The sequence below is a fragment of the Methylocella sp. CPCC 101449 genome (genome assembly GCF_031921685.1).
Classification (GTDB): Bacteria; Pseudomonadota; Alphaproteobacteria; order Rhizobiales; family Beijerinckiaceae; genus Terripilifer.
Window position 1 is genome coordinate 805,457 of sequence record NZ_JAPDHU010000001.1, and the last position, 115,343, is coordinate 920,799.

General features: G+C 63.1%; 93 protein-coding genes and 1 riboswitch (2 of these 94 running past the window's edge). Of the genes, 42 read left to right on the top strand and 51 right to left on the bottom strand.

Annotated elements, in window-relative coordinates; translation table 11 throughout:
- The 6 genes from addA to ahcY form a co-directional block, all read right to left on the bottom strand.
- Nucleotides 1-1,453: the start of a double-strand break repair helicase AddA gene (addA, locus tag OIM99_RS03615; protein WP_311848962.1), read on the bottom strand. The gene continues 1,961 nt to the left of window position 1, outside the view; 1,453 of the gene's 3,414 nt are visible here — the first part of the coding sequence; its start codon is at nt 1,451-1,453; its stop codon lies beyond the left edge, outside the window.
- The gene (addB, locus tag OIM99_RS03620) at nt 1,450-4,578 is read right to left on the bottom strand and encodes a double-strand break repair protein AddB (protein WP_311848963.1); all 3,129 of its coding nucleotides are present in this window, start codon (nt 4,576-4,578) and stop codon (nt 1,450-1,452) included. The genes addA and addB overlap by 4 nt, the downstream gene beginning before the upstream one ends.
- Nucleotides 4,575-5,303: a nucleotidyltransferase family protein gene (locus OIM99_RS03625; RefSeq protein ID WP_311848964.1), complete on the bottom strand. Its 729-nt coding sequence runs from the start codon at nt 5,301-5,303 to the stop codon at nt 4,575-4,577. The genes addB and OIM99_RS03625 overlap by 4 nt, the downstream gene beginning before the upstream one ends.
- A 28-nt stretch (nt 5,304-5,331) precedes the next feature.
- The gene (gene tsaE, locus OIM99_RS03630; RefSeq protein WP_311848965.1) at nt 5,332-6,867 is read right to left on the bottom strand and encodes a tRNA (adenosine(37)-N6)-threonylcarbamoyltransferase complex ATPase subunit type 1 TsaE; all 1,536 of its coding nucleotides are present in this window, start codon (nt 6,865-6,867) and stop codon (nt 5,332-5,334) included.
- Complete coding sequence (locus OIM99_RS03635) at nt 6,867-9,389, bottom strand: ATP-binding protein (protein WP_311848966.1); 2,523 nt, start codon at nt 9,387-9,389, stop codon at nt 6,867-6,869. The genes tsaE and OIM99_RS03635 overlap by 1 nt, the downstream gene beginning before the upstream one ends.
- 237 nt (nt 9,390-9,626) lie before the next feature.
- Nucleotides 9,627-11,033 (bottom strand): adenosylhomocysteinase, encoded by a 1,407-nt coding sequence (ahcY, locus tag OIM99_RS03640; RefSeq protein WP_311848967.1) that lies wholly within the window; start codon nt 11,031-11,033, stop codon nt 9,627-9,629.
- A gap of 255 nt (nt 11,034-11,288) precedes the next feature.
- Here ahcY and OIM99_RS03645 point away from each other — a divergent pair, with 255 nt between their 5' ends.
- Entirely contained in the window at nt 11,289-11,570 is a 282-nt protein-coding gene (locus OIM99_RS03645) for a hypothetical protein (protein WP_311848968.1), read from the top strand.
- A 146-nt stretch (nt 11,571-11,716) separates the two neighbouring features.
- Here OIM99_RS03645 and OIM99_RS03650 read toward each other — a convergent pair whose 3' ends face one another.
- The 3 genes from OIM99_RS03650 to glpD form a co-directional block, all read right to left on the bottom strand.
- Nucleotides 11,717-14,854, bottom strand: coding sequence for an efflux RND transporter permease subunit (locus OIM99_RS03650; RefSeq protein WP_311848969.1), 3,138 nt, complete (start codon nt 14,852-14,854; stop codon nt 11,717-11,719).
- Nucleotides 14,851-16,158 carry an efflux RND transporter periplasmic adaptor subunit gene (locus OIM99_RS03655; RefSeq protein WP_311848970.1) on the bottom strand — a complete coding sequence of 436 codons (1,308 nt, stop codon included), beginning with the start codon at nt 16,156-16,158 and terminating at the stop codon, nt 14,851-14,853. The genes OIM99_RS03650 and OIM99_RS03655 overlap by 4 nt, the downstream gene beginning before the upstream one ends.
- Nucleotides 16,159-16,531: 373 nt before the next feature.
- Complete coding sequence (glpD, locus tag OIM99_RS03660) at nt 16,532-18,043, bottom strand: glycerol-3-phosphate dehydrogenase (protein ID WP_311850340.1); 1,512 nt, start codon at nt 18,041-18,043, stop codon at nt 16,532-16,534.
- A 179-nt stretch (nt 18,044-18,222) separates the two neighbouring features.
- On the opposite strand from glpD, the gene purU reads away from it, so the two are divergent.
- Complete coding sequence (gene purU, locus OIM99_RS03665; RefSeq protein WP_311848971.1) at nt 18,223-19,077, top strand: formyltetrahydrofolate deformylase; 855 nt, start codon at nt 18,223-18,225, stop codon at nt 19,075-19,077.
- Nucleotides 19,078-19,092: 15 nt separating this feature from the next.
- On the opposite strand, the gene OIM99_RS03670 is transcribed toward purU, so the two are convergent.
- From OIM99_RS03670 to OIM99_RS03680, 3 genes are all read right to left on the bottom strand, one after another.
- A complete protein-coding gene (locus OIM99_RS03670) occupies nt 19,093-19,698 on the bottom strand; it encodes a L,D-transpeptidase (protein ID WP_311848972.1) in 606 nt (201 codons plus the stop codon).
- A 205-nt stretch (nt 19,699-19,903) separates the two neighbouring features.
- Nucleotides 19,904-20,719, bottom strand: a complete 816-nt coding sequence (locus tag OIM99_RS03675) for an LssY C-terminal domain-containing protein (protein ID WP_409371463.1) — start codon at nt 20,717-20,719, stop codon at nt 19,904-19,906.
- A gap of 5 nt (nt 20,720-20,724) precedes the next feature.
- Nucleotides 20,725-22,152: a M20/M25/M40 family metallo-hydrolase gene (locus tag OIM99_RS03680; protein ID WP_311848973.1), complete on the bottom strand. Its 1,428-nt coding sequence runs from the start codon at nt 22,150-22,152 to the stop codon at nt 20,725-20,727.
- 157 nt (nt 22,153-22,309) lie between these two features.
- Between OIM99_RS03680 and OIM99_RS03685 the strand changes: the two genes are divergently transcribed.
- Complete coding sequence (locus OIM99_RS03685) at nt 22,310-23,836, top strand: amidohydrolase (protein WP_311848974.1); 1,527 nt, start codon at nt 22,310-22,312, stop codon at nt 23,834-23,836.
- Nucleotides 23,837-23,930: 94 nt separating this feature from the next.
- The gene (locus OIM99_RS03690) at nt 23,931-24,281 is read left to right on the top strand and encodes a DUF1428 family protein (protein ID WP_311848975.1); all 351 of its coding nucleotides are present in this window, start codon (nt 23,931-23,933) and stop codon (nt 24,279-24,281) included.
- A 182-nt stretch (nt 24,282-24,463) separates the two neighbouring features.
- On the opposite strand, the gene eno is transcribed toward OIM99_RS03690, so the two are convergent.
- Nucleotides 24,464-25,789: a phosphopyruvate hydratase gene (gene eno, locus OIM99_RS03695; RefSeq protein ID WP_311848976.1), complete on the bottom strand. Its 1,326-nt coding sequence runs from the start codon at nt 25,787-25,789 to the stop codon at nt 24,464-24,466.
- Between the two features lie 211 nt (nt 25,790-26,000).
- Between eno and OIM99_RS03700 the strand changes: the two genes are divergently transcribed.
- A complete protein-coding gene (locus OIM99_RS03700; RefSeq protein WP_311848977.1) occupies nt 26,001-26,879 on the top strand; it encodes a LysR substrate-binding domain-containing protein in 879 nt (292 codons plus the stop codon).
- 101 nt (nt 26,880-26,980) lie between these two features.
- On the opposite strand, the gene OIM99_RS03705 is transcribed toward OIM99_RS03700, so the two are convergent.
- Both OIM99_RS03705 and OIM99_RS03710 read right to left on the bottom strand, forming a co-directional pair.
- Nucleotides 26,981-27,775: an ion channel gene (locus OIM99_RS03705; RefSeq protein ID WP_311848978.1), complete on the bottom strand. Its 795-nt coding sequence runs from the start codon at nt 27,773-27,775 to the stop codon at nt 26,981-26,983.
- A gap of 44 nt (nt 27,776-27,819) precedes the next feature.
- Nucleotides 27,820-28,821 carry a tripartite tricarboxylate transporter substrate binding protein gene (locus OIM99_RS03710; RefSeq protein WP_311848979.1) on the bottom strand — a complete coding sequence of 334 codons (1,002 nt, stop codon included), beginning with the start codon at nt 28,819-28,821 and terminating at the stop codon, nt 27,820-27,822.
- Nucleotides 28,822-28,971: 150 nt separating this feature from the next.
- Between OIM99_RS03710 and mepA the strand changes: the two genes are divergently transcribed.
- From mepA to folK, 6 genes are all read left to right on the top strand, one after another.
- Nucleotides 28,972-29,922: a penicillin-insensitive murein endopeptidase gene (gene mepA, locus OIM99_RS03715; RefSeq protein ID WP_409371464.1), complete on the top strand. Its 951-nt coding sequence runs from the start codon at nt 28,972-28,974 to the stop codon at nt 29,920-29,922.
- A 144-nt stretch (nt 29,923-30,066) separates the two neighbouring features.
- Nucleotides 30,067-34,176, top strand: coding sequence for a Pls/PosA family non-ribosomal peptide synthetase (locus OIM99_RS03720; RefSeq protein WP_311848980.1), 4,110 nt, complete (start codon nt 30,067-30,069; stop codon nt 34,174-34,176).
- Between the two features lie 86 nt (nt 34,177-34,262).
- Nucleotides 34,263-35,387: a chorismate synthase gene (gene aroC / locus OIM99_RS03725; protein ID WP_311848981.1), complete on the top strand. Its 1,125-nt coding sequence runs from the start codon at nt 34,263-34,265 to the stop codon at nt 35,385-35,387.
- Between the two features lie 224 nt (nt 35,388-35,611).
- On the top strand, nt 35,612-36,394 hold the full coding sequence (folP, locus tag OIM99_RS03730) for a dihydropteroate synthase (RefSeq protein ID WP_409371498.1): 783 nt from the start codon (nt 35,612-35,614) through the stop codon (nt 36,392-36,394).
- Nucleotides 36,391-36,777, top strand: coding sequence for a dihydroneopterin aldolase (gene folB / locus OIM99_RS03735; protein ID WP_311848983.1), 387 nt, complete (start codon nt 36,391-36,393; stop codon nt 36,775-36,777). The genes folP and folB overlap by 4 nt, the downstream gene beginning before the upstream one ends.
- Before the next feature lie 5 nt (nt 36,778-36,782).
- Complete coding sequence (gene folK / locus OIM99_RS03740) at nt 36,783-37,289, top strand: 2-amino-4-hydroxy-6-hydroxymethyldihydropteridine diphosphokinase (RefSeq protein WP_409371499.1); 507 nt, start codon at nt 36,783-36,785, stop codon at nt 37,287-37,289.
- Here the strand turns inward: folK and OIM99_RS03745 are convergent.
- Nucleotides 37,286-38,041, bottom strand: coding sequence for a phosphodiester glycosidase family protein (locus OIM99_RS03745; protein ID WP_311848985.1), 756 nt, complete (start codon nt 38,039-38,041; stop codon nt 37,286-37,288). The genes folK and OIM99_RS03745 overlap by 4 nt on opposite strands.
- A 9-nt stretch (nt 38,042-38,050) precedes the next feature.
- Complete coding sequence (locus tag OIM99_RS03750; RefSeq protein WP_311848986.1) at nt 38,051-38,983, bottom strand: histone deacetylase family protein; 933 nt, start codon at nt 38,981-38,983, stop codon at nt 38,051-38,053.
- Between the two features lie 174 nt (nt 38,984-39,157).
- On the opposite strand from OIM99_RS03750, the gene OIM99_RS03755 reads away from it, so the two are divergent.
- The gene (locus tag OIM99_RS03755; RefSeq protein WP_311848987.1) at nt 39,158-39,763 is read left to right on the top strand and encodes a L,D-transpeptidase; all 606 of its coding nucleotides are present in this window, start codon (nt 39,158-39,160) and stop codon (nt 39,761-39,763) included.
- A 59-nt stretch (nt 39,764-39,822) separates the two neighbouring features.
- On the opposite strand, the gene OIM99_RS03760 is transcribed toward OIM99_RS03755, so the two are convergent.
- From OIM99_RS03760 to OIM99_RS03805, 10 genes are all read right to left on the bottom strand, one after another.
- Complete coding sequence (locus OIM99_RS03760) at nt 39,823-40,737, bottom strand: metallophosphoesterase (RefSeq protein WP_311848988.1); 915 nt, start codon at nt 40,735-40,737, stop codon at nt 39,823-39,825.
- A 57-nt stretch (nt 40,738-40,794) separates the two neighbouring features.
- A complete protein-coding gene (locus OIM99_RS03765) occupies nt 40,795-41,031 on the bottom strand; it encodes a hypothetical protein (RefSeq protein ID WP_311848989.1) in 237 nt (78 codons plus the stop codon).
- 170 nt (nt 41,032-41,201) lie between these two features.
- Complete coding sequence (locus OIM99_RS03770; protein ID WP_311848990.1) at nt 41,202-41,906, bottom strand: extensin family protein; 705 nt, start codon at nt 41,904-41,906, stop codon at nt 41,202-41,204.
- A gap of 192 nt (nt 41,907-42,098) precedes the next feature.
- Nucleotides 42,099-43,586, bottom strand: coding sequence for an aldehyde dehydrogenase family protein (locus tag OIM99_RS03775; protein WP_311848991.1), 1,488 nt, complete (start codon nt 43,584-43,586; stop codon nt 42,099-42,101).
- Between the two features lie 37 nt (nt 43,587-43,623).
- A complete protein-coding gene (locus tag OIM99_RS03780) occupies nt 43,624-44,883 on the bottom strand; it encodes a DUF2325 domain-containing protein (RefSeq protein WP_311848992.1) in 1,260 nt (419 codons plus the stop codon).
- A gap of 99 nt (nt 44,884-44,982) precedes the next feature.
- Complete coding sequence (locus tag OIM99_RS03785) at nt 44,983-45,450, bottom strand: MarR family transcriptional regulator (RefSeq protein ID WP_311848993.1); 468 nt, start codon at nt 45,448-45,450, stop codon at nt 44,983-44,985.
- A gap of 147 nt (nt 45,451-45,597) precedes the next feature.
- Nucleotides 45,598-46,815: an MFS transporter gene (locus OIM99_RS03790; protein WP_311848994.1), complete on the bottom strand. Its 1,218-nt coding sequence runs from the start codon at nt 46,813-46,815 to the stop codon at nt 45,598-45,600.
- Between the two features lie 16 nt (nt 46,816-46,831).
- A complete protein-coding gene (locus OIM99_RS03795) occupies nt 46,832-47,857 on the bottom strand; it encodes a tripartite tricarboxylate transporter substrate-binding protein (RefSeq protein ID WP_311848995.1) in 1,026 nt (341 codons plus the stop codon).
- A 19-nt stretch (nt 47,858-47,876) separates the two neighbouring features.
- Nucleotides 47,877-48,863, bottom strand: coding sequence for an ABC transporter substrate-binding protein (locus OIM99_RS03800; RefSeq protein WP_311848996.1), 987 nt, complete (start codon nt 48,861-48,863; stop codon nt 47,877-47,879).
- Nucleotides 48,864-49,035: 172 nt separating this feature from the next.
- Entirely contained in the window at nt 49,036-50,466 is a 1,431-nt protein-coding gene (locus OIM99_RS03805) for a peptidoglycan-binding domain-containing protein (RefSeq protein WP_311848997.1), read from the bottom strand.
- A 232-nt stretch (nt 50,467-50,698) separates the two neighbouring features.
- Here OIM99_RS03805 and OIM99_RS03810 point away from each other — a divergent pair, with 232 nt between their 5' ends.
- On the top strand, nt 50,699-55,945 hold the full coding sequence (locus OIM99_RS03810) for an alpha-2-macroglobulin (protein WP_311848998.1): 5,247 nt from the start codon (nt 50,699-50,701) through the stop codon (nt 55,943-55,945).
- A gap of 41 nt (nt 55,946-55,986) precedes the next feature.
- Entirely contained in the window at nt 55,987-58,038 is a 2,052-nt protein-coding gene (pbpC, locus tag OIM99_RS03815; protein WP_311850343.1) for a penicillin-binding protein 1C, read from the top strand.
- 66 nt (nt 58,039-58,104) lie between these two features.
- On the opposite strand, the gene OIM99_RS03820 is transcribed toward pbpC, so the two are convergent.
- The 3 genes from OIM99_RS03820 to OIM99_RS03830 form a co-directional block, all read right to left on the bottom strand.
- Nucleotides 58,105-60,162: a tripartite tricarboxylate transporter permease gene (locus tag OIM99_RS03820; RefSeq protein WP_311848999.1), complete on the bottom strand. Its 2,058-nt coding sequence runs from the start codon at nt 60,160-60,162 to the stop codon at nt 58,105-58,107.
- A gap of 107 nt (nt 60,163-60,269) precedes the next feature.
- A complete protein-coding gene (locus tag OIM99_RS03825) occupies nt 60,270-60,635 on the bottom strand; it encodes a hypothetical protein (RefSeq protein ID WP_311849000.1) in 366 nt (121 codons plus the stop codon).
- A 206-nt stretch (nt 60,636-60,841) separates the two neighbouring features.
- On the bottom strand, nt 60,842-62,050 hold the full coding sequence (locus OIM99_RS03830) for an MFS transporter (protein WP_311849001.1): 1,209 nt from the start codon (nt 62,048-62,050) through the stop codon (nt 60,842-60,844).
- A 249-nt stretch (nt 62,051-62,299) separates the two neighbouring features.
- Between OIM99_RS03830 and OIM99_RS03835 the strand changes: the two genes are divergently transcribed.
- Nucleotides 62,300-63,340, top strand: a complete 1,041-nt coding sequence (locus tag OIM99_RS03835; protein ID WP_311849002.1) for a zinc-binding dehydrogenase — start codon at nt 62,300-62,302, stop codon at nt 63,338-63,340.
- Nucleotides 63,341-63,520: 180 nt separating this feature from the next.
- On the opposite strand, the gene OIM99_RS03840 is transcribed toward OIM99_RS03835, so the two are convergent.
- The 4 genes from OIM99_RS03840 to OIM99_RS03855 are packed head-to-tail and all read right to left on the bottom strand — an operon-like array spanning nt 63,521 to nt 67,639.
- Complete coding sequence (locus OIM99_RS03840; protein WP_311849003.1) at nt 63,521-64,423, bottom strand: MBL fold metallo-hydrolase; 903 nt, start codon at nt 64,421-64,423, stop codon at nt 63,521-63,523.
- A 32-nt stretch (nt 64,424-64,455) separates the two neighbouring features.
- Entirely contained in the window at nt 64,456-65,457 is a 1,002-nt protein-coding gene (locus OIM99_RS03845; RefSeq protein ID WP_311849004.1) for an Hsp33 family molecular chaperone, read from the bottom strand.
- Nucleotides 65,454-66,404: an ornithine carbamoyltransferase gene (gene argF / locus OIM99_RS03850; RefSeq protein ID WP_409371465.1), complete on the bottom strand. Its 951-nt coding sequence runs from the start codon at nt 66,402-66,404 to the stop codon at nt 65,454-65,456. Before argF ends, OIM99_RS03845 begins: the two co-directional genes overlap by 4 nt.
- A complete protein-coding gene (locus tag OIM99_RS03855; protein ID WP_311849006.1) occupies nt 66,404-67,639 on the bottom strand; it encodes an aspartate aminotransferase family protein in 1,236 nt (411 codons plus the stop codon). The genes argF and OIM99_RS03855 overlap by 1 nt, the downstream gene beginning before the upstream one ends.
- A gap of 460 nt (nt 67,640-68,099) precedes the next feature.
- Between OIM99_RS03855 and OIM99_RS03860 the strand changes: the two genes are divergently transcribed.
- A complete protein-coding gene (locus OIM99_RS03860; protein ID WP_311849007.1) occupies nt 68,100-68,927 on the top strand; it encodes a D-Ala-D-Ala carboxypeptidase family metallohydrolase in 828 nt (275 codons plus the stop codon).
- A 176-nt stretch (nt 68,928-69,103) separates the two neighbouring features.
- Nucleotides 69,104-70,171: an aromatic ring-hydroxylating dioxygenase subunit alpha gene (locus OIM99_RS03865; protein WP_311849008.1), complete on the top strand. Its 1,068-nt coding sequence runs from the start codon at nt 69,104-69,106 to the stop codon at nt 70,169-70,171.
- A gap of 64 nt (nt 70,172-70,235) precedes the next feature.
- Here the strand turns inward: OIM99_RS03865 and OIM99_RS03870 are convergent, their stop codons facing one another.
- Together OIM99_RS03870 and OIM99_RS03875 are read right to left on the bottom strand one after the other, a co-directional pair.
- Nucleotides 70,236-70,634 (bottom strand): DoxX family protein, encoded by a 399-nt coding sequence (locus tag OIM99_RS03870; RefSeq protein WP_311849009.1) that lies wholly within the window; start codon nt 70,632-70,634, stop codon nt 70,236-70,238.
- A gap of 11 nt (nt 70,635-70,645) precedes the next feature.
- On the bottom strand, nt 70,646-71,254 hold the full coding sequence (locus OIM99_RS03875; protein WP_311849010.1) for an FMN-dependent NADH-azoreductase: 609 nt from the start codon (nt 71,252-71,254) through the stop codon (nt 70,646-70,648).
- A 96-nt stretch (nt 71,255-71,350) separates the two neighbouring features.
- Between OIM99_RS03875 and OIM99_RS03880 the strand changes: the two genes are divergently transcribed.
- Complete coding sequence (locus OIM99_RS03880) at nt 71,351-71,758, top strand: helix-turn-helix domain-containing protein (protein ID WP_311849011.1); 408 nt, start codon at nt 71,351-71,353, stop codon at nt 71,756-71,758.
- Nucleotides 71,759-71,806: 48 nt separating this feature from the next.
- On the opposite strand, the gene OIM99_RS03885 is transcribed toward OIM99_RS03880, so the two are convergent.
- The 5 genes from OIM99_RS03885 to OIM99_RS03905 form a co-directional block, all read right to left on the bottom strand.
- Nucleotides 71,807-73,258 (bottom strand): catalase, encoded by a 1,452-nt coding sequence (locus tag OIM99_RS03885; RefSeq protein WP_311849012.1) that lies wholly within the window; start codon nt 73,256-73,258, stop codon nt 71,807-71,809.
- A gap of 109 nt (nt 73,259-73,367) precedes the next feature.
- Nucleotides 73,368-74,339 carry a tripartite tricarboxylate transporter substrate binding protein gene (locus OIM99_RS03890; RefSeq protein WP_311849013.1) on the bottom strand — a complete coding sequence of 324 codons (972 nt, stop codon included), beginning with the start codon at nt 74,337-74,339 and terminating at the stop codon, nt 73,368-73,370.
- 35 nt (nt 74,340-74,374) lie between these two features.
- Nucleotides 74,375-75,706, bottom strand: coding sequence for an aspartate aminotransferase family protein (locus OIM99_RS03895; protein ID WP_311849014.1), 1,332 nt, complete (start codon nt 75,704-75,706; stop codon nt 74,375-74,377).
- 130 nt (nt 75,707-75,836) lie between these two features.
- Nucleotides 75,837-76,226, bottom strand: a complete 390-nt coding sequence (locus OIM99_RS03900) for a RidA family protein (RefSeq protein WP_311849015.1) — start codon at nt 76,224-76,226, stop codon at nt 75,837-75,839.
- A gap of 29 nt (nt 76,227-76,255) precedes the next feature.
- Nucleotides 76,256-77,326 (bottom strand): hypothetical protein, encoded by a 1,071-nt coding sequence (locus OIM99_RS03905; protein WP_311849016.1) that lies wholly within the window; start codon nt 77,324-77,326, stop codon nt 76,256-76,258.
- A gap of 116 nt (nt 77,327-77,442) precedes the next feature.
- On the opposite strand from OIM99_RS03905, the gene OIM99_RS03910 reads away from it, so the two are divergent.
- Nucleotides 77,443-78,372, top strand: coding sequence for a TIGR01459 family HAD-type hydrolase (locus OIM99_RS03910; protein WP_311849017.1), 930 nt, complete (start codon nt 77,443-77,445; stop codon nt 78,370-78,372).
- A 12-nt stretch (nt 78,373-78,384) separates the two neighbouring features.
- Here OIM99_RS03910 and OIM99_RS03915 read toward each other — a convergent pair whose 3' ends face one another.
- Nucleotides 78,385-78,777, bottom strand: coding sequence for a response regulator (locus OIM99_RS03915; protein WP_311849018.1), 393 nt, complete (start codon nt 78,775-78,777; stop codon nt 78,385-78,387).
- 231 nt (nt 78,778-79,008) lie between these two features.
- Between OIM99_RS03915 and OIM99_RS03920 the strand changes: the two genes are divergently transcribed.
- From OIM99_RS03920 to phoB, 14 genes are all read left to right on the top strand, one after another.
- Nucleotides 79,009-79,767, top strand: a complete 759-nt coding sequence (locus OIM99_RS03920; protein ID WP_311849019.1) for a 4'-phosphopantetheinyl transferase superfamily protein — start codon at nt 79,009-79,011, stop codon at nt 79,765-79,767.
- A 46-nt stretch (nt 79,768-79,813) separates the two neighbouring features.
- Complete coding sequence (locus OIM99_RS03925) at nt 79,814-80,269, top strand: 2Fe-2S iron-sulfur cluster-binding protein (RefSeq protein ID WP_311849020.1); 456 nt, start codon at nt 79,814-79,816, stop codon at nt 80,267-80,269.
- A 3-nt stretch (nt 80,270-80,272) separates the two neighbouring features.
- Nucleotides 80,273-82,483, top strand: coding sequence for a molybdopterin cofactor-binding domain-containing protein (locus tag OIM99_RS03930; protein WP_311849021.1), 2,211 nt, complete (start codon nt 80,273-80,275; stop codon nt 82,481-82,483).
- A 166-nt stretch (nt 82,484-82,649) separates the two neighbouring features.
- Nucleotides 82,650-84,053 carry a threonine synthase gene (gene thrC / locus OIM99_RS03935; RefSeq protein WP_311849022.1) on the top strand — a complete coding sequence of 468 codons (1,404 nt, stop codon included), beginning with the start codon at nt 82,650-82,652 and terminating at the stop codon, nt 84,051-84,053.
- Nucleotides 84,054-84,080: 27 nt separating this feature from the next.
- Nucleotides 84,081-84,755, top strand: coding sequence for a GNAT family protein (locus tag OIM99_RS03940; protein ID WP_311849023.1), 675 nt, complete (start codon nt 84,081-84,083; stop codon nt 84,753-84,755).
- A 90-nt stretch (nt 84,756-84,845) separates the two neighbouring features.
- Nucleotides 84,846-87,734: an EAL domain-containing protein gene (locus OIM99_RS03945; RefSeq protein ID WP_311849024.1), complete on the top strand. Its 2,889-nt coding sequence runs from the start codon at nt 84,846-84,848 to the stop codon at nt 87,732-87,734.
- 60 nt (nt 87,735-87,794) lie between these two features.
- Nucleotides 87,795-88,790 (top strand): YbhN family protein, encoded by a 996-nt coding sequence (locus OIM99_RS03950; RefSeq protein ID WP_311849025.1) that lies wholly within the window; start codon nt 87,795-87,797, stop codon nt 88,788-88,790.
- Nucleotides 88,791-88,909: 119 nt separating this feature from the next.
- Nucleotides 88,910-89,965, top strand: coding sequence for an ATP-binding protein (locus OIM99_RS03955; RefSeq protein WP_311849026.1), 1,056 nt, complete (start codon nt 88,910-88,912; stop codon nt 89,963-89,965).
- Between the two features lie 147 nt (nt 89,966-90,112).
- Entirely contained in the window at nt 90,113-91,135 is a 1,023-nt protein-coding gene (gene pstS / locus OIM99_RS03960; RefSeq protein WP_311849027.1) for a phosphate ABC transporter substrate-binding protein PstS, read from the top strand.
- Between the two features lie 88 nt (nt 91,136-91,223).
- Nucleotides 91,224-92,225, top strand: a complete 1,002-nt coding sequence (gene pstC / locus OIM99_RS03965; protein WP_311849028.1) for a phosphate ABC transporter permease subunit PstC — start codon at nt 91,224-91,226, stop codon at nt 92,223-92,225.
- Between the two features lie 3 nt (nt 92,226-92,228).
- On the top strand, nt 92,229-93,074 hold the full coding sequence (gene pstA / locus OIM99_RS03970; RefSeq protein WP_311849029.1) for a phosphate ABC transporter permease PstA: 846 nt from the start codon (nt 92,229-92,231) through the stop codon (nt 93,072-93,074).
- A complete protein-coding gene (pstB, locus tag OIM99_RS03975; protein WP_311849030.1) occupies nt 93,071-93,889 on the top strand; it encodes a phosphate ABC transporter ATP-binding protein PstB in 819 nt (272 codons plus the stop codon). Before pstA ends, pstB begins: the two co-directional genes overlap by 4 nt.
- A 21-nt stretch (nt 93,890-93,910) precedes the next feature.
- Nucleotides 93,911-94,633 carry a phosphate signaling complex protein PhoU gene (gene phoU, locus OIM99_RS03980; RefSeq protein ID WP_311849031.1) on the top strand — a complete coding sequence of 241 codons (723 nt, stop codon included), beginning with the start codon at nt 93,911-93,913 and terminating at the stop codon, nt 94,631-94,633.
- Between the two features lie 10 nt (nt 94,634-94,643).
- Nucleotides 94,644-95,408, top strand: coding sequence for a phosphate regulon transcriptional regulator PhoB (phoB, locus tag OIM99_RS03985; RefSeq protein WP_311849032.1), 765 nt, complete (start codon nt 94,644-94,646; stop codon nt 95,406-95,408).
- Between the two features lie 93 nt (nt 95,409-95,501).
- Here the strand turns inward: phoB and OIM99_RS03990 are convergent, their stop codons facing one another.
- Both OIM99_RS03990 and OIM99_RS03995 read right to left on the bottom strand, forming a co-directional pair.
- A complete protein-coding gene (locus OIM99_RS03990; protein WP_311849033.1) occupies nt 95,502-96,038 on the bottom strand; it encodes a GcrA family cell cycle regulator in 537 nt (178 codons plus the stop codon).
- Between the two features lie 445 nt (nt 96,039-96,483).
- A complete protein-coding gene (locus OIM99_RS03995) occupies nt 96,484-97,677 on the bottom strand; it encodes an O-succinylhomoserine sulfhydrylase (protein WP_311849034.1) in 1,194 nt (397 codons plus the stop codon).
- Nucleotides 97,678-97,751: 74 nt separating this feature from the next.
- Nucleotides 97,752-97,830: riboswitch (SAM riboswitch) on the bottom strand.
- Nucleotides 97,831-97,884: 54 nt separating this feature from the next.
- Here OIM99_RS03995 and OIM99_RS04000 point away from each other — a divergent pair.
- Entirely contained in the window at nt 97,885-98,976 is a 1,092-nt protein-coding gene (locus tag OIM99_RS04000) for a 2'-deoxycytidine 5'-triphosphate deaminase (protein WP_311849035.1), read from the top strand.
- On the opposite strand, the gene OIM99_RS04005 is transcribed toward OIM99_RS04000, so the two are convergent.
- The 3 genes from OIM99_RS04005 to OIM99_RS04015 form a co-directional block, all read right to left on the bottom strand.
- The gene (locus OIM99_RS04005; RefSeq protein ID WP_311849036.1) at nt 98,966-99,574 is read right to left on the bottom strand and encodes a Pr6Pr family membrane protein; all 609 of its coding nucleotides are present in this window, start codon (nt 99,572-99,574) and stop codon (nt 98,966-98,968) included. The two genes, OIM99_RS04000 and OIM99_RS04005, sit on opposite strands and share 11 nt — an antisense overlap.
- Nucleotides 99,575-99,620: 46 nt before the next feature.
- The gene (locus OIM99_RS04010; RefSeq protein ID WP_311849037.1) at nt 99,621-100,493 is read right to left on the bottom strand and encodes a phosphonopyruvate hydrolase; all 873 of its coding nucleotides are present in this window, start codon (nt 100,491-100,493) and stop codon (nt 99,621-99,623) included.
- Nucleotides 100,494-100,571: 78 nt separating this feature from the next.
- Nucleotides 100,572-101,189, bottom strand: a complete 618-nt coding sequence (locus OIM99_RS04015) for a cupin domain-containing protein (RefSeq protein ID WP_311849038.1) — start codon at nt 101,187-101,189, stop codon at nt 100,572-100,574.
- A gap of 204 nt (nt 101,190-101,393) precedes the next feature.
- Between OIM99_RS04015 and OIM99_RS04020 the strand changes: the two genes are divergently transcribed.
- A complete protein-coding gene (locus tag OIM99_RS04020; protein WP_311849039.1) occupies nt 101,394-102,251 on the top strand; it encodes an IclR family transcriptional regulator in 858 nt (285 codons plus the stop codon).
- Nucleotides 102,252-102,385: 134 nt separating this feature from the next.
- The gene (locus OIM99_RS04025; protein ID WP_311849040.1) at nt 102,386-102,730 is read left to right on the top strand and encodes a hypothetical protein; all 345 of its coding nucleotides are present in this window, start codon (nt 102,386-102,388) and stop codon (nt 102,728-102,730) included.
- Nucleotides 102,731-102,743: 13 nt separating this feature from the next.
- On the opposite strand, the gene cmk is transcribed toward OIM99_RS04025, so the two are convergent.
- Nucleotides 102,744-103,376: a (d)CMP kinase gene (gene cmk, locus OIM99_RS04030; RefSeq protein WP_311849041.1), complete on the bottom strand. Its 633-nt coding sequence runs from the start codon at nt 103,374-103,376 to the stop codon at nt 102,744-102,746.
- Nucleotides 103,377-103,628: 252 nt separating this feature from the next.
- On the opposite strand from cmk, the gene OIM99_RS04035 reads away from it, so the two are divergent.
- Genes OIM99_RS04035 through OIM99_RS04045 form a run of 3 tightly spaced genes read left to right on the top strand, consistent with a single transcriptional unit; the run spans nt 103,629 to nt 106,483 of the window.
- Entirely contained in the window at nt 103,629-104,681 is a 1,053-nt protein-coding gene (locus OIM99_RS04035) for an aromatic ring-hydroxylating dioxygenase subunit alpha (RefSeq protein WP_311849043.1), read from the top strand.
- 9 nt (nt 104,682-104,690) lie between these two features.
- On the top strand, nt 104,691-105,455 hold the full coding sequence (locus OIM99_RS04040; RefSeq protein WP_311849044.1) for a GntR family transcriptional regulator: 765 nt from the start codon (nt 104,691-104,693) through the stop codon (nt 105,453-105,455).
- A 32-nt stretch (nt 105,456-105,487) separates the two neighbouring features.
- Nucleotides 105,488-106,483 carry a PDR/VanB family oxidoreductase gene (locus tag OIM99_RS04045; protein ID WP_311849045.1) on the top strand — a complete coding sequence of 332 codons (996 nt, stop codon included), beginning with the start codon at nt 105,488-105,490 and terminating at the stop codon, nt 106,481-106,483.
- 78 nt (nt 106,484-106,561) lie between these two features.
- Here the strand turns inward: OIM99_RS04045 and OIM99_RS04050 are convergent, their stop codons facing one another.
- Nucleotides 106,562-108,856, bottom strand: coding sequence for an NADP-dependent malic enzyme (locus tag OIM99_RS04050; RefSeq protein WP_311849046.1), 2,295 nt, complete (start codon nt 108,854-108,856; stop codon nt 106,562-106,564).
- 124 nt (nt 108,857-108,980) lie between these two features.
- Between OIM99_RS04050 and mutS the strand changes: the two genes are divergently transcribed.
- The 3 genes from mutS to OIM99_RS04065 all read left to right on the top strand — a co-directional run bounded on the left by mutS (nt 108,981) and on the right by OIM99_RS04065 (nt 113,991).
- On the top strand, nt 108,981-111,692 hold the full coding sequence (gene mutS, locus OIM99_RS04055; RefSeq protein ID WP_311849047.1) for a DNA mismatch repair protein MutS: 2,712 nt from the start codon (nt 108,981-108,983) through the stop codon (nt 111,690-111,692).
- Between the two features lie 101 nt (nt 111,693-111,793).
- Nucleotides 111,794-112,366 (top strand): TIGR02281 family clan AA aspartic protease, encoded by a 573-nt coding sequence (locus tag OIM99_RS04060; protein WP_311849048.1) that lies wholly within the window; start codon nt 111,794-111,796, stop codon nt 112,364-112,366.
- A gap of 125 nt (nt 112,367-112,491) precedes the next feature.
- Nucleotides 112,492-113,991 carry a phosphomannomutase/phosphoglucomutase gene (locus OIM99_RS04065; protein WP_311849049.1) on the top strand — a complete coding sequence of 500 codons (1,500 nt, stop codon included), beginning with the start codon at nt 112,492-112,494 and terminating at the stop codon, nt 113,989-113,991.
- A 149-nt stretch (nt 113,992-114,140) separates the two neighbouring features.
- Here the strand turns inward: OIM99_RS04065 and OIM99_RS04070 are convergent, their stop codons facing one another.
- The gene (locus OIM99_RS04070) at nt 114,141-115,118 is read right to left on the bottom strand and encodes a sugar ABC transporter substrate-binding protein (protein ID WP_311849050.1); all 978 of its coding nucleotides are present in this window, start codon (nt 115,116-115,118) and stop codon (nt 114,141-114,143) included.
- Nucleotides 115,119-115,139: 21 nt separating this feature from the next.
- Nucleotides 115,140-115,343: the end of an ABC transporter permease gene (locus tag OIM99_RS04075; protein ID WP_311849051.1), read on the bottom strand. The gene runs 780 nt beyond the window's last position; only the last 204 of its 984 coding nucleotides appear in the window; its start codon lies beyond the right edge, outside the window; the stop codon is at nt 115,140-115,142.

Below are 115,343 nucleotides of genomic sequence, written 5' to 3' on the forward strand. Positions count from 1 at the left end.
GATCGACCTGATCGAGCACCAGGCTCGCCGAGCGATAGGAGACAGTCAGGGGCACTGCGCGCAGCTCACCGGGGCCGGCGCGATCCTCGAAATGCTTGCGCATGCCGGCGAACAGATCGGGCCGCGCGCCCTGGAACGAGAAGATCGACTGCTTTTCGTCACCGACGGCAAAGAGCGTGCGCAAACGTGGCGCACCGCCACCCGAACCGGCAAAGAACTCTTCGGTCAAGCGCTGGAGAATATGCCATTGCTCGGGCGAGGTATCCTGCGCCTCGTCGACGAGCACGTGATCGATCCCGTTGTCGAGCTTATAGAGCACCCAGGCGGCGCTGGAGCGATCGAGCAGCATCATCGTGCGCTCGATCAGATCGGCAAAATCGAGCTTGCCCTGCGCCGTCTTGAGATTGCGATAGCGCAGCAGAATGGCGTTGAGCAGTTCCAGCAGCGCTTGCGAGCGCTCGACGCACCGCGCGGCTTTGTGTTTTTCCAACAGAGGTGGCAGGCGTTCGAGTTCCTCGACTACAGCCGGATCGAGGCGGCCTTGCGCACCCTTGGTGGCAAAGGCTTTGCGCGCACCGCCATCATGGCCAAGCACGATGCCGCGCAGGGTGGCGACGGAAGGGGCCGCGACGAAAGCGCGGATGCGATGCGCCTGGGCGATATCCATCTTGCCGGAGGTTTCAAGAAGCGCGGCCGCTTCCGACCAGCGCTCGAAGCCCGGCCCGCCGTCGATCATCTCGGCTTCCAGCGCGGCGATCGTCTCGTCAGGCCGCAGGCCCAGCTCTTGCGCGAGCCGCGCCCGATAGCCGCCTTGGAGACGACCAAGGACAGCTTCGATCTCCGCATGTTTGGCGAGGCCGCCTTTCAGAAGCTGATCGAATTTCGCTTCGGTGGTCAGGCCGGAGATGAGTTGCAGCGCCTGCCCCGTGACGCTGTCTGGCGCATCGATCGCCAGCGCCAGCACGTCCTCGCGGGCGCGTTGCAAAAGCCCTTCCTGCGCATCGGTTTCGATCACCGAAAAGCCGGCCGCGATATTCGCCTCGAAGGGGAACATATGCAGCAGGCGTTCGCAGAAGGCGTGAATGGTCTGCACCTTGAGACCACCCGGCGTCTCGATGGTGCGGGCGAACAGCGTGCGCGCGAATTCGAGATCGTGGCCACCACGGCTGGTCATGTCCTGCAAGGCCTGACGCAAGGTCGCGTCATCGAAGGATGTCCAGGCCGACAGAATGTCGAAGACGCGCCGCGACATGTTGGCGGCGGCGGCCTTGGTGAAGGTGAGACAGAGAATCTTGCCCGGCTCGACGCCGTTCAACAGAAGCCGAATGACGCGATGGGCCAGAACATGGGTCTTGCCCGAGCCGGCATTGGCCGACACCCAGACGGAGACCGACGGATCGGACGCCGCCGCCTGGCTCGCCGAGGAACGGCTCGAAGCGCGCGCGCCGCTCATGGTCCGATCTCCTCGGGACCGCTACCGAAAGACCATTCGCGCACACGCGCCAGATGGTCATACGTGCCGAAGCGCAGGCGATATTGCGGATAGGGCCTGGACCGATAACCAGTGGAAGGCTTGCGAAAATCGCCCAGCATGATGACCAGATTGGCATGATGTTCGGCGATCAAATCCGACAGCGGCTTGCCTTTCCGGTCGGAGCCGACTTCCCGCACCTCATCGGCCTTGGTAGCGTGGAATTTGACATAGGCCGCGCCGCTGACGGCCGAGCCGGCGGGGGCCTCCGTGAAGGCGCCCCGTTGCAGCATGGCGGCTTCCAAAGTCACCTGAACGGCAAAACCGGCTTCGATCAGTTTATGGGTCGGCAAGACACCGGTCTTGAAATCGACGATGCGAAATTCTTCGCCGCGCCGTTCGATGCGATCGGCCTCGGCCGTGAGATTGAATTGCGAGCCATCAGCGAGCGGCATGGCGAGCCGGCCGCGCTCCTCGATCAGCAGGCGCGTCACATCGGCCCGTTCGTCAAGATCCCAGGCGAGAAAGGCACGCAATTGCGCCTCGATACGCGGCCACGTGAAGGCGACGAAATTGGCATCGTTCAGAAGAGCCGCGAATTCAGCTTGCGCGATGGCCATCAGCCGCGCCTCGGCATCAGGAGGCAACGCGGGATCGGGATTGGCCTGCTGGAAGCGCGCCAGCACATTGTGAGTCAGCGTGCCCGTGAGCCGTGCACCATCCTCTTCGCCCGCTTCATCGAGCGGCTGCACTTTCAAAATGCGCTCGGCATAAATGGAATAAGGATCGCGGCGCAGGGTTTCGATGCGGGTGACGCTGAGCGATGTCGGACGCAGCTCGATCGCCGGCTTCGGCTCGGGCTGGCTCACCGGCTGCGATTTATCGGGCGCACGATCGAGTGCCCGCGCATAATGCAACAGCTCCTCGCCTCGGCCACGACAGGCCTCCCAGGCTTCCGGCCCTGCCAGCGCTTCCATGCGTTGCAAAAAGCGCGACGCGATGGTCGGCGATCCGCCACGCTTTGAGGCACGCGACAGCCAGACTTCTTCGGCGCCGAGCGCCATCACAAAGTCATGCGCGGTCTGGCCGATGCGCCGTTCCGGCGCGTTCAAGCCGAGCGCCTTGCGCATTGGCCGATTGAGGAAGGCATCGGTGCGCGCCTGCGGCGGCCACACGCCTTCATCGAGACCAGCGACGAAAACCGTGTCGGCCGGGATCAAACGTGCTTCGAGCAGACCGAGAATTTTAAGGCGCGGATGAGTACGGCGCGGCCCACGCACGATCGTCTCTTGCGCCAGCCGCTCGAACACACCGGCATAGTCCGTATGAGTGAACGACAGGCCGGCGGCGGTCGAGACCTGCATGGTCTCGAACACGTGCTGCAGCGTCTCGCCATCGTCGCCGGGAAAGAGAACCGTGTCGCCGGCGCGCAGCGCTTCAAAGGCCTGGCGATGCGCCTGCGCCCAGGCGGCCAAATCACCTGTGGGCACTTGAGCCAGCGGCCGCACAGCTTGCGCCAGACGGCGCAGCACCGCCTCGATGTCCTGCCAGTCGGTCTCGGTCAAAGCCTTGAGAGCCGGATGCGCATGGCGGTCCATCGCCGCATGGCGGGCCAAACTCAGCGCCGCTTCGATTTCGTCGATATGGAAGCTGCGGCCACGCAACAAAGCGATCTCGGCCTGGCGGGCGATCCGCGCCATGTCCTGCGCCGTGAATCCAAGCCGCAGATGGGGATGGCTGAGCAGGGCAATCCAATCGCTCGGCAGCGGATTGGCCTGCGCGCAAACGAGCAGAAGCCGCGCCAAGACGCCTTGCGGCATGGACGCCAGCGGATCACCGCCGGAATCATCGACCTCGATATCCCAGCGCGCCAGCTCCGCCCGCACGCGCTGCGCGATGGTACGATCAGGGGTGATCAAGGCGGCGGTGCGGCCCGGTGTTTCAAGAACGTGCCGAAGCCCGACCGCGATGGCGCGCGCTTCCTCGCCATCATCGGCCGCGTCGATCAGAGATATGTCGGTCAACATGGCCGTGATGGCGGCCGCGTCGAATTTGGCGCGCCAGTTCTGCCAGGCACCAGTCACCTGCGCCGGCAACAGCGCTTCACCGATAAATTTTTCGCGCGCGGCGGGTGCGGTGGTGGTGAGGACGGCAACGTCTTCGCGGGAGGCTTCGAGCCGCCCCAGCAAATGTTTGAGCGCTGTCTGCGGATGTCCCTCGGCAACGCCCTCGCCGACTTCACTCCAGGCCTTCTCATCCATGGTAAGATCGAGGCCCGGCAGGATCACCGCGCCATTGGCGAGTTGCGCGATCGCATTGATCAAATCGGCCGTGGCTCTGTTGGTGCCGGTCGAACCCAAGACGATCTGCGGGCCAGGAGAGCCCGCCCGCTTCAGTTCGCCAACGCGCCGTTCAATCAGACGCGCCTGCCGCTCAACGCGATCGAGCCAGCCTTGCTCATCGAGATAAGCCGGCCAGTATTCGAAAGCGATCTTGAGGAAGTCGAGCGTGATCTTCCAATAGCGATCGAAATCGTCAGGCACGAGCTTTTGCAGATCGTCGAGCGCGACGCCCTGAATGCGAAATTCGTCGATGACACCGGCGAGTTCGCAAGCGAGCGCGAAGGCATGGCTCGGCGTCGCCGCGACCACGAAAGGCTCGTCGCCATCCATCTGCGGTTCGCCGCCATCACTCATGGTGACGATGGCATGGGTGATGCGCGCGCTCCAAGCTTCGATCAGGCGCGTCAGCGCCAGACGGCGATCCAGCTCGCCGATCGCTTCCGGCAGATCGGGATCGTAGGCCTCGCTTTCGGCGGTAAAAATCTGCCCGGTCTCGAAATCATCGAGCGCGCCGAGCGGCAGGATGCGCGGCAGAAAGATCGCCGGTTCCGTCACGAGCCGCGTCAACTCAGCCGTCAGGGCGCGGGCGGCACGGCGGGTCGGCACATAGATGGTGGCGGTGCTGAGTGCCAGCGGATCGCCGCGATCGGGAAAGCCTGGAATGATGGCGCCGTCGAGCAGCACCTGCGCGAAGGTGGCGAGGAAGGGCGCGCTGGCCGGGATGGTGAAAAGCCGTCTGCGATGCGAGGCGGCTCGCTCACTCACAATGCCGACCTCGCGATCGCCTGTTCGGCTTCATTGATCGCTTGCGGCGTGCCGACATGCAGCCACGTGCCTTCCAGGCGCGCGCCATAGAGGCGCCCGGCTTCAGCGGCCGCAAAGAAGATCGGCGCCAGACGGAATACGTCGCGCGTCTCACCAGCGAAGAGTTCCGGCTTGAGGATGCCAAGCCCGGCATAGATAAAAGCGGAGACTTCACGCTCGTCGCGGCGCACCAGGCGACCATCGGGCAGCATGTGAAAATCGCCCGGCCAATCGACGCCGATGCTGGAAGCTGTCGCCGCCACCAGCAGCAATACATCCATCTTCTGCGGGTCCCAATGTTCCGCGAGTTTGTCGAGATTGGATTTGGCGCCCTCGATCCATAGCGAGTCGGTGTTGGCGATGAAGAACGGATCCTTGCCCAGTTCCGGCAAAGCCTTGACGATGCCGCCACCTTGATCGAGCAGTTTGGCGCGTTCGTCGGAGATGACGATCTGCGGCTTCGTGCGCGCTTTCAGATGACGCTCGATGTCGTCGGCCATATAGTGCACATTGACCACGGCCTTTTCGACGCCGGCTTCGGCAAAGCGATCGAGCATATGATCGATGAGCGGCTTGCCGCGCACCTCCACCAGAGGCTTGGGCAGTTTATCGGTGATCGGGCGCATACGCGTGCCAAGACCGGCGGCGAACACCATGGCGGTATGCGGCATCTGTGGTGAGGGCATCAAAAAAACCAAGAAAGCTGGATCGAAATCAGTCGCCGACGATATGCGGCAGGTGAGTTTTATACCAGCTTTTCAGGTCGGCAAGGGCCGGATGCTTCAGGCCTTTGGATAGATAATGTTCGATGCGCGGAATATGGGCAAGATATTGCGATTTTCCGTCGCGCTTATCGAGACGCGCGAAAATGCCCAGAATCTTCGTGGCCCGCTGCGCCCCCATGATGGCATAGGCGCGGACAAACGCGGTCATATCGAAGGCCGGATCGGCTTCCTTGCGGGCGCGCGCATATTGGCCCAGCAGTTTCAGTTCCAGCTCGTCGGGAACCGTGATGCGCGCGTCTTGTAACAAAGATGCGACATCATAGGCGGCAGGACCGATGACACAGTCCTGAAAGTCGATCACCCCAACCCGTTCGATGCCGGCCCGTCCGTCGAGCCACAGCAGATTGGGCGAATGATAGTCGCGTAGAACCCAGGTCGTCGGCGACGTGATAATTTCGCGAAGGGTTCCCTTCCACAAATTGACGAACATCGCCTTGGCGCCGGAGGCGAGATTTACCTTGGCGACATGCGAGGCGTACCATTCGGTCAACAGCTCCACCTCGATCAGCATGGCATCGAGATCGTAAGGCGGAATGCGATGCAGATAGCTGTCGTCGGCGGCGACTTCGCGCGGCAGATCGCTGTGATGCAGATGGGCGATGGCGCGCACCGCCTCGGCATAGCGCTCCGGGTCAGGTCCATCAACACCGATCATCGGCTCGGTGCCGAGATCCTCGATGATGGCGAGGCCGTTCTCGATGTCGCTGGCATAGATGCGCGGCGCCGAGAGCCCCTGTTCGGTGATCGCCTTGGCCATGGCGATGAAGGGCACGATGTCTTCCGCCAGCCGGGCGATAGCGCTGTAAGATTTGCCGAAGCGCACCGGCGGACCATCGGGACGCGGCGGCGAGATCATCAAAACGGCACGACTGCCATCGGGCTTGATCAGCCGTTCATAAGCGCGCGTCGAGGCGTCGCCCTGCATGAAGGTGCGTTTCGCATCGGCCCAATCGGCCACCTGCAAGAGATTGCGAATGGCATTGGCGCGCTGCAGTTTTTCGGCCCAGGCGCCATGACCGGTGACGATGGCGCGGCGGAAATCGAGCGGTCGCGACGCGTCGATATAGAAAGCGATATCGAGCCGATCGGGGGTGAGAGCCGTGCCGGCCCGATCCGGCCATTCGACCAGAACCAAGGCATTGTCGGCGGCTTCTTCCCAACCCAGCTCGACCAGTTCGTCGGGCGATTTGATGCGATAGAGATCGGCATGAACGATGGGAAACTTCGGCCCATCGTAGATCTGCATCAAGGTGAAGGTCGGGCTCGGCACTTCGGCGCGCTCGTCCTCGATGAGCTGGCGCACCAGCGACCGCGCGAACGTGCTCTTACCGGCGCCGAGATCGCCCGACAAGGTCACGACATCATTGGCACCGACGAGTTCGGCAATATCTCTTGCCAGCGCGGCGGTTTCGCTCTCGCCGGCCAGATCGACATGCCAGACAACCGGTTCTATCGCCTCGGCCATTAGGATGCCTTTGCGACGCGGCCGCTGCTGTGCCGCGCAGGGAAGAAGCAGGTGACGACAGTGCCTTCGCCCGGCACCGATTCAATCTGAACACGGCCGCCGTGCAATTCGACGAAGGAGCGCACGATCGAAAGGCCCAGCCCCGCACCGCGATGACGGGCGCCGATGCTGTTGGTTTCGAGCCGGTTGAAGATGCGGTCGAGCACTTCCGGCGGCATGCCGCGGCCTTCGTCGGACACTTTGAAGACGATTTCATCGCTGCGCCGGAAGGCGGCCAAAGTCACCGACTGGCCGGGCGAGGAGAAGCCGATGGCATTGGACAGCAGGTTGTAAAGCACCTGGCGCACACGGGCTTCGTCGGCTTCGAAATGGCCAATGTCGTCGAAGGCGACGACATTGAGCTTGATCGATTCTTCCGCCAGCCGATCCTGCACGCCCTCGGACGCCGCCTTGATGGTCTTGGCGATATCGACTTCGCTGATCGACAGTTCCAGCGTATTGGCGTCGATGGTGGCGAGATCGAGGATATTGTCGGTGATGGCGATCAGAGCGGCGGAGGATTTCTGGATATAACCGAGATATTCGCCCTGCTTGGCGTTGAGCGGACCGGTGCGGCCATCGGCCAGAAGCTCGACGAAGCCGCTCAGGCTGTTGAGCGGCGAGCGTAGTTCGTAGGAGACGTGATGGACGAAGTTGTCGCGCAGTTCCTGCGTGGCAACGAGCGCTTCGTTGCGTTCGGTCAGCGCACGCGCCACTTTGATGCTGGCGGTGACGTCGAGGAAGGTGATGAGCGTCGCGCCGTCAGGTAGCGGCGCGGCAGCGCAATCGAGCACGCGGCCGTCCTGACGCTGTACCCGATATTCAGAGCGCATGCGCGCATCGTGGAGACCGGCGACGGCGGAGCGCAACGTGGTCCATAGGCTTTCGTCCGGACAGAGATCGCGACAATGGGCGATGATGTCGTCGATATGCGGCGGACGCGGTTGCGTGCCCGATGCATTCGGCGGCGACACATGCAATTGCGCGCGGTCGTATTGCCACAGGTCGGCGAAGGCCTGGTTGGACAGTTTGAGGCGGCCGTCGCTGCCAAACACCGCCACGCCCTCCTTCAGCGCGTCGAGGGTTTCGGCCTGCACACCGATGAGCGAATTGAATTGCGACTCGAGCTGATCGCGCTCGGTGACGTCGTCGAACAGATAGGTGACGCCACCCTGCGCATTGGGATTGACGACGACGCGCAGATTGCGCTCGCGCGGCAGATACCAGATCTGCTGTACCGTTTCGGTCGACTGATAGGTCGACAGCAAAGCCGCTTTCCAGCTGCGGAAATCGGCTTGTTCGGGCAGTTTGCGCTCGGCGCGCAGGCGATCAAGAATTTCCGAATCGGTCGGCTGCTGATCGAGCCAGCCGGCATCGAGCCCCCACAACTGACGATAGGCCGAATTGTAGAAGACCAGCCGCTTGGCGCGATCGAACACGGCGACCGCCGTCGCCAGTTGATCGAGCGTGCGGGCATTGGCCTCCATCTGGCGGCTGAGATCGGCACGCATGGCTTCGATCTCGGTGCGATCGGCGGCAAAGCCGGCCGAGCCGCCGCGCGTCGGCACGTCGGTGACATCGAGAACATGGCGCTGGCCAGCGACCACGGCCGGCACGCGCGACCGCCAGATGCTGCCGGCGCCCCGCAATTGCCGCGCCGCTTCGCGCGCCTGCGTATCGAGCAATTCGGCGTTGCGGGCGATGGCTTCGCGGGCATCGACCACGTCGACGGCACGCGCATAGGCGGCGTTGGTCCAGGCAAGCTGGCCCTGTTTGTCGCGCATCCAGGCCGGGCTCGGCAGCGCGTCGAGCATCGCTTGGAGGGAATCGAGTTCCATCATCGCCTGGACATGGCGCTCGCGCAGGCGCGCCAGTTCAAGCCGGTCGCCGGAGACATCGCGAATGCGCATCACGGCGCGGCCGCCGACGGCGCGGCCTTCGATTTCAAGCTGACGGCCGGTGAGGCTTGCCATCGACAGACGGAAACTTTCGCCACGGGCGCGCAGCCGCTCGACACAGCCTTCGACATTGCGCGCCGCTTCCGGCGGCAGCCAGGAGCCGAAGCCCAGCACCCGGCGCGGTACGGGCACATCCATGACGATGGACAGATCGCCCTCGATATCGGGCTCGCCATTCGACATGCCCCAGGCGACGACAATCTGCGATTCCGCCGAGAGAAAGACATTGGCGCGATCGAGCGCGGCGCGCGCCGAGGTGAGATCGGCGACCAGGCGGCTCTCGCGCTGGGTCCAGGCCCGCCGCCCGGTCAGATGCAGAATGGCCGTACTGGCGGAAAAGATGACCAATGCCACGAAGGCGGAAAAGCCGATGACGCCCTGGGTCTCGTTGAACATGTCGCCGGCAAAGCCCGACTGGGCGACAGCCGACTGGGTTCCCAGCAGCAGCGGCACGCTGCCACCCAGCAGCCCGGCAGGGCTGACGCTTGTGCGCAAACGCGCGCGCAGGCGCGCAGGCGCTCCCATCAAAGCGCGTCCAAAGCCGTGCCGCGATTCCATGCTTTGGTTTGATCTCCGTCCGCTTGATCGCGAATGGCAATTTGGCCCCTGCCACCCCGCGAATCATCTCAATGTAGCTTGAACAGGACTCCCTGAGAATGTGGTTAACCGAACGAAAACGCCCCCGAATCGTTACCGATCCGAGGGCGTTGAAAAGCTACCGCATGTAGTGGGTCAGTAAAGACCGACCCACTAGCGCAAAACTTAGTAGCGGTAATGTTCCGGCTTGTAGGGCCCCTGCTGCGGCAGGCCGAGGTAATCCGCCTGCTGCTTGGAGAGCTTGGTGAGCTTCACGCCGATCTTTTCCAGGTGCAGCGCCGCGACCTTTTCGTCGAGGTGCTTGGGCAGCGTGTAGACTTCCTTCTTGTACTGGCCCTGCTTGGTCCACAGTTCGATCTGGGCCAGGGTCTGGTTGGTGAAGGAGGCCGACATCACGAAGGACGGGTGGCCGGTAGCGTTGCCGAGGTTCACCAGGCGGCCTTCCGACAGCAGGATGATGCGCTTGCCATCGGGGAAGCCGATCTCATCGACCTGCGGCTTGATGTTGTTCCACTTGAAGTTCTTCAGGCCGGCGACCTGAATCTCCGAGTCGAAGTGGCCGATGTTGCAGACGATGGCCCGGTCCTTCATGGCGCGCATGTGGTCGACGGTGATGACGTCGACATTGCCCGTGGCGGTGACGAAAATGTCGGCGCGCGGGGCGGCCTCTTCCATCGTCAGCACTTCGTAGCCTTCCATCGCCGCCTGCAGGGCGCAGATCGGATCGATTTCGGAGACGAGCACGCGGCAGCCGGCATTCTTCAGCGAAGCGGCCGAACCCTTGCCGACGTCGCCGAAGCCAGCGACCATGGCGACCTTGCCGGCCATCATCACGTCGGTGCCACGGCGGATGCCGTCGACGAGCGATTCCTTACAGCCATAGAGGTTGTCGAACTTCGACTTGGTGACCGAGTCGTTGACGTTGATGGCCGGCCACAGCAGCGTGCCGTCCTTCTGCATATTATAGAGGCGGTGCACGCCCGTGGTCGTCTCTTCGGAGACGCCCTTGATGGCCTTGGCATTGGCCGTGTACCAGCCCTTGTGGCTCTTCAGACGCGCCTTGATGGCGGCGAACAGCACTTCTTCTTCCTCATTGCCCGGCTTGTCGAGGAAAGCGGTGTCGCCGGCTTCGGCGCGGGCGCCAAGATGGATCAGCGCCGTGGCGTCGCCGCCGTCGTCGAGGATCATGTTCGGGGTGCCGCCATCGGCCCATTCGAAGATCTTGTGGGTGTATTCCCAGTAGTCCTTCAGGCTCTCGCCCTTGATGGCGAACACAGGCGTGCCGGCAGCGACGATCGCGGCAGCGGCGTGGTCCTGGGTCGAATAGATGTTGCAGGAGGCCCAGCGGACATCGGCGCCTAAAGCCTTCAGGGTCTCGATCAGCACGCCGGTCTGAATGGTCATGTGCAGCGAGCCGGCGATGCGGGCGCCCTTCAGCGGCTGCGATTTGCCGAATTCGGCGCGGGTCGCCATCAGGCCCGGCATTTCGGTCTCGGCGATGTCCAGCTCCTTGCGGCCAAACTCGGCGAGCTTCATGTCGGCGACGGCGTAATCGTTGTCTTTCACGGCCATGGATTCTTCCAGCTTCTGAGAAAAGGGAAACCTTTGCGGAGGCGCCTATAGCAGGGCCCGCCGGGAGATGCAACGGCCATATAAAGAATTCTTTATGTCTTCAAAACAGGACTGACCGGTATTTCCCTGGAAATAAGCGCTTTTCCGGCCTCCCACAGACGTGTGCGGGAGCGCACATCAGCTCCCCTGTCCTGTGACTAAGGTCATTACATCGCCGGTCGAAACCTTTACCGGCTCGGAAATTAGGAGAGCGTCATGATCAGCAAAAAGACCCTCGCTGCCACCGCCGGCGCCCTTGCCCTGGCTGCGACCTTCGCCGCTTCGACCCCGGCTTCGGCCGGCTGGAAGCATCATCACGGCTACGGCGGCGGCCTGGCCGTCGGCCTGCTCGGCGCGGCCATTGTCGGTGGCGCCATCGCCGCCTCCCAGCAGCCCGCTTACGGTTATGGCGGCGGCTGCGAAATCCGCCAGCGCCCGATCTACAACGCCTGGGGCGATGTGGTCGGCTACCGCCGCCCGGTCCGCGTCTGCTACTGAGAATTGGGGCGAGGTCGTCGATTTAAGGCACCGATAGGCCTTCTTCCCAACAGCCCTCCGGCCCAGGCCGGAGGGCTTGTTTTTTGCTTATTCTCATTTCGACGCATTTTCTTCACGCGAACCGACATCCACTTCGCTCGAAAATGCTATTCCGCCGGCTCGGGTAGTTCCCGCATGGCGGGCGTCGACGTCGTCTGTTTGCGATGGCGGCGCGTCCAGCCAAAATTGCCGCCGAGACGATCCAGATAGAGATAGACGATCGGCGTGGTGAACAAGGTGAGCATCTGGCTCAAGATCAGACCGCCCACCATGGTGTAGCCCAGCGGCTGGCGCAATTCCGAGCCGGTGCCATTGCCGAGCATCAGCGGCACGGCACCGAGCATGGCCGCCATCGTCGTCATCATGATCGGCCGGAAGCGCAGCAGACAGGCCTGGCGGATCGACTCGACCGGCGTCAAACCTTGCTTTCGCTCGGCCTGAATGGCGAAATCGACCATCATGATGCCGTTCTTCTTGACGATGCCGATGAGCAGAATGATGCCGATCATCGCGATCACCGACAGATCGAAATGGAAGGCCATCAGCATCAACAGGGCACCGACACCGGCTGACGGCAGGGTCGAAAGAATGGTCAGCGGGTGGATGTAGCTCTCATAGAGCACGCCCAGAATGATGTAGACGGTGATCAGCGCCGCCAGCACCAGATAGGGCTGGCTGGCGAGCGAGGCCTGGAAAGCCTGCGCCGTGCCTTGGAAGCCGCCGGTAATCGAAGCCGGCATGCCGATGTCAGCCGCCGCCTTCTCGACCGCCACCGTGGCGTCGCCCAGCGCCACGCCGGGCGCCAGGTTGAACGACAACGTGACCGCCGGGAACTGTCCCTGATGGTTGACCACCACGTAATTGACGCCGCTCGTGTCGAACTTCGCCATCGCCGACAGCGGCACCTGCTGGCCGGTCGTCGGCGATTTGACATAGATCTTGTCGAGCGCATTCGGATCGCTCTGCAGCTTCGGATCGACCTCGAGCACGACGTGATAGGCGTTGAGCTGGGTGAAATATTGCGTCACCTGGCGCTGGCCGAAGGCATCATAGAGCGTCTGGTCGATGAGCGAGGGCTGGATGCCGAAGCGCGCCGCCTGATCGCGGTCGATCTTCACCGAAACCATCGTCGCATTGGTCTGCTGGTCGGACGCGACGTCGCGCAATTCCGGCAGCGTCTTCAGTTTCGCCAATAGACGCGGCGCCCATTGGTTGAGTTCGTCGAGGCTGACGTCGCTCAACGTATATTGGAATTGCGTGCGCGCCAGCCGGCCGCCGACATTGAGATCCTGCCGGGCCTGTAGAAACAGCGCGGCGCCCTGCACTTTCGCCAGTTGCGGCCGCAGCCGCGCGATGACCTGGTCGGCGGTGGCGGTGCGTTCGTCACGTGGCTTCAGGCTGATGAAGACGAAACCGGCGTTGGTGCCGCGCGAACCGCCGGTCGAGGCGGACCAGCTCTCCACGTCGGGATCCTTGGCGATCACATCGGTCAAGGCATGGGCCAAACGCGACATCTCGGTCGCCGAAACGTCCTGCCCGCCTTCGGGCAGACCGACGATGACGCCGGTATCCTGTTGCGGAAAGAAGCCTTTCGGAATGACGACATAGAGGCCAACCGTGGCGACGACCGTCGCGACGAAGACCGCCAAGGTCAGACGCTGGTGCCGCAGCACGAGATCCAGGCCCGCCGCATAGCGGCCCAGCACCCAATCGAAGCCGCGTTCTGTCATCTTGTAGAAACGGCCGTGATGGGCTTCCTCGTCCGCATGGCTGCGCAGGAAGCGCGAGCACATCATCGGCGTCAGGGTCAGGGCGACGATACCAGACACCAGGATGGTCATGGTGACGACGATGGCGAATTCGCGGAACAGACGTCCGACGATGCCGCCCATCAGCAGCAAGGGAATGAACACGGCGACCAGCGAAATGCTGATCGACAGAATGGTGAAGCCGATTTCGGCCGAGCCTTTATAGGCCGCCTGCATCGGACTGAGGCCGTCCTCGATGTGACGGTGGATGTTCTCCAGCATGACGATGGCGTCGTCGACGACGAAACCAACCGCGATGGAGAGACCCATCAGCGAGAGATTGTCGAGGCTGTAGCCAAGAAGATACATCAGGCCCGTCGTGCCGAGCAGAGCTAGGGGCACGGTCACCGCCGGGATGATCGTCGCCCAGAGCGTGCGCAGGAAGACGAAAATCACCATCACCACCAGGATGGTGGTCAACAGCAGAGTGAACTGCACGTCCTTGACGGAAGCCTGAATGGTGCGCGTCAGATCGACGACCGTATCGACCTGCAAGGCCGCCGGCATGGCCGCCTTGATCTGCGGCATGGTGGCTTGCACCCGCTGCACCGTATCGACGACATTGGCGCCGGGCTGCTTGTAAATCTGCAATTGGATGCCCGGCTTGCCATTTTGCCAGGCCGACAATGTCACGTCCTCGGGGCCGTCAATCGCTACGCCAATGTCCTTGACGCGCACCGGACTGCCGTTGCGATAGGCGATGATGACATCGTTCCACGGCTTGGCCACGAACAACTGGTCATTGTCGTAAATGGTGAAATTGCGCGTGATGCCGTTCAGCGAACCTTTCGGCGCATTCACCGTGGCGCTGCTGATGGTGTTGGCGACATCCTCAAGGCCGATGCCCAGCGCCGCCAGTTTGGCCGGATCGACCTGCACGCGCACCGAGGGTTTGCGCTGGCCACCCAAGGTGACATAGCCGACGCCGGAGATTTGCGAGATGCGCTGTGCCAGCACGTTCTCGACGTAATCGTCGACCTGCGTCAGCGGCATCGTGTCGGAATGGGCCGCCAGCACCAGAACAGGCGCATCGGCCGGATTGAATTTACGAACCGTCGGATTGCTCGGCAGGTTTTTCGGCAATTGCGCGCCAGCGGCTGAAATCGCCGTCTGCACGTCGAGCGCCGCACCGTCGATGTTGCGGTTGAGATCGAACTGAATGGCGACCTGCGCCGTGCCCAGCGCACTGGTCGAGGTCATCTGCGTCACGCCGGCGATCTGCGCGAACTGGCGCTCCAGAGGTGCGGCGACCGACGAGGCCATGGTTTCGGGACTGGCGCCTGGCAGGGACGCCGACACCAGGAGGGTCGGATAATCGATCTGCGGCAAGGGCGCGACCGGCAGAAACGGATAGGCCGCGAGACCGGCCAGCAGCAGACCGGCCATCAAAAGCGAAGTGGCGATCGGCCGCGAGATGAAGGGTGACGAGATGCTCATGGCGTCGTCCCCTCAACGCTGGCCGCCGTCACGGGCTTGGGCGGATTGACCGCCACATGCGAGCCGGGTTGCAGCCGATATTGACCTCCTGTCACCACCTGCTCGCCGGGCACGAGTCCTTCCTCGACCACGGTGAGATTGTTGACGTCCTGGCCGATCTTGATGCCGCGCATATCGACCGTCGCGTCCGGCTTGACCACATAGGCATAGAAGCCTTCAGGACCCCGATTCACCGCGGCCGAGGGAATGGTCAGGACATTTTGCTGCGTCTGCAACAGCAACCGCACATTGATGAACTGACCCGGCCACAGCTTTTCCTGCGCATTGGGGAAGGTCGCCTTGAGCCGCACGGTGCCCGCACCCTGATCGATCTCGTTGTCGATCAGCAGCAGCGTCCCTTTATCAAGCACGGTGGTGCCGTCGCGCGCCAAAGCCGTCACCTGAACCGGTCCCGCCTTCATGGCATCAGCCACCTGCTGGCGCTGCTCCTCCGGCAGAGTGAAGATCACCGACAGCGGCTGCAACTGGGTGACGACGACGATCGCCGTGCTGTCGGCCGCATGAACGATGTTGCCAATGTCGATCTGGCGAATACCGGCGACACCATCGATCGGCGAAACGATCTTGGTATAATCGAGCTGCACTTTCGCCGCGTCGATGGCGCCGGCATCGGCGCGGATCGTCGCTTCGAGCTGGGCCACCAGAGCGGTCTGGGTGTCGAGCTGCTGACGGGTGCTGAAATTCTTCTTGGCCAGTTCGGTATAGCGCCCGAGATCCAGCTTGGCATTGCCGAGCTGGGCTTCGTCCTGCGCCTTCTTGGCGATCGCCTGATCGTAAGTCGCCTGATAGGGGCGCGGATCGATCTGCACCAAGAGATCCCCCGCCTTCACATGCTGGCCTTCCGTGAAGGCCACGGTCTGGATCTGGCCGTCGACGCGGGTTTTGACTGAGAGCGTGTTGAACGCCTGCACCGTGCCAAGACCGCCGAAATAGACCGGGACATCGGTCTTGACCGCAATGGCGGCATCGACCGGGACGGAGGTGACGGCGACCTTGGGCGCTTGCGACACATTGGGCTGCGACCACCACGTCCAGCCCGCATACCCGGCGGCGGCCACGAGCAAGAGCCCGACGAGCCGGGCTATCGTGTTCGCCTTGCCCTGTGGCGCAGTGGGTTTGCGGGCTTTTTCCCGGCTGTCGAGAAAAGCCTTGGTCGGTTCACCGGTCTTCTTGTGCGTCGGCAAGGGAATGAGGTCCGCGTCTGCCAGGACTTCTTTTTTCTGCGCGTCATTCGGCGATTTCATGGAAACGGAGCCTCAGCTTATGAGCGGCGAAGGAAAGGCAAGGTCTTGGCCGGCCGAGCGGCGGGCGCGGGACAGGCCCACGCGTTCTCTGTCGCCGCAACGGCTACACGCGTGAGACATGCCGGCGGGCGCCGACCCGACGGGCTACAACTCGCTTGGTTCAAAAAGGGGTTCGATCGCATCGATGTCAGCCCTGACCCGCCCCGCACCGAACGTGCGGCGGTCAAAGCGCATTAAGGTCCATGCGACCTGTCAGAATGATGGCTCAAACCTTACGAAATGGACAGGATCGAACACATGTTCGAGAGGTCGAAGATTTTGTCAGTCGCCTTACGATGGTCCGCGATGAGAAAGGCCTGCAACAGCTGCTAAATCAGGCGCGTCCTGCCAGATATTTGATCAACCCGTCGCGCTCTTCAGCGTTCATGCGTAAACCGAGTTTCGAACGGCGCCACAGGATGTCGTCGGCGCTCATCGCCCATTCGTGACGGACCAGCCAATCCACCTCACGCGCGAAGAGACCGGCGCCAAACGAGCGGCCGAGATCGGCTGTGCTCGAAGCGCCTTCCAGCAAGGCTATCGTGTCGGCCCCATAGGCAAGGCACCAGCGCGACAGCAGTGCGCGATCCAGCCAAGGATGGCGCGCCGCCAGATCGGCGACGAGCGCGGTGATGCCACCATCGCCGAGCTTGCCACCCGGCAAGGGCTCATGCGCCGTCCAGGCACCATGCGCGGCGATCGCCGGGAAATGCGGCGCGAGCAACGCCATCGCCTTCTCGGCGAGTTGGCGATAGGCGGTGATCTTGCCACCGAAGACATGCAGCAAGGGCGGATCGCCGATCTTCTCGAGGCGATATTCGCGCGTGGCACTGGCCGCCGACCCCTCGCCTTCGATGAGGGCGCGCACACCGGCATAGGACCAGACCACATCGGCGCGCCCGATCGGCTTGGTGAAATAGAGATTGGCGGCGGCGATCAAATAGTCGACCTCGGCTTCGCTCGCGGCCGCCTGCGTCGGATCGCCCGAGAATTCATGGTCGGTCGTGCCGATCAAGGTGAACTCGCCTTGATAAGGAATGGCGAAGACGATGCGCCCGTCGCCGTTCTGGAAGATGTAACTGCGGTCGCCCTCGAACAGGCGGCGCACGACGATATGGCTGCCTTGATCCAAGCGCAGACGGATGCGCGTGGTGTGGTCCGGGCCGCTCACCGTGTTGGCGATATCGCCGGCCCAAGGTCCGGCGGCATTGATCAAGGCGCGACAGCGAATCTCTTCACGCGCACCATCCGGACGTGCGACTTCGACACGCCACACGTCCTCTTGCGGCACGGCCGACAGCAGTATGGTTCGTGTGCGCACGACAGCCCCACGCGCCGCGGCATCGCGCGCGTTGAGCACGACGAGACGCGCATCGTCGACGGCGCAATCGGAATATTCGAAACCGCGCGTCAGGCCAGGGCGCAAAGGCCGCCCTGCCGCATCGCTCTTCAGATCGAGCGTCACCGTTCCCGGCAAGCTGCGATGGATGTCGAGATGATCGTAGAGGAAGAGGCCGGCGCGCAACATCCAGGCCGGGCGCATGCCCGGCAGCACCGGCAGGACGAAGCGCATCGGCCAGACAAGATGCGGTGCGATGCGCAGCAGCACCTCGCGCTCGACCAACGCCTCGCGCACCAGAGAAAACTGCCAATGTTCGAGATAGCGCAGGCCGCCGTGAATGAGCTTGGTCGAAGCCTGCGATGTCCCGCTGGCCAGATCGTTCATCTCGATCAGGGCAACGCTCAAGCCCCGGCCGGCGGCATCTCGCGCGATGCCGCAGCCATTGATGCCGCCGCCGACGATCACAAGATCGAATACGGGATCGCTCGTCTCGCCCAGCGCCAGCCTCCTTCAATGGGCGAACGCCCCATTCGCGTTCCAACACCCACCTTAAGACTTGGGCAGAATCACATTGAGTCGCAAGCAGATTCGCCATTCGATGACAGTTGAGCCGTGCTAAACAACCGTATAAAAGACGCGCGCGGTCCGCGCCTGTGCGGGCCCTGAGTCAAAGGCTGACCGAAATGACCGCGCATTACGTGCTCACCCTCTCCTGTGCCGACAAACCCGGCATTGTCGCCGCCGTCTCGACCTATCTGTTCGACGGCGGTTGCAACATCCTCGACGCGCAGCAATTCGATGACGTGGCCACCGGCCTGTTCTTCATGCGCGTGGTGTTCGAGAGCGAGGGCGGCCAAGGTGGTGCGCTGACCGACGGTTTCAAGCCGGTGGCCGAACGGTTCGGCATGAGCTGGACGCTGCGCGATCGCTCGGATCGCAAGAAGGTGATGATCCTGGTGTCGAAGTTCGATCACTGCCTGGTCGACATCCTCTATCGCTGGCGCCTCGGCGAATTGCCCATGGACCTCACCGCCGTCGTCTCCAACTATCCGCGTGACACCTATGGCGCGCTCGATTTCGGCGGCGCGCCGTTCCATTATCTGCCGGTCACCAAACAGACCAAGATGGAGCAGGAAGCGCAGCTCTGGGAACTGATCAAAGCCAACGGCACGGAAGTGGTGGTGCTTGCCCGCTACATGCAGATTCTGTCCGACGGCCTGTCGGCGAAACTGTCAGGCCGCTGCATCAACATCCATCATTCGTTCCTGCCGGGCTTCAAGGGCGCGAGCCCCTATACGCAAGCGCATACGCGCGGCGTGAAGCTGATCGGCGCGACGGCGCACTATGTCACCGCCGATCTCGACGAAGGTCCGATCATCGAACAGGACGTCGAGCGTATCAGCCATCGCGATACGCCAGACGATCTGGTGCGCAAAGGACGCGACATCGAGCGGCGCGTGCTGGCGCGCGCGCTGCGCTATCACCTCGAGGATCGTGTCCTCGTCAACGGCCGTAAGACGGTGGTGTTCGGCGAATAGCCGAACAACCTCAGCCTATCTCAACGCCGGATTGCTCTGCCACGTCTTGATCGACGGCGCGCGGTGCACCGGCGCATAGGCCATCGGATTGGCGTGGGTGCGCCGCTTGGCGACCATCATGTGCTTCTTCTTGCTCATCTTGGAAGCCAGATAGGTCTTCTTCTTGCCGTGCGACTTGGCGGCATAGCGGGTGTTGCCCGGAGGCGAACCCGAGATCGAGATCGAGGCACCTTCACGCTGCACCATGCTGAAGAGCTTCGCGGCATTGCCCGGTGCCAGACGGATGCAGCCGTGCGAGGCCGGACGGCCGAGCTGGCTCACCGAGCCGGTGCCATGAATGGCATAGCCGCCGAGGAAGAAGATCGAATGCGGCATCGGCGACATGTTGTATTTGCGCGAATAATGCATGCGCTGCAGGCTGTAGGGCCTGAACGTGCCGCGCGGCGTCGAATAGCCCGACCGCGCCGTTGAGACCGCCCATGTCGTGCTTTCGCCGGCACCATTGGTGACGTGCATCCGCTGGGTGGACAAATCAATGCTGATGCGCACCGCGGCTTCGGCGGCGCGATTGGCAGCGAAGAGACTGCCGACGAGGGCTAAAACAAATGCCAGAAAACGCATGACGCAAAACTCCCGCACACCAAAGCCGCCGCGTTTTTGACACGCGGTCGGCTGTTGAGGGCCGCAACAGCGACAGAATTGCGCCGAATCCGAGCGCCGTAAAGTCGAATCCGTGTGATTGGTTGACGTGGGGCTTTAACCAAAAGACCGATTTACGGAGCTCTGGCTATTGGCTCTGGCTATTGGCTCTGGCTATTGGCTCTGGCTATTGAGTGTTGGGCAGCGCCGATTGCAGCGCCTGCCACAGCGCGTCCTTCACCTGCACCGCCATCGGCGCATCCTGCATCACCGGCGGCGCCGAGCGGCGCATGCCGTCTTTCACCAGAAGAACGAAGCGCACTTCGCCGTCGGTCTGATAGCGGTTGCCCTCGCCATTGCGCCCGAACAGGGTCGGGCCGACGCCGGACACCTGATAGAGACCTTCGGCCATTCCGGCCTCCACGAGGCTGTGGGCGAAGAAATCGCGCTCGGTGTCGACATCAGGGTTAATCACGTGGGTCACCTGCCCGGTGTAATGGCTCAACCCGACGCCCTGGTCGAAGGTGGCGGCGCCCAGCCAGACCGGCCGCCCCTCGGCGCCGGCCTCGAGCACCTGCCAGAGCCGGACATGGTGGCGCCGGCGGGCGCTGGCACCGTCCTCGCGCTCAAAAGCCAGATCCTCCCGACGCCCTTCATAAAGCAGCGGGCTGACCGGCGCCTGCCGGTAGGGCCGGTCGAGCAGGACGCTGCCGACGATCTCGATACTGGTGCGCAGGGTGACCGGATCGGCGGGAAACCAACCGGCGGCATGCAGCGCCTTCACCACATCCTCACGCGAGCCGACGAGACCGACGTTGATCGGATCGCCTGGAATGCCCGAAGCGGTCTGCGTCACCATCGGCCGATCGGCGATACCCGGCTGATGTTCATACTGTTTCCAGATCGACGGCAACACCAGATAGGCGATGAGGAAGTAAACCGCACCGAGCACGGCCAGGGTGACCAGCCAGCGCGTCGCCCGCTTCCGATTAACCAGAACCACGGCGCTTAGGGACCGGCCGGACGGGCGGGACCGGCCAGTTCGCGCACCAGCCGGTCGAGGAAGGTCTTGCCATCATAGAGCGCCTGCACGCCGACCTGCTCGTTCAGGCCGTGGACGCCGCTGGTCGCCGGATCGTTGAAAATGCCGGAGACCCCATAGGCGGCAATACCGGCACCGCGCGCCCAGCGGCTGTCGGTATAGCCACCCGACATGGTCGGTATGACCGGTACGCCCGGCCACATATTGCCGGCGATCCGCTCGACCGCGCCCATCACCTCCGGGCTGAGGGGCGAGGGCGGGCTGAGGACCGCCGTGCCGACCGGCGTTACCGAAATATTGGGGTCGTCGAGGACACGAACGAGGGTTTTCTGCACGTCGGCGACATCAGCGTCGGGCAGGACGCGACAATTGACGGTGGCGGCGGCGGTCTGCGGCAAGGCGTTCTCGGCATGGCCGGCCTCAAGCATGGTCGCCACGCAGGTGGTGCGGATGATGGCATTATAAGAGGGCTGCCCGGTCAAAACCGCGAGCGCGCTAGCATCGGCATTGCCGGCGAGCAGCGCGCGAATGGCTTCGGCGTTCTGAAAGCTTTCGTCCTTCAGGGCGTTTTCCAGAAAGGCTTTCGTCACCGGATTGAGCCGGGCCGGAAAGTCGAAACGGGCGAGCCGCACCAGGCCATCGGCCAAGCGATAGATGGCGCTGTCGCGGCGGCCGGAGGCGCTGTGTCCGCCGCGATCCTTCACCTCCAGCCTATAGGTCTGATACACCTTTTCGGCGAGCTGAACGGTCAGACGCCAGGGCTTGCCGTCACGCAGAATGCCGCCACCGCCTTCGTTGATCGCCAGTTCCGCATCGACGAGATCGCGATGCTGGTTCAACAACACCTTGGCGCCGTCATGCGGCGAATCCGACAATTCTTCATCGGTGGTTAGCGCGAGAATGATATCGCGCTCCGGCTTGTAGCCGCTCTTCACATATTCGATCAGGTTGGCGACGAAAATCGCCGCCATGGCCTTGTCGTCGGCGGCGCCGCGGGCGCGGAAAAAGCCGTCGACCTCTTGCAGCTTGAACGGATCGAACGCCCAATCGGAGCGCTTGGCTTCGACGACGTCGATATGGGCCATCAACAAGAGCGGCTTGCGCGCGCCCGTGCCGCGCAGGCGCGCGACCAGATTGCCCTTGCGCGGCGCGGTCGAGACGATCTTGATGTCGTCTTGCGGAAATCCGCCAGCTTTCAGGCGTTCCGCCATGGCCTGCGCCGCCCGCAACGTATCGCCTTCGGACTCAGTCGTGTTGATCTCGACCAATTCACGGTAAATGTCGCGGAATGCCTGCAATTCAGGCGATAAGGTCTGGGCCGGCGCTTGCTGTGCACAGCACAAAAGCAGAGTGGCCAGCACCAGACGCGCCACACCAGAAAACACAAGCCGCATAGTCGTCGCTCCTTCGGCCCATTATGCAGCGCGGAGCCCCGTCTCTGTCAAACGAACCGCATCGGGTTCACCGAATAGCCGCCATGCAAGATGGCGATTGCAATCCCTCGTTCCGCCACTAGTCTGCCCTAGGGGATCGTTCAAAGGAGCTGACGCCATGCGCCGTAAAACCCGTTTGCTGGATACGCTGCTGATGACTTGCGCATTGAGCTGCGCCGTCGCGGCTTTCACACCGGCATCGGCCGACGAGCGCAAGGACGCGGCGTTCAAGATCATCGACAAGAACGCCAAGCAGATCGCCGACATCGGCGACGCGGTGTTTTTCTTCGCCGAACCCGGCATGCAGGAATTCGAGAGCACCAAGCTGCTGAAGGGCACACTGGAAGCGGCCGGTTTCACCGTGGAACTCGGCGGCGCCGGCATGCCGACCAATCTCTGGGCGAAATGGGGCAGCGGCAAGCCGACCATTCTGATCGCCAGCGAGATCGACGCCTTGCCGGAAGGCTCGCAAACACCGGGCTCCATTCCGCGCAAGCCGCTGGTATCAGGCGCACCGGGCCATATGGAGGGCCATAATACCCACGCCGGCGTGACGCTGGGCGCGATGTACGCACTCAAGAAGGTGATGGAACAATATAAGCTGCCGGGCACGATCATGCTGTCGCTCGGCCCCGCCGAGGAACAGCTCGCAAGCCGCCCCTTCCTGGTGCGCGCCGGCTATCTGAAAGATGTCGATGCCGGGCTGATCGTCCATATCGGCGATAACTTCTCCACCGGCTGGGGGCTGCAGAACTATGCGGCGATCAGCGCCATCTTCACCTTCCACGGCAAGACCGCGCATGGCGCGATGAACCCCTGGGACGGCAGGGACGCGGTCGATGCGGTCGAACTGATGGACATCGGCTTCGACAAGCTGCGCGAACATCTGCGTCCGACCTATCGCGCCCATCGCACCATCATGAACGGCGGCATCCAGCCTAACATCATTCCAGATCTCGGCCGTATCTGGTGGTTCGTGCGCGACGCTTCGGCCAAGGCCGCCCAGGACAATTTCGACAAGCTGGTGAAGATCGGCGAAGGCGCGGCGCTGATGACCGGTACGACGATGGACCCGCCCGATGTCATCGCCTCGGCCTGGCCGTCGCTCGGCAACCGGCCGCTGAGCGAAGCGCTGCGCAAGAATATGGAGGCGGTCGGCCTGCCGAAATGGAGCGAGGAGGAGGTCACCTTCGCCAAGGAATTCCAGAAGGCCAACAACCAGCGCGAGGTCGGCCTCAACACCGAACTGCCGCCGTCCGGTCCGCGCCCGCAGGGCTTCGCTTCCAACGATATCGGCGACTACACCTGGAACGTGCCCTTCGGCCTGATGACCTTCCCCGGCAGCGTGCCCGGCATCGGCTATCACGCTTGGCCGGCGGCGGTGACGCCGACCAGCACCATGACCCACAAGGGCATGGTCGCCGCCGCCAAGGTAATGGCAGCGACGGCGCTCGACATGCTGACCTCGCCGGAGCTCATACAAAAAGCCAAGGAGGGTTTGGCCCAGGACACCAAGGAGACGAAATATTTCTCGCTCCTGCCTGACAGCGCCAAGCCGCAAACCGATCTCAACAAAGAGGTGATGGACCGGTTGCGGCCGGAAATGACCAAATTTTACCTGAAGGTCACGCCGCGCTTCGAATAGCGAAAATTTTTTCCGTCACGCTGTCGGCATTCTCCTGCTTCAAACGTTCTTGCAACATACGTTCTTGCAACGAGGCAATCAGCAGGAGGATGCCATGTACGTTGATGGATTTGTCGTCGCGGTCCCCAAGGCCAATATCGAAGCCTACAAGGAGATGTCGACGCTCGCCGGAAAAATCTGGATGGAGAACGGCGCCAAACAATATGTTGAGTGCATCGGCGACGACGTGCCCTACGGCAAACTCACCTCCTTCCCGCGCGCCGTCCAGGCTACCGAGGAAGAAACGGTGGTATTTTCCTGGATCGTCTATGAGTCCCGCGAGCAACGCGATGCCATCAATGCCAAGGTGATGGCCGACCCGCGCCTGGCGCCCGGCATGGAAAGCCCGCCGTTCGACGCCAAGCGCATGATTTACGGCGGGTTCACGACCCTGTTGCAGTTTTAAGCCGATACCTTCGTGTCATTCCCGACGCGCCGCAGGCGCGAGCGGGAAGCCAGGGGCGAGTGGTAGAGTGTTCAGAGCGTTGAATCTCTGCAAACGCGCAGCATTCTACCGCGCGCCCCTGGTTCCCGGATCACTTGCTGCGCAAGTGTCCGGGATGACACCAAGAGTTGCGCTACAGCCTGTTAGAGTGCTTCGGCTGCCAGGACGCTTTCGCCGGAAAACCGATGCGAAAGATTGACATTAAACGCATCGCGCCCGGCATAAACCGCATTGCCGCCCAGCTCGCGTTCGATGCGCATCAGTCGATTGTATTTGGCGGTGCGATCGGAGCGCGACAGCGAGCCCGTCTTGATCTGCCCGCAATTGGTCGCGACGGCGAGATCGGCGATGGTCGTATCTTCCGTCTCGCCCGAGCGATGCGACATCACCACCGTATATCCGCGTTGCTGCGCATATGCGACGGTGCGCAGGGTTTCGCTCAGCGTGCCAATCTGGTTGACCTTGACGAGGATGGAATTGGCTATGCCTTGGCGCATGCCCTCCTGAAGCAGATCAAGATTGGTGCAGAACACGTCGTCGCCGGTGAGCTGGCAGGTCTTGCCCAAAGTCTCGGTGATCAGCTTCCAGCCGCGCACGTCGCCTTCGGCCATCGGGTCTTCGATGGAGATGATCGGATAGGTCCGCACCAGATCGACGAGATATTCAGCGTGTTCCTCGATGCTGCGGACCACGCCTTCGCCGCGATAATGATAGGCGCCATCCTCGAAGAATTCGGACGATGCGGGATCAAGCACGATCGCCACGTCCCGGCCTGGCGCATAGCCTGACTTCACGATGGCTTCGGTGACCATGTCCAGCGCTTCCTTGGCGCATCGAACATTCGGCGCGAAACCGCCTTCGTCGCCGACATTGGTCTGATGTCCCGCCCGCGACAGACCGCCTTTCAAAGTGTGGAAGATTTCGCTGCCGATGCGCACCGCCTCGCGAAAACTGGGCGCGCGCAAGGGCATGACCATGAATTCCTGGAAATCGAGGGGGTTATCGGCATGGGCGCCGCCATTGATGACGTTCATGCCGGGCGCCGGCAGCAGCCGGGCATTGGCGCCGCCGAGATAGCGATAGAGCGGCAAGCGCGCCGAGGCGGCTGCGGCCTTGGCGGTCGCCAGCGAGACGCCGAGCAGCGCATTGGCGCCGAGCCGGCTCTTATTGGGCGTGCCGTCGAGATCGATCATGATCTGGTCGATCTGGCTCTGGCAGAAAGCGTCGGCGCCGCGCAAGGCCGCGAAAACTTCGCCATTCACCGCCACCACGGCCTGCTGCACGCCCTTGCCATGGTAGCGGTTGCCGCCGTCGCGCAGTTCGTGCGCTTCGTGCAGGCCGGTGGATGCCCCGGAAGGCACGGCCGCCTGCCCCACCGAACCATCGGCCAGCACGACATCCACCTCGACGGTCGGATTGCCGCGGCTATCGAGAATTTCGTTCGCCTCAATCTGCGTAATCGCGGTCACTTCAGGTCTCTCCTTGCAAAAGGGCGCTGAAACCGGGCGACATATGTGATTCATTTGCACAAATGACAGCCCTGCTCCGCCGAGCGGAGCATGCCGCCCGCCGCAAAAGCATTGGATTTCAGCCTTTATGCAGTTTGCTCTATGGCAATCGGGCGATTTTTGATAACGAGTTCGGCTGTCAGATATGTGAGTTAAATTCACGGATTTTGATGTGTCGCGCCGCCTGCCGCCGCTGTTCTCCTTGCGCGCCTTCGAGGCCGCTGCACGGCTTGGCTCGATCACCCGCGCCGCCGATGAGCTGGGGCGTACCCATGGGGCCATCAGCCGGCAAATTCGCGCGCTCCAGGATCACGCCGGCCTGGCACTGTTCGACAAGGCCGGAACCGGCATCAAGCTGAACCCGCATGGCGAGAAACTGCGCGAAGTGGTAGCGGGCGCGCTCGCGTCCCTGGAACAGGGCTGGGCGCGGGTGCTGGAGGAGGCGCAGGGGCAAAGCCTGCATGTGGCGTGCAGCGCCACCTTCGCCATGCGCTGGCTGGTGCCGCATCTTGCCGGCTTCTATCGCCAGCATCCCGACGTGCGCATCCGCCTGTCGATGACGTCAGCCCAGGAAATCCGCAATCAGGGCGCGGATCTGGTGCTGGCCTGGGATCGCCTATCCTATCCGGCGCAAGATCAGGCGCAGGCGATCCGCATCGCTGATGTCGCTTTCGGCCCCGTCTGCGCGCCCGGCTATAACTTCAAGGTCAAAGGCCATCATCTGACCTGCACCACCTGGATCGTGCACGACTATACCCAACGCGCGTGGACGGTGTGGCAGGAGAACAGCGGTTTCACCGTCTCGCACGACGCGGAGCTGCGCTTTCCGCATACGCATTTGTGCATCGAAGCGGCCTTGTCCGGATTGGGCGTCGCCTTGGTGGAAAGCCGAATGGTCGATGAAGATTTGGCGGCCGGCCGCTTGATCGCGCCCTGCGGCTTCGTGGCATTCGAGGATGGTCTGGCGATCGTGCCGACCTCCGATCGCGCCACTTCACCCGCGGCGAAAGCCTTCATCGCCTGGATCACGCAAGAGTTGTCGAACGGATAGCGCAAATCACGTTTCGATAGAAACGTGATTTTACTTAAGTCTCCTGTTTTGACGCGTCTTCTTTGCTTTTGATGGAATCATCAAAAGCAGAAACGCTACGCTCAATCGCCCGGATCGGGAATTTTCAGAATGTGGCCGCAGGCCTTGCAATGAACGGCGTCGGGATCATGCCGCTGCAAGGCGCATTGCGGACAGGGGAAATGCACCTTCGCCGGGCGGAAGATCGATTGCGCCAGGCGCACGAATAGCGAAATGCCGATGATCATCGTGGCGATCGAAGTGAGCTTGCCCCAGACACCCGGCAGAACGATGTCGCCGAAGCCCGTGGTGGTCACCGTAGCGACGGTGAAATAGAGAGCATCGACATAGCCGTTCAAGCCGCCGACCGCGCGAAAGAAGAACGTGTAGACGAAGCCGGTGATGATGAAGAGAAAGGTCAGCAGATTGATCACGGCCTGACCGGTCGCGCGCCATTCGCGCCAGCCGATCTCTTCGAACGGACGCCAGAGAAAACCGCTGCGCGACAGCGACCACAAGCGCAGAATGCGTAGGAAACCGAGATTGGCAAATGTCGTCGGCAACAGCAGCGTCGCCAGGATGAAGATATCGACCCAGACGGTCGGCTGGCGCAGCCAGCGCACGATATCCGTCGAAGCGAGAATGCGAGCGATGATATCGGCGGCCAGCAGGGCTGCGATGGAATAATCGAGCCAGAGAAAGGCTGGCTCGTCCTGCAGCACGGGCGAAGCAATGAAGAAGGCTATGATTGCCAGATCGACGAGAATGACGGCGAGCTGAAAGCGCACCGCCGCCGGCGAGCGTCCGTGATAGAGCTTGCGCAAGAGATCGCGCAGGCGTTTCAGTCCGGTGTCGGGCTCGGATGCAGCATCGACCATGATTCATGACCTAGCGAGACCGATGCGCACCGTAAAGCGTAAACTCAAAAGGTTCCCGCAATACCGGCCTTACGGATGACCTCGCCCCAGCGGGCCGTCTCATCGGCGATATATTTGCGCAGGTCTTCTACCGAGCGGTTTGGCACTGGCAACATGCCGGCATTGAGCAATTGCCCGGCCGCGTCGGGCGCTGCCAGCAGACGGGTCAATTCGTCATGCAGTTTGTCGACGATCGGCCGTGGCGTGGCGGCCGGCGCCGCCAACATGAACCAGCCAGAGGCGTCGAAGCCGGGAACCGTATCGGCCAGCGGCGGCACGTCCTTCAGCACATCGATGCGTCGCGCCACGCTGACGGCGAGCGGGCGCACCAGATTGCCTTGAATGGCGCCGAGCACCGGACCGAGATCGACCATCATCAACGGCACGTGGCCGGCAGCGACATCGTTCAGCGCCGGCAGGCTGCCTTTATAGGGCACCATGGTCATGTGTATGCCGGCCATGCCGCTCAACATCTCGATGTAGAGATGATGCGGCACGCCGGGCCCCGACGACGCATAGTTGATCTGGCCGGGGCGTGCTTTCACATAGTCGATCAGCTCGGCCACCGATTTGACCGGCAGCGACGGATTGACCACCAGGACGAAAGGCGTTGCCGCCGCCAATGCCAGCGGCACGAAATCCTTGGCCGGATCATAAGGCAGTTTCTTGTAGAGCGTCGGATTGGCGGAGAGGTTGGAAACCGAAGCCAGCAGCAAGGTGTAGCCGTCCGGTTCGGCGCGCGCCGCCGCCTGGGCGCCAACGACGCTGCCGGCGCCTGGCCTGTTCTCGACGATGAAGGGCTTGCCCCAGGCCTGCTCGAGTTTCTGGGCGATGAGACGCGCCAGAATGTCGGTGCCGCCGCCCGGCGCGAAGGGCACGATGAGGGTGACCGGGCGTTCCGGATAATGGGCGGCGGGATTGGACGGTGTTTGTGCTGTGACCGGCCCGGCAAACGCCATCAGGCCGATGGTCGCGAGCGCGCCATAGACTTTCATGCCCTTGAACATGGGCTCCTCCCTGTGCCGTTTGTCATGCGCAACGGCTGGGTGGAGGATGAGAGGCAGTTCCCTCACCCGTCAAGCCGGGGCGGCGGATGCTTAACCAAGCGTAAACATATCGGCTCGCAAGTTGTCCCTCTCCGGGACGCATGAGAATCAATGATGGGCAAAATGATCGACGGGTTGAAGCAGGGCAGACGGGCGTGCGGACTTGCGGCCGCCATCATGGCCGGCATTTTCGCCGCCGAGGCGCGGGGCCAGGATCAAGGCACTCTCAATCCGCAGCCGCTGCCGCCGCTGGCCCATCCGAACAGCCCGTCGACCCCCGCCAAGGAACTCTTCGGCCGCAAGACCGATCCGGCCCCGATGGCCGTCCGCTCGATCGGCTTCTATTCCAAGGGCTGCCTGGCCGGCGGCACCGCTTTGCCCGTCAACGGCGACGCCTGGCAGGTGATGCGCCTGTCGCGCAACCGCAATTGGGGCCACCCGGCGCTGGTGACCCTGCTGGAACGAATCGCCCGGCAGGCGCAGCGCGAAGGCGTGTGGAACGGCCTCCTGGTCGGCGACATGTCGCAGCCGCGCGGCGGGCCGATGCGCACCGGCCATGCCTCGCATCAGATCGGTCTCGATGCCGACATCTGGCTAACCCCGATGCCGGACCGGACCTTGACCCGCGCCGAGCGCGAGCAGATGTCCGCCGTCGATATGGTGCGGTCGGACAAGCTCGACGTGAACGCCAGCTTTTCTCAGCGACAGGTGGAACTCATCCGCATCGCCGCCCAGCAGCGCGACGTCGAGCGGATTTTCGTCAATGCCGCCATCAAGAAAGCTATGTGTCGTATGGCGACAGGAAATCGTTCCTGGCTGGCCAAGGTGCGCCCCTATTACCAGCACAATTACCATTTCCACGTCCGGATGACCTGCCCGGCCGGCGTCGAGGGCTGTACGCCGCAGGATCCGCCGCCGTCAGGGGACGGCTGCGACCAGCTCGACTGGTGGTTTTCCGACGCGGTTTTGCATCCCAAGCCCAATCCGAACTGGAAACCGCGCCCGCCGCTCACCATGGCGCAGCTTCCGGACGCCTGCCGGGCGGTGTTGAACGCAAAGTAACGACTTTTCTTGCATTGTTCTTCTTTGCATTGTCCTGGCGCCCATCCCGTGCCAAACCGCCCATTCATGAGCGGTTCAGCCCGTTGATCGCAAGCCAATGAGCGGCCCAGTGATCGGCGCCGGATGTTCGGCTGGGAAAGGACTATGGATATGGAAAATGCACCACGGCCGAGCGATGAGCTCGCCCTTGATGCAGAACGTGCGCCGCGACCTGACGGCGCGGTCTCCGCTGCCGAGCTGGTCCCGGCGGCCGCGACGACTGCCGTATTTTCCGTGACCCGTGGTCCTGTCCGTCCTGATCTCCTGCACGATGAACTGCTCGGCGAATTGTTCGCCGCGTCGGCACATCAACATCCGACCCGCACCTGTCTGATCGCCGACGGCGTCAAGCTGACCTATCGCGACGTCGATCGCGCCGCCGAGCGGCTGGCGCGCGGCCTGTTGCACCATGGCGCCAAGCCTGGCGCGGTGATCGGCCTGTGGATGGGCCGCGGCGCCGATCTCCTGATCGCGCAGATCGCCATCGCGCGCACGGGCGCAGCCTTCCTGCCCTTCGATGCGGACGTGCCGGCCGAGCGCGTCGCCGAATGTCTCGCCGACTGTAACGCCGTCGCTCTGTTCACCGATCCAGATCGCAAGGCGCGCATCGCCGGTCTTGCCGCCGGCGCCATCGCAAATCCCGTTTCTTGTCCGGCCCTCACCTCGGCGCAGGTCGGCAGCGACGAGACGGCGGAAATCGTCAGCGCGCGGGCGCTCGGCTGCACGCCGGATGATCCTGCCTATCTGATCTATACGTCGGGTTCGACCGGCAAGCCGAAAGGCATCGTCGTCACCCAGCGCAACATCTGCCATTACCTGCGCTCGGCCAACGAAATCTACGGCCTGACCGCCGACGACGTGGTGTTCCAGGGCGCTTCCGTCGCCTTCGACCTGTCGATGGAAGAAATCTGGATTCCCTATCTCGTCGGTGCGACCCTGTTCGTCGCCACGCCGCAGATCATGGGCGAAACGGAACGGCTTCCTGATCTGATGGAAGTCAATGGCATTACCGTGCTCGACACGGTGCCGACCCTGCTTGCCATGCTGCCGCGCGACATCAACACGCTGCGCATCATCATCCTGGGCGGCGAAGCCTGCCCGCCCATCATCGCCGAGCGCTGGTGCAAACCGGGCCGCCGCGTCTTCAACTCCTACGGCCCGACCGAAACGACCGTGGTGGCGACCATAGCCGAAGTGCAGGCCGGCACGCCCGTCACCATCGGCAAGCCGATCCCGAACTACACCTGCTACGTGGTCGACGACGAATTGCTGCTCGTGCCGCCGGGTGTCGAAGGCGAATTATTGATCGGCGGCCCGGGCGTCGCGCGCGGCTATCTCAACCGCGACGAGCTGACGGCGGAAAAATTCATCGCCAATCCGTTCGACGGCAATGGCGCCGATCCGCGGCTCTATCGCTCGGGCGATGCGGTTCTGCTCGACGAGCAGGGCGAGATCGTCTTTCGCGGCCGCATCGACGACCAGGTGAAAATTCGCGGCTTCCGCGTCGAGCTTGGCGAGATTGAAGCGAAACTCGTCCATCGCGACGAGATCGCCCAGGCCGCCGTGGTGTTGCAAAACCATGACGGCGTCGATCAGCTCATCGCCTTCATCGTGCCGGAACGCGGCGCGACGATCGAGGCGAAGGTGCTGCGGCAGGATCTCCAGCGGGTGCTGCCCGCCTATATGATCCCGTCGCGCTTCGAAGTGCTGGGCGAACTGCCGCGCCTGCCCTCCGGCAAGGCCGATCGCAATCGCCTGAAGAAGATCGAACTGGCGCCGCTCGCCGTCGCCCCCAACGAACAAGAAGAGCCGACGACGCCGACCGAGGCGATCCTGCTCGATGCGGCGCGCGAAGTGCTGCCGCCGCAACCGATCGGCTTTGAAGCCGACTTCTTCACCGATCTCGGCGGCCATTCGCTGCTGGCGGCGAAATTCATCTCGGTCGTGCGCCGTTCGCCGCAACTGGCCTCGATCACCCTGCAAGACGTCTATGCGGCGCGCAGCCTGCGCGCCATGGGCCAGATTCTCGACGAGCGCGCCAGCACGGCACCGCCGGCGAAAGATCTGGCGTTCGAGCCGACGCCGGTGCTGCGGCGCTTCTTCTGCGGCCTGGCGCAGGCTTGCGTTCTGCCCTTCATCCTGGCGGTGACCACGGCGCAGTGGCTTGGCGTGTTCGTCAGCTACATGCTGCTGACCAGCGCCAGCGCCACCCTGTTCGAGGAAGTCTTTTCGCTGCTCGCGGTCTATGCCTGCATCAACGTGGCGACGGTCTTCCTCGCCATCGCCATCAAATGGCTGGTGCTGGGGCGCACCAAACCGGGGCGCTATCCGCTCTGGGGCGCCTATTATTTCCGCTGGTGGGTGGCGCAGCGCTTCCTGGCGCTGACCCATATGAAATATTTCCAAAGCTCGCCGGTGATGCGCTTCTATCTGCGAGCGCTGGGCGCGCGCGTCGGCGATGATGCGATCATCGCGGAAACCGACATTGGCGCACCGGATCTGCTGACCATCGGCGATGGCTGCAGCATCGGCGGCAAAGTGAAATTCGCCAATGCCCGCGTCGAGGGCAACGAACTGATCATCGGGACGATCGAGATCGGCAAGGACGCCTATATCGGTACATCCTGCGTCATCGAAGACAACGTCAAGATCGGCGCGCATGCAGAACTGCACGATCTCACCGCCATCGCGGCGGGTACTGAGATCGGCGAAGCGGAAATCTGGGACGGTTCGCCGGGACGGCGCACCGGCTCGGTCAATGTCGCGGCGTTGGACACGCCGCCTGAGGCCAGCGCGCTGCGTCGCGGCAGTTTTGGCGTTCTCTACGTCATCCTGCTGACCCTGATCCCGCCGCTTGGCTTGTTGCCGATCTTCCCGGCCTTCTGGCTGTTCGACCGGATCGACGAATGGGTGATGCCGGGCTCCGGCGACCGCCTCGCCTATCTGGCCTCGATCCCGATCATGGCCTGGCCGACGGCCTTCGTCATGGTGCTCGTCACCGTGGCGCTGATCGCCGCGTTCCGCTGGATCATCCTGCCGCGCGTACGCGAAGGCAGCTATTCGGTGCATTCCGGCTTCTATTTCCGCAAATGGACCGTGGCGCTCGCCACCGAAGTGACGCTGGAAACCCTGTCGTCGCTCTACGCCACCATCTACATGCGCAACTGGTATCGCCTGATGGGCGCGAAGATCGGCAAGGACGCGGAAATCTCCACCAATCTGTCGGGCCGCTACGATCTCGTCGAGATCGGCGAAAAATGCTTCATCGCCGACGAAGTGGTGCTGGGCGACGAGGACACGCGGCGCGGCTGGATGACCTTGCGCAAAGTGCGCACCGGCGCGCGCGTCTTCGTCGGCAACGATGCGGTGGTGCCCGTCGGCGCCGACATCCCGACCGGCGCGCTGATCGGCATCAAATCGAAACCGCCCAAGAACGAAGACATGGAGGCCGGCGGCACGTGGTTCGGCTCGCCGCCGATCCGCCTGCCCGTGCGCCAGCGCTTCGACACCGGTTCCAACTGGACCTACGAACCGCCCAAGTGGAAGAAATTCGCCCGCGCCGTCTTCGAGGCGGTGCATATCTCGCTGCCGACCATGCTGTTCATCACCTTCGGCACCTGGGCCGTGGAAGTGCTGGGACCGGCGCTGGAAGCGCGCGACTGGTTCCTGATGGGCGTGCTGTTCATCGCCTGCTCGATCGCCATTTCCTGCGCCATGATGGGTGTGGTCATCGCCGTTAAATGGCTGACCATGGGCACCTATCGCCCGGCCACCATGCCGATGTGGTCGTGGTGGGCGATGCGCACGGAAGCGGTGGCGGTGATGTATTGGGGCCTCGGCGCGCGCGTGCTGCTCGATCATATGCGCGGCACGCCGTTCCTGCCCTGGACCCTGCGGCTGCTCGGCGCCAAATTCGGCAAGGGCGTGTGGATGGATTCCACCGACATCACCGAATTCGACTGCGTCAAGGTCGGCGACCATTGCGCCATCAATGCGCTGTCGGCTTTGCAGACCCATCTCTACGAGGACCGGGTGATGAAAGTGGGCCGGGTGGAACTGGCCCCGGCCGTGACCGTCGGCGCCGGTTCGACCGTGCTCTACGATACCAAGGTCGACGCTTTCGCCCGGCTGGGGCCGCTCACCATCGTCATGAAGGGCGAGCAGATTCCGGGCAACTCGTCCTGGATGGGCGCGCCGGCGGTGCGGACGGCCTGAAAATTCGCTCGAAAACCCAGTGATACAGCCGGGGTTTGACCCCGGTTGCGTCCCTGCTACAACGCCCGCGTTCAGCCAGGCGCGCCATGTCACATAATACGTTCGGTCATCTTTTCCGCTTCACGAGCTTTGGCGAAAGCCACGGGCCGCTGATCGGCTGCGTCGTCGACGGCTGCCCGCCGTTGATCGAACTGACCGAGGCCGACCTGCAGGGCTATCTCGATAAGCGCCGGCCCGGCCAATCGCGCTTCACCACCCAGCGGCAGGAGCCGGACCAAGTGCGCATCGTCTCGGGTGTCATGACCGAGGAAGCGACCGGCCGGCAGCTCACCACCGGCACACCGATCGGCCTGATCATCGACAATGTCGACCAGCGCTCGAAGGACTATGGCGAAATCCGCCAGCAATACCGGCCGGGCCATGCCGATTTTCCCTATGACGCCAAATATGGCATCCGCGACTATCGCGGCGGCGGCCGTTCCTCGGCGCGCGAAACGGCGATGCGCGTGGCCGCCGGCGGCATCGCCCGCAAGGTTCTCGAGGGCGTACGCATTCGCGGCGCTCTGGTGCAGATGGGTCCGCACAAGATCGATCGTCAGCGCTGGGACTGGAATGCCGTCGACGACAATGCCTTCTTCTGCCCCGATCCGCAGGCCGCCCGCGAATGGGAGACCTATCTCGACGGCGTGCGCAAGGCCGGCTCCTCCTGCGGCGCCGTGATCGAGGTCGTGGCTGAGGGCGTGCCGCCCGGCTGGGGCGCGCCGATCTACGGCAAGCTCGACGCGGAACTCGTCTCGGCCTTCATGTCGATCAATGCGGTGAAGGGTGTCGAGATCGGCGAAGGCATGGCGGCGGCGGCGCTGTCGGGCGAAGACAATGCCGATGAAATGCGCACCGGCAATACCGGCCTGCCGCATTTCGTCTCCAATCATGCCGGCGGCATTCTCGGCGGCATTTCGACGGGCCAGCCGATCGTCGCGCGCTTCGCGGTGAAGCCAACCTCCTCGATCCTGACCGAGCGCCGCTCCGTCGACCGCTTCGGCGCCGAAGTCGACATCCGCACCAAGGGCCGCCACGATCCCTGCGTCGGCATTCGCGCCGTGCCCGTCGGCGAAGCGATGATGGCCATCGTGCTGGCGGATGCCTTCCTGCGCCATCGCGGCCAGACGGGCGCGCCGGCAACGCGTTGGCCTTTCCCCCGTCCCGCGTGAGGGAACCCATGTTCGAGAAATATCTCTATGCATTGGGGAAAGGCGTTCGCAGCGTCCGGCGCACGCTGGATGAAGAAGCGCGCAAGGAAGCCGTCGCCGATCCGAACGCGCCACGCGACGTGACACCCGACGACACCAGCGTTGCTGAACCGGCTGCGACCGTTGACGTGTCGTCCGTCGTTCCGGCCCGCACGCCGTTGCGGCTCAGCCATCGCGCGCTCGTTATGGGCATCGTCAATGTGACGCCGGATTCCTTCTCCGACGGCGGCCGCTACCTCGACCATGCCGCCGCTGTGGCGCATGGCGAGCAGCTTGCCGCTGAGGGCGCCGACATTCTCGACATCGGCGGCGAATCGACCAGGCCCGGCGCCGCCACCGTGACGCTGGACGAAGAGATCGCGCGGGTCGTTCCGGTCGTGCGGACGTTGTCGGCGCGCACCCGCCTGCCGATTTCCATCGACACGATGAAAGCGAAAGTCGCCGCCGCCGCCATCGAGGCCGGCGCCACCATCGTCAACGACGTGTGGGGTTTTCAATTCGATCCTGATATCGCCAAGGTCAGCGCCGATGCGGGGGTGCATTGCGTGCTGATGCACAACCGCCGGCAGGACGACGCCAGCATCGACATGTTCGCCGAGGTGAAGGATTTCCTGTCACGCTCGATCGACATCGCGCTCAAGGCCGGCGTCAACAGGGACAAGATTTTCATCGATCCGGGCATCGGCTTCGGCAAGACCCACGATCAAAGCTTCGAACTGGTGCGCCGCCTCGCCGAACTGAAACAGGCACTGGGCTTTCCGCTGCTGCTCGGCATCTCGCGCAAGCGCTTCATCGGCTTCGCCACGACGCGCACCATCGCGTCAGAACGGATGATCGGCAGCGTGGCCGCCGACGTTTATGGTGCCTTTAATGGCGCCGATATCGTGCGCGTGCACGACGTGGCGGCTCATGTGGAAGCCTTCGCCGTCTTGAACGCCATCCTGGGCAAAGGAACAGAACGCCGATGAGCTTGCCGGGCAAAGTGATTATCGAACAGCTCGAACTGCACGCCTATCATGGCTGGCACAAGCACGAGAAAGAGTTCGGCCAGGCCTTCGCCATCGACATCGAATTCGAAGTCGATATGGCGATTGAGGCCGCCAGCGACCAGTTGCAGGATGCGCTGGACTATGACGCCATCGTCAACACCGTGCGCCGGCTGTTCGTCGAATCCCATTACAAACTGGTGGAAGCCGCCGCCGCCGCCCTGGCCAGCGGCCTGCTCGATCAGTTTGCGCGCGTCGATGCGGTGCATCTGCGCATCCGCAAGCTGAAGCCACCGATCCCCGAGCGCATCGGCGCGGTCGGCGTCGATCTGCGCATGACGCGCGATCAATTGAAAAGCCGTTGAACGCCGTGAGCGAACCGGCTCTCGCCGCGCTTTGCCTAGGCGGCAATACCGGCGATGTGGCGCATACTTTCGCCGATGCGCTACGCGCCCTGGAGGCAGGCGGCGCGCAAGTCGAGCAGCGCTCGTCGGTGTGGCGGACGCCGCCATGGGGCAAGACCGATCAGCCGGATTTTCGCAATATCGCGGTGATCGTGCGCACGCACCTGCCCCCGCGCGCTCTGCTCGATCTTTGCCTGGCGATCGAACGCCAAGCCGGCCGCGTGCGCCTGGAGCTTTGGGGACCGCGCACGCTCGACATCGACATTCTCACCTATGATGACGTGACGATGCACGAGCCAGGCCTGACCATTCCGCACCCGCGCATGCTGGAACGCGCCTTCGTTCTGGCGCCGCTCGCCGAGATCGCGCCGCAGATGGTGGTGGCCGGCGTTCAAGTGGCCGATGCGTTGCAAACGGTCGATACGACGGGGCTGACGATCGACGCGGAAGCCACCGCGATTGTCGGGAGCTAACCCTTCTTCTCGACCACGCCGACGATCGGACCCATCGGCCGCCAGCGGTCGTGGCGGCTGATCGATGGCGCGTACATCGACGAGATGGAACCGTCGAGGAACAGAGCGTCGCTGCAGCCGATCTTGTCGCGGAAGAAGGTGGCGAAGTCGTAGAAGGTCACCGGCTCGTTTGAAATGGCGAAGACGATGCGCCCGCCGGAACAGGCCCCGACCCCATTGCGGGTCTTCTTCGACGTGCCCTCTTCTTGGATGCGCGGATGCAGGCGTCCGTTGATCACCAGCATCGGGCCCGACTGGGTGGCGTAGCGCACGTCGGCGCGGCGCGAGGCAAAGCGATCGCTGTCGACCACGCCGGCACCAGTGCGCGTCACATAGAAGACGCCGTTCGGTTTGAGATGGAAATTGCCGGGACCGTTGCGTGTGTTGAGCCGCACCTTCTCGACGCCGCTTTCGATGAACAGGCCGACGGGGCGATAATCGGGATGATACATGCCGGCATTCATCCCGAAGACGAGCTTCTCGCCGTCACGCTCCAGCACATCCGACAGAGCGTTGAACGAGCCGTAGACCGTGCCGTCGGGGTCGTCGAGGAACAGGCGGATGTCAGATTTGCCGGAAATGAACGTGCAGACCGAATAGGAAGCATTTTCCCAGGCGGTCGATTCGCACTGCGCCATCGCCGACTGCGCGGCGAAGCCGAGCATAAACGCGGCGCCGATGGCGATCAGGCGAAGAGAGCGGATCAGCAGCATTGTTCCCCGTTAAACTCTTTCCATCAACGCGGACACATGCGCGGCCACCGACTTGCCGAGCGCGTCGAGATTATAGCCGCCTTCCAGCACGGAGACGAGGCGCCCCTTGCAGCGCCGCTCCGCGATGTCGAGCAATTGTCGGGTCGCCCAAGCAAAATCTTCCTCAATCAGACCGAGCTGCGCCAGCGGGTCCTTACGATGGGCATCAAAACCCGCCGAGATAATGACGAGATCGGGCGAAAAGGCGTCGATCCGCTTCAACACCACGTCGGTCATGGCTTCGCGAAAGCGCTCGCCGTCGTCGCCCGCCCGCAGCGGCGCGTTGACGATCGTGTCATGGGCGCCGGTCTCGCTCTTGGCGCCGGTGCCGGGATAGAGCGGCATCTGATGGGTGGAGGTGTAAAGCACGCTCGGGTCGTTCCAGAAAATCTCCTGGGTGCCGTTGCCGTGATGGACGTCGAAATCCATGATCGCCACACGTTCGGCGCCATGGACGGCACGGGAGCGGCGGGCGGCGATGGCGACATTGTTGAAGAAGCAGAAGCCCATCGGCGTCGCCGTCTCGGCATGATGGCCGGGCGGGCGCATGGCGACGAAGGCATTGGCGATCTTGCCGGCCATCACCTCGTCCACCGCCTGGCTGGCGGCACCCACCGCATGCATGCAGGCTTCCCAAGTGCCGGGGCTCATCGCCGTGTCGCCATCGAGCTGCACCAGACCGTCGGTCGGCGCCGCCTCTTCGATGGCGCGCAGATAGGCCTCGGGATGAACACGCAGAATGTCGGCACTCGTGCCGCGGGGCGCTGCCTCGCGGATCAGGCTTTGAAATTTCTCCGCCGATAGCGCTTCTTCGATCGCCACCAGCCGCTTGGGCTGTTCGGGGTGGCCATAGCCCATGTCATGGCCGATGCCCGAAGGATGCGTGAGATAAAGTGTGCTCAAGGTGAAGTACCGGATGCGGCTGGGGTGACAAGCTTAGCTTAAAAAGGCGCAGGACTGTGTCCTAGATGCAACACAATGTGGACATTTGCGTCCGTATCTCACCTTAAGACAATGATATGGTAAGAAAAGACCTAATAAATTCGGGCCTGGCGGTACCGAATCGGGGCTAATCTCATGAAACTGAAGGCTTTTGTGGTCGCATTGGTGGGCGCGACTTTGCTTGCGGGTTGCAATTACAAGTCGGTGCCGGATCCGGCGCTTACCGCCAAGGACGCCGAATGGATGGCCATGGTGCCGCCGTTCGAGCTCGACCCGGAACATCAACGTTACGAGATTCAGGATCCGACCGGCGAAGCGCCCGGCACGATCATCGTCGATACCAAGCAGAACTTTCTTTATTTCGTGCTGCCCGGCAAACGCGCCATCCGCTATGGCGTCGCCACGGGCGCGGAGGCCTATGGCTGGACCGGCACGGCGCAGGTGAAGCGCAAGGCCGAATGGCCGCGCTGGATGCCGCCGGCCGACATGGTCGAGCGCTGGCCGCATCTCAAGCCGACGGCGGCCGCCGGCGGCCTCAACGGCGGTCCGGACAATCCGCTCGGCGCCCGCGCCCTCTATCTTTACGAGGGCGGCCGCGACACGCTCTATCGCATCCACGGCACCAACGAGCCCGATAAGATCGGCCGCAGCGTGTCGTCGGGCTGCATCCGCATGCGCAACATCGACATCGTCGATCTCTACAATCGCACGCCGATGAACGCGAAGGTGATCGTGCGTTAAGCGCCCCTTACAGAGATGAATTTAAAAAGGCCGGGGTGACCCGGCCTTTTTCTTTGCGCTTACGAAATCCGCTGTGGCGACCCGAGCACGATGTCGACGATCTCAGGCGGGCGCATGAAGCGCACTGGCGCCAGCGACGTGCCCAATCCTGCCGAGACGATCATATGCTTGTTGTCGACGGCGATATGGCCATAGGTTTGCGACCAGCGCATGCGCGGGCTCATCAATGGCTGGGCGAACTCCGGCAGACGCACCTGACCGCCGTGGGTGTGGCCCGATAAAGTGAGCGCCACCCGCTGCGGCACCTGCGGAAAAATATAGGGCTCGTGCGCCAGCAGGATCACCGGCGCATCGTCGGTCACCCGCGCCAGCGAGCCGGGCAGATCGTCCATGCCGATGAACTCGCGATGGCTGCGCCGCAGGGCCAACTGATCGGCGAGGCCGACGATCCAGAAGGCCTGGCCATCCTTGACCACGCGCACCGCATCGTTCTCCATCACCGTGACGCCGGCATCGCGCAGGGCCTTGCGCACCGGATCACCGTTGAGCGCCGGCATGTTCGGCAGCGCGCCATGCCAGATGTCGTGATTGCCGAGCACGCCATAGACGCCATAGGGCGCCCGCAGCACGCTCATCGCTTCTCCCCAGGCTTCCGGCATCACCGGGCCGGTCACCATCATATGACCGCCGGTGTAATCGCCGAGCAGAACGATGATGTCGGGATGAAGCGCGTTCACCTTGTTGCAGATGGCGCGCACGCGGCTCGCCGGCATCCAAGGTTCGCAGGCGTGAACATCGGAAATGACGCCGATGCGCAGGTGCAGATCCGCCGGCCACGCCGGCGGCGTCATGTGATAGGTGGTGCGTGTGAGGATGAAACCGGGCTCGATGCCGAAGGCATAACCACCCACACTGAGAAGGCCCGCACCGCCCGCGGCGGCGCGGAGGAAACCGCGTCGTGTTACAAGTGCCATTTATAGTTCTTGTCCGTTCCCGCCCGCTCCCTCTTGCAGGCGCTAGACAAGAAGCTATCACGCCGCCATGTCGTCGCCACGCAAAAATGCGGGAATGTCCTTCACCTGCGGGCGCGGACCACCCGGGCGTAGAGCTTCCTGCTTGTCGGAGCGGATCTGCAGGGCGGCGGCCACCGCCGCGATGCCGATTTCACGGTAGAGATGGGTCAGAAGGTCGCGCGCGTCCTTAACTTTGCGCAGCGGGGCTTCGACGGGGGATTCTTGACGGCTGTCTTCGATCGATTGGGACGACATTGGGGCAACTCACTCTGGGGCACGGCCGGCCCGAACCACTGGCGCCGGCTCATTAAAAATGTGAGCCATCGGTTAAGACGGCTTTAATCTTGCTAACCGGAGATGTGGATAAAGGCTGTGCGCGGCGTCACGCACCGCAACTACTTCGACGAGGCTTGCTTCGAAGAGCCTTACTTCAAAGAGCCCTGCCAGCGGCAGTAGTGTGATCCCGGCCGACGCAACGCCAGGTCGATGTGCATATGGTCCTCGTGATAGCCGTCGGACCCCGGCCCCAGCACCGTCGCGAAATGCCGGCAGGCGGATTCAAAGAGCGCCATCGGGATCGGCTTGGCCTTATCGCCGACCTGGGCCGTGGCGCCGCCGGCGAAGCGGACACCGCGAATGTCGAGCGCATTACCCTTGCCGTGCTCGCTCAGTTTGGCGCCCTTCACCCGGTTGCGGCCGCGGCAGTCATAGGAGGCCCCGGAGACGATGGTCTCGAGCCGGCGGCCATCCTGCTCCAGCAGGCTTGCGAATTCGCCTTTGACCCAGGATGAAAACGCCCGCGCCATATCGCAACGCATAGTACCCGCATCGGTCACGGCGACGCGCCGGCCATCGGCCAGCCTGATCGCCGTCAGCGCCACCGGCTCGTCGATCCCGCATCCCGGCCCGGCGCGCGGCGCGCTGACCCGTTTGGCCTCGACCTGACCGCTGTTGAGAAAATCACGACAGGTGGTGGAGACCGTCGGCAACACAGGTTCGACGGGCTCGGGCTTCGCCTCCGGCTTGGTTGTTTCAGGCTTGGTTGTTTCAGGCTTGGCTATTTCAGGTTGAGCGGTCTCAGGCTTGGGCAGTGCCGCTTGCTTGGGATCAGCTTGTTTGGGGCCAGCCATATCGGGCTCAACGACCCGCGACTGATCCTCCATGAGGGATTGCGGCCGCGGCCATGGCAAAGGCGGATCGCGCGGCAAAGCTGCGACCTCAGCGCCGATCACTCCGAAAAAACATAAAGAAAGCCAAAAACCAAAGGGACGACGGTTCATCAAAAGATGAACCCGCCGCCCCTATTCTCGGTTCCCGTTTGTTTAGAGACCGATGATCACCGACTTCACCTCGGTGAAGGTCTCGACGCCTTCCTTGGCATTCTCGCGACCCCAGCCGGACTGCTTGTAGCCGCCGAACGGCAGCGCATTGTCGAGGCCGCCACCGTTGATGCGGATGAAGCCGGACTTCAGCCGCTTCGCCATCTTATGGGCGACGCTCAGATTTTGCGTCCACACATAGGCCGACAGGCCGTAAGTCGTGTTGTTGGCCTCGGCAGCGATGGCATCGAGACTGTCGTCATCGAAGGTCGCGGCACAGAGAACCGGCCCGAAGATTTCCTCGCGCCGCACCGCCATGTCGGCGGTGGTGTCGGCGAGGATCGTCGGTTCGACGAAATAGCCGGATTGGCCGAAACGCTTGCCGCCGGTGACGACCGACGCGCCGGCTTCACGGCCCGATTGCAGAAAGCCGGTGACGCGATCGAGCTGTTCCTGCGAGACCAGCGGACCCATTTCGGTTGCCGCATCGACACCAGGACCGACCTTCAGCTTCTGCGCCCGTTCGGCGACACCTTCGAGAATGCGGTCGAACACTTTTTTATGCGCATAGAGCCGCGAGCCCGCCGCGCAGACCTGACCGGCATTGGTGAAGATGAAACGCGACACGCCCTCGATCGTCTGATCGATGTTGGCATCGGGGAAGACGATGACCGGCGACTTGCCGCCGAGTTCCAACGTCACGCGCTTCAGATTGCCGGTGGCGGCCTTGAGGATCAGCTTGCCGACTTCGGTCGAGCCGGTGAAGGAGACCTTGTCGACGCCGGGATGATCGACCAGCGCCGCGCCGGCCTCGCCAAAACCGGTGACGATGTTGATGACGCCAGGCGGGAAGCCCACCTCCTGCACCAGTTCACCAAGACGCAGCGCCGTCAGCGGCGTCTGTTCCGCCGGCTTGAGAATGACGGTGCAGCCAGCGGCGAGCGCCGGTGCGATCTTCGAGACCGCCATCATCAGCGGGAAGTTCCACGGCACGATCAAGGCGGCGACGCCGACCGGCTCGCGCAAGGTATAGGCATGCCAGTCGCCCGGCAGCGAGACATCGGCGGTGGTGCCGTAGAGTTTGGTGGCCCAGCCGGCGTAGTAGCGCAGCTTCTCGGCCGAGCTTGGAATGTCGATGGTGCGCGACGCCTTCAGCGGCTTGCCGTTGTCCAAGGTTTCGATCAGCGCCAGTTCATCGGCGTGACGCTCGATCGCTTCGCCAAGTTTGTAGATGAGCTTGGCGCGTTCGGCCGGCGCCATGCGCACCCACGGGCCACCGTCGAAAGCCTTGCGTGCGGCCGCGACCGCCAGATCGACATCGGCTTCTTCGCCGTGAGCGACGCGCGCGATCACCTGTTCGGTGGCCGGGTTGACCACCTCAAACGTTTTGCCCGACACGGCGGGCACTTCCTTGCCGTCGATCAGCAATTTGCCGCAGCGCGCCAGAAAGGCCGACGCCAATTGATCGCCCGAAAACGCGATATCATCCATGGGTTTCTCCTCAGACAGACGTGGAAGATCGACGCGCTCAGGCGTCGATCGCAACCGTGTTTGGCCGCATAGCGGGCCAAGCCTTGAGCAGGCGCAAAACGCCCGCCAGGCCGCTGCTCGGTAGCGGCACGAACGGTTTCTGCGCCTGTTTGCACAGGCGCTTCACCGTGAACATCGCATTGTGACTGATGCAGTCGACGGGAAAGGCGACGACATCGGCGCGGCCGATCAAGGACGGCAGCAGGCTCGTGGCCTCGTCCAATCCGCCATCGTGATGCAGGAAGAGCGCGCCGGTGGCGCTGACTGCTTCCTTGATGGCAGCGAGCGTGCGCGCCCGGCCACCGACGTAAAGAAAAGTCTGGCCTGACAGCGCGGGTTGCGCGGCAGGCGCTGTCGTGTCGGCCTGCATGTAATCTTCCAGCGCCACCAGCTCTTCGGCCAGGCGATCTTTGGCGTTGATGGCCGTGTCGCGCTCATCACGCGCCGTTTGCGTTTCCTCGCGTAGATTGGCCTGCTGCGCTTCGAGCTTGGCCCGCCGGGCGCTTTCACGGTCCAGTTTCGAACTGAGGCTCGCCACCAAAGCGCGCAGCTCTTCCATTTCACCATCGTGATCTGTCGGCGCCGGCGCGGCGGAGGTCGTTTCCGCAAGCATCGCTTGCAGCCGCGCGATCCGCGCGTCGCGCTCCGTCACCATGCTGCGCAGCCGGCTCTCCTGCCGCTCGACCTTCTCGCTGAGGCGGACGTTCTCCTGTTCGAGATCGGCGAGGCGACGAATGTCGGCGCGATTGGCGGCGCCGACCAGATGCGACAGCATATGGATCTCGCCGAAGATCTGTTTCAGCAGCGTCGTGTCGGTAGCCGGATGGGTCAGCGCTGCCCAATAGCCGCCCGCGACGTCGCCCATGGCACGCGACTCGCGCCAGAGTGTGAGAATGTCCGCCGGCGTCGCGGCACTTTCGAAGCGCCGGATGGCCGCCGCGTGTTCGGTTTCGAGCGCCTTCTGCAGCAGTTTGCCAGCTCCGCCCGCTGTCGATGCGAGCCGCACGCCTTCCTTATGGATTTCATGGTCGGACTGATTGGCGATCGCCGCCGGACCGATGGATTTGCCGACGACCTTGCGCAGCGCCGGCAGGGTCAGACAGGTGCCGACGATCGAGCAATGCAGCGACGTGCTGAAGTCCCACAGCTTGCGACGGCACGGTTCGGCGACATTGACCAATGGCCCCCTGGCCGGAAAGGCGAAGGCGGCCGATGCGTCGAGGCGCAGGACAGTCTTGGGCTGGGCGTGCGGGAACATAGCGTCACTCCATACGCTATATTCACACATATATATCGTTAGAAATCAAGCATAGAAATCGCCCCATATGGAACGATAATAATCCGAAAATGAGGGGTTTTAGCTACCTACTGACCGAATACGGGCGCGAGGCGGCGAGGTGGTGCGGACCTTGTTCTGCATCGCCGTGCCGATCGCCGGCTCCTGCACATTGGCGGCGGCGCGCACCAGATCGCGCACCTCGATCACCAGTTTCTCGAAATCGGCCAGCCGATCGGCCGGCATTTTCGCGAAGGTCTCCTCGACGAAGCGCTTCTGGACGGCGATCGCCTCCATGGCCATGCGGCGGCCGTCCTCGGTGAGGAAGATGGCGTGCGAGCGACGATCGCCCGGAATCGTCCGCCGTTCGACCAGTGCCGCCGCCACCAGGCGGTCAACCAGGCCGGAAATATTGCCCTTGGTGACATAGAGCCTGCGGGCGAGATCCTGCTGGCTCATGCCCTCCTGTTCGGTCAGGGTGGTGAGAATATCGCACTGGGGAACGGATAAACCGATCTCGCGCAAACGGTCGGCAATCACGCTGTTCATGCGTGTATTCACACGCAAAAGCCGAAACCACACCCGTTCTGCGTCAAGAAGTTCGTTCATCATTCGTCCTAAGCTGAGCCGTTTCCCGACTCCTTCCCGCAGTCTAAACAATTTTGCGCCCGCAGGCTGCCCGGTGCAAATATTTGCTCAGACCAGCTTGTCCCGCTCCTTCAACCCTGGAAACAGGCGCATCCAGGCCAGGGTGACGGCGACCGCCCCACCCCCGCCGATGACCACGGCCAGCACCGGGCCAGTCAAACTGGCAACGATGCCGGAATAAAACTGGCCAAGCTCGTTGGACGCGCCGATGAACAGGCTGTTCACGGCCGAGACGCGGCCGCGCATCTCATCGGGCGTTTCCAACTGCACCAGGGTACTGCGGACATAGACGCTCACCATGTCGGCGGCGCCCAAGATGACCAAGCACACCAACGCCACGCCGATATGCGACGACAAGCCAAAGCCGATGGTGGCGAGGCCGAACAGACCAACCGCCTGGAACATGCGCAGCCCCACCCGACTGTTGAGCGGGAAGCGCGCCAGCACCACCGCCGTGCCGATGGCGCCGACCGAGGGCGCGCTGCGCAACAGGCCGAGGCCAACCGGGCCGGCATCGAAAATATCCTTGGCGAACATCGGCAGCAGCGCCGTGGCGCCACCCAACAGAACGGCAAAGAGATCGAGCGAGATCAAGCCGAGCAAGGTCGAGTTCGACCAGATCGATTTGAGCCCCGCCGTCATATATTCCCACGACAATTGCGACGTGTTGTCGGCCGGCGGGCGACGCTTGAGCATGTAGAGCAGTGCGACGCAGGTCGCCGACAGAAACGTCGTGCAGAGGAACACGAAGGGCGCGCCGAACAGATAAGCGAAACCGCCCACCGCCGGGCCGATGATCGAAGCGGTCTTAGTGGCGGTGGAACCAAGCGCCACCGCATTGGCCAATTGTTCCTTGCTCACCAGGTTCGGCAGAAGCGCCGAAGACGCCGGACTGAAAAAGGCGCGTGCGGCACCGGCCAGAAACACCAGGGCATAGATGAGAGGCAATCTCTCGATCTGCAGTACGGCACTCAAATAGAGGCCAAAGGAAGCCACCGCCGAGATGCTGTAGCACACCATCAACACCTGCCGGCGATCGTAACGATCGGCGACATGACCGGCGATCAACAGAAACAAAATGCTGGGCGCGAAGGCCGCCAGACCGATCAGGCCCAGCGCCACCGCGCTGCCTGTCATCTCATAAACCATCCAGCCGACAGCGACATCGACCATGCTGATCGCCAGCCCGGCGAAGAAACGCGAGAAGAAGAAACAGGAATATTCGCGCGACTGGAACGGCTCCAGGCCCTTGACCGAAAATGCCATTGAGCGCGCCAAAGTCCTATTTGATCAGCTCACCGACGCGTTCGACGATGGGCTTGGGGGTCGCATAGATCTTGCGGATCAATGCTTCGAGCTGTTCGCCCGTATGCGGTTCGAGATCAAGCCGCTGCTTCTTCACCTCGGCGATGAATTCTTCGTCCTTCATCGTCGCGTTGAATGCATCACGCAACATCTTGACCCGCTCCGGCGGCATGTTGGGGGGCGCGACGAACGGCCGGCCAATACCCTGTCCCGCATAGAGGAACTCGATCGCCTGTTTCTGCTCGGCAGTCTTGGCCATATCGAGAATGAACGGTGTGTCCTTTATCTCGGGGCTGGGCTCGGTGCCACCCTGAAAGATCAAGTTCACTTTCTTTTGAGAGATCCAATCCGGCCGCTTGCCATCGACACTGTCGAGACTTTCGCAAATGCCGTCGACCTCGCCGCGCTCCATGGCGAGGAACACATCGGAGGAAGCAGGGAAACCGGCCACCAGTTTGAACTTGGTGCCCAGGATGGCATTCAACGCCCGCGGATAGGCACGCGTGCCAGTGCCCGGCCCCGTATCGCCGACGATCAGCTCGGTCTTCAGGAGATCGTCGAAGGTCTTCACCTTGGCGTTCTGATTGGCGATGCAAACATTGGTCTCGGTGGTCGGCGTGCCGATCCAGGTGATCTGCAACGGATCGAAGCGGGCACCGACCTGGCCGGTGAGCGGCCCCAATGCGGCGTCGCGCGCGATGATGCCCATGGTGGAACCATCTTTGGGCGCGATCGCATAGATATTGCTGGCTGCGGTGAAGCTGCCGGCGCCGGGCATGTTCTGCGGGATGGCATTGGGTTTGCCGGGCAGATGTTTGGTGATGTGGCGGGCGACCACGCGGCCCCACAGGTCATAACCGCCGCCGGGGCCGAATCCGATGATCATCGTCAGCGGCTTGCCGCCAGCGAACGGGCCTGCGTCTTGAGCCAGGCTTTGGGTCAGACTTGCCGCAGGCGCCTGCAGGGCCAAAACCCCTGCGACAATGGCGAAACTCCTCCTCATCCATCCCTCCCGTTTTTGATCAGATGCGATTGGTGCCGCGCTTGCGTCCTTGGTTCACATCGAGAAACAACTCCTCGAGCCCCATCTTCCGCTTGATCAATCCTTGCTCGAAAGAATAGCCGATCAAGGTCTCCAGCGTATGCCGATTGCTGTCGGTCATGCCATACTGCCAGGGGTCGCGGCCGAGCACTTCCTCCTGCTCCTCCCAGGCCTCACGATACCAGGCGAGCGGCACGATGCGTGGATTTTCCATGCGCTTCATGGCGACAGCCTTGGCCGCCTCGAAAGCCTTCATCAGTTCGACCGGAACCCAGGGGTATTTATCGACGATCTCCTGCTTGATGCCCGTCACATGCATGATCGGGAAAATGCCGGTCTTGCGGAAGTAAGCCAGTTCTTCGTTCTTGTAATCCGGCCACAGGCGCTTCACCGCCGGATGACGTTCCACCATCGGCCAGATCAGATCGGCGTGCAGCACCGCATCGAGTTCGCCCGCCACAAGCAGCTCTTCGCACGTCTGATCGTGGCGCATGCGCGACAGACGCAATCCTTCCGGCGGCGTGAATTCCACATCCTCATCGATCTCTGTCACCCATTCGATCGATTTGTGCGGCACGCCATATTCATGTTCGAGAATACCGCGCAGCCACAGGATCGCCGACACCTGAAAGGATTTCACACCGATCCTGCGACCGATCAGATCCTTCGGCTCATTGATGCCTTTCGACGTGTTGACGAAAGCGAAGCCGTGGCGAAAGCGGCGATGCAGGAAGACAGGGATCCCCGCGAAAGGCAGGCCTTGGTCGCGTGCCAGCAGATAGGAGGAACTCGAGACTTCAGCGACATCGAATTCGCGATTGCGCAGGAAGCGCCAATGCCGGGTGCTCGAATCCATCGTCGTGATGATCGTCAACTCGATGCCGTCAGGCTGAACCGTGCCCTCTTTCAAGGCTCGAACGATTTCATAGTCACCGCAAGCCAGAGTCAGCGCCAGCTTCTTGGACATCGCGTCATAACCTCCCGACCAAGATCGTTGCCGGAACGGAATGTCCGGGATCAAGGCTTTATCTTGATGGGGTGGTAGCAGCCTTCATCCAAGCTGCCAAGCGCGTGGCGTTCACGGACGATCAAAGATTGGCCTGGGAATAGGCCACAACATGCACTTTAGCGCATGTTACCTAGCGCGTGCACATCAACGGCTGAATAGAGCGCCCACGCTGAGCCGCGATATCGCCGGTGGTGCGATCAGGACGCGGCGCGGGCACGCCAGTCGGCGGCACGACAGGCTTCGCGCCGACGTCGTTCATCAATTTCAGCGCGACGGAAGCGGGAATGATTTTCCAGGCGGCTTGCGGCACGATACCGGCATAACGCGCGGGCTCGGTAGCAGGCGCGGCGGCGATCGCCACCAATGCGCCCGAGCGATCGAAAATCGCGGTACCGGCAATGCGGCCTTGCAACGGTGCGACGAGGCGCGCCGCGCCCGTTCCGACAGGCGCAACATATTCGCCCGTCGCAACGCTGATCTCGGCATCGCGACCGCCGAGCTGCGCGGCGAACAAAGCCACGAGGCTGTCGCCCGCATTGGGCGTGGATGACGTTGGCGCAACGGCGGCGATCTCCGCGCCGCGCGCTTCGATCAAGGCAAGGCCGGATTCTGCATCGCGCCGCGTGATCGCTGCTGCGCGCCCGGCCACTTTCGGATCGACGCAATCGCCGCTCAGGGCCGTGAGGAAAAGGCCGGGACCAATGGCAATGGCGCTTGCCGCAAGCTGCACACCCGATGCGGACGGCGCCGGCCCCGCGGCCGGAGCCGTCGCAGTGGAGGGCGTGGAGGCGGCCGAAGGGAAAGGTTCGAAGGCATTGGCAATGGCGATCGACAAGACATCATAGGTCGGCCGCAGGCGCCGTGCGTAAGACAAAGTATAGCCGCGCACCGTCGCCACGCCATTGGCCATTCCGCGCGCCGCGCGCGTATAGAAAACCCGATCGCCTTCCTCGCCGGTGACGACCAGGAAGTCCGGCCGCAACACGCGATAGGTCACCTTCCGTCCTGGCGCATCGCCACGCAGAATTTCGAACAGTCGCGGCAGGTCGCTGTCGGCCTCGGCATTCTGGAACGTGTCGACGGCGGCGACACCATCGGTGGTGCTCCAGGTCGTGCCCGTCTTGGTATCGGTTTTCCTGCTCATCGCCTTGGTCGGCAAACCGATGGCGATGCCGGAACGGGTGTCGACGATCTTGCGAAAGGCCTGGGCATTGCGCGCCTTGTCGGCCGCGGAAACCAGAGCGGCCTTCGCTTTCTGATCGAGCGTGCCATCGGTCGGCAGTTTGCTGCGCCGCGCATAAGCGACGATGGCATCCCTCGTACCGCGACCAAAGCTGCCGTCGACGTTACCCTTATAATCGCCGGTCCAGACCAACGCGTCTTGAATGGCGCGGCGATCGGCTTCCGGCAGCGCTTCGAACGCGCTCTTGGCGGCGTCAAAGGCTGGATCGGGCGCAGCGGCGGCGGGGGCGGGCTGTTGCGCCCAGACGGGATGGGACAGCACGGTGCTGGCGAGCAACAGCGAAAGGACGCGCAGCGCGCTTGCCGTTGTGAATGCCATCCTTCGCCCCCGTGCAGAGTTGCAACCGATCGGTCACAAATTGGAAAAAATTGAATAATCGCGATCCGCGCGCGTGATCATGGTCAAAAAACCGCCGCAACGGAAGTGCGGCATCGCACAGATGTTGCACTTATCTGATGGTTCTTGCCATAGGTCCTGCGCCTGAAATGTGACATGCTGGCGGCGTCACGGCGCTCGGTGACTTTGGGCGAGCAAGAATATGGAGGTTCTCATGCGCAAACTGCTCCGCGGTCTGGCGACGGCTTTAACCCTTCTCATCGCCACATCCGCTTTTGCGCAGCAAAAAGCCTATGTCCGCGACGATCTTGCCTCCAACGTCATTCGTCTCGAAGAACAGATCCGGAAAGACAGCGCGACACTTGCCGGTCGACCCACGACTGATCTGCGTCGTGACGGCATCGCAATGATCTCGCGCAATCCGCGCGCCGCCCTCCTGCCGCTTGGCGCCGTCATCACCGCGACGCCGCGCGACAGCCAGGCGTGGCTCGATTATGCGCGCGCCGCGCGCGCCACGGCCACCGCCAATCCCAACGACGGCTGGCGCTTGAACCAGACCGCGATCTCCGCCGCCTACGCTGCGTATCAGCGCGCCAATGACAAAGACCAGGAAGCCACCTCCCTCGCCTTCCTCGGCTCGATCTATGATGCACAGACACTGTACCGACTGTCGCTCAACGCCTATCGCGCCAGTCTCGACGCATCCGACAACCGCTCGGTGCGCGGCATCTATGAAAACCTGCGCGCCAAATACGGCTTTCGCATTCTCGACTACAAAGTCGACAACGATGCCGCCTCACCGCGCATCTGCTTCCAGTTCTCCGAGCCTTTGCAGCGCGGCAAGGTCGACTTCTCGCCCTACATCGCCATTTCCGGTGCCGCCGCCAGCGCCGTTTCCGCCGAAGACCAGCAGCTTTGCGCCGAAGGCCTGAAGCATGGCGAGAAATATTCCATCGTCGTGCGCCAGGGCCTGCCCTCTTCGGTCGGCGAAAACCTTCTGAAATCCGCCGACTATGAAATCTATGTGCGTGATCGCTCGGCCCAGGTGCGCTTCACCGGCAAGAATTATGTGCTGCCGCGTGTCGGCCAGGAAGGCATTCCGGTCGTCTCCGTCAATACGCCGAAGATCGCCGTCGACATTCTGCGCATCGGCGATCGCAACCTCGTACCGACGGTGCGTTCCGATGATTTCCTCTCGCAGCTCGGCAGCTATCGCGCCCGCCAGATCATCGACGACAAGGGCGTCAAGGTGTGGACCGGCACGCTCGATGCGCGCACCGACCTCAACAAGGATGTCGTCACCGCCTTTCCGGTGGTCGAAGCCGTTGGCAAGCTTGAACCCGGCGTCTATGTAATGCTGGCGCGCGCCGGCGAGAAGCCGATCTCGCAGTCGATCGGGTCGGACGACGATGATGACTACTCCTCCGAGAACGCGGCGACGCAATGGTTCGTCGTCTCCGATCTCGGCCTGACCAGTTTTTCCGGCGACGATGGCGTGCATGTCTTCGTGCGCTCGCTGGCCAGCGCTACGCCGCTGAACTCCGTCGAAGTGCGCCTGGTGGCGCGCAACAACGAAGTGCTGGCGACGCAGACCACCGGCGCCGACGGGCACATCCGTTTCGATCCCGGTCTGGCGCGCGGCAATGGCGGCATGGCGCCCGGCTTGCTGATCGCCAGCGACCGCAACGGCGACTACGGTTTCCTCGATCTGGTGCAGGCGCCGTTCGATCTCACCGATCGCGGCGTCAAGGGCCGCACCGCCGTCAAGGCGCTCGATGCCTATGTCTATCCGGAACGCGGCGTCTATCGCTCGGGCGAGACGGTGAATGTCACCACGTTGCTGCGCGATGGGCGCGGCGGCGCCAGCACCTTGCCGCTGACCCTCGTCGTCAAACGGCCCGATGGCGTCGAATATAAGCGCGCCTTAGTCAACGATCAGGGACTAGGCGGACGGGCCTGGTCGGTCGCGCTACTGTCAGGGGTCGCCACCGGCACCTGGCGCGTGCAGGCATTCGCCGATCCGAAACTGCCGGCGATCGGCGAAGCCACCTTCCTCGTCGAAGACTATGTGCCGGAGCGGCTCGATCTGACCTTGACGCCGAAGGATCAGGTCCTGGTGCAGGGCGAGGAAGCCAGCATCAATGCGGCGGCGCGCTACCTCTATGGCGCGCCAGGCTCCAACCTCGACATCAGCGGCGAGATTTCGATCTCCAAGGCGAGTTCGCTCAACATCCCCGGCCTCAACGGCTATCAAGCCGGCTTGCAGGACGAAGAGTTCGAAACCGTCCGTAACGACATCGACACCGACACCCAGACCGACGCCAAGGGCCAGGCGACGGTGACGTTCACGGTGCCGGAGGTGGAAGCCTCGCAGCCGGTCGAAGCGCGCATCATCCTGCGCGCCGGCGAACCGGGCGGGCGCGCCGTCGAGCGCGTCGTCACTTTGCCGGTGCGCGCCAAGAACGGCATGATCGCGGTGAAGAAGAATTTCGACGATCTGTCGGAAGGTTCCACCGCGACCTTCGATGTGGTCGCCATTACGGCCGATGGGCAACGTGTGCCCGTGAAGGGTCTGCAATGGTCGCTTTACCGCGTCACCAACGACTACCAATGGTACAACAACGACGGTCGCTGGGGCTTTGAGCGGGTGAAGTCGTCGCGGCGCATCGCCGACGGCAAGGTGGATGTCGCCGGCAATGACCCGGCGCGCATCGCGGCTGGCGTAAGTTGGGGCGCGCATCGCCTGGATATCGCCTCCGACGACGGCACGTTCACGCCGACCAGCATCACCTTCAACGTCGGCTGGTCCGGCGATGCCACGGCGGAAACGCCCGATCTGCTCGACCTCACCCTCGACAAGACCGACTACAAGCCCGGCGAGCAGATGCGCGTGAAGATCGCCTCGCGCTTCGCCGGCAAGGCGACGCTCGCCATCGTCGGCGACAAGGTGCAGGACATTACCGTCCGCGATCTCGTGGTCGGCGACAATCAGATCACTTTGCCGGTGAAGGCCGAATGGGGCGCCGGTGCTTATGCGGTGGCGATGGCGCATCGCCCGCTCGACCAGGCTGCCAAGCGCATGCCGGGCCGCGCGCTCGGCCTCTCCTGGTTCCAGGTCGATCCGGGTGCCCGCAAGCTCGATGTCGCCATCGAGGCGCCCGAGAAGATCGAACCGCGCCGCTCGCTCACTATGCCGATCAAGCTGGCAGGATTGAGCGCCGGCGAAGAAGCCTATGTGACGGTTGCCGCCGTCGACATCGGCATTCTCAACCTCACCCGTTATGAATCGCCCAATCCAACCGGCTACTTCTTTGGCCAGCGCCAGCTCTCCAATGAAGTGCGCGATCTCTACGGCCTGCTGATCGACGGCATGCAGGGTTCGCGCGGCGCCATCCGCTCCGGCGGCGACGCCGGCGGCCCGGGCCTGGAAGGCAATCGTCCGACGCAAGAACCGCTGGCGCGCTATTCCGGCGTGGTGAAGGTCGATCAGGACGGCGTGGCGCGCGTCACCTTCGAGATTCCGCCGTTCAACGGCTCCATCCGCGTGATGGCCGTCGGCTGGAGCCGCGACAAGGTCGGCTCCGCCGCGAAGGACGTGATCATCCGCGATCCGGTCGTCGTGCAGGCGACGCTGCCGCGCTTCCTGGCGCTGGGCGACCGCTCGCAGTTCCACATCCAGGTCGACAATGTTGAAGGCGCGGCCGGCGACTATGCTGTTGATCTCGACGTGCGCGGCCCGATCGCGCTTGCCGCCAATGCGGCGCGCCGGGCCTTCCGCCTGACGCAAAACGGCAAGACGCAGTTCACCATTCCGGTGACAGGCGCCGGCATGGGCCGGGCGGAGATCGACGTGAAACTGACGGGGCCGAATATCGCGGCCTCGCAGACCCTGGCGATCAACGTGCAGCCGGGTTCGACCGAACTCTATCAGCGCACGGTGCGGCCGCTGCCGGCTGGCAGCAGCGTCACCTTGTCGAACGACCTCCTGGCCAGTTTCCTGCCCGGAACCGGCGCGGTGTCGGTGGCGGTGACGCCTTATGGCGGCATCGACGTCGGCGCGCTGTTGCAAGCGCTCGACCGCTACCCTTATGGCTGTTCGGAACAGATCGTCAGCCGCGCCCTGCCGCTGCTCTATGTCAATCGCCTCGCCTCGTCGCAGATGCTGGCGCTCGACACGGATGCGGAAAAGCGCGTGCGCGACGCCATCGAGCGCGTGCTGTCGCGGCAGGCCTCGTCCGGCGCCTTCGGTCTGTGGTCGGCCAACAATGCCGGCGACGACCTCTGGCTCGACGCTTTCATCACCGACTTCCTGACGCGGGCGCGCGAGGCCAAATATGACGTGCCGCAACGCTCCTTCGATCAGGCGCTCGACCGGCTGCGCAATCAGGTGGCCAATGCGGGCGACATCAAGACCAGCGAAGCGGCGGGCATCGCCTATGCGGTCTATGTGCTGGCGCGCAACGGGCGCCCGGTGATGGGCGACCTGCGCTATTTCGCCGACACCAAGCTGTCGTCCTTCGACACCGCCCTGTCGCGGGCGCAGATCGCCGCCGCACTCGCCATGCTGGGCGATCGCGGCCGGGCGCAGCAGGCCTTCGCCTCGGCGGCGCAGCGTCTGCGCGAACAGCAGCGCACCCGTTACTCGCGCTCCGACTATGGTTCGCGCCTGCGCGACAGCGCCGGCCTCTTGACCTTGGCGGCGGAAACCGACGACAGCGATCGCAACCTGCTCGCTCTGGCCGGCGCCGCCGTGCAGGAGGAACGCGCCGCCACGAGCTACACCAGCACCCAGGAGAACACCTGGATGGTGCTGGCGGCGCAGGCGCTGTTCAAGGAAGCGCAGACGATGCAGCTCTCCGTCGCCGGCGTGCCGCAAACAGGCGCGCTCTATCGCACCTGGCGCGGCACGGCGCTGGAGCGCGGCGACATCGTCATCGGCAATGCGGGCCAAGGCGCGACGCAGATGGTGATCACCACGTCGGGCCATCCGGTGACGCCGGAACCGGCGGCCTCGCGCGGCTATCAGGTCGAGCGCCAATACTACAAACTCGACGGCAAGCCGGCCGATCTGGCGCAGGTGAAGCAGAACGACCGCCTCGTCGTCGTCCTTAAAGTCACCGAGCTGGAAGCGGCCTATGCGCGGCTGATGCTGGTCGACAAACTGCCGGCGGGCTTGGAGATCGACAATCCAAAACTGTTCGACGGCGGTTCGGTGTCGGACCTCGCCTTCGCCAAGGCGACGGTGGAGCCGACCCACCAGGAATTCCGCGACGACCGTTTCGTCGCGGCCTTCGACCGCAGCGGCAGCGATCGGGCGACGTTCAACATCGCCTATATCGTACGGGCGGTGACGCCGGGACGTTATGTGCTGCCGCCGGCGACGGTGGAAGACATGTATCGTCCCGAACGGTTCGGCCGCACCGGCACAGGCACGTTCGAGATCGGTGAGGTTCAACGTTGACAGAACTGAAGCCCAGGCGCGGACGTGGCTATCTCATCGCCATGGCGGTGGTGGCTACGCTCGGCCTCGGCGTGCCGGCGGTCTGGAAGAACTACGAAGCGTCCCTGCCGCCGCTCGATCTGAAAGCCGCGTTAAGAGGATCGACGGTCGCCGTCGATCGTCACGGCAAGCTGTTGCGCGCCTTCACCACCGAGGACGGGCGCTGGCGCCTGCCGGTCACGGTCGACGATGTCGATCCGCGTTTCATCGACATGCTGCTCGCCTATGAAGATCGCCGTTTCTACAACCACCATGGTGTCGACTGGCAAGCGCTGGCGCGCGCCGCCGGCCAGATGCTGCGCCATGGGCGCATCGTCTCGGGCGGATCGACCATCACCATGCAGGTGGCCCGTCTGATCGACCCGCCGCAGGACCAGCGCAGCCTCGCCGCCAAACTGCGACAGGTGGTGCGCGCGCTCGAACTGGAGCGCACGCTCAAGAAGCGCGAAATTCTCGATCTCTATCTGGCGCTGGCGCCCTACGGCGGCAATCTGGAAGGCCTGCGCGCGGCCTCGCTCTCCTGGTTCGGTAAGGAGCCGCGCCGCCTGTCCTTCGCCGAACAGGCGCTGCTCGTCGGCCTGCCGCAAGCCCCCGAAGCCCGGCGGCCGGACCGCGATCTGAACGCCGCGCTGCGCGCCCGCGACCGTATTCTCGACCGCTCGCAACAAGCTGGCCTGTTGAGCGCCGAGGAACGAGCCGGTGCTCTCCGCGAAGCCTTCAAGGGCGAACGCAAAGCCTTCCCCGCTTACGCGAGCCATGCGGCCGCCGCCGCGCATGCGGCCGAGCCGCAACGGCGCGTGCTGCAATTCACCATCGATCAGCGGCTGCAAGCCTCGCTCGAACAGCTCGTGCGCGAGAATGTCGATCGCCTGGGGCCGAAGGTCACCGGCGCGCTGCTCGCCATCGACAATGCCACCGGCGAAATCCTCGCCCATGTCGGTTCGGCCGATCACCTGTCGCAGGACCGCGCCGGCGCCATCGACATGACGCAAGCACTGCGCTCGCCAGGCTCGACGCTTAAACCCTTCATCTATGCCCTGGCCTTCGAGGATGGCCTCGCCCATCCCGAAACGCTGATGGAAGACCGCCGCGCCCGCTACGGCATCTATGCGCCGGAAAATTTCGACATGACCTTCCAGGGCCAGATCACGGCCCGCAAGGCGCTGCAGAATTCGCTCAACGTGCCGGCAGTGGCGCTGCTGAACGATCTCGGCCCGGCCCGCCTGCTGGCGCGGCTGCGCAATGCCGGCGCGACCGTCGTCCTGCCGCCGGAATCGCCGCCGGGCCTCGCCATCGCGCTCGGCGGCCTTGGCATCACCTTGCGCGATCTCGCCCGTCTCTATGCGGGCCTGGCGCGGCGCGGCGACGTGCCCGATCTGATCGACAGGCGCGACCGGCCACCGCCCGCACCGGCGCAGCAGCATATCGCCGAGCCCGTCGCCGCCTGGTATGTCGCCGACATTCTGCGCGGCGCACCGCCGCCGACCAATGCGCTGTCCGGCGGCATCGCATTCAAGACCGGCACGTCCTACGGCTATCGCGATGCCTTCGCTGTCGGCTTCGACCGCAGGCTGACGATCGCGGTGTGGTTCGGCCGCGCCGACAATGGCGCGGTGCCTGGCCTGGTGGCCCGCCAGGTGGCAGCGCCCGTGCTGTTCGATGCTTTCTCGCGGGCCGGCGCGACCTATGAGCCGGTCCCGCAGCCGCCGGGCGCCATCATTTCGACGACGAGCAATCTGCCGCCGCCGCTGCGCCATCTGCGCAAGGATGCGCCCAAGACGGTCGCGGCCGCGGCCGGCGCACCGCTGAAGATCGCCTATCCGCCCGATGGCGCGCGGGTCGATCTCGGCCTGACGGGCGGGGGCACCAGCGCTTTGGCGTTGAAAGCGCAAGGCGGCGTCGCGCCCTTTACCTGGATGGTCAACGGCGCGCCGGTCGGCGCCGCCGACATTCGCCGACAAACCCAGTGGCGGCCCGACGGCTCAGGCTTCGCGCGCGTCTCGATCATCGATGCGAAAGGCGCCAGCGACAGCGTGCTGGTGCGGCTGGAATAGGTTTTCGCATCCTCGCAAACAAAACGGCCGGGCAAATGCCCGGCCGTTTCTTTTCATAACGTTGGATCAGACCGAGGGGATGAGCCCCTTCAGCGCCGGGAACCAGGCGCCGAGATAAGTCGGCGGCCAGGGGATCGTCAGCAATTGATCGAACAGGAAGTAGACGAAGATCGTCAGGCCGATCGCCTGCGGAATGACAAGCTTCCACGGCTCCGGCCCTTCCAGCCGCATATAGAGGATGACGAACAGCGGCACGGTGGGGATCAGACCGATCACCGCCATCGAGCCCATGAACGCCAACAGCCAGCCGAAGAAGATCAAACCACGTATGGCCAACGTGCGGGTCGGCACGTGATCGGTATCGGACTCCAGATCCATATGGATCTTTTGCTGCACATCGCTCTGCACGGCGGAGGCCAATCCGGTCGAGACCGCCTCGCCCGGCTGTCGGAACACCTCGTTCAAGAGGCTGAACAGACAGAAGGCGAAGGCCAGACCGCCGACGATCAACGGCACGATCTTGGCGCTGAAGTTCCAAGAGGACGCTTCCAGCAGAGCCCAGCCGATGACGCACAGCAAGAAGACATGGAAGAGCTGCTTGGGGTTGAGCTGCGGCGTGATGCCAAAGCCCGACAGCATGCCCTTGATGCCACCATGTCCCTTGATGTCCTGACGCAGCGGCCGCAGCAGTCCATACAACGCCATCGCGAACAGAACGATCACGATCGGACGCGAGAACCATTGCACACCGTAGCGCTGGATGGAGATGAACAGATAACGTTCCACGACCTCGCCGAGCACGATACCGAGCACGAGCGGCGGACGCGGGAACTTCATCTGCTTCATCGTCCAGCCCAGGAGACCGAAGATCAGCAGGGTCCAGAGGTCGCCCCAGTTGCGAGCGCCCTGGAACGCACCGATGTAGATGATGCCAAGCACTGTCGGCATGATCAGCGTGTAACGCAGGGTCGCGAGCCGCGCGAACTGTTCGGAGAACAGATAGCAGAGGCCGGCGCCGAGGATGTTGGCCAAAGCCACCGACCAGACCATGGCGTAGGTGACGTTGAGATGTTTGGACAGCATGTCCGGTCCCGGCACGAGGCCGTGGATCATGAAAGCGCCCATCAGGATCGCCATGCCGGCCGAGCCCGGCACGCCGAAAGCGACGGTCGGCACAAGCGCGCCACCTTCGCGCGAATTGTTCGCGCTTTCGGAGGCGATGACGCCGCGCACGTCGCCCTTGCCGAACGATTGGCTCGCGCCCTTTTCGGTGCGCAACGCATGACCGTAGGCGAGCCAGTCAATCACGGCACCACCGATACCCGGCACCGCGCCGAGGGCCGCGCCCAGCCATGAACAACGCAACACCAGCCACCAATGGGTGAAGCAATCCTTGGCGCCCTGGAACATGCCCCGCGCATCGGTCTTGGCCATATTGCCGGCGATCGCGGTGCGGCCGATGGCGAGGTCGGCGAGTTCGGGCAGAGCGAACAGGCCGAGTATGATCGGCACCAGCGGCGGACCTTCCCACAGATAGAGTGTGTCGAGTGTCCAGCGCAGGGTGCCGGTCTGCGGATCGGAACCGATCATCGAGATCAGAAGGCCGATGCCCGCCACGGTCAGACCGCGCAATGGCGTATTGCCCGACAGCACCGCGACCATGGAGATGCCGAGCACCGCGAAGGCTAAGAGTTCTGGTGATCCTATATAAAGCATGATCGGCCGCAGGATCGGCAGCGAAATGCCCATCAGGATGGCACCGAAAATACCGCCGAGCATGGACGACATGTATGCCGCCGACAAAGCGCGGCTGGCTTCGCCGCGCTTGGCCATCGGCAGACCGTCGAGCACTGTCGCGGCTGAGCCGGCACCTCCTGGCACACCAAAGAGAATGGCCGGTATGGGATCGCCTGTCGCTGTTGTCGAGGCGAGGCCCAAGAGCAGCGCCATGGCCGCGTAAGGATCCATATTGAAGGTGAAGGGCAAGAGCAGCGCGGTGCCGGCGAGACCGCCGATGCCAGGCAGAATGCCCAGAACAAGACCCATGATGACGCCTGCCGAGAGCAGGAACAGACGCCAAGGGTCGAGGAGCGTGATGAGCGCAGTGCTCGCCGCATCCAACATATTTGCTTCCATAATCGTTCGCCTTTCGGAACGCTGGATATGTTCAGTTGCCGCCAGCGGCTTCTCGGCGCGTTGACGGTTCAGTCGAAGATCCGGGCGCGCCGTCTTTAAACGGCGCGGCTCGCCTTCGCAGGCGGACCGCGCGCGTCGAAATGACGAATGGTTTTGGAGATGGAATAGGTTTCGACGGTCGCGCGCACGGAACCGGTGCGATCGAGACCGACGGTGAGGATAAGATCGTTCTTCAAGCCGAAGACGATCTGCTCCGTATCGTGATGCGTGCGGCCAACGGTGATGACGGTCTTTTGCGTCTGTTCGCCGTGGTCGGCGTTTTCAAGCACCACATAGCCGCGCTGCGGCACTACCGTCTCGGCGTTATAGGCAAGCGCCGCCAACAGCACGAGCAGATAGGAGCCGTGCCGTGCCGCAGAATAAACAAATCTGTCGAGAAGACTGAGTAGGCGCTCGGTCATTCGATCTGTCGCCGCCGGCGCTCTGATCCCGTCAACGATCCTTTATCGGATCGGTCACGCGAAACAGTTCCCTTGCGCCGGTTGGCTCTTCCCCCCTGTTGGATTTCCTGCCCAGCCAGCGTCGATGCGCCAGTCATTATTGAATGCGCTCACCATGCGCAGAAGCGGAGGGAAGAATCAACCGCTGCGAATAGGAACAATAATGCCTATCGCCTGATATAAGCGGTGCGCACGGCAAGTCCGGAAGCGGCCACACTCAGTCCGATGATGAACAAGATTCCACCGGCGCCCGTGGAGGAAGCGACGACGCCGGCACCAAATGGCACGATGAATTGGCCGATCCGATTGCCTGTCAGACGCAAGGTCATCGCCATGCCGCGCGCATGAACAGGAGCAACATCAACGACATTGGACAGACAGAGCGTGACGGCCAGGCCCATGCCCATGCCAAGCATGACCATGCCGGCATACATCAGCTCGACCGGCACGGGCGCCGCCAGAATCCAAAAGCCCACGGCACCAGCAAGCATGCTGACCAGCGTTGCGGAGGCGCGCCCGAGCAGGCGCAAGGCCCGTGAATGAAAAATACGCGCGGCGATCGTCGCCATGGCGCGAATCGTTAAGAGGATACCCACCTGGCCGGCGGTGATGTTGCGCTCGACGGCCAGCAGCGGCAGATAGGCGATCAGAAGATCGATGGCCGAGACGGTGACCACGCTGGCCAGAAGCACGACGGCCAAGCCCGGCACACGCAGGATTTCCGCCACGCCGGAGACCGGCGGCGGTGCGAAATCGGTGAGCGAAATGACTTCCGGGCGAATGGCGAAGGACAGCGCAAAAGCTGCGGCGGCGATGAGGAAGGCCAAAACGAATAGCATGGAAGTTGGCGGCACGACCTGGCCCTGCGCCATCCAACTGATCGTCAGCGAACCGCACATCTGCCCCATGGCGAGCGCCACCATGTAATTGCCGAACACGGCTTCGCGGCCTATCGGCCCGGCGCAGCGCACCGAATAGATCTGATGTCCCGCCATGAGGAACAGATGGCCGATACCGCTCAACACCGTCAGCAACAGGATCGGCACGGCTGAAGTGGCGACGAAACAGAAGCCGAGCCCGGCCGCGACCAACAGGCCGGAGCCGATCCAGATGGCGCGGGCATCATTACCCCGATCGATATAGCGGCCGAGCGGAACCGCCAGAAAAATAGGCAGCAGCGCATAGCCGGACGAAATCAAGCCGTACCAGACCAGGGGCAAATCGAGTTCGATGACGCGATAGGACGTGGTGACGCGCGTCAGCGACAGGATGAATTGGATCAGCATCGCATGGAGGAGGAAAGGCGACAGCGACAGCCAGTCGACACGCTCTTCTGGCTCGCGTCCTTGTCGTGCGGACGCTGGATCGCTTGGCATTTCCCCCACCGAATGTCAGTCCCGTTCATCCGCAGTTTTAGCGACGGCCGTGCGCGGCGCAATCCGCCACGGTGCATTGCAGCCATGAAGACCGGCGCACGACAGGCCTCCCTGCCTCTCCCTTGCCTCTTGCCTGCCGCTCGGCAATCGCTCTAGTAGAGCAAATGGCCTGACGCACCTTCCAAGCGTTCGACGTTTCCGTCCAACGACAAAACGCTAGGGAAGCCAGACAAAAAGACAGGGGGAAACATGAAAGCCGCGATCATCCGAGAGTTCGGGCCGCCCGACGTGCTGAAATATGAAGAGGTGGCGGACCCGCAGCCGCGCGCCGGTGAAATCCGCATTCGCGTCGGCGGCGCCACGGTCAACCGCGTGCTCGACGTCTCGCTTCGCCGCGGCGAGGAAATGCAGCGCACGCCCGAGCTGCCGCTGATCCCCGGTGTCGATTGCGCCGGCACCGTCGATGCGGTCGGCCCCGGCGTGACGCGCTGGAAGGTCGGCGACCGCGTCGCCGCCGCTGGCGGCATGCCGCTCGACATCGTCGACGAGGACGGCAGCAGCTATAGCGGGCCGCGCGGCATGATGGGCATCAAGCGCCAGGGCGGCTTTGCCGATCTCGTCTGCGTGCCCGCCATGGCGGCGCATCGCCTGCCCGACGGCTTGGGCTTTCACGAAGCCGCCGTCGTCATGCGCCATTGCCCGACAGCCTGGAACCTGCTCGTCAACGTCGCCAAATTGCAGAAGGACGAGTGGGTGCTCATCCTCGGCGCCAGCGGCAATCTCGGCACCGTCGGCATTCAGATCGCCAAGAACGTCGTCGGCGCCAAGGTGATCTGCGCCGCCGGCCGTCCATCGGGCGTCGAGGTCGGTCTGGCGCTCGGCGCCGATCACGGCGTCGATACATCGAAACAAGACCTCACCGCCGAGGTGATGAAGATCACCGGCGGCAAGGGCGTCAACGTGCTCTACGACAATATCGCCAATCCCGACGTTCTGCCGAAGGCCTTCATGGCGCTGGGCATGGAAGGCCGCATGGTGACGGCCGGCGCCCATGGCGGCCCCAATGCGACGATCAATTTCCACCATCTTTACGACAAGCGCATCATGATCAAAGGCACGCCCGGCTCCCGCGAAGGTGATCTCGCGAAATGTTTTCAGGCGGCCGCCGAGGGCAAGATCAAGGTGCGTATCGCCCATGTGCTGCCGCTGTCGCAGGCAGCGAAGGCGCATGCGATGATCGAGGCCGATCCCGGCATGGGCAAGATCGTGCTCGATCCGACGATGAGATAAGCTCGGGATGTGAGAAACGACCCTTGCATGGGGTTGTTCCTCAGAATCTCGCGATACCCCCTCCCCGAACCGTTCTCGCCGCGCGGCGGAATTTTGTTCTGCAACGCTTAGCAACGGCAAGCGCTTCGTCGCGCGCCCCTGGATTGCTGCGTCGTCGCTTCGCTCCTCGCAATGACGGTTTCAAACCTTGCGATAGCGCGCGTTCAATGTCGCCGGTCCGTCGGCGACGACAAGGCCGCGTGCCGTCAGGTCTTCCATATGCGCCAGCATGGACAAAGCGGCTGCCGGCTTCAGGCGCGGGTCGAGGCCTTCGTAGATTTTTTCGACCAGCGGGCCGATATCGCTCTCGCCTTCGGAGAGACGATTGAGAATGGAGATTTCGCGCTGGCGGCGATGATGCAGCAGCGCGCGCAGATAGCGCTGCGGCTCCATCACCGGCCCGCCATGGCCCGGCCAATAGATGCGATCGTCGCGGCCGCGCAACTTTTCGAGCGAGGCCATGTAGTCGCTCATGACGCCATCGGGCGGCGCGACGATGCTGGTCGACCAGGCCATGACGTGATCGCCCGAGAGCAGAGCGTTCTCCTGCGCGAGACCAAAACAGAGATGGTTCGAGGCGTGGCCCGGCGTATGGACGGCCTGCAAGGTGAAGCCGTCGCCGTGCAGCACATCGCCGTCACGCATTTCCTGATCGGGCATATGATCGAGATCGTGACTGGCATCGAGCCGGCCGGAGGCATCGTCCTTGATCGGCACATGGCGGGCGCAACCGAAGATCGGCGCGCCGGTCGCCGCGCGCAAAGCCCGCGCACCTGGCGAATGATCGCGATGGGTGTGGGTGACGACGATATGGCTGACGATTTCGCCTTCGACAGCTTTCAGAAGTGCCGCGAGCTGTTCCTCGCTCTCCGGCCCCGGATCGACGATCGCCACGCGGCCTTGGCCGACGATGTAGGAACAGGTGCCGGTGAAAGTGAAGGGCGAGGGATTGGGCGCCACCAGCCGCCGCAGCAGCGGCGACACCTGTTCGACGACGCCGGCGGCGAGAGGAGAGCGATTGTGAACGAGATCGTTGTCAGCCATGAGCAAGCTTAGCCGACGAAACAGCCTTCGGTCTATTCCGGAGACTGTTCAGGCTCGACTTCCGCCGGTTCGAACGAGCGCCGGACACCGCAGAATTCGCAGGTGACGCTGATCAGGCCGTCGTCGGCCACCATGTCGCGGCGCTCCTGCGGCGTGAAGCTTTTCAGCATGGCGGCGATGGAGTCGCGCGAGCAGCGGCAGGCGTGGCGGATGTCCTGCGGTTCGAACACGGTAACGCCGCGCTGATTGAACAGCCGGTAGAGCAACCGCTCGCTCGACAGCGCCGGATCGACCAATTCGTGATCCTCGACCGAACCGGCGAGCGCCTTGGCTTCGAGCCAGGCATCGTCCTCCGGCGCTTCGTGCTTGGTGGCGCCTTCCGGCGCATCGCCCGGATCGAGGTCGGCCATGCGGCGGCGTTCCGGCGAATCCGGCAGGAACTGCACGATCAGGCCGCCGGCGCGCCAGGCGCTCGGCCCGTGCGCATTGACCACTTCGCCGACCGCCAGACGCACCAGGGTCGGGATCTGTTCGGACTGCTGGAAATATTGATGGGCGGCCGCTTCCAGGCCCTGACCGTCGAGGGCGACGACGCCCTGATAACGCTGGATCGAAGGACCGCGATCGACGGTGAAGGCGAGATGGCCGCGGCCGAGCAGAGCAGCCGGCGTCGCCTCGCCCGCCGCACGCGCCGCGTCCAGGCGCTCGGCGTCGAAGCGCGCGAAGGCGCGAATGCGATCGGGCGAGTCGAAATCGACCACCAGCATGTCGATGATGCCGTCCGTGCGCGTCTGCAACTGGAACCGGCCCTCGATGGTGAGCGCCGAGCCGAGCAATACGTTCAGCGCCGCGGCTTCGCCGACGGCGCGCGCCACTTCCGGCGGATAGGCGTGGTTGCGCAGGAGATTGTCGAGCGCCGGGCCAAGCCGCACCAGCCGGCCGCGCGCATCGAGCGGCGCGACCGCATAGGGCAGAACCCGATCGTCATTGACGGTATCTGAAACCGGCCGGGACGCCGGTTGAACCTCATTCATCGTCCCGCCGTGCGATCGGCGAGCGCCCAGGCCAGAATGCCTTTCTGTGCGTGCATGCGATTCTCCGCCTCGTCGAAGACGACCGACTGCGGCCCGTCCATCACCTCGTCGGTGACTTCCTCGCCGCGATGGGCTGGCAGGCAGTGCATGAACACTGCGCCCTTGGCCGCCTGTGCCATCAGTTTGCCATTGACCTGATAGGGCGAGAGCAATTTCTGGCGCAGGCGCGCCTCTTCCTCGTCGCCCATCGAGACCCAGCAGTCGGTGATGACGGCATCAACGCCGGTCACGGCCGCGAAGGGGTCTTCGGTCAACTGCAGGCGTACATGGTGACGCTGAGCCCAATCGACAAGCGCCTTGGGCGGCGCCAATTCGGCCGGCGTCGCCACATTGATGGAAAAATCGAAGCTGTGCGCGGCATGGATCCAGCTCGCCAGCACATTGTTGCTGTCGCCGGTCCAGGCGAGCGTGCGCCCTTTGATCGGCCCGCAATGTTCCTCGAAGGTCATGATATCGGCCATGATCTGGCACGGATGCGAGCGCTTCGTCAGGCCGTTGATGACCGGAACCGTGGCGTGCTGGGCGAGTTCCATCAGATCATCATGGTCGAGGATGCGGATCATGATGCCGTCGACATAGCGCGACAGGACGCGCGCCGTGTCGGCGATGGTCTCGCCACGGCCGAGCTGCATTTCCGTGCCGGTGAGCATGATCGTCTCGCCGCCGAGCTCGCGCATGCCGACGTCGAAGGAGACTCGCGTGCGGGTCGACGGCTTATCGAACACCATCGCCAGCACCTTGCCGGTGAGCGGACGATCGGCCGCCAAATGCCCCTTGCGACGCGCTGCCTTGATGGAGGCGGCGAGATCGAGGATGCGGCGCAATTCCTGCGTTTCGAACTCAGTCAAATCGAGGAAGTGGCGGGGCTTGGTCACGGTGGTCAGCATCATACGCTCTGCAATGCGGGCAGCTTGGCCTCGATACTCTTACACGCCGCTTCAAGCCGCGTGATGGCTTCGTTCATTTCGGCTTCGCCGATGGTGAGCGGAGGCAAGAGCCGCGCCACGTTCTCGGCGGCCGGCACCACCAGCATGTGCTGGTCGCGCACGGCGACGGTGAAATCACCGCTCGTGATGGCGTCATCGACCTGGATGCCCAGCATCAGGCCTTCGCCGCGAATGCCCTTGATGACGCGCGGATGCGCATCCTTCAGCGCGGCGAGCTTCTGCTTCATCAGCAGGCCCTTGCGGCCGACCTCTTCGAGGAAGCCCGGAGCCAGCATGACGTCGAGCACCGCATTGCCGACCGCCGTGGCGAGCGGATTGCCGCCATAGGTGGTGCCATGGGTGCCGGCGACCATGCCCTTGCCCGCTTCTTTGGTGGTGAGGAAAGCGCCGAGCGGAAAACCGCAGCCGATGCCTTTGGCCACCGCCATGATGTCCGGCTCGATGCCGGAGCTCATGTAGGAGAACAGCTTGCCCGTGCGGCCCATGCCGCTCTGCACTTCATCGAGCACCAGCAGCAGGCCGTGCTCGTCGCAAAGCTTGCGAAGATCGCGCAGGAAAGAGGCCGGCGGCACGCGGATGCCGCCTTCGCCCTGGATCGGCTCGACCATGATGGCGGCCGTGCGCGGGCCGATGGCGGCCTTCACCGCTTCGATGTCACCGAAACGGACCTTGCGGTGGAAGCCTTCGACCGGCGCGGCGAAGCCTTCTACATATTTGTCGTTGCCGCCGGCCGCGATGGTGGCAAGCGTGCGGCCATGGAACGCGTTGTCGAAAGTGATGATCTCGACCCGCTCCGGGTGGCCGCTGACGAATTGATATTTGCGCGCCGTCTTGATCGCCCCCTCCAGCGCCTCGGCGCCGGAATTGGTGAAAAAGACATAGTCGGCAAAAGTCGCGTCGGCGAGCCGATGGGCGAGCTTCTCGGCCTGCGGAATCTTATACAGGTTCGACACGTGCCAGAGCTTTTCGCCCTGCTCTTTCAGAGCGTTAAGCACATGCGGATGGGAATGACCCAAGCCTGCCACGGCAATGCCGGCGCCAAAATCCAGCCATCGCGAGCCGTCGGTCGCCGTCAGCCAGGCGCCTTCGCCGCGCTCGAAAGCGACGTCGGCTCTGATGTAGGTCGGCAGAATGGCGGATTCTGCGTCGGACGAGACGTGTACTGGATCGGCCATGGATCACTATGTGGTTGGAAGGGCTGGAAAAACCAAAGCGCCGCCCCCTGGGGGACGGCCGCTCTGGAGGTTTTAATTTACGAAATTTGCCGGAAACGGTCAATGAAAAGGGGGACCGTGGGAACCAATTGCCTACGGTCGCGCTTATGGTTCTGGGCTATCCTACAGTCTGGGACCCCTGCCGTGAAATCGTCCAAAGAGCGCCTGGGAGTTGACGCATCCCAGTCACCGGGTATGTTCGCCCCCGCGTGTCTGAGTGTTCGTCCGAGTACGTTCGCCGGTTTTTTCGCGCCGAGTTGTAGCGCCGAGTTTGCCCGTCACGAACAGCAGAGGTCAGGAATTGCGGATTTATTGTTGGTTTGCCGTAGCCGCTTCAGGTCTTTCACTCGCCGCCTGCTCTCCCTCCGGCCAACCCGAACTCCAAGCCAATCTCTCTGCCGATGGGACGCCGCAGGCCGGCGTGGTCGCCGGCACTTCGGCCGGCACGGCTGCCAGAAATGCGCCAACCGGTGGCCTTTTCGGCGCATTATTCCCGACCCAGCCCACCCAAGTGGCGCAAGCCGAACCAGAACAAGTCATCGCCTCCACCTTCGTTGCCCCGAAAAAAGCGCCGCTCCCCGTTGCCCGCCCCGACTTTGGCGACCGGGTTGAAGTCGCCGCCGCTCCGGCAACAGCCGCACCCCACGCCCCGGCCGAGCCGGCGCAAGCCACAGCCAGCCAAGCCACCCCGAGCCAAGCGCCGCCCAGCATCGTCACCGCTTTCGCCGCTCCTGAACAACCCGCCGCCATTCCCGCCGTGGCCGAACCTGCGGCCCAGGCCCGCTCCATCGCCGCTTATGAGCGCGAGGAAGCCGGCATCCCGGCCAACGACAAGGGCCCGGCGCAGCAGATCACCGTAGGCCCCACGCCCGCCTCGTTCGGCGCGCTGCCGACCGCCGGCACCAGCACCAACGGCGTGCCCTTCGCCAGCGGCAACCAGCGCTGGTACGCCGCCTATCCCACCGTCGAAACCGACTGTTTCCCTGCCGATTTGCGCAGCGCGCTCGATACGATCGCCCGGCATTACAACCGCCCGGTGGAAGTGACCTCGGGTATGCGTAATCGCGGACGGCGCTATTCCATGCACCGCTATTGCAAGGCCGCCGACATCCGCGTCGCCGGCGTTTCGCCTTCGGCGCTGGCGAGCTTCGCCAAGACGGTTCCTGGCATCAACGGCGTCGGCACCTATCGTTGGGTCGCCGTTACCCATATCGATACGCGCGCCGAACGTTTCGCCTGGCGTTATTAAAAGCCTGGCGCACACAGACTCAAAGCTGTCCGATATCCGGATATGGGCAGAATCCCCTTGGGATGGGCCCATATTCTTCGCCGCTGATCGCTGATGCGATCGACAGCGCCGCTTGCGCTTAAATTATTGGCCTTCTAATCTCTCGCCACGATCGGTCGCGACGGGAGGGTCAAGACATGAACGAGAAGGTCAATGCTCCGTTTCTGAGAAATGCTTGGTATCAAGCCGCGTGGGACGACGAGCTGAAGGACGGCATGCTCGCCCGCACCATCATGAATGAACCGCTGCTGTTCTTTCGCGATGCCAATGGCAAGATCGGCTGTATCGAAGATCGCTGTTGCCATCGCGGCGCGCCGCTGTCGCACGGCAAGGTCGTCGAGAACGGACTGCAATGCGGCTACCACGGCCTCGTCTTCGACGTGAACGGCAAATGCGTCGAGATTCCCGGTCAAGACAACATTCCGCCGATGGCGAAAGTGAAGTCGCATCCGGTCGTCGAGCGGCAGGAATTCATCTGGGTGTGGATGGGCGATCCGGCTCTTGCCGATGAATCTAAGATCGTCGATTGGCACTATCACGACAATCCGAAGAAGTATCCGCACCGCAAGGCGACGATGCCGATCAAGATCAATTATATGATGATGATCGACAATCTGATGGACCTCACCCATCTCGGCTATGTCCACACCAAGACTATCGGCGGCAATCCGAAGGCGCATGTGAACGCCAAGATGGAAACGCGGCGCACCGAGAACGGCGCGCATTATATCCGCTGGATGCTCGATGCCCTGCCGCCGCCGACCTATGTGAAAGGCGTCGGCTTCACCGGCAAGATCGATCGCTGGCAGGAGTTCGAATACATCGTTCCCGGTAGTGTGCGGCAATGGTCGGGCGCGTTGGACGTCGGCCGCGGCGCCTATGAAAACCGTGACCAGGACGGCTTCCATCTGCTGCTCTATCACGGCATTACGCCGGAAACGGAAAACACCTCGTTCTATTTCTGGTCGGCCGCCAACGGCTACCGGCAGGACGACCCTAAGGCCACCGACGAACTCTATAACGAGACTTATCCGACCTTCGTCGAGGATGTGGTGATCATGGAAGGCCAGCAGCGGCGTCTCGACGCCGATCCCGACCGTCCGCTAGTGCCGATCAAAGCCGACAATGCGCTCACCCATGCGCGCCGCGCCTTCCAGAAAGCGCTCGACGAGGAACGGGCGTCGATGCCGCAAGCGGCTGAGTAAGAACACCAAGCTCAAAATGAAAAGGGCGCCATATGGCGCCCTTTTTTAATTTGGATTTTTGACCTCAACGACCGAGCATGGCGACCACGCTGGCGCGATGCAGCCAAACGATCGTCGCGGTGATCAGCAACAGCACGATAGCCGGAAGCGGACTGCCACCGATCACGAAGAGATGCGTCAGCGTTGCGAAGACCATGGTGACGGCCAACAGCAAGCTGCCGAGGGCGGCGGTGGCCGGTACCAGCAGCGCGATGGCACCAACGATCTCGACGAGGCCTGTCACCACGCGGAACCACTGGCCGATACCGATGTGATCAAACGTCTCGATCATCATCGGCACGCCGGCAAGCTTAGCGCCACCGGCAGCCAGGAAGGCGGCAGCCGCAAGAAGCCGCAATCCCCACGAAACGATCTTCACGGTTCCGGTTGGCGCGCCGGAGGCGAGCGGAGAGTTCGTGCTCATGTCAACTTCTCTCAAGCGGCGAGCTTGTCGACTTGAGCGACGGCCGTGTCGATCGCGGCGGCGCGGCTTTCCGGGCTGATCGCCAGCCCCTCGGCACGCACGAAGGTGATGTCGGTGACCCCAAGGAAGCCGAAGAAGCCGCGCAGATAGGTTTCCTGATGATCGAGGGAGGCGGCCGGCGTCCCCTCGCCATAGAAGCCGCCACGCGAAGAGGCGATGATCACGCGCTTGCCGCCAGCCAGTCCTTCGACGCCGCTTTCACTGTAACGGAAGGTTTTGCCAGCGACGGCGATGCGATCGAGCCAGGCCTTGAGCTGCGACGGCAGGGAGAAATTGTACATCGGCGCGCCGATGACCACGGTGTCGGCGGCCAGAAAATCATCCAAGACCTTGGCGTTGCGGGCAACCTCCCGCTTGGCGACGTCATCCTGGGGCTCGACGCCCCGAAGCGCCAGGAATTCCGGCGCGGTCAAATGGGCGACCGGTTCGGCGGCCAGATCGTTGTGGATGACCTGAAGACCCGGCGTGGCGTCTTGCAGCCGTTTGACGATGGCTGCCGTCAACTGACGGCTGACCGACTGTTCGCTCAGGATACTGGCATCGATATGAAGGAGTGTCATTATGGGAGTCTCATGGTATAAAATTGTGACTGAGACTAGAAATGTAACTATCACCAGAGATGCCGACAATAAGGCACATTATGGGAACCGAGTATTATGGATGTAACCGTACCTGCCGATGGCATGCAGGGCCATGACTGCCAAAAGGTTAGTCAAGTATTGGCTCGCATCGGCGAGAAATGGAGCGTGCTTATTATCATGTTCATAGTGAACAAGCCGCGCCGTTTCACCGAAATTAAGCGCGCTGTTAATGGCATATCACAAAGAATGCTGACACTATGCTTGCGCGGACTTGAACGGGACGGCCTGATCAAGCGAACTGTCTATCAAGTCATGCCACCGCATGTGGAGTACGAGCTGACCCCGCTCGGACATTCTTTGACACAGCCGGTCATTGCGCTGGGGACCTGGGCGATCGAGCATCTAGCCGACATCGACGCGGCGCGGTCCGCTTTCGATGCGCAGGACGACAACAAGGGCGGCAAGACACCCTGGCAGGGCTAGCCCGCTGGCAGCCCTCGCCCGTCAAAATCGGAAAAGCGGTACGCGCGCTTAAGCGACGAGCTCGAGACCCAAGGCCCGACGAACGCCTTCCGCATAGTCGGGATGGACTTTCTCGAAATGGGCGAGCTGCCGCTCGACAATCTCCTTCGGCACGCCACCCATGGACGCGGCGATGTTGGAGAACAGGCGCTGCCGCTGCCCGGCGTCGAGCAATTCAAACAAGGCCCTGGGCTGACGATAATCGTCATTGCCGTCGCGATGGTTCCAGCGATCGGCATCGCCGGTGATCAGCAGCGGCGGTTCCTTCAACGACGGGTCTTCGACCGGGCCGCCGAAGGAGTTGGGTTCGTAATAGGCGTCCGGATTGCCGCTGTCGTTCTTGAAGAAACGCATCGCGCCATCCTTGTGATAGTTATGGACGGGCGTGCGCGGCGCGTTGACCGGCAAAGCTTCGTAGTGCGTGCCGAGGCGATAGCGATGCGCATCGGCATAAGAGAAGATGCGCGCCTGCAGCATTTTGTCTGGCGAGAAGCTGATGCCGGGCACCACGTTGGAAGGCGAAAACGCCGCCTGCTCGATCTCGGTGAAATAGTTTTCGGCATTGCGATTCAATTCGATCACGCCGACATCGATCAGCGGATAATCGCCATGCGGCCAGACTTTCGTCAGGTCGAAGGGATTGTACCAATGCTTGTCGATATCGAGTTCGGGCATGACCTGGATCTTGACGTCCCAAGAGGGGAATTCGCGCCGCTCGATCGTGCCGAACAGATGTTCCTGATAGGTCTCGCGTGACTCGCCGATGATCTTGGCGGCCTCCGCATTGGTGTAGTGACGATGGCCCTGGCGGGTCTTGAAATGGAACTTCACCCAGAAGCGCTCGCCCGCCTTGTTCCAGACGGAATAGGTGTGCGAGCCGTAGCCGTTCATGAACATCGGCGCGACCGGCAGGCCGCGATCCGAGAACAGGATCGTCACCTGATGCAGGCTTTCCGGAGATAGCGACCAGAAATCCCACATCGCCGTCGGCGAGCGCAGATTGGTGCGCGGATGGCGCTTCTGTGTGTGAATGAAGTCGGGAAATTTCAGCGGATCGCGGACGAAGAAGACCGGCGTGTTGTTGCCGACCAGATCCCAGTTGCCCTCTTCCGTGTAGAACTTCATCGCGAAGCCGCGCACGTCGCGCTCGGCATCGGCGGCGCCTTGTTCGCCAGCGACGGTCGAGAAACGCGCCAGCATCTCCGTCGTCTGGCCGACCTGCGAGAAGACCTTGGCGCGGCTGTATTTGGAAATGTCGTTGGTGACCGTGAACGTGCCGAAAGCGCCCCAGCCCTTGGCGTGAACGACGCGCTCGGGAATGCGCTCGCGGTTCTGATGGGCGAGCTTTTCCACCAATTGCCAGTCCTGCATGAGGACGGGACCCTTCGGCCCGGCGGTCAGCGAATTCTGATTGTCGGTGACGGGCGAACCGGCTGTGGTGGTTAGTTTTTTCTCGGACATTTCAGCGATCTGCTTGTTCAAAGATTGGGGCGAGAATGGCCTAAAGATTGGAATATGTCTAATCGATCATTTGTCGCACTTTAATAGGCCAAGCCAATCAATCGACATCTCAATTGGCGGTAATTCCTAAACTCTTGATGGCCGCCGGCACGGTCTCATATTCCTTGCGCCATTGAGCGGCAAATTCCTCAGGCGAATTGCCGACCCGCTCGAAAGCGATGGCGACCAGAAAATCCTGCACGTCCTTGCGTTCGAGCGAGGCTTTCGCGGCAGCGACGAGTTTATCGATCGCCGCGCGCGGCGTGCCGGCGGGTGCCACGAGCCCCGACCAGAGCGGCGTGGTCAGCAGCACATCGTTGAAGCCGGACTCGGTGAAGGTCGGCACATCGCTCAACAGGCCGCGATCCTCGCCGAGCTGGGCGATCAGCTTGATCTTGCCTTCCTTGATATATTGCATGGCCGCCGCCGCGCCGAAGGTGACGCCGATCTGGCCGCTCAGCAATTCCTGAATGGCCTGCGGGCTGCCGCGATAGTTGACGTTGACGAATTTCGCGCCGGTGCGCCGGCCAAGCGCTTCCATGATGATATGCGGAAACGAGCCGACGCCGAACGAGCCATAGGCCATGCCCTGCGGCATGGCTTTCGCCTCGTCGATCAATTCACGCAAGGTGCGCGCCTTGATGTGCGGACCGGCGATCATCGCCGCCTTGCTCTGGGTGAGCTTGGTGACGAAGGTGAAATCCTTCGCCGGATCGTAAGGCAAGGGCTCCATCAGCGCGACGAGCGAGACCAGAGGATCGTTTAATGTCGCCAGAATGGTGTAGCCATCGGGCTTGGCTTTCGCCACTTCGGTGGTGCCGATGGTGGCGGCGGCGCCGGGACGATTCATCACCACGATGGTGGCGCCCAACGGGCCCGTCATGCCTTCGGCGATCTTGCGAAAGGCAATGTCGGCTGGCGCACCCGCCGCATAAGGCACCACCCAGGTAACGGGACGCGACGGATAGGCGTCCTGCGCCATGGTGTTTGTTGCGGTCGCCATGGCGAGCACAACGGCAGCAAAGAAAGCGCGGCGTTTCATTCTCTCCCCCAAGAACCGATGTGAACGCCGGCCGATCAGGCGATGGCCTTGATCGCCTTGCCGACCTTGTCGATGATTTCGTCGATGTTGTTTTCGTTGAGCATCAACGGTGGCGACAGAACGATGGAATCACCGGCGATGCGGATCAGCACGTCCTGGCGATGGAAGGTTTCGTCCATCACTTCGAAACCGCGCTTGCCCGGCGCATCGGGCTTGGGCGCGAGATCGATGGCGCCGACGATGCCGATGGTACGAATGTCTACGACGTTGGGCAGGCCTTTGAGCGAATGCACCGCATCGGCCCAGCGGTTCTCAAGCCGCTTGGCATTGCCGAACAGATCTTCCTTTTCATAGACGTCGAGCGTCGCGAGACCTGCGGCGCAGGCCAAAGGATGCGCCGAATAGGTATAGCCGTGGAACAGTTCGACGGCATGTTCCGGGCCTTTCATGAAGGCCTCGTAGATGCCGCGCCGCACGATCACGCCACCCATCGGCACGGTGCCTGACGTCACGCCCTTGGCGAAACAGATCATATCAGGCACCACGCCATAGCGCTCGGCGGCGAAGGGTGCGCTGAGACGGCCGAAGCCGGTGATGACTTCGTCGAAGATCAGCAGAATGCCGTATTTATCGCAGATCTGCCGCAGCTTCTGCAGATAGCCCTTGGGCGCCGGAAGAACGCCGGTGGAGCCAGCCATCGGTTCGACGATGACGGCGGCGATGGTCGAGGCATCGTGCAGGCCGACGATGTTTTCAAGATCGTCGGCGAGATGGCCACCCCATTCCGGCTCGCCGCGCGAGAAGGCCTGTTCAGTGCGATTGTAAGTGGCCGGCAGATGATCGACCGCCGGCAGAGCCGAACCGAACATCTTGCGGTTCGGCACCATGCCGCCCACCGCAATGCCGCCGAAGCCGACGCCATGATAGCCGCGTACGCGGCCGATCAGCCGCTGGCGCGCGCCCTGGCCGTTCACATTGTGAAAGGCGATGGCGATCTTGAGCGCGGTGTCGACCGCCTCCGAACCGGAATTGGCGAAGAAGACGTGATCGAGATCGCCGGGCGCCATGGCGGCGACGCGCGTCGCCAGTTGAAAGGCTTTCGGATTGCCGAACTGGAACGGCGGCGAGAAATCCATCTCCGCCGCCTGCTCCTGGATCGCCTTGACGATGGGCTCGCGCGAATGGCCGGCATTGACGCACCACAGCCCCGCCGCGCCGTCGATCAGCTTGCGGCCATCGCCCGACCAGTAGTGCATGTCCTTGGCGCGCACCAGCATGCGCGGCGCTTTCTTGAAGGACCGGTTGGCCGTGAACGGCATCCAGAAGGCTTCAAGATCATTGGGTACGGTTGTCGTTGCACTCGCCATGACGCGCTCCCTCGAACTGTCTTACTCTTCCACCGGTGTAGCATAGAGCGAGCCCCGGCAGAACGGCATTGCCGCGACGCTTCGCCCGCCGCGACATCAAGTCTTGATCAAGGTAAAGACCCAAGCGAGGCTAGCCCTCGCTGATCGCCTCGCCCTCGATTTCGATCAGATATTTCGGATTGGCCAGGCGCGGCACGACGACGAAGGTGCTCGCCGGTTCGTGGCCGTTGAGCCGGCGCTGACGCACTTCGCGAATGGCGCCGATTTCCTCCGGCACGGTCGTATAGGTGACGATCTTGACGAGATCGGTGGGCTTCATGCCGGCCGCTTCGATCAAGGCATAGATATTGTCGAACACCTGTTCGGTCTGCGCCTTGATGCCCTCCAACAGCGTGCCGTCGGCCTTCTGACCAACCTGACCCGACAGGATCAGCCGGCGCGCATTGGCGCCATGGATGACGCCTTGCGAAAAGCCGGCGGTCGGCTTCATGAGCGTCGGCGGATTGATGAATTTCGGCATGATGCTTCCTGCGAGAAAATAGGATCAGGCTATTTACCGTGGATCGCCTGTTTTGTCCGCGCGATAATTTGCGGCGGCGACGCATAGACCTTGCTCACCAGCGCCTGCACGTCAGCGCCCGGCACCGCATCGACATCGAGACGGGCCTTGGCTGCTTCACCCTTGAAATCCGCATCGGCCATCGTGTCGGCAAAAGCCTTGCGCATGGCCGTCGCGCGGGCGGCTGGCACCTCCGGCGCCAACACATAGGGACGGCCGAACCGCGACTGGCTGAAGAACAGCGCGAGAATGGCTTTCTCCTCGTCCGTCTTCGCGTAGGAGGCGGCGAGCGGCACGCTCTTGGCGTTCAATTCGGGATAGCCGGTCGCGTGGGTCTGGACGATCACCTTCATGCGGCCGCTGTCGAACCAGCCGGGCTGCGTCACCGAGATCGATGGCCAGGCGAGGCCGCAGGCACCCTGTGCCTCGCCGCGCTCGATGGCGAGCGAGATTTCGCGGCTGCCTGGATATCCCAGAACGATTTTGAACTTCGCGCCCAACACCGCATTCAGCACGGCGGGATAATCGGAGGTCGAACTCGAACCGCTCGCCGCGACGATCAAATCCTTCTTCAGAATGTCGTCGAACGTCTGCACCGGCGAATCCGTGCGCGCGATGCAGATGTAAACATCGTCATTGGCACTGCCGAGATAATGGAACTTGCTCGGATCGTGCTTGACCGGCGTCAGGCCGAGAAGCGGTTCAAGAATGACGCCGGACTGGAAAGCGCCGATGACCGTGCCATCCTTGGGCGCGACGTTATAAACGTTGTTGGCGGCAACATTGCCGCCCGCCCCCGGCATATTGGAAACGATGATGCCCGGATTGCCAGGCACATGCTTGCCCATATGGCGGGCGATCAGGCGCGCATAGGTGTCATAGCCGCCACCGGCCGAAGAACCGACAATGATCTGAACGGTTTTGCCACGATAGAAATTTTCGACATCTTGGGGGGATTCTTGCGCGGTTGCTGCTCCGATCGCCGAAGCCAGGACAGGAGCTAAGACAAAAGTCGTCAGAGCGCAGGCAAAAACAGTCGAGTCGCGCCGAATTGCTGCCAATCGAGCCTCCCTATCGTATTTTATTATGGCTGTTGTAACGCTGAACCGCAGATTGAGCCAAGTCGAGAATTCATGAATTCTTGACACCGTCACATCGGACCACTAGCGCCATTGCCATGAATTCCCCGCCCACCACGCCCACGCCCCTCTCCCACCCGCGCGTCTTGACGAGCATCGCTCCGCTCGCGGCCTCTTATGACGTGATCCTCTCCGACATCTGGGGCGTGATCCACAATGGGCGAGAACATTTCGCGGCCGCCGTCGAGGCGCTCGCGCGCCTTCGCGCCAACGGCGCCACGGTCATCCTGCTCACCAATGCGCCGCGGCCCTCGCCGCCGGTGCTGCGGCAGCTCGACGGTTTGAAAGTGCCGCACGACAGTTTCGACGGCATCGTCACCTCCGGCGACGTGACCTTGAACTTCATCGCCGAACACGGATTGAAGCCGCTGCATCACATCGGACCGCCGCGCGACATCGCGCTGTTCGACATTCTCGAACGCGACACCGGCGTGCGCCCGCCACTCGTGCCGCTCGAGCAAGCCGACTACGTGGTCTGCACCGGCTTGTTCGACGATGCCGAGCAGCCCTCCGACTATGACACGCGCCTCGATCTGATGCGCCAGCATAAGATGGACATGATCTGCGCCAATCCCGACATCGTCGTGCATGTCGGCGATCATGAAGTGTGGTGCTCGGGCGCACTGGCGCAACGTTACGAACAGAACTACGGCGGCAAGGTGCTGCAAGCCGGCAAGCCGTTCGCGCCGATCTACGAGCGGGCGCTGCAATTGGCGCAGGCGAAGCGCGACAAGTCCATCGATCGCCGCCGCGTGTTGGCCATCGGCGACGGCATCGGCACCGACATCAAAGGCGCACGCACGCAAGGGCTCGACGTGATCTTCGTCACATCCGGCATCCATCGCGAAGAATTGCACAATGGCCAGCGCGATCCGCGCGCCAATCCGCCCGATGAGGCGGCGCTCGCTCAACTGCTACAGCAGCATCAGATCGAGCCGCTGGCTTCGATGAGCCAGCTGATCTGGTGACATGAAGGCGGCTTAGGCCGCCTGCTTGCCGAACACCTGGTCGATCTTCGCCTTCAAGGTCACGGCATTGAACGGCTTGACGAGATAGTTGCTGACGCCGGCCTTGCGCGCGGCGACGATGTTCTCGACCTTCGATTCCGCCGTCACCATGATGAAAGGCGTATCGGCATTAGCTTCGCTCTGGCGCATTTTGATGAGCAGGTCGTAGCCGGTCATCGGCTCCATGTTCCAATCGGAAATGACCAGGGCATATTGCTTGGTCGTCACCATTTCGAGCGCCGCGGCGCCATTGGGCGCATCGTCGACATTCTCGTAACCGAGCTGTCTGAGCAGGCTGCGGACAATCTTCAGCATCGTCGCGTAGTCGTCGACAATCAGGATCGGCTCGGAAGTGGCAAGCGTCATGAAGGGTCTCCGTCGCGACCGCGACCGGGGTCAAAGTTGCAGGACCGCCCAACATCCGGCGCGGCCACGACGCGAAACCTAACCGGCCAACCTTACCCGAAGGTTACCTCAATCGCGCAGGAAGGCAGAAAAAATATCGTATTACCAGTAAGATGACGAAAATTTTTGCAATTTGACGGGTGCCCCCCGAAGACGCCAAATGCAACCGCGACAACAGAGGCTTTCAAAGGCGTGCCAGCCGGAATCGAATGGATTTTCGCCGACGGAATCGACCGTCTGGCACAGCCGGACGGCGATGCCACGTCGGCTCATGTCTCGACTCGCGTTCTGGCCGTGGATTTGGACGATCCCCGCACGGTGGCGCTGCAACGGCTGGCGCTCCTGCCGAGCGATCTCGCCGACGAGGCGCGTCCTGGCGCCACCGATCGGCGTTATTTCCGCGCCCGGCGCGCGGCCCTGCGCGCGTTGGTCGCCTGGCAGTTAGGGGTTACGGCCGAAACGATTGAAATCGCTTATGACGCGGCGGGGGCGCCACGGGTTGTTGCACCGGTTCTTCATGCGGTTCTTCCTGGGGTTCTTGCCGCCCCATCGCCCTTCATTTCGGTCTCGGCGCGGGGATCGCGCGCGCTGCTGGCGGTCTCCGCCTCGCCGGTCGGCGTCGATTTCGAGCCCGATACCACAGCCCAACCCATCCTCGACGTTCTGCATCCGCATGAACGGGCGGAACTCGCCACTCTGGACGGGGCGGCCCGCGACCGGCGCTTCCTCGAGATCTGGACCGCCAAGGAAGCCTATCTGAAAGCCCTGGGCGACGGCCTGACCCGCGATCCAGCCACAATCGCCGTGTCCTCTTTCGCAGCTTCCTCTTCCGCCGCCGGCTTGCGGATCGACGACACGGGCGAGACGGCTGCTCTGCTCCAAGGCGAGATCAGGCATTTTGAACTCAACGGTGTCGCGGTCGTCGCATCGTGTATAGTCAGGGCCAACTGAGCGCGACGCGTTCGAACGGCGTCCGCCCCTATCGAGGAGGAAAAGGATGCCCGTTCTCACGGTCAATGGACGCCGGCATGATCTGGCCATTTCCGACGATGTGCCGCTGCTCTATGTGCTGCGCAACGATTTGCACTTGAACGGGCCGAAGTTCGGTTGCGGCCTGGCGCAATGCGGTGCCTGTACGGTGCTGATCGACGGCGAACCGACACGCTCCTGCATCACGCCCGCAGGTTCAGTGAGCGATCGCGCCATCACCACACTCGAAGGCCTCGGCACGCCGGAGAAGCCGCATCGCCTGCAGCAGGCTTTCATCGACGAACAGGCGGCGCAATGCGGCTATTGTTCCAACGGCATGATCATGCGCGCCAAGGCGCTGCTCGACAGCAAGCCCAATCCCAACGCCGCCGACGTCAAACAAGCGCTCGACGACAATCTCTGTCGCTGCGGCGCCCACCAACGCATCGTCCGCGCCGTGCTACGCGCCGCACAGGGGGCCTGAGCCATGAACGCACCGTTCACGCCTTCACGCCGCGATTTCCTTGCCGCTGGCGGCTCTCTTGCCGTTGCCTTCACCGTCCCTGCCTTGGCGCAAGCGCCTGCGGGCGCGCCACGGTTGCCCGGCGATCTGCAAACCAATCGCAAACTGTCGATGTGGTTGCGCATCGAAGCCGGCGGCAAGGTGCGCCTCTTGGTCGGCAAAGTTGAAATCGGCCAAGGCGCGTTGACGGCCGTGCAGCAAATCTGCGCCGACGAACTCTGCGTCGATTTCGATCGCATCGTCCTCACCTCAGGCGACACCGAACTGGTGCCCAACGAAGGTGCGACCGCCGGTTCGCTGTCCATGCCCGGCTGCGGCACCGCCGTGCGCCATGCGGCAGCCGATGCGCGACAGATCCTCGTCAAGCTCGCTGCCGAGAAATGGCAGGTCGACGCGACCAAGCTCGATGTGGAGGACGGCACGATCAGGGGCGACGGCAAGGCCATCAGCTACTGGGATCTTGTCAGCGGCCAGGAATTGGAGATCGAAGCCACCGGGCAAGGCCCGCTGCGGCCACAGGACAAACGCCGCTACATCGGCAAAAGCCATGCGCGCATCGATCTGCCGGCGAAGATGACCGGCCAGGCGATCTTCGTGCAGGACCTGCGCCCGCAAGGCATGGTGCACGGCCGCGTGGTGCGATTGCCCGCCTATGGCGCGAGCCTGCAATCGGCCGACACCGGGGCGATCGAGAAACTGCCCGGCGTGCTGAAAGTGGTGCGCGACGGCTCTTTCCTCGGCGTCATCGCTGAGCGCGAAGAACAAGCCATCGCCGCCGCCGACGCCTTGCGCGAGGCGGCGCGCTGGACCCTGCTCAAGGGCCAGCCCACGTCAGAGACCGTCTATGATTGGCTGCTGGCGCAGGTGCCGCAGGACATCTTGATCAAGGATCAGCCGCGTAAGGAGCGCAGCGCCGCTGTCGCCACGGTCGAAGCGGAATATCGCCGGCCCTATCAGATGCACGGTTCGATCGGCCCGTCCTGCGCGCTTGCCACTTTCGGCAGCGACGGCGTGATGATGATCCAGACGCACAGCCAATCGGTGTTCGAAACGCGCAATGCCATCGCCATGTTGGTGGGGATCGCGCCGCAGAAAGTGCGTTGCCAGCATGTGCAGGGCTCAGGCTGCTACGGCCATAACGGCGCCGACGACGTGGCGGCCGACGCGGCGCTGCTGGCGCGTGCTTTTCCTGGCCGGCCCGTGCGCGTGCAGTGGATGCGCCACGACGAACATAAATGGGAGCCCTATGGCTCGGCCATGGTGACGCGCGTCAAGGCCGGCCTTGATGGCGACGGCAATGTGCTCGACTGGGATTATCAACTGTGGTCGACGTCGCATCTGACGCGGCCGAACAACAACGCCGGTAATCTGCTTGCAGGAGGGGTGCTGGCCAAGGCCTTTCCCCTGCCGACGCCGGTGAACATCGGCGGACCAAACTATGCGGCCGATCGCAACGCCATCCCGATGTATGAGTTTCCCGGCCAGAAAGTGACGACGCATTTCATCACCTCGTTCGCGGCTCGCGCGTCCTCGACGCGCGCGCTCGGCGCTTATGCCAATGTGTTCTCCATCGAAAGCTTCATGGACGAACTGGCCCATCGCGCCAAAGCCGATCCGGTCGAATATCGTCTGCGCAGTCTGAAGAACGAGCGCGCCCGCGCGGTCTTGCAAAAGACCGCCGACATGTTCGGCTGGTCGACATGGAAGAAGCAGCCGAACCATGGCCGCGGCATCGCCTATGCCATGTATAAGAACGTCGCCACCTATTGCGCCGTGGCGATTGAAGTCGAGGTCGACCGCGGCTCCGGCCAGATCAAAGTGCTGCGCGCGGTCTCGGCCAACGATGCCGGCGAGATCGTCTCCCCCGACGGCGTGAAGAACCAGATCGAGGGCGGCATCGTGCAATCGCTCTCCTGGTCGTTGAAGGAGGCGGTGCGCTTCGACGACAGCGGCGTCTTGAGCGAGGACTGGCTGAGCTATCCGATCCTCACCTTCATCGAAGTGCCTGAGATCGAGGTGGAGCTGATCGACCGGCCGGGCCAACCGTTCCTGGGCGCCGGCGAAGCGTCGCAGGGACCGACCGGCGCGGCGCTCGCCAATGCGGTGTTCGACGCCATCGGCGTGCGCTATCGCGAGTTGCCACTGACGCCGGAACGGGTGAAACGGGTGTTGTAGGCCTGTTTTTCGCCGATTTTGGCCTTGGGGCCGGAATAGGTTACAGACTGCGCCGAAATCCAGAGCAAATCGCGTTTCGCGATTTGCCTAGGTCTCTTGTTTCGACGCGTCTTCATGGCGTTTGGCTAAGCCAAACTGTGAAACGCTATGCTCTGACAGGTTCACCGTGCGCTATATTTCGACGCGGGGCGAAGCGCCCGCGCTTTCTTTCACCGATGCTCTGCTGGCCGGCCTTGCCCGTGACGGCGGCCTTTATGTTCCCGAGATGTTCCCGGCCCTGCCGCCCGAGACCATCGCCGGCTTTGCCGGCCGGCCCTATGCGCAAGTGGCGGAAGCGGTGATCGCGCCTTTCGTCGGCGATGAAATCGAACCAGCGGCCTTCCGCGCCATGCTCGGCGACGCCTATGCACAATTCCGCCATCCGGCGGTGACGCCATTGGCGCAGATCGGCGACAATCTGTTCATCCTCGAACTGTTCCACGGCCCGACGCTCGCCTTCAAGGACGTGGCGATGCAGCTTCTGGGCCGCATGATGGACCATGCGCTGAAGGCACGCGGCCAGCGCGCCACCATCGTCGGCGCCACGTCGGGCGATACGGGTGCGGCCGCCATCGAGGCCTTCCGCGGACTCGACCAGGTCGACGTCTTCATCATGTATCCGCACGGCCGCGTCTCGGACATCCAGCGCAAGCAGATGACATCGGTCGATGCACCCAACATTCACACCATCGCGCTGGAAGGCACGTTCGACGATTGCCAGTCGATCCTGAAGGGCCTGTTCAACAACCATCGTTTCCGCGATGAGTTGAAACTATCCGGCGTCAATTCGATCAACTGGGCGCGCGTCGTCGCCCAGACCGTCTATTACTTCACCAGCGCCGTCGTGCTCGGCGGCCCGCATCGGCCGGTGTCTTTCACCGTGCCGACCGGCAATTTCGGCGACATTCTCGCCGGCTATATCGCCAAGCGCATGGGTCTGCCGGTGGACCGGCTCGTCGTCGCCACCAACGAGAACGACATTTTGGAGCGCACGCTCGCCAGCGGCACCTATCAGGTGCGCGGCGTGGTGCCGACGCAGTCGCCGTCCATGGACATTCAGGTGTCGTCGAACTTCGAACGGCTGATCTTCGATGCCTGCGGCCGCGATGCCGCGACCGTGCGCCGTCTGATGGCCTCGCTGCAGCAATCGGGCGCCTTCACTTTGCCGCCGGACACGCTGGCCAAAATCCGGGCCGAATTCGATGCCTTCCGCACCGGCGAGACCGGCACCGCCAAGGAAATGAGCCGCGTCCACGCCGAATGCGGCCTTTTGATCGATCCGCACACCGCCGTCGGCGTCCATGCCGCCCGCAAGGCCCTGGACAAGAATCCGTCGGTGCCGATGGTGGTGCTCGGCACCGCCCATCCGGCCAAATTCGGCGATGCGGTGAAGAAGGCGACCGGCCTGACGGCGCCTTTGCCGCCGCATCTTGCGAAACTCACCGAAGCGCGCGAACATTTCACCGTTCTGCCCAACGACCAGGGCGCCATCGAACGGTTTGTCCGCGAGCGAGCCCGCGCCGCCCGCTAAACCGGCCGAAGCGCGCAGGGGATAAGGATGGCGCTGTTTCGGCTTGGGCCGGCGAACGAGCCGGCCAATTTCATCCGTGGTGAGGGGGTCTATCTGCGACCGCCCCTGCCGCAGGATTTTGTTCCTTGGGCTGAATTGCGCGAGAAAAGCCGCACGTTCCTCGTGCCCTGGGAGCCGACCTGGCCGGTCGACGACCTCACCCGTAGCGCCTATCGCCGCCGGCTGCGCCGGCAGGCGGAGGAAATGGAGCGCGACGAGGCTTTCCCGTTTTTCGTGTTCCGCTCGAGCGATCACACGCTGCTCGGCGGGCTGACGCTCGGCCAGATTCGCCGCGGCGTGTCGCAAACCGGCACATTGGGCTATTGGATGGGCGAAGCCTATGCCGGCCAGGGCTATATGTCGCGCGCCGTGCGCGCCACCCTGGTCTGGGCCTTCGCCACCTTGCGGCTGCACCGCATCGAGGCCGCCTGCCTGCCGCACAATGACCGCTCGATCCGCCTCTTGGAACGCTGCGGCTTCAAACGCGAGGGTTATGCCCGGGCGTATCTGCGAATCAACGGCGCCTGGCAGGACCATGTGCTGTTCGCCATTCTCGACAGCGACCCCCTGCCCGAAGGGCCTGAAACCACGATCGAGACAAATTCCACAGGCCGGACGGGAAAGCTTGCTCAGCTATTCGCCAAAGGCTACCAATCACATTAAAGACACCGTTCTGCGCCAAGGCCATTCAGCCCTGGCTAGGGCGAATTTCGGACCCCTCGGCTGCGGCCGCGTTAACCACGACGGGCTCACTTGCGCCGGTTTCTCGTCTTTTTGCTATTTGCGATCTCAAGCTTCGTCGCCGTTTCCGGCGCGGGAGCCGTTGAACCCATTCGTGTGCCGCTCGACTCGAAGGCCATCGACCTCACCCAGCAGGTCGAGCACTATTCGGGCGAAGGCGACCGCCTGCAGGTGTCGACCGCGCCCGGTGCCGACGGCATCGTCCGCCGTATCGAAGTAAGCGCCGCGCAACAGGGCACGCAACCGGCCTGGATCGTCTTCGCGCTCACCAACGACACCACCGAGCAGATCGAACGGCTGATCGTGGCGCCGCATTTCCGCCTCGCGGGCTCCGGCGTCATCTGGCCTGATCTCGGCGCCTCGCGCATCGCCGCCATCACCGCGAGCCAAGGCTTTCCGCCGGAGCGCGAGGACAGCGCCGACGCCGACGTGTTCCGCCTGACCCTCGATCCCGGCAGCACCGTCACTTACGTCGCCGAGCTGCGCACGCCGAACCTGCCGCAGATCTATCTGTGGGAACCGGATGCCTACAAAGACAAAGTGACCAGCCTGACGCTCTACAAAGGCATCGTCATCGGCATCGCCGGCCTGCTGGCGCTGTTTCTGACCATCGTCTTCGTCGTCAAGGGCGCGGTGATCTTCCCCGCCGCCGCCGCGCTCGCCTGGGCCGTGCTCGCCTATGTGTGCATCGACTTCGGCTTCTGGACCAAGCTCGTCGGCATCGTCGGCGATTCGGATCGGGTGTGGCGCGCCGGCGCCGAAACGGTTCTCGCCGCGACCCTGCTGGTCTTTCTCTTCGCCTATCTCAATCTGAGCCGCTGGCACGTGCGCGCGTCGCATGTGACGGGCGTGTGGCTGTTGTTCCTGGCGGCGCTGGTCGGCCTCGCCGTCTATGACGCGCCGGTCGCCGCCGGCGTCGCGCGCATCTCGCTCGCCGCCATCGCCGTCGCCGGTTTCATCCTGGTGATCTATCTGTCGACGCTCGGGTCCGACCGCGCCATCATGCTGATCCCGACGTGGTTCCTGCTGCTCGTGTGGATGGTCGCCGCCGGCTATACGGTGACCGGCTCGCTCGTCGGCGATCTCGTCTCGCCGGCCTTGATCGGCGGCCTGGTGCTGATCGTCATGCTGATCGGCTTCACCGTCATGCAGATCGCGTTCGCCGGTGGCGGCATCGGCCATGGCAGCGTCTCCGACAGCGAGCGCCGCGCCTTGGCGCTGACCGGCTCGGGCGACATCGTCTTCGACTGGGACGTGGTGTCGGACCGCATCTACGCCAGCCCGGAACTCGAGGTGTTGCTCGGCCTGAAGCGCGGCGCACTCGAAGGGCCGGCCACCGGCTGGTTCGACGTGCTGCATCCCTTCGATCGCGACAAATATACCGCCTGCCTCGATGCGGTACTCGAACAGCGGCGCGGCCGCATCAGCCTCGACTTCCGCCTGCGCGCCGTCGACGGCCATTATTCCTGGTATCATCTGAAAGCCCGGCCGGTGGTCGGTGCCGACGGCGAGGTCATCCGTGTCATCGGCACGTTGAGCGACATCACCGAGCCCAAGACTGCCGAGGAGCGGCTGCTGCACGATGCCGTCCACGACAATCTGACCGGCCTGCCCAATCGCGAAATCTTCTTCGACCGTCTCGACACCGCTTTGACCCAGGCGCATGTCGATCGCGAAATGCGCCCGACGGTGATCGCCATCGACATCGACCGTTTCCGCCAGGTCAACGAGGCCTTCGGCATTCCGGGCGGCGACTCGGTTCTGCTCACCATCGCCCGGCGCCTGACCCGTCTCGTCAAGCCGCAGGACACGCTGGCGCGTCTGTCGAGCGACGAATTCGGCATCATCCTGACGTCCGAGAAGGACAGCAACGCCATCATCCAGATCGCCGACAACCTGCGGCGCAATCTGTTGACGCCGGTCACGATCAGCGATCGCGAATTCGCCCTCACCGGCTCGATCGGCATCGCGCTGTTCGATCCGCAACTGCATCGCCGCCACGAGGACATGCTGAAGGACGCGATGCTGGCGGCCGCCCATGCCAAGAAGTTCGGCGGCAACCGGGTCGAGTTCTTCCGCCCGGGCATGCGCTCGCAGCAAACCGACCGGCTGGCGCTGGAAACCGACCTGCGGCGCGCCCTGGAACGCAGCGAGATCAAGATCGTCTTCCAACCGATCGTACGCCTGGAAGACCGCACCATCGCCGGTTTCGAAGCGCTGCTGCGCTGGGACCATCCGCGCTTCGGCCGCCTCAACCCGGCCGACTTCATTCCGATCGCCGAAGAAACCGGGCTGATCATCGACCTCGGCATTTTCGTGCTCGACCGGACGGCGCGGGAGCTGGCCGCCTGGCAGCGGGCGCTCGACGTGACGCCGCCGATTTTCGCCAGTGTCAACGTATCGTCACGACAATTGCTCAGACACGACCTTCTCAACGATGTGAAAGCCGTGTTGACCCGTTCGGGCGTGCATCGCGGCACCTTGAAGCTCGAACTGACCGAAAGCCTCGTGATGGAAAATCCCGAATACGCGGCGCAAATGCTGCAGCGGATTCGCGAACTCGGCGCCGGCCTGGCGCTTGACGATTTCGGCACCGGCCATTCGTCGCTCGCCTATCTGCAGCGCTTCCCCTTCGACACGATCAAGATCGACAAGAGCTTCGTGCGTCCCGACATGCGTGGCGCCCGCCCGGTGCTGCTGCGCTCGGTGATCGCCATGGCGCATGACCTGGGCATGGAAGTCGTCGCCGAAGGCGCCGAGACCGAAGGCGATACGATCGAGCTCTACCAGCTCGGCTGCGAATATGCGCAGGGCTATGCCTTCGGCCAGCCGATCAGCGCGCTCGATGCCCGCAAGCTCGTCGGCGCCCCGCCGGATGAACCGCTGGTGCGCGCCAGCTAACGCTGCGCTGCAACGCGTCTCACCCTCAGATCACGTCCCTCGAAAGCATTCAGCGTATCGATGGCCAAAGACACGAACACGACCGACGCGGAAGCGGACAAGGGCGGAAACGGCAATCGCTGGCTCGGCATCGCCGGCATGGCGGTCAGCCTGGCGATCCTGGCTTTCTCGGTCTATGTGGTGGCGCAGGTCGTCGCCCATCTCGATTTCGGCCAGGTGGCGGCTGCCGTCACCGCCACACCGCTGAACCACATCGCTTGGGCGATCGCCTTCGGCTGCGGTTCTTATTTCGCGCTGACCTTCTATGACTTCATCGCGCTCAAGCAATTGCGCGAGCCCGTGCCCTACCGCACGGCCGCCGTCGCTTCGTTCAGCGCCTATTCGATGTCCTTCACCCTCGGCTTCCCGCTGTTGACTGGCAGCGCCGCGCGTTACGCGATCTATTCGCGCGCCGGGGTCTCGGCCGGCAATGTCGCGCGCCTCGTCATGCTGTGCAGCCTGCAATTCTGGCTCGGCATGAACGTGCTGGTCGGCGTGAGCCTCCTCCTGCGCGCGCCGCAATTGGCCGAATTCGACAAGCTCGCCGTCTCGATCAATCTGACGCTCGGCGTCGCCGTGCTCGCGGCCGTTCTGCTGTGGTGTCTCTATGTCGGCAGCGGCACCCGCAAGCTGCGCATCAAGAAGGTCGCCTTGGAGCTGCCGGGCCTGAAGCTGACCCTGGCGCAGATCCTCGTGAGCTGCTGCGATCTCCTGTGCGCCGGCTCCGCCCTTTACGTGCTGCTGCCGCAAGGCCACGGCCTCGACTTCCTCACCTATATCGCCGTCTACGTCTTCGCCGTGACGGTCGGCGCGGCCAGCAATGTGCCCGGCGGCATTGGACCGTTCGAGGCGACGTTCCTGAAGGCGCTGCCGGGCGTTTCGGCGGAAGCCCTGCTGGCCGGCCTGCTGCTGTTCCGGCTCGTTTACTATCTTGGCCCCTTCGCCATCGGCCTCCTGGTCTTCCTGGGCCATGAACTGCGGGTCCGGCTGCGCCGCGCCGGCGGCTCCTCGCACTGACGCAAACCCGTCATCTAGCTGACATACACCCGCAGCGGCCGCGAAACGGCGCCAGGGTCTTGCGAAGCAGGGCGCTTGGCTCTACCCCTCACGCAGCGGCACGCAGCGACAGGACAGGCATGAACGACGCCAAACTGCAAACTCCCGCCGAGGCCGACCACAGCCAGATCGTCTCCGCTTTGATCGGCGCTCTGCCTGATCCGGTGCTCGTGGTGGACGGCAACCGCCGCATCATCGCCACCAACAGCGGCGCGCGCATCCTGTTCACCAATGCGACCGTCGGCGGCGCGCTGACCTTGAGCGTGCGTGCGCCCGACATTCTCGATGCGGTGCTGCGGATACTCGATGGCGGCGAACGCGAATGCGTGCTGTGGAGCGAACCGGTGCCGGTGGAGCGCCTGTTCGAGGTTTATGTCTCGGCCTTCACCTACGAAGGTTATCGCGCCGCCGTCATTGAATTTCGCGATCTGACCGAAGCGCGGCGGGTCGAGCGCATGCGCGTCGACTTCATCGCCAATGCCAGCCACGAATTGCGCACGCCGCTGGCCTCCCTGCTCGGCTTCATCGAAACCCTGCAGGGACCGGCCAAGGACGATACCGCGGCGCGCGAGCAGTTTCTCGGCATCATGCGCGATCAGGCCCGACGCATGACGCGACTGGTCGACGACCTCTTGTCGCTGTCGCGCATCGAACAGAACGAACATGTGCGGCCGCAGACGCCGGTCGATCTGGTCGCCATCGTGCGCCATGTGGTCGACACGCTGGCGCCGGTGGCCAATGAAGGCGGCGTCGAGCTGATGGTCTCGACGCCGAAGACGGCGATGATCGCCGGCGACCGCGACGAACTGATTCGCGTCGCCGAGAACCTGGTCGAGAATGCGATCAAATACGGAGCCGGCGGCGGCTCGCCGCAACGGGTCACCGTGTCGGTGACCGAAAGCGGCGGCCTGACGACCTTGGAAGTGCGCGACAATGGCCCCGGCATCCCGCCGGAACACCTGCCGCGGCTGACAGAACGGTTCTATCGGGTCGATGCGCCGACCAGTCGAGCTAAAGGTGGTACCGGCCTTGGCTTGGCAATTGTGAAGCATATCGTCTCACGACATCGCGGCCGGTTGTCGGTCGAGAGCACCCTTGGTTCGGGCAGCACGTTCCGCGTGACCCTCAAAAAATAGTCATTTAGATCAAATAGATACTATGTCATAATAGTGTCTTCTGTTTGTCGCAAAAAGCCTATGCGGGCGCGTTAAGGAACATTCAGGCCGGTGGCGGAAACGCCGTCATGGCCCGCGAAATCCAAAACCAAACCCAAGAGGCGTTGCATGTACCTCAACAAGTTCCTCGGCCTTGCGCTGGTCGCTGGCCTGACCGGAGCGGCTTCCGTCGCTACGGCCGCCGACATCACCGGCGCCGGCGCTACCTTCCCCTTCCCGATCTACTCGAAGTGGGCGGACGCTTATAAGAAAGAAACCGGCAATGGCCTGAACTACCAGTCGATCGGCTCGGGCGCCGGCATCAAGCAGATCCAGGCGAAGACCGTGACCTTCGGCGCCACCGACGCGCCGCTGAAGAAGGAAGACCTCGACAAGTCCGGCCTCGTGCAATGGCCGATGGTGATGGGCGCGATCGTGCCGGTCGTGAACATCGACGGCATCAAGCCGGGCGAAATCGTCCTCGACGGCAAGACGCTGGCCGACATCTATCTCGGCAACGTCAAGAAGTGGGACGACGACGCGATCAAGAAGCTCAACCCGAAGGTGAGCCTGCCGAGCACCGCGATCACCGTGGTTCGTCGTTCGGACGGTTCGGGCACGACCTTCAACTTCACCGACTATCTCGCCAAGGCGAGCTCGGATTGGCAGTCGAAGATCGGTTCCGGCCAGGCGGTCGAATGGCCGGTGGGCGTTGGCGCCCGTGGCAATGACGGCGTCGCCGGCAATGTCGCGCAGACGAAGAACTCGATCGGCTACGTCGAATATGCCTATGCCAAGCAGAACAAGCTGACCTACACGGGCATGGTCAACAAGGCCGGCAAGCACGTGCAACCGACGATCGAAGCCTTCCAGGCTGCTGCCGCGAACGCCGATTGGGCGCATTCGCCGGGCTACTACCAGATCCTGACCGACCAGCCGGGCGACAAGTCCTGGCCGATCACCGCCGCCACCTTCATCCTGATGTACAAGGACCCGGCCGACAAAGCCGCTTCCAGCGAAGCGCTGAAGTTCTTCAGCTGGTCCTATGACAAGGGCGGCAAGATGGCCGAGGAACTCGACTACATCCCGATGCCGGCTTCGGTCGTCGGTCTGGTCAAGAAGACCTGGGCGGACGAGATCAAGTCCAAGTAATTCGACGCTAGCGAGGCGGGCCAACACCCGCCTCGTTCCTCATCGAGGGTCCGCATTGGCGGTGCGGCAAATGTAACAAGGGGCGTATATGACCGACATGGCGTTAGAACCAGCACGAGCAGCGGCCGAACCCGCATTCGATCGCGCCCGCGCGCTCAGTGCCTTCAAACTGGGCGACAAGACTTTCTTTTGGGTGACGCGCCTGTCCGCGCTGTTCGTCCTGATCATTCTCGGCGGCATCATCGTATCGCTCATCATCGGCGCTTGGCCGGCGATCCGAACCTACGGTTTCGACTTTCTCTTCACGCAACGCTGGGCGCCCTCGCTGCAGCCGACGCCGATCCTCGGCGCGCTGGGCCCGATCTACGGCACCATCGTGACGTCGCTGATCGCCATGGCCATCGCCATTCCGGTGGGCCTCGGCATCGCCATCTTCCTCACCGAACTCTGCCCGATGCCGCTGCGCCAGCCGATCGCTGTGGCGATCGAACTGCTCGCCGGCATTCCTTCGATCATCTACGGCATGTGGGGCTTCTTCGTGCTCGGCCCCTTCCTGGCCGATCATTTCGAACCGGCCATCGTCTCGGCCTTCGAGAACGTGCCGATCCTCAACACAATCTTCCAGGGACCGGCCTCGAACCTCAGCCTGTTCAACGCCGCGCTGGTGCTGTCGATCATGATCCTGCCGTTCATCACGGCGATCTCGCGCGACGTGTTCGCCACGGTGCCGCCGGTGCTGAAGGAAGCGGCCTATGGCGTCGGCTGCACGACCTGGGAAGTGGTGCGCAACGTGGTGCTGCCCTATACGCGGGTCGGCGTCATCGGCGGCGTCATGCTGGCGCTCGGTCGTGCGCTCGGCGAGACCATGGCTGTCACCTTCATCATCGGCAATTCGTTCAAGATCTCCGGATCGCTGTTTGCGCCCGGCACGACGATCTCGGCGGCCATCGCCAGCGAATTCGCCGAAAGTGACGGCCTGCATCAATCCGCGCTGATCCTGCTCGGCCTGCTGCTCTTCGTCCTGACCTTCTGCGTGCTGACGGCGGCCCGCCTGATGCTGCGCCGCCTCGAACGCAAAGCGGGAGCGTAAGCGATGAACTCCATCTACGCTTCCCGTCGCCGCTCCGACAAGATCATCAAGGTTCTGTGCTATGCCGCCGCCATCTTCGGCGTCGGCTGGCTGTGCCTGATCCTCTACACGCTGCTGGTCAATGGCCTGGTCGGCCTGCATCCGCGCATCTTCACGCAGATGACCCCGCCGCCCGGCGTCCAGGACGGCGGTCTGCTCAACGCCATCGTCGGTTCGTTGATCATGACTTCGATCGGCGTCGCCATCGGCACGCCGCTCGGCCTGTTCGCCGGCACCTGGCTCGCCGAATATGGCCGCTATTCGAAGCTCACCGGCGTGATCCGCTTCGTCAACGACATCCTCTTGAGCGCGCCGTCGATCATCATCGGTCTGTTCGTCTACGGCGCGATCGTCGTGCCGATGGGCGGCTTCTCGGGGATCGCCGGCTCCATCGCTCTGGCGGTGATCGTCATCCCCGTGGTGGTGCGCACCACCGAGGACATGCTGAACCTGGTGCCCAATCACCTGCGTGAAGCGGCCTCGGCGCTCGGCATGCCGCGCGCCTATGTCATCACCAAAGTGTCCTATTCGGCGGCGCGCGCCGGTCTGATCACCGGCGTCCTGCTCGCCACCGCCCGTGTGGCCGGCGAAACGGCGCCGCTCTTGTTCACTGCCCTGAGCAACCAGTTCTGGAGCGTGAACCTGACGTCGACCATGGCCAACCTGCCGGTCACCATCAACAACTTCGTCAACAACCCCGACCCGAACTGGAAGCAGCTCGCTTGGACTGGCGCTCTGCTGATCACGGTCACGGTTCTGAGCCTCAATATTATTGCCCGCACCCTGGGCGCCGAAAGGAAGCCGAAATGAGTGAGAGTGCCACTGTTCTCAAGCCCGTCGAGTCGCAGCCGGCCAATCGGCCTTCGCCTTCGGACATCAAACTGTCGGTCCGTAACCTCAACTTCTATTACGGCACGACGAAAGCGCTGAAGAACATCAACCTGGAGCTGGAGACCAACAAGGTCACCGCCTTCATCGGACCGTCGGGCTGCGGCAAGTCCACGCTGCTGCGCATCCTCAACCGGATGTACGACCTCTATCCGAACCAGCGCGCCGAGGGCGAGGTTCTGCTCGACGGGCAGAATGTTCTCGACCCGAAACTCGACATCAACCTGCTGCGCGCCCGCGTCGGCATGGTGTTCCAGAAGCCGACGCCATTCCCGATGACAATCTATGACAACATCGCCTTCGGCATCCGCCTCTACGAAAAGCTGCCGAAGAGCGAGATGGACGGCCGCGTCGAAACGGCGCTGCGTGGCGCGGCGCTGTGGGAAGAAGTGAAGAACAAGCTCAATGCCAGCGGCCTCAGCCTTTCGGGCGGCCAGCAGCAGCGCTTGTGCATCGCCCGCACCGTGGCCATCCGCCCGGAAGTGATCCTGTTCGACGAGCCCTGTTCGGCGCTCGATCCGATCTCGACCGCCAAGATCGAAGAACTGATCGACGAGCTGAAGACGCGCTACACGATCGCGATCGTCACGCACAACATGCAGCAGGCGGCGCGTTGCTCGGACAAGACGGCATTCATGTATCTCGGCGATCTGATCGAATTCGACCAGACCTCGAAAATCTTCATGTCGCCGGAACAAAAACAGACGCAGGACTACATCACCGGCCGCTTCGGCTGAGACAGGATTCCGGAGATCAACATGACCACCGACCAGCATACCGTGAAGGCCTATGACGAGGAGCTGCACTTCATCGGCAGCCGCCTCGCCGAAATGGGCGGGATCGCGGAGAAGATGCTTTATGACGCCATCGACGCGCTGTCGCGCCTCGATGCGGACCTGGCTCGCCGCACCATCGAACGTGACCCCAAGCTCGACGCTTTGCAGCGCGAGATCGAAGAAAAGGCCGTGCTGACCATCGCCCGGCGCCAGCCCATGGCCGTCGATCTCAGAGAACTGGTCGCCGCCATCCATATCGCCAGCGATCTGGAACGTGTCGGCGATCTCTGCAAGAACATCGCCAAGCGCACGACGAAGATTTCCGGCGACATGCGCGTGCCGCGCACGCTCGTCGGTCTCAAGCACATGGCCGATATCGCGGCCATTCAGCTCAAGAACGTGCTCGACGCCTATGCTCAGAAGAACGTGGCGGCGGCCGACGAAGTGTGGCGGCGCGACGCTGATGTCGACGCGCTGGAAGACTCCGTCTTCCGCGATCTCCTCACCTTCATGATGGAAGATCCGCGCAACATTTCGTTCTGCACCCATCTGCTGTTCTGCTCGAAGAACATCGAGCGGATCGGCGATCACGCGACCAACATCGCGGAAACCGTACATTATCTCGTCACCGGCGAACCGCTGCCGGTGGAACGACCCAAGGGTGGATCATCGGGTCTTGAGTCTCAAGCAGCGGCGGCAAAATAGAGGCTGATCCATGCAGACTTTCACGAATGAATCGAAACCCGTGTCTGTGAACGACAGGCGGCCACGCAACGAGGCGACCGCACCGCGCATCCTCATAGTCGAGGATGAGCCGGCCATCGCGCTGCTGCTTGCCTACAATCTGGAAGCGGCCGGATTCACCGTGGAAAGGATCGAACGGGGCGACGAGGCGGAAATCCGCCTCGCCGAGGAGGTGCCCGATCTCCTGATCCTCGACTGGATGCTGCCCGGCGTCTCGGGCCTGGAAATCTGCCGACGCCTGCGGGCGCGGGAGGCGACCAAAGGCCTGCCGGTGATCATGCTCACCGCGCGCGGCGAGGAACAGGAACGGGTGCGCGGCCTTTCGGTCGGCGCCGACGACTATGTGGTGAAACCGTTCTCGGTGCCGGAACTGATGGCCCGGGTACATGCTCTTCTGCGCCGCTCGCGGCCGGAACGCATCGCCACCAAGCTGCAACGTGGACCGATCGAACTCGATCGCGAAACGCGCCGCGTCCATCGCAACGGCCGCGAATTGCATCTGGGTCCCACCGAATTCCGGTTGCTCGAACATCTGATGGAAAAGCCGGGCCGCGTCTTCTCACGCGCGCAACTGCTCGACGCGGTGTGGGGCCTGTCCATCGATATCGACGAACGCACGGTCGACGTGCACATCGGGCGCCTGCGCAAGGCGATCAGCCGCGGCCGCGAACGCGATCCGCTACGCACGGTGCGCGGCGCCGGCTATTCCTTCGACGAGACTTTCGAGCGGGATTGATTGCTCGCGGGATTGATCCACTTCACCGAAGCCGAAAAGAAAAAAGGCGTGTGATTGATCACACGCCTTTAACTTTTCCGAATAGCTGCCTGATCAGGTCAGCCGCGGAACCTGCATCTTCGAGCGGTTGCGGCGATCTTGCGCCGGCTGATAGGCCATGCGCGAATGATAGGGGCAGTAGGTGGCACCGGGATCGGACTTGCCGCCGCAGTAGCGGAACTCGGATGTCGCGGGATCGCCGAGCGGCCAGCGGCACATGGCTTCCTTCAGCTCCATGATCGTCACCCGCTCCGACATCGGCAGCAGGACTTCCTCGATCGGCTTGAGCACCGGCGCCTCATAGGCGCGCGGCGCGAAGGCGAGCGCGGTATTGCCGCGCACCATACCACCGCCCATGGTGCCCGACCGCTGAACCGCCGCCGGCCGATGGGCGCGAGGCTGCGAGACACGGGGGCGCGGCGCGGCCGTCGACGGCGCCTTGACGCGGCCCGACAGACCAAGCCGGTGCACCTTGCCGATCACCGCATTGCGCGTGATGCCATTGCCGATCTCGGCTGCGATCTGGCTGGCGCTGTGACCATCCGACCAGAGCTTACGGAGCGTCTCAACGCGCTCATCGGTCCAGGACATGCTGTTCTCCTAAGTCCGTTTTGCCGTGAATCCGTCTGGCCCGCTCCCCGGATGTACCGGTGAGCGTTGGACGCATGTCACGCTTGCTGAAAGGTCCGCCGCACGAAATGTCGTAGTAGACAGCGTTGAATCTACACTAGCCGTAGAATCACGCGCAAGAGTCCCTGTTCAATGTTCATGTGGGTGAAATCCGTTTTCCCCAAGCCCTTCGCTGCTTTTCGACGATCCCGGCGCCGGCTGTGGCGGTATCAACTCCATGCAAACATTGAGTTTGCCGACGCTGGGATGCGGCGCGTCGGGGCCGGCGGACAAGCCTCTACTTATCCACTGCCTTCACGCCGGCAGGACCGTAAACGGCAAGTGTGGCGGGTTTTTGTAGCGCCTTAACGCCCTCTGGCTTGCCTTTGATGGGCTCATCAAAGGCAAGCCAGCAACGTTGTGACGGCTAAATCGCCGCGATGCCGGCCTGGAAATCTTCCAGAATGTCTTCGATGTCTTCGAGGCCGATGGACAGGCGCAGCATGCCCTCGCCAATCCCCATCGCTTCACGATCGGCCTGCGGCAGACGCTGATGGGTGGTCGTCGCCGGATGGGTGACGATGCTTTTCGCGTCGCCCAGATTGTTGGAAATCTTGATGATGGAGAAGGCATTGGCCATGCGGAAGGCGGCTTGCTTGCCACCCTTCACATCGATCACCACCACGGTGCCGCCACCCGACATCTGGCGCATGGCCAGCTCGTGCTGCGGATGATCCTTACGCGAAGGATAGAGCACGTAGTTGATGGCGCTCTGCTCGGCCAGGAAATCGGCCACCCGCTCGGCATTGCGCATCTGCTGGTTGACGCGCAGCGGCAGGGTTTCAAGCGACTTCAACATCACCCAGGCATTGAAGGGGGAGATGGCCGGGCCGGTCTGGCGCAGGAAATTGTGAATGTGCGCCTGGATGAAGGCTTCCGACGCCAGAATGCAGCCGCCGAGCACGCGGCCCTGGCCGTCGACATGTTTGGTCGCCGAATAGACGACGCAATCGGCGCCGAGTTGCAACGGGCTTTGCAGAATGGGCGTGGCGAAGACGTTGTCGACCACCAAAGTCGCGCCGGCATCATGGGCGATCTTCGCCACGGCTGCGATATCGATGATCTCGAGCTGCGGATTGGTCGGGCTTTCGAGGAAGAAGGTCTTGGTATTGGGGCGCACGGCGGCGCGCCATTGCGCGAGGTCGGTGCCGTCCACCAGGGTACAGGCCACGCCGAAACGCGGCATCAGATCCTCAACGACATAGCGGCAGGAGCCGAACAGCGCTTTGGCGGCGACGATGTGATCGCCCGCCTTGAGCTGGCCGACGATGGCGGCGGTGACGGCCGCCATGCCGGTGGCGGTGGCCCGGGCCGATTCAGCGCCTTCCAGCAAGGCCATCCGCTGCTCGAACATGGCCACGGTCGGGTTGGAAAAGCGCGAATACATGAAGCCGGGCTCGTCGCCCTTGAAGCGCCGTTCGGCGGTTTCCATGCTGTCATAGGCATAGCCCTGGGTCAGATACATGGCCTCGGACATTTCGCCGAACTGGGAGCGCAGGGTTCCGCCATGGACCAGGCGGGTGGCGGGACGCAGATGGCGCGGCGACTTGTTCTGACTCATGCTTTTTCTCCACCCGGGGCGGACCGCCGCCCAAAACAAAACCCGGCTCGTTCGAGCCGGGCGCACGGGACTTATCGAGTGCGGACACGACCCCTTAGCCCCTTATTTTACGTGGCGGCAAGCCGGTCGGCCCAAATGACCACGATACTTGTGGTCTAGCCCAGCCGCCGACTTGGCGTCAACCAAGCCTTCAGTTACGCCAGTCCTATGAGCCAGAACCGCGGCATTTTGCCTGCCCACGAGATCGAGGCCCTGCATGGCGCGGGCGCGATCCGCATCGCTGCCCCCTTCGCGACCGGCCAGGTCCAGCCGGCAAGCCTGGATTTACGCCTGGGCAGCCGGGCCTGGCGCATGCGCGCCAGCTTCCTGCCCGGGCCTGAGCGGCCCGTCAGCGCGCGGATCGAGGCCCTGGCCCTGCATGAAATCGACCTGACCCAGGGCGCCGTGCTGGAAACGGGCTGCGTCTATATCGCCGAACTGATGGAAAGCCTGGCTTTGCCGGCCGAAATCGCCGCTTCCGCCAATCCGAAAAGCTCCACCGGCCGTATCGACGTTTTCACCCGCGTCATCGCCGACCGGGCGCATGAGTTCGACCAGATCGAAGCCGGCTACGACGGCAAGCTCTATGCGGAAATTTCGCCGCGCACTTTCCCCGTGCTGGTGCGCAGCGGCTCGCGCCTGTCGCAAGTGCGCTTCCGGCGCGGCCAGGCGCGGCTCGACGATCAAGGCCATCTCGATCTGCACAAGCGCGAGAAACTGGTGACCTCGGCCGAGCCGTCGATTTCAGGCGGCGTGGCGGTCTCGGTCGATCTGGCCGGTTTCGACGGCTCGACCTTGATCGGCTATCGCGCCAAGCGGCACACGGGCCTCATCGATGTCGACAAGCCCGCTGCCCATGCCATGCTCGATTTCTGGGAGCCCATTCACCGGCATGGCCGCGCCGATCTCGTGCTCGATCCCGGCGAATTCTACATCCTCGCCTCTAAGGAAGCGGTGCGCGTGCCGCCCGACCACGCGGCCGAGATGACGCCTTTCGATCCCTTGGTCGGCGAGTTCCGCGTGCATTACGCCGGCTTCTTCGACCCGGGCTTCGGCGCGGCGGAAGCCGGTGGCGCCGGTGCGCGTGCCGTGCTCGAAGTGCGCTCGCATGACGTGCCGTTCATTCTCGAAGACGGGCAGATCGTCGGACGTCTGGTCTATGAGAAAATGGCCGAGACGCCGCGCACGCTTTATGGCGCCGACCTGAAATCGAACTATCAGGCGCAGGGCCTCAAGCTGTCGAAACATTTCAGGGCGTAGAACGGCGGCTCATCCAACTGTCGAGCGCGTAGAACACATAACCGCCGATGACGAAGCCCAGCGCCATCACCACGGCGTTGACGGCGGTTTGCGCCCAACCGATCGTCGCCACATCCATGAAGGGATAGGGATAGCGGCCATCGAGTGCGGCACGTGCGATGGCGTAGATGAAATACACCAACGGCAGCAGAGCCCAGAGCCAGGGATCGACGGACCGCAGACCGCCCTTGCGCGCGAAGATCAGCCAGAACAAGGGCACCAGAACCGGCGTGACGTGGTGCAGCACCAGATCGGCCAGTCTGGCGCCGCCGCTCAATTCGATGAGGCCGCGCAGCAACAGCGTATAGATGACGCCGACGAACAGGATGGCCAGCGTGATGCAGCCGAGCAGGCTTGGCGCCACCCTGCCGCCCAAGGCCAGAATCGTGAAGACGGTCGCCACGAGCAGATTGGCGATCACGGTGAAGAAGCGCAGCATAGCCCAGATGGCCGAAGGCACCGTGCCGGCGAGTTCGGTCGAGGCCTGAAGCTGCACGGCCAATCCGATCCAGGTGACACAGGCGATCACGATCGCCGCGATGCGCGCGGATGTGGTCATCGTCTTCATCGCCCCGCTGCCGATTCAAAAAGGCTCCCGCATCCTATCAGCGCAGATAGGCCTTCTCCAGCGCACGCATATGGGCATCGCCCTGCAATGTGAAAACATCGGCGACAGAAGCGATGTCGGCCTCGACGCCGGCGATACCGCCTTCGGCCAGAATGCGATGGAAGGTGTTCTGCATCGCAGCGACAGCCGCGCGGATGGCATGATTGCCGCAGATGATCAGGCCGACTTTGCCCCAAGCCGCCACATCGGCGAAGGAGAGTTGCGGATAGCTCGTCGGCACCAGAACCAAGGGCACCTGCCCCGGCCAGGCGCGACAGAAGGCGACGATTTCGTCGGGCGTTTTCTGCTTGCTGTGGATGAGAATGGCATCGGCGCCGGCCTCGACATAAGCGGCGGCGCGGCGCAGCGCCTCAGCCTCGCCAAGGCCCGCGATCAAAGCCTCGGTGCGGGCCACGACCAATGGCCCGGCGACCGCCTTGGCGGCAGCGATCTTGCCTTGGAATTCCTCCACCGGCACCAGCTCCTGGCGTCCGCCAGGGCGCAGGCTGCTGTCTTTTGGAAACGTCTTGTCTTCCATGACGACGGCGGCAACACCGGCCGCCACATAGCGCGGCACGACGTAAGAGACGTTGATGGCATTACCGAAGCCGGTATCGAGATCAGCGATCACCGGCGCGTCCTGCACTTCGCCCATCGCGCGCATCATGTCGAGATGCGTATCCATCGAAAGAATGTTGGCATCGGGCACCGCGTAAGAGGCCGAGAGTTCGAAGCCGCTGCCCCAGATGGCATCGAAGCCGGCGTTCGCGGCAAGTTTGGCGGACAGCGGATTGTGCGCGGCCATGGCGAGCGCCGGTCGATGGATATTCAACTTGGCGCGCAAAGCCGCCGCTTTCGGATTGTCTTCCATCACAGGCCTCGTTCTTCGCTGTCCGCGTGGTCTCCTGAATAGGAAATGCCCACGCGGACCGCAACGCCGGCCTGCCGATCAGTCGCTGAGTTCGGGATTGTGCGGACGGAAGCCGCCTTTCACCATATGGCCGAAATGGCCGACGGGCTCCTCCCACATCAGATTGCGCTCGTAGGCACGCCCGACCATGTCCTGCACGACATATTGGATCGCCAATTCCGTGCCGTCGTTGATGTGCTCATGCATGGCCCAGGCCGGGCAGACGAACGTGTCGCCGCGCTCCCAGTTGATGCGTTCGCCTTCGACGATCGAATAACCGGTGCCTTGCATGATGTGATAGATGGCGAAGGAATTATGCCGGTGCGGCAGAATATGTTCGCCCGGCTTGAACGCCTGGATGCCGAGGAAGATGCCGGGCAAAGCGCCGGGATTGTCCTTTGGCGTATCGCCATTGACCAAAGACAGAAAGCGGCGGTCGGCGCGTTTCAGCGGATCGGCGATGAGCATGTCGATCTTGGGCTGCATCGCCTTGAAGCGCCAGATCGACGGGCGAATGTTTTTCGGCAGGATGTGCGGATAATATTCATCGTCGGTCATCATCAGGGCTTCGGCGAGCTTGCTTTCGCCGTTTGAATCGACCGGCGATTGCGCGGTCTCTTGCGCAGTCTTGGGATCGATGCGTTCGGGTGCGTTCATGACAGAGCCCTCCTCTTACGGACTGTCGTTGAGCCTCGGCCTCCTCAATCTCTTCGCCAGGCTCTTGCATCGCTGATTGTGTGATTTTACTATTTGGCAAGCAATTTTTTTATACTGCAATAAACGACCATGGCGAGAAACAGCAAAAAGCCCTCTGCGACAGGCACAAATGCAACGACGGCCACGACCCGTCGGGGCAGCGCTTTGCATGTCCCGCAATTTCAGGGCCGCGGCAGCGCCGGCATTCAGTCGCTCGATCAGGGGCTCGATGTCATGCGCATTCTGGCGCACGGCGGCTCGATCAAGCTCAAGGATGTGGCGGCGCGCGCCGGCATGTCGGCCTCGAAAGCGCATCGCTATCTGGCCAGCCTGACGCGCGCCGGCTGGGCGGTGCAGACGGATACGGCTTATCGCTTGGGGCCTGAAGCCATCGCAATGGCCGCCGCCTGCCTCGCCGGCGTGTCGGTGATGAAACAGGCGATGCCGATGCTGGAAGAGCTCTGCCGGTCGAGCGGACGCTCCGCAGGCCTTGCGGTGTGGGGCAGTCATGGACCGACTATCGTAGCGATCGAAGAAACCGCCGATCCGGTATCGATGAACATCCGCCCCGGCACGGTGGCGCCGGTGCTCTCCTCCGCCTCCGGCCTTGTCTTCGCCGCTTATGCGCCTCGAGGACTGACCGGTACTGCCATCGCCACGGAACTGCAGGAGCGGCCGCGCCGCCATGGCTTTCGCAGCGAGGCGGCATTGAACCGAGAACTGGAGATCATACGCGCGCAAGGCTGGGCTTCGATCCATTCCGGCTGGGTGGCGGGAATCGATGCGATCGCCGTGCCGGTGTTCGATCATCGCGGCCGCCTTGAAGCGGCTTTGCTGACCATCGGCCGCGATCGCTTCGCACCCGGCGCGAAAGCCGACGATATCACCCTCAAACCCGCCATCGACATCCTGCGTGAGGCTGGCGCTCAATTGTCGGAGAAACTGGGCTATCAGTTGGACGTTCATCGTTCCCGGATTGCCGAACCCGTTCGTCGATCTACCCGTTCCGTGACAAAAACATAGGGACGGCACATTCGACAGCCAACAGGCCGTTCGCTTTGCGATCTCCACTCTCCGTCGCTATGAATTAAGGCATGAAAGTCGGTCCGAAAGACGATCCAAGGCGGACATCGCCGCCGGAAGGCTCAAGGATTGAGGTGGCATCCGACGGCTTCGCGCTCAACTGCGCGGGCGAGATCGTCTTTCGCATGCCGTGGAACCAAGTGCAGCAGATCGCGGGCTATACCCGTTTTGAAAAGCTCGTCCCCAAACTCTGCTTGGCCTTCTCCACCTCCAACCGCAAAAAAGATCAGGTCGTGGTACACAGTGGACTACAGGGATGGGATGAATTGTGCGCGGCATTGCCGACGTTCTTTCCGAACTGCGATCGCGACTGGCAAAAGAAAGCCGCCCATGACGCCACTTCCCTCGAAGTCTATGCGCCAGTGGCAGCCGTGAAGCCGGTCTTTACCGTCAATCCCACTATCGTCTGGTCGAAATAAGCGGGCGCAGCCGCTATTTCGCTAAAGCGCGACGCTCTTCGACGATGGCGCGCGCGGCGGCGAAGGCGCCTTCGATGTCGAGATCGCTGGTGTCGAGCAGGATCGCATCGCTCGCCTGCTTCAAAGGCGCTGTCGAGCGGTGGGAATCGCGCTCGTCACGACGGCGAATGTCGGCCAAGACGTCCTCGTAGGCCGTCTTCTCGCCGCGCCCGCGCAATTCCAAGGCGCGACGCTGGGCGCGCACTTCCGGACTGGCGGTGACGAAAATCTTCACATCGGCCTGCGGGCAGATCACCGTGCCGATATCGCGCCCGTCGAGCACGGCGCCGCCGGGACGGGCGGCGAAACGCTTCTGCAGATCGATCAGCTCGGCGCGCACCTGCGGCATGGCGGCGACCACGGAGGCCGCCTCGCCCATCTGGGCGCCGCGCAACCGCTCCTCGTCGAAATCGGTCAAAGCCAAGCCGCGCGCGGCGGCCACGGCGCGCTGTGTATCGTCGAGCCGGTCGCCCCAATCCAGTACGATGCGCGCCGTCGCCCGATAGATCAGGCCGGTGTCGAGGTGCGGCAGACCGAAGTGGCTGGCCAGCCGTCGCGCAATGGTGCCCTTCCCGGACGCGGCCGGGCCATCGATAGCAATGATCATGTCGGCTTTCTGCGGAGGTCTCAGGGCCGGGTCAAGCAGAGGGCGTGCCAGATCACAGGAAGTGCCAGAGACATATTCCGATATCTGTATACATGAATACAGATGTGCCACACCAACCTGTCTCGAGCAGCCATAGCCTGTTAATTTATTCCCGATTTTTGCCTCAGAACACGTGTGTTATTGCCAAGTTTGGATAATCTGTTGCCATTCTAAAACACATTATGTATACAGAAAGCATTCAGGGAGGTTTTGATGACGAAAGCGCCGGCTTTTCCCCTCAACGCTTGGTATGTCGCGGCCTGGGATTACGAGATTAAGAACGAGCTCCTCGCCCGCACCGTCTGCAACAAGAAGATCGTCTTTTTCCGCAAATCCGATAAATCGATCGCCGCTCTGGAAGATGCCTGCTGGCACCGCCTGCTGCCGCTCTCCATGGGCGAATTGAAGAACGACGAAATCACCTGCCGCTACCATGGCTTGCGTTTCAACGGCTCCGGCCGCTGCACGCACATGCCCTCGCAGGACCAGCTCAACCCCTCCGCCCAGGTGCGTTCCTACCCGACCGTCGAGCGCCATCGCTTCGTCTGGGTGTGGCCGGGCGATCCGGCCCTGGCCGATCCCTCGCTGGTGCCCGACCTGCACTGGAACCAGGATCCCGACTGGGCCGGCGACGGCAAGACCATTTTCGTCAAATGCGACTACCGCCTGGTCGTCGACAATCTGATGGACCTGACCCACGAAACCTTCGTGCATGCATCGAGCATCGGCAATGCCGCCGTGGCGGAATCGCCTTTCGTCGCCACCCATGGCGACCGCTTCGCCACGGTGACGCGCTGGATGAAGGACATCGACGCGCCCCCGTTCTGGCGCGGTCAGCTCGGCAAGCCGGGCAATGTCGATCGCTGGCAGATCATCCGCTTTGAAGCGCCCTGCACGGTGGCCATCGATGTCGGCGTGGCGCCGACGGGCACCGGCGCGCCGGAAGGCGATCGCTCGCAAGGCGTGAACAATTTCATCCTCAACACGATCACGCCGTCGACCGACAATACCTGCATGTATTTCTGGGCGAATGCCCGCAACTATCGCAAGGACGACCAGACCCTGACGACGCAATTGCGCGAGGGGGTGTCGTCGATCTTCCGCGAGGACGAAATCGTGCTGGAACGCCAGCAGCAGGCGATGGAAGAGCATCCCGACCGGATTTTCTATAATCTCAACATTGATGCTGGCTCGATGTGGGCTCGCCGCCTGATCGACCAGATGATCGCCAAGGAAACCCGCCCCAAACTGCAAGCGGCGGAATAGGAGAAGCTTATGTCGCTCGCCGAACCCAGCGATCGCTCCAGCGAACGGAGCCCCTCGCAGACGGTCACCGCGCTACTCTCCCTGCGGGAATTGATCGTTTCCGGCGCCTTGAAGTCCGGCGAGCGCATTTCCGAACTGGCCATGGTCGACCGCATCGGCGTGTCCCGCACGCCGCTGCGCACCGCTTTGGTGAAACTCGAACAGGAAGGGCTGATCGAGGAAATTCCGTCCGGCGGCTATGCAGTGAAAGCCTTCAGCGAAGCCGACGTATTCGATGCCATCGAAATTCGCGGCACCTTGGAAGGGCTGGCCGCGCGCTATGCGGCTGAGCGCGGCGTCGCCACCATGCGACTTGCCGAACTGCGCGAGTGCGTCGCCGAAATCGATACGGTGATCACCGCCGGCAGCCTGAGCGAAGAGGATTTCGAGGCTTATCTGCGCGCCAACGAGCGCTTCCATACTCTGCTCATGGAATTGTCAGGCAGCCCGACCCTGCGGCGCGAACTCGAGCGGGTCAGCAGCCTGCCCTTCGCCTCGGCCAGCGCCTTCGTCAAAGCCGAAGCCGCCTTGCCGGAATCGCGCAGCATTCTGCCGATCGCCAACGAACATCACCGTGCCGTCGTCGATGCCATCGAGAATCGCGAGGGCGCGCGCGCCGAAGCGATCATGCGCGAACATGCGCGGCTGTCCTATCGCAATCTGATGATGGCGCTGCGCAATCAGAAGGTTCTCGATCTCGTGCCCGGCGCCGCGCTGATCCGGCGCCGCAGCTAGCACTGAATTCGAAAGAACTCCTGGAGGGGAACATGCGTTTTTCCGTTCACTACGTTCCGGCGCGCATCGTCGCCGCCCGCGATATTTCGCCGACCGTGCGGCTCATCGAGATCGCACCGGAAGGCGGTGCCCAATCCTGGACGCCGGGCGCCCATATCAATCTGTCGCTGCCGATCGGCGACAGCGGCGAAACGCGCTCCTATTCGCTGATCGGCGAGAGCCATCCGCAGGTCTATCGCATCGCGGTGAAGCGCGACGACAACGGCCGCGGCGGTTCGCGTTACATGCATGGTTGCGACGTCGGCGCGCGGCTCAATGTCAGCGAGCCGCACAATAATTTCGACCTCTCGTGGCAGGGCACTCATTATGTCCTCGTGGCTGGCGGCATCGGCGTGACGCCAATTCACAGCATGGCGCTGGCGCTGGCCAAGCGCGGCGCCAAGATCACGGTGCTGCAAGCGGCGCGCACCCGCGCCGAACTCGCCTTCGCCGATGATCTGTCGGCGGCGCTTGGCGACGACATCCGCTTCTTCGTCTCCGACGAAGGCAAGCGCATCGACGCAGCTGCCGAAATCGCGGCTCTGCCTGCGGATGCGGAAATCTATCTTTGCGGCCCGCTGTCGCTGGTCGATGCTTTCCGCAAGGCCTGGCGCGACAGCGGCCGGCCGATGTCGCGCTTGCGCAGCGAAACCTTCGGCTCCTCCGGCGCCTTCGCCGCCGAACCTTTCAAGGTGCGTGTGCCGGCGCTCGGCATCGAAGTGAACGTGCCCGCCGATCGTTCCATGGCCGATGCCCTGGAAGACGCCGGCGTGGCCGTCATGACCGATTGCAAGCGCGGCGAATGTGGCCTTTGCGCCGTCGATATCGTGAGCTGCGAAGGCGAGATCGACCATCGCGACGTGTTCCTCTCGGACCACGAGCGGCACGAGAACACGCGCATCTGCGCCTGTGTATCGCGCGTCGCCGGCGGCGCAATCTCGATCGACACGGGCTATCGCACCGACACCCAGCAAGGGGTTGGCTTCTAAAAAATCGGGCGAAGCGCTGCCGCTTCGCCCGCATCTACGAACAGAAAGCCCGGCCCATCGGCGCCGGGCTTTGTCTTTTTAACCGCCGATGTTGAAGGCCGAGAAGGCCGCCATATTGACGATCTCGCTGTCCTTGGCGCTCATCGAGATGAACTGCACCGGCTTGTCGAGACCGACGATCAGCGGGCCGATGACCGTGCCGCCGCCTAGCTCCTGCAGCATTTTCGTGCTGATCGAGGCCGAGTGGAAGGCCGGCATGACCAGCACATTGGCCGTGTCTTTCAACCGGCAGAACGGATAGGCGCGCATCAGGTCGGGGTTGAGCGCCACGTCGGCAGCCATTTCGCCGTCATATTCGAAATCGACCCGCATGCGATCAAGGATCTGCACCGCTTCCTGCACCCGCGCCGAACGTTCGCCCGGCGGATGGCCGAAGGTGGCGAAGGCGAGCAGCGCGACGCGCGGCTCCATGCCGAGACGCCGGGCAACGCCCGCCGCCTCGATGGCGATCTCGGCGATCTCCTGGGCGGTCGGCATTTCGGTGATCGCCGTATCGGCGACCAAAACGGTGCGATCGCGCGCCAGGACCAATGAGGCGCCCATCAGCCGGTGGCCGGGCTTGGGATCGATGACGCGACGCACTTCCTCGAGCGCGGTCGAGAAATTACGCGTCATGCCAGTGACCATGGCATCCGCATCGCCCAAGGCGACCATGGTGGCGGCGAAGTGATTGCGGTCCTGATTGATCAGGCGCATGCAATCGCGGAACAGATAGCCTTTGCGCTGCATCCGCTCATAGAGGAATTCGGCATAGGCCTCGTTGCGCTTCGACAGCGCCGCGTTGTGGATTTCGATCGACTTGTCGGAGAGATCGACGCCGATGCGCTCGGCCGCTTCCTTCACGCGGTCTTCGCGACCGACGAGAATGGCCGTGCCCATCTCCTGCGCGACGAAGGACAAGGCACCCCGGATCACCTGTTCCTCCTCGCCCTCGGCGAAGACGACGCGCTTGGGATAGCGACGCACGCGTTGGACGACGCGTTGCAAGGCGCCCGCCACCGGGTCGCGCCGCGCCGACAGATGGCTCTGATAAGCCGCCATGTCGGTGATCTGCTTGCGCGCTACGCCGGTTTCCATCGCCGCCTTGGCGACGGCCGCCGGCACGACGCTGATGAGGCGCGGATCGAATGGCACGGGGATGATGTAGTCGCGGCCGAAACGCGGACGCGCACCTTGATAGGCGGCCGCCACGTCATCGGGCACGTCTTCCTGCGCCAGTTTCGCCAAAGCCATGGTGGCGGCGATCTTCATTTCCATGTTGATCGTCGTCGCCCGCACGTCGAGCGCGCCCCGGAACAGGTAGGGGAAGCCGAGAACGTTGTTGACCTGGTTGGGGTAGTCGGAACGGCCTGTGGCGACGATGCAATCCTCGCGCACGGCATGGGCCTCCTCCGGCGTGATTTCCGGATCGGGATTGGCCATGGCGAAGATGATCGGGTCCTTGGCCATGGAGCGCACCATGTCCGGCGTCAGCGCGCCCTTGACCGACAGGCCGAAGAAGATATCGGCATCGACCATCGCTTCTTCGAGCGTGCGCGCATTGGTGACGACGGCATGGGCCGACTTCCACTGGTTCATGCCTTCGGTGCGGCCGCGATAGACCACGCCCTTGGTGTCGCACAGGATGATGTTTTCCGGTGCGAAGCCGATGGCCTTGATCAGATCGAGGCAGGCGATGCCGGCCGCGCCGGCGCCGTTGCAGACAAGCTTGGTCTTTTTGATGTCGCGGCCGGTGAGCTGCATGGCGTTGAGAATGCCGGCGGCAGCGATGATCGCGGTGCCGTGCTGATCGTCATGGAACACCGGAATGTCCATGAGTTCGCGCAGCTTCTCCTCGATGATGAAGCACTCCGGCGCCTTGATGTCTTCAAGGTTGATGCCGCCGAAAGACGGCCCGAGATAACGCACCGCGTTGATGAACTGTTCGGGATCTTCGGTATCGACTTCAAGATCGATCGAATCGATGTCGGCGAAGCGTTTGAAGAGGACGGACTTGCCTTCCATCACCGGCTTCGATGCCAGAGCGCCGAGATTACCGAGGCCGAGAATGGCCGTGCCGTTGGTGATGACGGCGACCATGTTGCCGCGGGTCGTATAGTCGAAGGCGGTGGCCGGATTGTCGGCGATGGCAAGCACCGGAATGGCCACGCCAGGCGAGTAAGCCAGCGACAGATCGCGCTGCGTTGCCATCGGCTTGGTCGGAACGATTTCGAGCTTGCCCGGCTTGCCCACGGCGTGAAAATCAAGCGCTTCCTGCTCGGTGATCTTAGGCCGTTTGTGGTGTTGCGGTCGGTTGGCGGTGTCGTCGGCCATGGGCTCGTTCCAAATCCCTTATTTTTCAGGTGAGAACGACCACTTTACGCCGATGAGGCATGTATCCACAAGCACGCAAGCATGCGGCGGTGCAACGCGGCTCGGGCTTTGGTAGCGTCGGTTAATGTCAGCCCCCGCCGCAACCCGATCCAGCGCCCGCGACGCCGAAACGCGCGTCACGCCCATGATGGCGCAATATATGGATATCAAAGCCGCCAATCCGGACTGCCTGCTGTTTTACCGGATGGGCGACTTCTACGAATTGTTCTTCGCAGATGCGGAAATCGCCAGCCGCTCGCTCGGCATCGTATTGACGAAGCGTGGGAAACATCTCGGCGATGACATTCCCATGTGCGGCGTGCCGGTGGAGCGCGCCGACGATTATCTGCAACGGCTGATCGGCCTCGGCCATCGCGTGGCGGTGTGCGAGCAGACGGAAGACCCCGCCGAAGCACGCAAGCGCGGCGGCAAGAGCGTGGTGCAGCGCGGTGTCGTGCGGCTGGTCACGCCCGGCACGATCACCGAGGACCGGCTGCTGGAGCCCGGCCGCGCCAATGCCTTCCTGACCATCGCGCGGGTGCGCGCCTCCGATGAGAGCTGGAGCTATGGCCTGGCGGCGGTCGATATTTCCACCGGCGCCTTCATTCTCGGCGAAACCACCGATGGCGGCCTTGCCGCCGAAATCGCCCGGATCGAACCGTCTGAAATCGTTGTCGGCGAAGCGATTTGGAACGATGACCGGTTGCGCCGCATCATTGAGGACACCCGCATCGCTGTTGCGCCTGTCGGCCGCGATATGGCTGACGGCTCGGCGGAGCGGCGGCTGACCTCTTGGTTCGGCGTCGCCACGCTCGACGGTTTCGGCGCCTTGAGCCGGGCCGAGATCGCGGCCGCCTCCATGGCGCTCATCTATGTGGAGCGCACCCAGATCGGCGCCAAACCGGCGCTGGCTTTCCCCACGCGTTTCAAGCGTGGAACGACGATGGAGATCGACGCGGCGACGCGCGCCAATCTGGAATTGACGCGCACGCTCTCAGGCCATCGCGACGGATCGCTGATCGCCGCCATCGACATGACGGTGACACCCGCCGGCGGGCGCCTGCTTGCCGAGCGTCTGGCCGGCCCGCTGACCGATCCTATAGCCATCGCCGCACGCGCCGAGGCCGTGGCTTTTCTGTTGGCGCAGACGGATCTGCGCGACAGCCTGCGCACGCAATTGCGGCAGGCGCCGGATTTCGCCCGGTCGTTTTCGCGCCTGGCGCTGGGACGTGGCGGCCCGCGCGATCTCGCCGCTTTGCGCGACGGATTGAACGCCGCCGCCGCTGTCTCAGCGCAATTGCAAAACGTCAGCGATCTGCCGGACCATCTGCGCGCAGCCGCGCAGATCGGTGGCGAAATCGATCCGCGCATTGCCGAAGAACTGCAACAGGCGCTGGCCGAAGACCTGCCGCTGAACAAACGCGACGGCGGCTTCATCGCCAAGGGTTTCGAACCGGCGCTCGACGAAAAGCGCGCGCTGCGCGACGAGAGCCGGCGCGTCATCGCCGGCCTGCAAGCGCGCTACAGCGAGATCGCCGGCACCAAACAGCTCAAGATCAAACACAACAATTTTCTCGGCTTCTTCATCGAAGTGCAGCAGGCGCAGGGCGAGAAAATGCTGCGCCCGCCCTTCGATACCGAATTCATCCATCGCCAGACCATGGCCGATGCGATGCGTTTTTCGACGCGCGAACTGGGCGAGCTGGAAGCCAAGATCGCCTCGGCCGCCGACCGCGCCCTGGCGCTGGAGCTGGAGATTTTCGAACGGCTGGCGCAGCGTCTTCTCGAGGCCGGTGAACCGATCAAGGCCGCCGCGCAAGCGCTGGCGACCATCGATGTCGCCGCCGCTCTGGCGGAGCTTGCCGAAAAGCAGAGCTGGTCGCGTCCGATCGTCGACGACAGTCTGGCTTTCGTCATCGAAGGGGCGCGGCATCCGGTCGTTGAAATCTCGCTGCGCCAACGCGGCGAGAGTTTCGTCGCCAATGATTGCACCTTGGCGCAAGCGGAAGACGCCAACGGACTGATCGCCATCATCACCGGCCCGAACATGGCCGGTAAATCGACCTATCTGCGCCAGAACGCCTTGATCGCCATTCTCGCGCAGATCGGTTCGTTCGTGCCGGCGCGCTCGGCCCATATCGGCATTGTCGACCGGCTGTTCTCGCGCGTCGGCGCGGCCGACGATCTGGCGCGCGGACGTTCGACCTTCATGGTCGAAATGGTCGAGACCGCCGCGATTTTGAACCAGGCGGGCGAACGCTCTTTCGTCATCCTCGACGAGATCGGCCGCGGCACCGCCACGTTCGACGGCCTGTCGATCGCCTGGGCCGCCGTCGAATTCCTGCACGCGCGCAATCGCGCACGCACGCTCTTTGCCACCCATTTCCATGAGCTGACGCAGCTCACCAAGAAACTGCCGCGCCTGATCAATCTCACCATGCGCGTCACCGATTGGAACGGTGAAGTGGTGTTCCTGCACGAAGTGGTGAAAGGCGCGGCCGATCGCTCCTATGGTATTCAGGTGGCGCGTCTGGCCGGCCTGCCGCAGGATGTCGTCGATCGGGCGCAAGCGATCCTGGCGGAACTGGAAGCCGACGAGCGGCGCGCGCCGGTGGAACGGATGATCGACGATCTGCCGCTGTTCGCCATCGCCAAGCCGGCGCCCGCACCCGTCAAACCGAAGACGGATGATCTGCGCACGGCTCTCGACGCGCTCAACCCGGACGATCTGAGCCCGCGTGAAGCCCTCGATGCGCTTTATGCCTTGAAGAAGCAGCGTATTGCCGAGGACAAGTAGCGGTTAAGAATCCTCTAACCTTGCATCGAGACAGCGGCGGGCCGTTAACCGCCGCGCCGGGATAGCCATGGTAGAAGCACGGCTTCACCGGCAAACCGATCATGTTCAACGGTCCTCTTAAACTTGCCGCCATCTCGGCCATCATCGCCGTGATCGTCGCGACTTATCTCGGCTCCTCACGCGAGGCGGGTCATGGCCCCCTTGCGGGCCTCACCGATCGCTTTTTCTCGAGCGGTCCATCGCGCAGCCCAGCTAAGCCTGAAGTCGCGGTGGCCAAGGCGCCGACGGCACCGGCCTTCGGCTTTGGCCCAGTGCGGCTGCCCGCCGACAAGAGCGGCCACTATCTCGCCGTCGTCGAGATCGAAGGCCGCAGCCTGCGCATGCTCGTCGACACCGGCGCCACCTATATCTCCCTGTCGCACCGCGACGCGATGGCGCTGGGATTGCAGCCACTGCCATCCGATTTCAAGAACCGCGTCGTAACCGCGAATGGCGAGATCATGGTCGCGCGCACTCAGTTGCGCGAAGTGCGCCTCAGCAACATCCTGGTGCGCGACGTGCCCGCCGCGATCCTGCCGCCGGGAATCGAGACCGCCAGCTTGCTCGGCATGAGCTTTCTGAGCAAGTTGCGGAGTTTCGAAGTGGCTGATGGCAGCATGGTGCTGAACCCGTGACTGTGCCATTAACCCACCGTTCAGACTGAACCTTGCAGACAGAAGCGTGTTATCAACGTGTTACGTTGATTTCGCACGATTTCGACTTTTCGACCCGCCTGTCAGACGATCAAAAAAGGATTGCCATGTATCCGAAGCCATCGCCGAGCCTCACGCCCAATACCTATGCGTTCGAATCGAGCCCCATGGTCAAGGCGACCGGCTTTCGCGAATATGATGCGCGTTGGCTTTTCGGCAAGGAAATCAACCTGATGGGTATTCAGGCCCTGGGCCTGGGCTTGGGCACCCTGCTGCACGAAATGGGCGTGAAGCCGGAACTCGCCACCGGCCACGACTACCGCTCCTATTCGGCCTCGATCAAATATGCCCTCGTCACCGGTCTGATGGCCGCTGGCGTCCGGGTAAAAGACATCGGCCTTGCCCTGTCGCCGATGGCCTATTTCGCGCAGTTCGAACTGGATTGCGCCGCCGTCGCCATGGTCACCGCCTCGCATAACGACAATGGCTGGACCGGCGTGAAAATGGGCGCGCAACGTCCGGTCACCTTCGGCCCGGATGAAATGGGCCGCCTGCGCGACATCGTACTGGAAGGCCGTTTCAAATATCGTGACGGCGGCAGCTACCAATTCATCGAGAATTTCCCGGCCCGCTATATCGCCGATCTCACCAACCGGCCGAAGATCAAGCGCAAGCTCAAAGTGGTGGCTGCCTGCGGCAATGGCACGGCCGGCGCTTTCGCGCCGCAGGTGCTGGAAAAGCTCGGCTGCGAGGTCGTGCCGCTCGATGTGGACCTCGATTACACGTTCCCGCGCTACAACCCCAATCCCGAAGACATGGAAATGCTGCACGCGATGGCCGCGAAGGTGCGCGAAGTCGGCGCCGATGTCGGCCTGGGCTTTGACGGCGACGGCGATCGCTGCGGTGTGGTCGACAACAACGGCGACGAAATCTTCGCCGACAAGATCGGCGTGATGCTGGCGCGCGATCTCGCCAAGCTGCACAAGAACCCGACCTTCGTCGTCGACGTGAAATCGACCGGCCTGTTCGCCACCGATCCGGTGCTGCGCGAACTGGGCGTCACCGCCGATTACTGGAAGACCGGCCATTCCTACATCAAGCGCCGCGTCACCGATCTGAAGGCGCTCGCCGGCTTCGAAAAATCGGGCCACTTCTTCTTCAACGCGCCGGTGGGGCGTGGCTATGACGATGGCATTCTCACCGCCATCCATGTCATCGACATGCTCGACCGCAATCCGACCAAGACCATGGCCGATCTTTACGCCGCGCTGCCGAAGACCTGGGGTTCGCCGACCATGTCGCCGCATTGCGCCGACGAAGTGAAATACGGCATCGTCGACAAGGTGACGGCGCATTTCACGGACATGCACAAGAAGGGCGAGAAGCTCTTGGGCCAGAAGATCACCGATGTGATCACCGTCAACGGCGTTCGCGTCATGGTCGAAGACGGCACCTGGGGCCTGGTGCGGGCGTCCTCGAACAAGCCGGAACTGGTGGTCGTGGTCGAAAGCCCGGCGGCGGAAGCGCGCATGCGCGAGATGTTCAAGGCCGTCGACGGTGTGCTGCGGCAGTATCCGGAAGTCGGTGAGTATAATCAGACGATCTAAACCCGTCGTTGCGAACGAAGTGAAGCAATCCAGGAGCCAAGGTGTAATACCGTAGGCGTCAAATGTGCCTGCACCGCAGGAATATTTGATGCTCTACCGCACGCCCTGGATTGCCGCGTCGCTGCGCTCCTCGCAATGACGGTGTGGCCTTACTTCCCCGCGAAGCTCGCCGCCGTTGGGCAGGTGCGCTGCGTGTAAGGCACCAGCCATTCGGCATGATTGGCCTTGGTGATAATGGCGCCGGGAATCAGGATCTGTTTCGGCACGCTCTCGCCACGGATCGCCTTCAGCGCGATCTCGGTCGCGACGCAGCCGATCTTGAAGCCGTTGAATTCGGCTATGGCCAATAGGCTGCCGTTCTTCACCGCCTCCACCGCTTCCGGGACGCCGTTGATCGACACCACCGCGACCTTGTCGCGACCGGCCGATTTCAAGGCCTCCGCCGCGCCGAGCGCCGACGCATCGGCGGCGGCGATGACGCCATCAATGCTGTTGAACTGCTGCATCAGGTTTTCCATCACCTGCTGACCGAGCAGACGTTGGAAGTTGGCGGGCTGCGAGGCCAGCAGTTTGATGTTGGGATATTCCTTCAGCGCGGCGTCGAACCCGCGCTTGCGCTCATCGCCGGTGTTGGAGCCACGAATGCCTTCGAGGATCACCACATTGCCCTTGCCGCCGAGGTGATCGAACAGGGCCTTGGCGATGTCGTGACCGAGCTTGAAATCGTCCTGGCCGACGAAGGCGAGATAGGGCGCATCGCCCGCGCGGTCGTTGTAGTTGACGATGGGTGTGCCGGCCTCAATGAGCCGTTTGATCGTCGGCAGTTGCGCCTTCGGATCGATCGGCATGAACAAGATGACATTGGGCTTGGTGACACCCACATCTTCGAGTTGCGCCATGCCTTCGGTGATGTTGTTGGGCTTGGTCGGCATATAGTTGCGGACCTTGGCGTCCATTTTCTTGGCCATCTGTTCGACACCGGCCCGCACGCCATCAAAATGCGGATCGACTTGGTTCTTGGTGAAGGCAGCCACCACTTCGCCGGCGGCGTGGGCCTGGCTTCCCATCAACGGCATGGCGATCGCGGAAGCCGCGATGATTGAAGTCACGATGCGCTTGCTCAACATGTCACACCCCTTCCGTTACAACTATTTTCGTCCACCACGATTCAGGGCAGCGTCGGCGAGCAGCGCCAGCAACAAGGTCACGCCCGTGACCACCGGATGCCAGGCCGCATCGACATTCAAAGCGTTCAGCGCCTTGACGATGAGCGTCAGAATCAAGGCCCCAAGAAAGGTGCCGACAATCGTGCCGCGCCCGCCAAAGAGCGATGTACCGCCGACCAGAACGGC

Excerpts from the sequence above, each read along its gene's own strand:
- OIM99_RS03625 (WP_311848964.1), bottom strand. The coding sequence starts at position 5,303 with ATGCCCTCACCACAGATGCCGCATACCGCCATGGTGTTCGCCGCCGGT.
- tsaE (WP_311848965.1), bottom strand. The coding sequence starts at position 6,867 with ATGGCCGAGGCGATAGAACCGGTTGTCTGGCATGTCGATCTGGCCGGC.
- OIM99_RS03635 (WP_311848966.1), bottom strand. The coding sequence starts at position 9,389 with ATGGGAGCGCCTGCGCGCCTGCGCGCGCGTTTGCGCACAAGCGTCAGC.
- ahcY (WP_311848967.1), bottom strand. The coding sequence starts at position 11,033 with ATGGCCGTGAAAGACAACGATTACGCCGTCGCCGACATGAAGCTCGCC.
- OIM99_RS03645 (WP_311848968.1), top strand. The coding sequence starts at position 11,289 with ATGATCAGCAAAAAGACCCTCGCTGCCACCGCCGGCGCCCTTGCCCTG.
- OIM99_RS03650 (WP_311848969.1), bottom strand. The coding sequence starts at position 14,854 with ATGAGCATCTCGTCACCCTTCATCTCGCGGCCGATCGCCACTTCGCTT.
- OIM99_RS03655 (WP_311848970.1), bottom strand. The coding sequence starts at position 16,158 with ATGAAATCGCCGAATGACGCGCAGAAAAAAGAAGTCCTGGCAGACGCG.
- purU (WP_311848971.1), top strand. The coding sequence starts at position 18,223 with ATGACCGCGCATTACGTGCTCACCCTCTCCTGTGCCGACAAACCCGGC.
- OIM99_RS03670 (WP_311848972.1), bottom strand. The coding sequence starts at position 19,698 with ATGCGTTTTCTGGCATTTGTTTTAGCCCTCGTCGGCAGTCTCTTCGCT.
- OIM99_RS03680 (WP_311848973.1), bottom strand. The coding sequence starts at position 22,152 with ATGCGGCTTGTGTTTTCTGGTGTGGCGCGTCTGGTGCTGGCCACTCTG.
- OIM99_RS03685 (WP_311848974.1), top strand. The coding sequence starts at position 22,310 with ATGCGCCGTAAAACCCGTTTGCTGGATACGCTGCTGATGACTTGCGCA.
- OIM99_RS03690 (WP_311848975.1), top strand. The coding sequence starts at position 23,931 with ATGTACGTTGATGGATTTGTCGTCGCGGTCCCCAAGGCCAATATCGAA.
- OIM99_RS03705 (WP_311848978.1), bottom strand. The coding sequence starts at position 27,775 with ATGGTCGATGCTGCATCCGAGCCCGACACCGGACTGAAACGCCTGCGC.
- OIM99_RS03710 (WP_311848979.1), bottom strand. The coding sequence starts at position 28,821 with ATGTTCAAGGGCATGAAAGTCTATGGCGCGCTCGCGACCATCGGCCTG.
- mepA (WP_409371464.1), top strand. The coding sequence starts at position 28,972 with ATGATGGGCAAAATGATCGACGGGTTGAAGCAGGGCAGACGGGCGTGC.
- OIM99_RS03720 (WP_311848980.1), top strand. The coding sequence starts at position 30,067 with ATGGATATGGAAAATGCACCACGGCCGAGCGATGAGCTCGCCCTTGAT.
- aroC (WP_311848981.1), top strand. The coding sequence starts at position 34,263 with ATGTCACATAATACGTTCGGTCATCTTTTCCGCTTCACGAGCTTTGGC.
- folP (WP_409371498.1), top strand. The coding sequence starts at position 35,612 with ATGGGCATCGTCAATGTGACGCCGGATTCCTTCTCCGACGGCGGCCGC.
- folB (WP_311848983.1), top strand. The coding sequence starts at position 36,391 with ATGAGCTTGCCGGGCAAAGTGATTATCGAACAGCTCGAACTGCACGCC.
- OIM99_RS03745 (WP_311848985.1), bottom strand. The coding sequence starts at position 38,041 with ATGCTGCTGATCCGCTCTCTTCGCCTGATCGCCATCGGCGCCGCGTTT.
- OIM99_RS03755 (WP_311848987.1), top strand. The coding sequence starts at position 39,158 with ATGAAACTGAAGGCTTTTGTGGTCGCATTGGTGGGCGCGACTTTGCTT.
- OIM99_RS03760 (WP_311848988.1), bottom strand. The coding sequence starts at position 40,737 with ATGGCACTTGTAACACGACGCGGTTTCCTCCGCGCCGCCGCGGGCGGT.
- OIM99_RS03765 (WP_311848989.1), bottom strand. The coding sequence starts at position 41,031 with ATGTCGTCCCAATCGATCGAAGACAGCCGTCAAGAATCCCCCGTCGAA.
- OIM99_RS03770 (WP_311848990.1), bottom strand. The coding sequence starts at position 41,906 with ATGGCTGGCCCCAAACAAGCTGATCCCAAGCAAGCGGCACTGCCCAAG.
- OIM99_RS03775 (WP_311848991.1), bottom strand. The coding sequence starts at position 43,586 with ATGGATGATATCGCGTTTTCGGGCGATCAATTGGCGTCGGCCTTTCTG.
- OIM99_RS03780 (WP_311848992.1), bottom strand. The coding sequence starts at position 44,883 with ATGTTCCCGCACGCCCAGCCCAAGACTGTCCTGCGCCTCGACGCATCG.
- OIM99_RS03785 (WP_311848993.1), bottom strand. The coding sequence starts at position 45,450 with ATGAACAGCGTGATTGCCGACCGTTTGCGCGAGATCGGTTTATCCGTT.
- OIM99_RS03790 (WP_311848994.1), bottom strand. The coding sequence starts at position 46,815 with ATGGCATTTTCGGTCAAGGGCCTGGAGCCGTTCCAGTCGCGCGAATAT.
- OIM99_RS03795 (WP_311848995.1), bottom strand. The coding sequence starts at position 47,857 with ATGAGGAGGAGTTTCGCCATTGTCGCAGGGGTTTTGGCCCTGCAGGCG.
- OIM99_RS03800 (WP_311848996.1), bottom strand. The coding sequence starts at position 48,863 with ATGTCCAAGAAGCTGGCGCTGACTCTGGCTTGCGGTGACTATGAAATC.
- OIM99_RS03805 (WP_311848997.1), bottom strand. The coding sequence starts at position 50,466 with ATGGCATTCACAACGGCAAGCGCGCTGCGCGTCCTTTCGCTGTTGCTC.
- OIM99_RS03810 (WP_311848998.1), top strand. The coding sequence starts at position 50,699 with ATGCGCAAACTGCTCCGCGGTCTGGCGACGGCTTTAACCCTTCTCATC.
- pbpC (WP_311850343.1), top strand. The coding sequence starts at position 55,987 with ATGGCGGTGGTGGCTACGCTCGGCCTCGGCGTGCCGGCGGTCTGGAAG.
- OIM99_RS03820 (WP_311848999.1), bottom strand. The coding sequence starts at position 60,162 with ATGTTGGATGCGGCGAGCACTGCGCTCATCACGCTCCTCGACCCTTGG.
- OIM99_RS03825 (WP_311849000.1), bottom strand. The coding sequence starts at position 60,635 with ATGACCGAGCGCCTACTCAGTCTTCTCGACAGATTTGTTTATTCTGCG.
- OIM99_RS03830 (WP_311849001.1), bottom strand. The coding sequence starts at position 62,050 with ATGCCAAGCGATCCAGCGTCCGCACGACAAGGACGCGAGCCAGAAGAG.
- OIM99_RS03835 (WP_311849002.1), top strand. The coding sequence starts at position 62,300 with ATGAAAGCCGCGATCATCCGAGAGTTCGGGCCGCCCGACGTGCTGAAA.
- OIM99_RS03840 (WP_311849003.1), bottom strand. The coding sequence starts at position 64,423 with ATGGCTGACAACGATCTCGTTCACAATCGCTCTCCTCTCGCCGCCGGC.
- OIM99_RS03845 (WP_311849004.1), bottom strand. The coding sequence starts at position 65,457 with ATGAATGAGGTTCAACCGGCGTCCCGGCCGGTTTCAGATACCGTCAAT.
- argF (WP_409371465.1), bottom strand. The coding sequence starts at position 66,404 with ATGCTGACCACCGTGACCAAGCCCCGCCACTTCCTCGATTTGACTGAG.
- OIM99_RS03855 (WP_311849006.1), bottom strand. The coding sequence starts at position 67,639 with ATGGCCGATCCAGTACACGTCTCGTCCGACGCAGAATCCGCCATTCTG.
- OIM99_RS03865 (WP_311849008.1), top strand. The coding sequence starts at position 69,104 with ATGAACGAGAAGGTCAATGCTCCGTTTCTGAGAAATGCTTGGTATCAA.
- OIM99_RS03870 (WP_311849009.1), bottom strand. The coding sequence starts at position 70,634 with ATGAGCACGAACTCTCCGCTCGCCTCCGGCGCGCCAACCGGAACCGTG.
- OIM99_RS03875 (WP_311849010.1), bottom strand. The coding sequence starts at position 71,254 with ATGACACTCCTTCATATCGATGCCAGTATCCTGAGCGAACAGTCGGTC.
- OIM99_RS03880 (WP_311849011.1), top strand. The coding sequence starts at position 71,351 with ATGGATGTAACCGTACCTGCCGATGGCATGCAGGGCCATGACTGCCAA.
- OIM99_RS03885 (WP_311849012.1), bottom strand. The coding sequence starts at position 73,258 with ATGTCCGAGAAAAAACTAACCACCACAGCCGGTTCGCCCGTCACCGAC.
- OIM99_RS03890 (WP_311849013.1), bottom strand. The coding sequence starts at position 74,339 with ATGAAACGCCGCGCTTTCTTTGCTGCCGTTGTGCTCGCCATGGCGACC.
- OIM99_RS03895 (WP_311849014.1), bottom strand. The coding sequence starts at position 75,706 with ATGGCGAGTGCAACGACAACCGTACCCAATGATCTTGAAGCCTTCTGG.
- OIM99_RS03900 (WP_311849015.1), bottom strand. The coding sequence starts at position 76,226 with ATGCCGAAATTCATCAATCCGCCGACGCTCATGAAGCCGACCGCCGGC.
- OIM99_RS03910 (WP_311849017.1), top strand. The coding sequence starts at position 77,443 with ATGAATTCCCCGCCCACCACGCCCACGCCCCTCTCCCACCCGCGCGTC.
- OIM99_RS03915 (WP_311849018.1), bottom strand. The coding sequence starts at position 78,777 with ATGACGCTTGCCACTTCCGAGCCGATCCTGATTGTCGACGACTACGCG.
- OIM99_RS03925 (WP_311849020.1), top strand. The coding sequence starts at position 79,814 with ATGCCCGTTCTCACGGTCAATGGACGCCGGCATGATCTGGCCATTTCC.
- OIM99_RS03930 (WP_311849021.1), top strand. The coding sequence starts at position 80,273 with ATGAACGCACCGTTCACGCCTTCACGCCGCGATTTCCTTGCCGCTGGC.
- OIM99_RS03940 (WP_311849023.1), top strand. The coding sequence starts at position 84,081 with ATGGCGCTGTTTCGGCTTGGGCCGGCGAACGAGCCGGCCAATTTCATC.
- OIM99_RS03950 (WP_311849025.1), top strand. The coding sequence starts at position 87,795 with ATGGCCAAAGACACGAACACGACCGACGCGGAAGCGGACAAGGGCGGA.
- OIM99_RS03955 (WP_311849026.1), top strand. The coding sequence starts at position 88,910 with ATGAACGACGCCAAACTGCAAACTCCCGCCGAGGCCGACCACAGCCAG.
- pstS (WP_311849027.1), top strand. The coding sequence starts at position 90,113 with ATGTACCTCAACAAGTTCCTCGGCCTTGCGCTGGTCGCTGGCCTGACC.
- pstC (WP_311849028.1), top strand. The coding sequence starts at position 91,224 with ATGACCGACATGGCGTTAGAACCAGCACGAGCAGCGGCCGAACCCGCA.
- pstA (WP_311849029.1), top strand. The coding sequence starts at position 92,229 with ATGAACTCCATCTACGCTTCCCGTCGCCGCTCCGACAAGATCATCAAG.
- pstB (WP_311849030.1), top strand. The coding sequence starts at position 93,071 with ATGAGTGAGAGTGCCACTGTTCTCAAGCCCGTCGAGTCGCAGCCGGCC.
- phoU (WP_311849031.1), top strand. The coding sequence starts at position 93,911 with ATGACCACCGACCAGCATACCGTGAAGGCCTATGACGAGGAGCTGCAC.
- phoB (WP_311849032.1), top strand. The coding sequence starts at position 94,644 with ATGCAGACTTTCACGAATGAATCGAAACCCGTGTCTGTGAACGACAGG.
- OIM99_RS03990 (WP_311849033.1), bottom strand. The coding sequence starts at position 96,038 with ATGTCCTGGACCGATGAGCGCGTTGAGACGCTCCGTAAGCTCTGGTCG.
- OIM99_RS03995 (WP_311849034.1), bottom strand. The coding sequence starts at position 97,677 with ATGAGTCAGAACAAGTCGCCGCGCCATCTGCGTCCCGCCACCCGCCTG.
- OIM99_RS04000 (WP_311849035.1), top strand. The coding sequence starts at position 97,885 with ATGAGCCAGAACCGCGGCATTTTGCCTGCCCACGAGATCGAGGCCCTG.
- OIM99_RS04005 (WP_311849036.1), bottom strand. The coding sequence starts at position 99,574 with ATGACCACATCCGCGCGCATCGCGGCGATCGTGATCGCCTGTGTCACC.
- OIM99_RS04010 (WP_311849037.1), bottom strand. The coding sequence starts at position 100,493 with ATGGAAGACAATCCGAAAGCGGCGGCTTTGCGCGCCAAGTTGAATATC.
- OIM99_RS04015 (WP_311849038.1), bottom strand. The coding sequence starts at position 101,189 with ATGAACGCACCCGAACGCATCGATCCCAAGACTGCGCAAGAGACCGCG.
- cmk (WP_311849041.1), bottom strand. The coding sequence starts at position 103,376 with ATGATCATTGCTATCGATGGCCCGGCCGCGTCCGGGAAGGGCACCATT.
- OIM99_RS04035 (WP_311849043.1), top strand. The coding sequence starts at position 103,629 with ATGACGAAAGCGCCGGCTTTTCCCCTCAACGCTTGGTATGTCGCGGCC.
- OIM99_RS04040 (WP_311849044.1), top strand. The coding sequence starts at position 104,691 with ATGTCGCTCGCCGAACCCAGCGATCGCTCCAGCGAACGGAGCCCCTCG.
- OIM99_RS04045 (WP_311849045.1), top strand. The coding sequence starts at position 105,488 with ATGCGTTTTTCCGTTCACTACGTTCCGGCGCGCATCGTCGCCGCCCGC.
- OIM99_RS04050 (WP_311849046.1), bottom strand. The coding sequence starts at position 108,856 with ATGGCCGACGACACCGCCAACCGACCGCAACACCACAAACGGCCTAAG.
- mutS (WP_311849047.1), top strand. The coding sequence starts at position 108,981 with ATGTCAGCCCCCGCCGCAACCCGATCCAGCGCCCGCGACGCCGAAACG.
- OIM99_RS04060 (WP_311849048.1), top strand. The coding sequence starts at position 111,794 with ATGTTCAACGGTCCTCTTAAACTTGCCGCCATCTCGGCCATCATCGCC.
- OIM99_RS04065 (WP_311849049.1), top strand. The coding sequence starts at position 112,492 with ATGTATCCGAAGCCATCGCCGAGCCTCACGCCCAATACCTATGCGTTC.
- OIM99_RS04070 (WP_311849050.1), bottom strand. The coding sequence starts at position 115,118 with ATGTTGAGCAAGCGCATCGTGACTTCAATCATCGCGGCTTCCGCGATC.